This is a genomic window from Capnocytophaga gingivalis ATCC 33624, from assembly GCF_000174755.1.
In the GTDB taxonomy this organism is placed as follows: domain Bacteria; phylum Bacteroidota; class Bacteroidia; order Flavobacteriales; family Flavobacteriaceae; genus Capnocytophaga; species Capnocytophaga gingivalis.
Genome location: NZ_ACLQ01000021.1, coordinates 1 through 85,152, shown reverse-complemented (window position 1 = coordinate 85,152; position 85,152 = coordinate 1). Strand labels below are relative to the sequence as shown.

Here is an 85,152-nt window from a genome sequence, read left to right as displayed (position 1 = left end):
AGTGAAGGAAGTCTCTCGTGTAGGGGACTCCGTGATAGTCAAGGCTGATGCTCCTAATGGAGAGCTTGTACTCGAAGGAGATTACTGCCTGGTGGCCACCGGTCGCCGCCCTTATACCGAGGGATTGGGCTTGGAGAAAGCAGGTGTACAGCTCAACTCACGTGGACAGATAGAAGTAAACGAACACTTGCAGACTTCTGCTGCTCATATCTATGCTATAGGTGATGTGATTCGTGGGGCTATGTTGGCTCACAAGGCAGAAGAAGAAGGCGTATATGTAGCCGAACTCTTAGCAGGAGAAAAACCTCACATAAACTACAACCTGATTCCTGGGGCTGTATATACTACCCCTGAGGTAGCGGCTGTAGGAAAGACAGAACAACAGTTGCAGGAGGAAGGTCGTGCTTACAAAGTAGGACAATTCCCAATGCGTGCCTTGGGACGTGCTCGTGCCAGTCAAGAAACGGATGGTTTTGTAAAAGTCTTAGCGGATGCTTCCACTGATGAGATTCTCGGAGTGCACATCCTTGGAGCGCGTGCTTCTGACCTTATCGCCCAGTCGGTAGTGGCTATGGAATACCGTGCCAGTGCGGAGGATATTGCCCGTATCTGTCATGCACACCCTACCTATAGTGAAGCGGTCAAAGAGGCTTGCCTCGATGCTACCGCCAAGAGAGCTATACATATGTAAGTAGTGATTAAATTTTTAATGATCAATGATTAATATATAAGCTATTAATCATTGATCATTATTCATTAATCATTATCATATTTTCCTTAGGCTATGTTTCTTAGCCCAGCCTATACGACCATCGGCGACTTTGAGCTTATACCATTCCTTGAATTGGTCAAGGATTTCTACTTTAGCTCCCTCATGTAGGGAAAATACTTCCTTGCTATAGGTGTTGGGTTGTTCATAGAGCCGCACTTCCTTATCAAAGAGGATGCCGTAGTGATTGCTATGCACATAATGGCTTACGGTGCGACCTAAAAAAAAGCTGGATACAGAACCTAAAAAAGCTACAACCATCAGCGTGAAGAAGATACGCTTGTAGAGGATTTTCTCCAAGAAATAATAACAGAAGAAAAATCCTGCAAAGAGGCACATGCTCACCACAGCCCATACTCCCCAACCATTAGGAGAATTCCAGCGGCTCAGGGCTTCCATGGCGCGCTGTGACCATAGCTTAGGCAAGGGGACTATCTCATCCAAAGCCATCTGCTGGGCATATTTGAGATTGTTCTGTATGGCCTTATCCTCAGGAGAGAGCTCTAGCGCCTTCTCATAATAATAGATACTATGAGCTACATCCTCTGTCTTATAGTACGCATTGGCCAAGTTGTAGTACAGACTTGCTGAGGCTTCCCCTTTGGAGAGAATCCGCCGATAATTGTCTATAGCCTCCTGCCAGTCTCCCCGATTATAGGCACTTCCTGCCTGTGCAAAAAGCTCCGCATTGCTCTGCGCTGAAGCCGACCCAATGCAGATAATGGATAATAGATAATAGGTGATAGATAATAGCTTGCTCATTTTTCTTTAGGTAACAGGTAAACTTTTTTTCACTCTTCACTACAAAGAGATGATTCCTTCTATTTCGCCTGCTTTTTGGTAATAGGCAATTACCTGATCAGGGTCTTGTACCTCAAGGCGTATAGAATAGCTGATATACTTTCCTGTAGATGAAGGCTTTTCTTCTATAGTAGCCTGTGTATCCTTGAAAACAGCTCTTATAGCCTCTCTCTTCTCTTGAGTAGCAGGTAGGATAAACTTATATAGGTATTCGCTGGGGAAGACCGTTGTTTTCTCCAATTCTGATTTGAGTTTCGCATAGAACTCAGCGACTTCTTGTGGATCTTTTTCCATAATTTTTCTTTTACTATTGTTCGCAAAATTACAAAAAAAATCATTTGCTATCATTTTTTTAATATATTTTATGCAATAACGTAGGGGTGAATGATCATTCATCCTCTATAAAAGAATGGTTATTCGCCCTATAAGTGAATGGTTATTTGCTTAAAGTTATCAACTGTTAATGGTGGGGAAAAATAATAAAAAGAGGAAAAATAGCATAAAAATTTGTTTGTTTTTCAATTTTTTTATTATACCTTTGCCCAAAATATAATGATTATGAGTAATACAATTCCATTAAAAGAAAAATTGGATTTCCAACAATACCAATTGGTTATCAATGCTCTTTCTAATATAGGTATAGAAATAGCTATTCCTGAAGATGTAGCTCATGGGCATGAGAATGAGCTTGCTGGAGCTACCTTAGGCGAAAATGAGCAACTCTTTAAGATAGAGTTACCTGTTGTAGCCCCCCTTTTCCTTACAGATAAGAGAGGAGGAGAGCTCGTACTTTTGACTAAAGAAGCCTATGAGAGGTTTTCTCTCAAGGAAAAAGAACTACAGATCCTCTCTACGGAAACCTATGACAAACTCTTACGTAAGGAAAAAGAATTGGAAGAGTTTACCAAAGAAGCTTATAATAAGCTCTCTCTCAAGGAAAAAGAATTAGAAGCAGTGAGCCAAAAGCTCTCTTTCAAGGAAAAAGAATTGGATGTACTCAAGAGAGATCTACAAGAGAATTATGTAGAAAAGAACAGTGTAGAACCTCAAAATACACCTATTACAATAGTTCCCCAAAGTGCACCAGCACCTATGGCTGCTCAGAACACTCCAGAGCCAGTGGTAGCTCAGAGTACTGCCGCCTCTTTGACTACTACCGATCCGCTAAGTGCTACCGATCCCTTTGTGCCTCAGATAGTTATGAAGAACATCACCTTTGAAGAAGTGCCTGAGCACCCAGAATCTACTTCTTCTTATGAGGAATCAACCTCTTCTTATGAGGAATCAACCTCTTCTTACGAGGAATCAACCTCTTCTTACGAGGAATCAACTTCTTCTTATCAGGAACCAGTCGCTCGCACTACACCACTTTACCAAAGTTCCAACGCTCCTGTTTCCCTCCAAGAGGCAGTGGAAAGAGCCAGAAGTATCTTAGAAAAATACAATAAATAATATAACTCAAGTTTCGCAAGTTATTTTTAGAATACAATTAAGATTATAACTATTTATAAATCAATATATTGCAAATAAAACCTCTCCTCACATACTCCGTTCCATGTATTCACGGACTATCCCCTCCAAGAGGGGGAATAAGGGCGTTGAAAAGGCATAAACTGTTTGTCAATACGTAAAATTTTCTCTATAACTCATTGAGAATCATAAACTTTATCATTCCCCCTTTGGAGGGGGATAGGGGGAGGTCTTTGAAAATCAATAAATTATACAACTTACGAAACTTAAATAATATAATTAATGATTAGTGGTTAATAGCAAAAATAAGGCTGTCCGAAAAGGGCAGCCTCTTTTTTAGGCAAACCAAAGTAGCTTTGCCTCGTTCTTTATGCCATTCTGGGTATACTTTTCATTCTTCACTTAAAAAGAAAAAGCCCTCCAACAAGTGGAGAGCCTTTTCACATATGTAATGTCCAAAACCTAATTACATGGGGTTGATTGTACTTTGCTTCTGTAAACAGTTGTTTTAGCTGGACTGTTTAAGTTGATATTTTGCTTAACAGTATCTGCTCTATTGGCAGGTACAGCGATACATTCTATGTGGTTAGGTATATTACTATCTTCTTCAATAGTGATTTGTTCTATGTTAGAAGAATTAACCACATTTATTTTCTTTACTCTATGTGAATTCCTTAGGATAATCTTTTTAAGTCTTGGGGCATTACCTTGAATTACCTCAATAGTACTTCCTGTGGATATTATTTCCTCAAGACTGTCCATACCTATAAGGTTCAGAGTAGTTGGTGTAGAAGTGTATATGGTAAGTTTCTTTACCTTAGAGAAGTATTCTAATCCAGAAAGGTCTCCAACACTACTATCCAATTCTAACGCAGTAGGGAAATCAGCTCTATCTAAGTCTGACTTATAGATTTTTCCTGTAGTATCATTCTTTCCACCAGGGAAGCGTCCACGGAATTCTCGAGTATCCATAATAGCTTGCAATTTCTCAAGAGTAAGGAATCTTAATCGGCTGTCACGAATAGGAACTTCAGGATTACTTCCTCCACTACCGTCTACTTGGTATTTACCTGCTCCTGCATCATTTGTATTTAGAACATTGGCGGTATCTTGATCTTTTACCTTGATACGAGCCACTCCTGAATTATTATTTCCACGCAAGATTTGTATAGCATTTGCATTATTCCTTAAGTTTGCGGTAATCTTTGAAAGATCAAGCTCTCCTTGTAGGTTGTTTCCTATAAGGTTGAGAGCTGTTAGCTTAGGGAAGGTATTCTCGGGGGTAGTGATTCCATTGAGGTTGGTTAAGTTATTTCTTTCAAGATTCAAGGTAACCAACTCTGGCATACCGCTAAGGACAACCTCAGTAAGTTCATTTCCTGTCAAGATAAGATGTTTGAGCTTAGGAAAATTACTTAGAGTGAGCTTAGTCATCTTTGTATTGGCAATGGTAAGGCTCTCTATTTCTGAAAAGTCAGCCAAAGAAACTTGTCCATCTACAAGAACATTTTTTTGTCCATCAGGTGCCTGAATAACCAGAGAGGTAGCTTTTTTGAAATATTCCATTCCCTTGAGAGATTTGATTCCTGGAGTCTCTATTCTTATAGGTTTGTTGAATCTTTCGGCTTCTTTATTAGTGATTTCACCATCTCCATTGCGATCAGGGCGGTTATTATCTGCCAATAGTGCTGCTTTGATAACAGGGTCTAAGTCCAAAATTCGTTCTAATTCTCCTGAAAAAGTATATTTGGTCGTATGCTCAAAGTTGTTCAGAGCTGTTGCTTTTGCTTCATCAGCGACAAATATCTTTTCTATAGAAGTATTACCAGCTACGATTTTTACTTTATCATTGGCAAGATATTTAAGTTCCTTTAGGTTAAGCTCTCCTGAGAGTAGGTTGTTCGTAAGGTTGAGTTTTTTTAGGTGAGTGAGTCCACTTAGATTAACAGTAGTAAGCTTATTGTCATTGGCATCCAAGCTTTCAAGGTTGGTAAAGGCCTCTATTCCTTCTAAGGAAGCGATTTCTTTCCCAGCTACTGAAAATCCTGTTACAGCCTGAGCTTCCGCAGGGCTTATCTTACCATTTTTATTGGCATCAATACCTACAATAGCAAGTAGTGCTGCTTTGAAATTGGCATCTTTTATAACAATCTCACCTTCTGAAGAAGCAGACCATACCCCATTCTTTTTTTCATAAATGGTATTGGTCTTAATGTCAATATAGGAATCTCCATTGTTCCCTTGACTGGGTTTTGCTTTTCCTTGACCAGAAAGCAAGTTTCCATTAAGATTCATAGTCGCGATTCCTGTCCAAGAAGAACCTTTTCTCTTATAAAGAGTCTTGGAAGTAGAATCAAAGTAATAATCTCCTTTTTGTCCCGCAGTAGGAGCACCACTACCAGTGGTTACTTGAGAGATAGAGTTGGGATCACTTCCTCCTCCAAAATCAATTTTGTCCTTATTACAACTCACCGATAGGATAGCAGTGGAGAGTAACGACAAAGCTAATAGGGTGTAAAATCTTTTTCTCATAATCAATTAGTTTTGCTTAACATTACAATATTCATTTTTTACTTTTAATTAGGTTTTTTTCATGGCACAAAAGTAAGCATTTATTTCTAATTGTCAAAACCTTTGCTCTGTAAACGTCCTCAAAAGTAGGTTATAAACGAAGTTATCAACAATCAAAAGGTTGGTTTGTAAAGATTTTATTAACACAGAACCTTTATTATGTATTACATATTAACTGTTTTATTAAGAAAAAGAGGAAAGGAAATACCATTCGTGACTAATTATGCACAACTTGTGTATCTCTGTTAATAACCTATTTATTTTGCCATTTTTCAATCCAAGAAAGGAGGGTTTTTGCCCAGTCTTCTCGGTCATTTAGGCAAGGAATATAGTTGTAGTGTGTTCCACCGTGTTCCAAGTAGGTTTCTCTGCCTTCCATAGCGATCTCCTCCAGAGTCTCCAAGCAGTCAGCTACAAAGGCTGGGGTCACCACTGCCAATCGCTTGATACCTTTTTCAGGAAGAGCGGCCAGGGTGGTATCGGTATAGGGTTGAAGCCAAGGGTCACGCCCTAAGCGCGATTGAAAAGAAGTACCATATTGCGCTGGGGTGAGTTGTAGCTCTCGGGCAATAGACTCGGTTAGGGCAAAGCACTGGTGGCGGTAGCAATATTGGTGAGCAGGGGAGAGGGTGTTGCAGCAAATGTCATTGAGCTGGCAGTGCTCTTTGGTAATATCGCTCTTATAGATATGCCGCTCAGGGACTCCATGATAGGAGAAGAGCAGGTACTCATCCTCCTTGTGGTGTTCCCTAATAGAGGTCGCTAATACCTTTATATATTCAGGATTATTGTAGAAGGGTGGTAGCTCGCTTAGGCACATATCCTTATAGTGCTTGCGAATGATTTTCTCAGCCAATACGGAGATGGTCTCGGTAGTGGACATGGCGTACTGGGGGTATAGAGGGATGAGCAAAAGTTCCCGAACGCCCTGCTTGTAGAGCGATTCTATGGCTGAAGCTATAGAAGGCTTCCCATAGCGCATAGCCATAGCTACGGGGATATCTGTCCCTTGTTGTACCTTCTCTCTTAGGTGTCTTGTATGGACAATCAGCGGAGAACCTTCCGCTGTCCATACCTTGCGATAAGCCTCTGCTGATCGCTTGGGGCGGGTACGTAGGATAATCCCTTTTACCAAGAAAGCACGGCTGAGGTAGGGCAAATCAATCACTCTGGGATCCATAAGAAATTCATTTAAATACGCTCTTACATCCTTCACAGAGGTTGAGTTAGGAGAGCCTAAGTTCACTAAAAGAACACCTTTTGACATTCGTTTGAAATTTGTGACAAAAATACATCATTTTTTTGGATTACACATTAGACAAGACAAAATAAATTATATTCTTACTTTTACGCACTATTCAAAACAAGGGTATAGCTCTATTTCTCTATGAAAAAGAGAAGGTGTAAGGATCTTATTTTATTAAGAGAAAGGCTTTTTCATTGGTTTAGGATAAAATTTATCTTAAAATAAATCTAAATAAAAATATAGATTCAAAGGAAATAATTATTTTTGCGCCGTTTTTAGTTATATTAAAAGTGTTCTTTATGAAAAAGAAAACACAAATGATAGCTAAGCTACTTCTTACAACAATGGTAGCTTTGACTATTCCTCAGGCTAATGCCGCAGATAAGGTTCCCTCTTATAGTATTATGGGACAACAGAAGGAAATCCAAGTAGAAGGGCGTGTAGTCGATGCCCAAGGGAATCCACTTCTTGGGGTGAATGTGCTTGTAAAAGGCTCTCAACGAGGTGTCGCTACGGATAAGGATGGGTATTACACCCTACGTGTGGATGAGAATGCCGTGCTCGTATTCAAGTCTTTAGGCTTTCACACCCAAGAGATTGCACTACAGGGACGTACCGTGCTCAATGTACAGATGAAAGTCTCTCAAGAGGAACTACCTGAGGTAACAGTTACTTCCACGGGGATTAAGCGACAAATCAAGGACTTTGCAGGTACTGTAAATGTCGTTTCTGCTACACAGATTAAAGAATTGGCTATTCCTGCCGTAGGAGATGCTGTTCGCTTTATGCCTGGGGTCAATTATATAGATGAGGACGGACGAGGTCTCAGACCTGGGATAGGGCTTAGAGGAATAGACCCTGCTCGTAATAGCAATACGTTGGTAGTTATCGATGGGAAGATTCCTATTGGACAGAGTTACTCTGACATGGGGGGATACTATATGATGCCTGTGGGGGCTATTGAGAGTATAGAGGTAATCAAAGGGGCTTCTCCAGCTCTCTATGGAAGTGGTAGTATAGGTGGGGTAGTCAATATTATCACCAAAAAAGGTGCCGCTCAGCCTTATACAGGTCTTAATCTCCAGTATGGAAATCATAATGCGCTCAATATAGGAGTGGAAACAGTAGGAAATACCAATGAAGGAGCCATGAACTACTATGCAGGTTTCCATCGTCGCCAAGGAGATGGTTTTAGGAAATCACGTAGTCGCTATGCAGTAAACGATTTTACAGGCAATGCTACGGTGAAAGTAGGGGAGAGAAACGAATGGCGCTTTTTTGTCAATGGATTTACTGAGTATTCTGACACTCCAGGGGGGCTCAGTCAGGCACAATGGGATGCTGATCCTGAGCAATCGGTGAATCCTCATGATTTCTTCGAGGCTAGACGCTTTAGTACAGCTATCTCCTACAAACGTACTTTTGATGAAGATAATTCGCTTACTACCTCCCTCTACGGAAGTTACCTCAAGCGTGATTGGTGGCTCGACAACCGCAATGCTGATGCTACAAAGCGCAAATTTACGTCCGCTTTACGAGATATTCCTTCGGTGGGACTCTTCTCCGACTATGAGCGTACCAATACACTCTTTGGTAAGGAGAACAAACTCTTAGCGGGTATTCGCTTGCATACCGATATCACCCATGAAGTATCTGTGGCAGGTGATAAGATGGGCGAAAAATCAGGGAAAACAACAGCTAACTCAGCCAATACGGTTGCTGTAGTAGAAGGCTATGTATTTGACGAATTCCATATCACTGATAAGTTTAACATCAACCCTGGATTGCGCTACACCTTTGTCAATTACGACAAAGAGGATTACTTCCGCAATCAGTGGGATAATACCAATGAGGATGCTTTCATCTACTCTTTGGGTCTCTTCTATAAGTTTTCTGAAAATTACCGTGCTTATCTTACTTATTCTAAGGGATATAAAATGCCTCAGATACGTATAGCCTTTGAAACCAATGGTGACTTGGACGCAGAAACATCCAATAACTATGAGTTGGGGTTGCGTACCACTCCTACCGATTGGTTAGAAGTAGAATTGGCTGCTTATATTCTGGATTTTGATCACAAAATATTCCGTGAAGGAGGAGTGCTTAACAACGGAGGTAAGGCACTACACCAAGGAATAGAGGTCAGTGGAGCTATCTATCCTATAGAAGGATTGAAACTCTATGGAAGTGGAGCTATCCAAAAAGCAACCATAGAATATGGTATGTACAAGGGAAATCGTGTACCTTATGCCCCTCGCTATACAGCTACCGCCGGTGCTAAGTATCAACTCGAATGTGCAGGAGGTGTGCTTACGCTCAATGGCTATGGCAACTTTGTAAGTACTCAGTTCTCCGATACCAAAAATACAGAAGCAGGTTCAGCTAATGGCAATGTCGGAGCTATTCCTAGGTTCTTCTTGCTCAATGCAACAGCGAACTACAGTATAAAGAAATGGAATGTGAACCTCAATGCGTTGAATCTTCTAAATCGTAAGTACTTTACCACTCGCCATAGTGCTTGGGGAGGTATTATGCCTGCTGCCACCATCAGTGTATTAGCTGGGGTAGGATATCAGTTTTAGACTAAGTTCTTTTTTATAAATTATCAAAGGCTATTCTTCAAAAGAATAGCCTTTTTTAATTTCTATAAATAAAAATTTCTTTTTGATATTGTATATATTAAAAATATTTTCTACCTTTGCGACCTATTTAGAAAATAAAAATATATAACTATATTTTAAAACAGAAAAACATGAGTACATTTAAACAGTCTACTAACGCCCTCCATGCAGGGTATGATCCACAGGCTCACCAAGGAGCTCAGGCGGTGCCTATCTATCAAACTTCCTCTTATGTATTTGAAAATGCAGATGATGCTGCAGGAAGATTCAATCTTTCCGTTCCTGGATATATCTATACAAGACTTAATAATCCTACCAACGATGTCTTAGAACAGCGTTTGGCAGCTGTCGAAGGTGGGGTAGGAGCAGTGGTTACCTCCTCTGGAGCAGCGGCTCTAACGACCACTTTCTTAACCCTCTTGCGTACAGGAGAGCATATCGTATCGTCCAATAGTCTCTATGGAGGTACTTATAACCTACTTAATGTAACACTCCCTCGTCTTGGGATTACCACTACTTTTGTAGATCCTAAGGAAGTGTCCAACTTTGACAAGGCAGTAAAGGACAATACCCGTGTTATTTTTATAGAGACTCTGGGAAATCCTAAGCTGGATGTATTGGATATAGAAGAGATTGCCAAGGTGGCTCAAAAACACCGAATTCCCTTGATAGTAGACAATACGGTTGCTACTCCAGTATTGCTCAATCCGATCAAGTATGGAGCTAATATAGTGGTACATTCTCTTACCAAATATATAGGAGGCAATGGTACTTCTCTCGCAGGAGCAATTATTGATGGAGGTAACTTCGATTGGAGTAGTGGTAAGTTTCCTGAATTTACCGAGCCTTCTGCAGGGTATCACGGATTGGTACTACATGAAGCCTTAGGTAATTTGGCTTTCATTGCTAAGGTGCGTATAGAAGGCTTGCGTGACTTAGGTACTTCACTGAGTCCCTTCAATGCTTTTCAGATCTTGCAGAGCTTAGAAACACTTTCTATTCGTGTAAAGAAGCATAGCGAAAATGCTTTGGTACTGGCTCAGTGGCTCAAAGTACAACCTGAAGTGGCTTGGGTAAATTACCCCGGATTGGCTGATAGTCCTTACAAAGCGTTGGCTGATAAATACTTGCAAGGAGGTCAGAGTGGTTTGGTGACTTTCGGTCTTAAGGGAGGGTTCGAAGCGGCTAAGAAAACGGTGAATAATGTAAAAATATTTTCTCTCTTGGCCAATTTGGGCGATACCAAGTCGCTAATCATACATCCTGCCAGTACTACCCATCAGCAACTTAGTCAGGAGGCACAGGCGCTCACTGGAGTGACTCCGGATCTGATTCGCCTCTCTGTAGGATTGGAGGATATAGAAGATCTACAAAAGGATCTCAAGCAAGCGTTCTGATAACTCTTCTATCCCCAAAGAAGAAATGACAAATGGCAAATAACCGATATTCATCGGTTATTTGCCATTTGTCATTTAAATAAAGTAAAGGTTTGAATTATGAAGAAAATTAGTTTGCGGCATTTACTGGATTTTCTACATTGTTTTTAAGAATGAAATCCAAGATAGTTTTTGTCAAGTGGATAGATTCCCCTCCTCGCACGTTGTGCTCTTGGTTAGGGTATAGCATGGCATGGATTACCTTGCCTTCCTTGATTGCTGCTTGAGAGATGGTAAGCATGTGTTGAGGTACCACAATAGGGTCTATATACCCATGGATATAGAGGATATTGCCCTGTAGGTTCTTGATATAGTTGGTCACAAGGTTGTCTTGGTAACCTTCTGGATTTTCTTCAGGAGTGTCCATGTAGCGTTCGCCATACATAACTTCATAGAATTTCCAGTCGATTACAGCTCCCCCAGCTACAGCAGTGGTGAAGGTGCCAGGGTGACGATACATAAGCGAAGAAGTAAGGAATCCTCCAAAGCTCCAACCATATACAGCCATACGCTTGCTATTGATATAAGGAAGTGATTTTAAGTATTCTACTCCTACCATTTGGTCTTTCATAGCGTAGGTAGCCAGGTTGCGGTGGATGACACTTTCAAAAGCGAATCCGCGATTTTCAGAGCCACGATTGTCCAAAGTGAAGATGATATATTGCTGATTTTGAGCCATAGCAAGCATCCAAGGGTAAGTAGCTGCATTCCACTGATTGATCACTAACTGTGCATGAGGACCTCCATACACATACACCAATACAGGATATTTCTTATTAGGGTCGAAGTCACGTGGTTTTACCATCTTGGCATAGAGAGGGGTGCCATCATCGGCTTTTAGAGTGAGAAACTCTATAGTTCCCAGATCATACTTATCATTAGGATTAGGAGCTTCATAGAAGGTCTTAGAAGTATTTTTGTTGATATCTATCAGGGAGACATTGTATGGGGTAGTTACCGCACTGTGGATATCCAATAAGTAACGTCCTCCATCACTGAGCAATCCTGAGTGAGCTCCTGCTTTGGTAGTGAGTTTTTTGACAGTTCCTTTTCGAATATTTACACTATAGAGGTGTCTCTCACGAGGGTCTTCGCCAGTTCCTTTTATAAATACATTTTCTCCCTTAGCATCGAAACCTAAGACTTCTTCTACCACCCACTTGAAAGAAGTGAGTTGGCGTGATTTGGTAGAGTTGGTCGCACATACATATAGGTTCATGAATCCATCTTTTTCACTAAGCCAGATAAATTCGTTAGGATGGTTAGGGATAAAAATAGCGGCAGTTTCTGGCTCTACCCATTTGGAATTGCTTTCTTTCCAAAGAGTTTGATTTTTCTCTCCTGTCTCACGGTTATAAGTATTTAGGTCGCAGTGATTCTGTCCACGATTTACTTCCGCTAAGAGGATTTGTTTCTCATCAGGAGTCCAAGCCAAGTTGGTTAGGTAATGGGCATCGTGATTGTCTATCTTTAGATAGGAAGTAGTCTTTTTAGCTACATCGAATACCCCCACTTTAGCGATTTCATTCTTTCCTCCTGCCATAGGATACTTTATACTTTTGACAGAGGCAGGGGTGGTATTGATATCTACCAGAGGATAATCAGTTACTTGGCTTACATCTTTCTGATAGAAAGCTATATAGTTTCCGTTAGGAGACCAGAAGATACCTTTCTGAATACCGAACTCATTGCGGTGGATGAACTGTCCGGAGATAATGTTTTCGTCCTTGAAGACAGCAATAGGGAAGCGAGGTTCTTCAGCAGTAGCCAAGAACAAATTGTTGTCTAGAGTATAGGCAACAGCTCTCTGGGTGTGATTGTACTCTGCATTCTGAGCATTCTCAGGCAGGGTAATGGTGAAGAGTGGTTTTTCTATGACATAGTCATAAATGTGAAACTTATTCCCTTCCTCAATGACTACTTGGTTAGCATCTATATAGGAGATGGTAGGGTTACCCTTTAGGGAGTAGGTCTGGGAGAGCTTCTGAAGGTCGATCCCTCCTACTTGGGTGCCTTTTGAGTCAAAGATCGCAAGGTTGTTGTCCTTGTAATACATATAGTTATCAGTGCCTTGTACCCATTGGAGGTAGTTCAAGCGCTTAGCCCACAAGCTCCCATCGTAGGTGGCTTTGTCGGTGGCAATGGTTTGTTTTTGGCAAAAGCCAATCAGTGGCAAACACAATGCTAAGAGGAAACTTATTCTTTTCATCTTTTATAGAATTTTAGTGCTACAAATGTACGTTTTTTTTGTCAATAAAAAAAGCAGTAAGAGATAAATCTTACTGCTTAGAAGTTAAAAAAAGAGTTATATTCCTTCTTATGCCTCTGCCAATGGTTGGATAGAAACATAAGATTTGTTATCTTTTTTCTTTTGGAACTTTACAATTCCGCTAATAGCTGCATGTAGTGTATGGTCTTTACCCATATATACATTTTCTCCAGCTACATGTACTGTTCCTCTTTGGCGAACGATGATGTTACCAGCTATAGCAAGCTGACCACCATATATCTTTACGCCAAGTCGTTTAGAGTGAGATTCTCTACCGTTCTTAGAACTACCGACACCTTTCTTGTGAGCCATATTATTTTAATTTATTTACTTGATATTCAAGCGGTTATACATTATTTTACAATACCTCCGTTGAGTTCGTCTTGCCATTTTTTAAGCTCATCCCATTTGCCATCAGCAGCGAGGCGTGCTTGTTGAGCCCAGGTCTGAGGATCAAGGTGTGCTAAGGTTTTGCTTGCCTCTACCAAAATGGTACGAATCTCTTCTACAGATTTTTTAGACAATTTCTCAAAAGTATCTACTCCAGCTTTTGCCAAAGCTTCAGCAGCTTTAGGACCAATACCTTCTACCTTAGTAAGGTCATCTTTTTGAGATTTTTTAGGTTTGCTTTCTTTTGCAGGAGCCTTTTTTCCTCCAGTAGCAAGGATTTCTTCTACAGAGATTTCAGTGAAAAACTGGCGGTGACCATTTTTTACTTTGTATCCTTTACGTCTTTTCTTTTTGAAAACGAGCACTTTGTCTCCTTTTACATGGCGTAATACTTTGGCTTGCACAGAAGCACCATCTATAGCGGGGGCGCCAAGGGTAATTGCTCCATTTTGGTCTATCAGAAGTACTTTGTCGAAGATTACTTCGCTTCCTTCACTCTCGTCCAAGCGGTGAACAAATATCTTTTGGTCTTTGCTAACTTTGAATTGTTGCCCTGCTATCTCTACAATTGCATACATAATTCGGTTGCTTTTAATTAATTCAATTTTGGGCGCAAAAGTAAGACTTTTTTTATAAATAGCCAAACTTTTTTGCAAGAAAAATTTGTCTTCTTAGGATTTCCACTCGAATCGCTTTTGGGCTTCGGTTTCCCCTACCTTTACTTTGTTGATATGAGTGAAGGTTATCGCGGGGTCTACTTCAGCAAACTGGAGTGCTTTCTTGATACAATAATCTATCTTGTAGGCTACGGCTATACATACACGATGCTTCTTGACCAGTCCCATAGCCATATAGATGTATTCTCCTAAGGTGAAATAATCCGTGTCGATAAGGTGGATTTCCTGATTGATTTCTTTGGTTAGATTCATGGTTTGGTAAAAGATTAGATTTTGTTTGGGTCAGTGTTAGAATAAATCGTTGGCGGTGATACTCTTGTCGTGCTTGGTATAGGCAGTAGGTCGTTTGGCGAAAAAGTCGTCTAATTCATTGACAAAAACCTCCTCCTCGAACCAAAGCATAGGTTTTGCTTCTTCGGCTGTAATACCGAAAGGCTTTCCTAAGTCTAACTGGGTGAGGGCATCGTCCAAGCGGTAACGCATATAGTTAGCCAAATCCTTCTTGGAGAAGAACTCTAATTCTCCTTCTTCGAATATCCAGTCTAACATTTTGTCTTCCAAAAGAATGTACTCGCGGATAAACTCAGTAGCTTCTTTCTTTGCCTTAGTACGAAATTCTGGATTTTCGTCAAAAATAGTCTTAAGGATATAGATACCGGCATTGGCATGTACTTGCTCATCTACGGAAGTCCAAGCGATGATATTGGCTACATTCTTCATATACCCCTTGAAGCGGGTAAAGGAAAGAATAGTGGCAAACTGACTGAATAGGGAAGCGTTCTCTATAATTAAGGTAAAGAAGAGGATACGCTCCATCGCATTTTCACGATTCTTGGCTAAGTATTCTTTCAGTATGGTATTTCTTTCTTTGAAAATAGGTACTTCCAAGAGTGCTTCGAACTCATTGTTGTAGCCCAATACCTCCAATAAGCGTGAATAAGCCTCAGAGTGGCGGAACTCACATTCGGCAAAGGTGGCTCCCAGTCCATTGAACTCAGGCTTAGGAAACACATCATAGAGGTCACCCCAGAATGTTTTTACGGCTACTTCTACTTGTGCAATACCTAAGAGTGCACGCTTTACAGCTTCTTTTTCTACTAAGCTGAGATTGGACTTAAAATCCTGTATATCAGCGGTAAATTCTACTTCCGAATGCACCCAGAATGTTTGGTGCATCATATCCACGAATTTCATTACTTCAGGATACTCAAAAGGCTTGTAATTCTCTCTTTTGTCAAAAATTCCCATCTTTTTTAATTGTTAATTATCAATTGTCTATAGTTCATGGTCAGGCTTTATTAAAGATTGACCATATCATATATATAATACATGCTGCTAAAGCAAGGATAAAGTACCATTTGATGCCCTCAAAAATATTGAAAGATTTTTTCTTAATAAAGAGGGTATCTTCTCTTTTCCCACCAGAGACTCCTGCCTGTGCTTCCATCTCAAGGACGGCCTTTCGGAAAGGTTCTCTGGCTTTGACGATGTCCTCAGGCGCTCCCTTCCACTCATGGCTGTACTGGGCTTTTACACGTTCCCACATGGGGTGACCTGGAGTTACCTCTTCCTTGACATTGCCCTTCTGATAGTAGAAATGTACATTAGAACCATTGGCATCTGAGGTAGCGCTAATCCTTTCATAGTTCTCCGAGTAATGACTCTTGGCCGATGCAATACGAGCGTTGAGATCTATAGTGTTGTCTAAATCAAGGTCGTCAATAATATCTTTGGCCTGTTTTAGGTCTACTCCAGAAGCGTCCTTCAGAGCCTTGACCGCTGCAAGCTTGTACCCTTGGTGGACAAACTCTTGTATTTCTTTTATTTTGCTCTGTGAAATGTATGCCCCCTCAGCTATATGAGAGGAAGGCTGCTCTAGAGAACCTCCTCCTTTGATCCGTTGTAGGCAGACATTCAGATCGCTTTCCTTCCCCTCAGTAATTAGGTTGATAATCTCTGCTGAATCTTTCAGGCTTATCTGAGCTTTGTCCATCAGCTCTTTTACTGCCAAGAGCTTATTCCCTTCACTAATATGTTGTAGGATATGGTCTATTTCGTTTTGTGTCATGGTTAGAAAATATCGGCAAAATTAGGTTATTCAATAGGGTTATGCAAGAGAAAAAAGTAAGAAAGAGCTAAAGACTTATAAACAAAAGACTTATTTTATCAACATTGAATTGTTGATAACTTTTTCGATTGGTGGATATGAAGATTTTTGTTTTATAAAACACTGTAAATAAGGTATATATAAATTGTTTAAAAATAAAAATAGGAAAAACAAAGGGTATATAAAATAAAATATGTACTTTTGCCGCTAAAATCGCAATTAATTAAAGTTCTTTATGCTCACACGTAGGCACATCCGTGTAAAGGTGATGCAGGCGATCTATGCACTGCACAAGGAGGAAAATCATAACTTGCAAAGAGGGGAATCCTTCCTACTCTCAAGTATGGATAATATGTATAGTTTGTACATCTCCCTTATGGGCTTATGGGGTGCACTACAGGAACGCTCTTCACAGATGCATGCCCTCTCCAAAAGCAAATTCATCCGTGATGAAAATCTCTCACACACTCTCTTCTGTGAGAACAAAGCGCTACAACTTATTACAACCAATGAGCCCCTGAAGGAGGCTATCGAAGCAGAAAAAAAACTCTCTTGGCATACCTATAATGAATATGTAAATATCCTCTATAACAAGATTGTCGAGAGCCAAGTGTATCGTCGCCATAGCACTCTTGAGAGAAGTTTCCAAGCAGATAAGCAACTACTTATTGACTTATATATGGAGGTGATTGCCCCCAATGAGGAACTTTTTGACTTCTTATCGGATAGGGAGATTACTTGGGATGATGATTTCCCTATTATCAATACCCTCATTGTAAAGATTCTTAAGGGATTATCGGAGGGAGGAGTAGCTGATTTTCTACCTCCTTTGTTCAAGGATAAGTCCGACAAGGACTTTGCCATTGAGCTTCTAAGAAAGGCTGTGCTTAACGATGAGGCCTTCCATAAGTATTTGGTAGAGAAGACTCCTAAGTGGGATGCCGATCGTATCGCCGAATTGGATGCAATTATGATAAAGATGGGAATTGCAGAGTTCCTTAAGTTCCCCAGCATTCCTGTCAAGGTTACACTCAATGAATATGTGGAGATTGCCAAGGAATATTCTACCCCTAAGAGCAGTGTCTTTGTCAATGGAATCCTTGATACCCTTTCTAAGGATTTCCAACAAGAAGGGAAACTTAAGAAAATAGGAAGAGGACTGTTATAGTGATCAATATTTTTTACTACCTTTGCACTTTGATAAAAAAATATAGTACTCCTATGGTTAGTGCTTAGAAAAAAATATGTAAATTATTAAAAATCAGTCGTTAGCCAATAATTATTATAAAAACTGTTTTATGAAAAAAATATTTGTTTTAGCAGGAATGGCTTTCTTGGCTTCTTGTGCAGATAAGGGCACAGATGCTGCTGGAAAGATCAATCAAAACAACCTCAAAGAGGCTCAGGAGTTGGCTGAAAAAGCTAATCAATTTCCTCAGATAAAGTTTGAGGAAACCACTCATGACTTTGGGGAAATAAAGCAAGGGGTGGAAGTACAAACCCTTTTTAATTTTAAGAACACAGGGAAGGTACCCTTGGTAATCACCAATGCCTCCAGTAGCTGTGGATGTACCGTACCAGAGTATCCTAAGGAAGCCATCGCACCAGGGGCGACAGGAGCTATTAAGGTAGTCTACAATGGCTCTGGTAATGGAAATATTACCAAGACGGTAACCCTTACGACCAATACCGAACAGGGAACAGAAACCCTCACTATCAATGCGAATGTAAAACCGTAAAAACGCAATTTATATGAATATAGTACTACAAGCAGCTCCTCAAGCAGGAGGAGGCAACTTCACCTTTCTTATTATCATGGTGGTGATCATGTGTGTCTTTATGATTTTTCCTTCTATGAGAAGACAGCGACAAGAAAAAAAATTCTATGGAGCGCTCAAGAAGGGAGACAAGGTTATCATGAAGAGTGGTCTGCATGGAAGAATCGTAGAGCTTACTGATACTACAGTGGTTGTAGAGACCCTTTCTGGGAAACTCAAGTTCGAACGCTCTGCCGTATCTATGGATTACTCACGTCGAGTACAACAAGAACAATAGGGAACGAATCGCAATTAGCTCAATAACAGAGAAGAATCACAATTTGCCCAATATATTGGGCAAATTGTGATTCTATTACTTGCCTTTGTGCGACTTTACCTAAAAAGAACTATGGATGGAACAATATTACCCCTTATGGAGGATTTTTACACCATACAGGGGGAAGGATTTTACAGAGGTACCGCAGCTTATTTTATTCGCTTAGCGGGCTGTGATGTAGGCTGCCATTGGTGTGATGTCAAGGAGAGTTGGGATGCCTCAGTACACCCACGAGTACCTATTGAAGAGATTGCTCAGAGGGCATTGGCACATTCCAAAACGATCATCATTACAGGAGGAGAACCCCTTATGTACAACCTACAACCCCTTACAGAATTACTCAAGAGTAAGGGGGCGCGTACCCATATAGAAACCTCTGGAGCTCACCCTCTTACAGGAGTATGGGACTGGATATGTCTGTCTCCTAAGAAAAACAAACGCCCCTTGCCTGAAGTCCATCAGCGGGCAAGTGAGTTGAAAATGATTATCTACAACCATCATGATTTTCTCTTCGCAGAAGAAATGTCTGCCCTTACACAGCCTGACTGTATCCGCTATTTGCAGCCTGAGTGGAGCCGAAGGGAGCGAATGGTACCTCTCATAGTGGACTATGTCATGGAAAATCCTCAATGGAAAATCTCCTTACAAATGCATAAATATTTAGACATCCCATAGAAGAAAACCAATGTTCAGGCGTATCCTTAGTTATATTTTTCCTTTATCTCTCCACCAAAGAACCTCCACGGTCAGTGGAACCCTTTCAGTAACCCTTCTTAATGGGAAAAAGCTACTCAATTCGCCTAATACCGACTATTCTTATGGAAGGCTCCAGCAGGTATTGCGCTTTGGGCTTGAGCAAATAGGCTTTAGCGCTATAAAAAAGCAAAAAAAGATACTGATCTTAGGCATTGCCGCAGGGAGTGTAGTGGAAACCTTGGTAAAGGAAATAGCATTTGATGGAGAAATACATGGGGTAGAGATCGACCCAGAAGTAATTGCTATAGGCAAACAATTCTTTGATTTGGATAAGGTGAAAAATCTACAATTATTTATCCAAGATGCACAGGAGTATGTGAAAAATACCTCAGAGAGATATGATTCGATCATCGTGGATATATTCCAAGATGACCAGATGCCCTCTTTCCTCTTTGCTCCTCCCTTTTTCCTACAGTTGAATAAACTTCTGAACTCTAATGGGGTAATTCTCTTCAATACAATTGTAAAAAACAAATCCCAAGCACAGCGGAATAGGGACTTTGTTCAATATTTTCAGAACATCTATCAGATAACTGTATTTCCGAAAGTGAAGCAGGAAAATCAATTGCTTTTATTAGCCAAAAAGAACCTAAATTCAAGTATTAAAAAGTAATTTTTTGTTTGATAAATTACCTGTTTTTCTTATTTTTGTCTCTGAAAATTGAAATTTTATGAAAGAATTCCTCTTTTTACCGGCACTACTCGTTGGCATTTTCTTTGCTGCTTTTTTTATCTTTCTTGTCAATGAGTTTTCCACAAGCTTATACTCAGAAGTGTGGCTTCTTTTTTTCCCTATTCCTTTGATTTTAGGGATATGGCTGTTCTATGCTATCTACTACAAGCAGATAATATTGTCCTTAGGAGCAATAGGTTGTTCCATCGCTTTCTTTGCTTGGATAATGAAAGAATTGAACGTTTCTTTCTCTAAACTGAGTTCTGAAAAAAACTTACCTATAACTTACCAAAACTATGAAGATTTAGACTATGAAGTATCGGTTTGTGCCCAAGAGAAAGGACATTGTATTCACGAAGTTCCTACTAATGAATCAGAAGATCTCACTAGTTGTTTTCTCAATCACCTAAATGAAGTGGTTATGGTTCAAGATGATCGTATGTCCTCCTATATTGTAAAATTCGATACCTTAGGATATCAGCAATCAATAGAAGTACCCACTGATGATGATCATAGAAAAGTAGCTTATATTGTAGATGATTATATAATCAATATTGCTAATAATACCTATAGTTCGTTCTTCTTAAATGATGATGAAGATTTCTTGCCTATGACCTTTGTAGAAGCCTCTAAAAATTGGACAAAAGAGGAACAACAAACTTATTTTGAAAACAATGTAAAAACTAAAGCCACTTGCTTTAAAATAGTAAAGAGGGAAAAGAGCAAAGTTTTCTTCCTAAAAGATGACAAATGGCAGTATTTCTACACCGATCTTGGTAAAGAAACATTGAAAACTCAGTACAATTACCCTGAACTATTCGACGAAAAACGTTTTCCTATACAAGAAAGGAGCCTAAAACGCACTTATATTCACCCTCAATATGTACAAACTTACCAAGATAACTATGGATATACCACCATTTTATATTACCATATTATAAAACCTTTTCTTACCTATCATCTAAAAACACGTTTTGAAACTGTTAAATCTCAAGAAGAACTCAGTGCACTACCTACCTATTACTTTAAAAATGACACTGAAACTATAGAAGTTTTTGGATCAATGAGACTTTATAGCCATAAGCATTTGCAATATCAATTGTTGAGAATAGGAAAAAAAACATATAGGGTAGGAAAGTAAAAGCTAATTGCGCTCCATTATTGAAACTAAATCTTTTTTCTACACTTAAAAAGGAAATAATCCAATGATTTATTGTATCTTTGTCCAAAGCTCCTGAATTTTGGTATTCTTTTTTCTCAAACACAAAATTACTAATTCTTGGGAGCTTTTACTTTATTATAAGGAAAAGTTTAAACAGCTTCATAGGGAAGAAGAGAAGTTTTTTTACAAAGCCCTTTTTTATTTCAAAAAAATAACTATATTTGCCATTGAATTGAAATAAAGCAAAAATATTATGATTGTAAAAAGAATCTTTTCATTTTTTGGAGCACTTCTTTTCTTATTAGTGAGTGCATGCACTACTGGGAAAGTAGCCACAGGACAGAAAAAAGGGGTATTGGCCAAGCATGCTATGGTCGTGAGTGCCAAGAGGGAAGCCTCCGAGATAGGGCTTGCAATCCTTAAAAAAGGAGGTAATGCCTTTGATGCAATGGTCGCTACAGAATTAGCCTTGGCAGTGGCTTACCCCAATGCTGGGAATATAGGCGGGGGAGGCTTTATGGTATACCGTTTGGCTAATGGAGAAAAAGGCGCTTTGGACTATCGAGAAAAAGCACCTAACAAAGCACATCGTGATATGTACTTGGATGCCAATGGCAAGGTGATTCCTGGTAAAAGTACCCTTGGGGCGCTTGCGATAGGGGTGCCTGGTACGATAGATGCACTCTTTGAAGTACACAAGAAGTTCGGAAAACTCCCTATGGCAGAGCTCATACAACCAGCTATCGATTTAGCTCGCAATGGGGTGGTCATCACTCCCTTACAGGCGGATTTCTACATGGGGAAAAATGTAGAACAAATAAAAAAAGCCAATAATTATGTCACTCCTTTTGAGAATGGATGGAAGGCAGGTGAGTGTTTTAAGTATGAGGAACTAGCACAGACCTTAGAACGTATTCGAGACAATGGTCGCGCTGAATTTTACGAGGGAGAAACTGCCAAGCGTATCGTAAGCTATGTCCAAGAATTAGGGGGGATTCTCTCTCTTGAAGACTTGAAGAACTATCACTCTCAGTGGCGTACTCCTATTACATTCAATTATAAGAATTATACCATTTCCTCTATGCCACTCCCTTCCAGTGGGGGGCTCTGTATCGCTCAGATAATCAAATCGATAGAGCCTTACAAGATTGGGCAATACCCTCACAATGGGGAAAAATATGTACAGCTCTTAGTAGAGGCTGAGCGACGTGCTTATGCCGATAGGGCTTACTTTTTGGGGGATCCTGATTTTGTAAAGGTACCTACCCAGACACTACTTTCTCCTGACTATCTAAAACAGCGTATGAGTACCTTCTCTTGGGATAAGGCTAGCAAGTCCAGTGAGATAGCTCATGGTAAGGTGGTCGGTTATGAGAGTGATGAGACCACTCACTACTCCATCGTCGACAGCGAGGGCAATGCGGTAGCTGTAACCACTACTCTTAACACCAATTATGGTTCCAAGGTATATGTAAAAGGAGCTGGTTTTTTCCTCAATAATCAAATGGATGATTTCAGTATCAAGCCAGGGGAGCCAAATACCTACGGATTAGTGGGGTCTGAAAAGAATGCTATTGCACCCAACAAACGAATGCTTAGCTCTATGTCGCCTACTATAGTAGAGGAAAATGGGAAGCTCCGTATGGTTATAGGTACCCCAGGGGGCTCTACCATTATTACTTCTGTACTCCAGTGTATGCTCAATGTCTTTGAGTATGGTATGACTATGCAGGAGTCAGTAAGCAAGCCTCGCTTTCACCACCAATGGTTACCGGACGATGTCATGTTCGAGCCCAAAGGTTTTGACCCTATGGTCATCAGTAAGCTGAAGGCTAAAGGCTATGTGCCTAAGGAAGAAAACTTTGTAATTATTGGTCGTGTAGATGCTATTTTGGTAGAGAAAGATGGTAGCTTAGAAGGAGGTGCTGATCCTCGTGGAGATGATGTGGCAGTAGGCTTTTAAACTATATAAAATAAAAATAATAAAAAAATATTTATTTTTGTTTTGTAATTAAAAAATTTTTACTACCTTTGCGCCTGAAATCGTGAACAATGAACGGTGGAAAAGGATTAACAATTGAAAATTAATAATTAAGAATGAGTATTATTCGAAGAAATAACATGATGTGTTGCTCAATGGCTTACCCTTAGTAAGACATCATAATTTCTTTTGTCCATAGTATAGATATTCTAAAAAGAAAGCAATGATGTAGTATCGTTGCTTTCTTTTTTCTTTTTAAACTTATAACCCTAAATTATTAGACCGAATGAGAACAAAAATTCGACAACAGCTTTTAAGCCTTGCTTTTTTTCTCCTCGCCACAGTGGCAGGAGCGCAGACCCTCAAAGGGAAAGTTACTGATGATCAAAAGGAGCCTCTCTTGGGAGTTACCATCTTGGTAAAGGATAGTCCCAGCAGAGGGGCTACGACCAATGAGAAAGGAGAGTTTACCCTCAGAGTCTCTCCCGAAGAAACTCTTGTCTTTTCCTATATAGGATTTAAGACGAAGGAAGTCAAGGTAGGCAAGCACAAACAACTCTTAGTCTCCTTGGAGAGTGAAGCCGAGGAACTTCCTGAACTCTTGGTAGTGGGCTCTCGTGCAGGAGGACGCACTAAGATTGACAGCCCTGTACCGGTGGATGTCTTCGATGTGACCAAAACAAGCAAGACACAGCCACAGGCGAATATTAACCAGATACTCAATAGTATAGCACCCTCTTTTACCTCCACTACTCAAGTGGTGTCCGATGGTTCGGATCACCTTGACCCAGCTCAGTTGCGTGGGTTGGGGCCTGACCAAACTTTGGTACTTCTCAACGGAAAGCGCCGACATACTTCTGCCTTTATCAATGTCAATGGGACTCCAGGGCGAGGCACTGTAGGAACCGATCTGAATACGATTCCTTCCTTTGCGCTCTCTCGTATAGAGGTATTGCGTGATGGAGCTTCTGCTCAGTATGGATCGGATGCCATCGCAGGGGTGATGAACTTAGAACTCAAAAAAGAAAAAGGGCTTTCCGCTCAGGTAAGTTATGGAGGTCACCTTACACCTAAGGCTAATGACCATAGGGGTGACTTTGATGGCGGACAAGGTCAGCTGGATATTAATTACGGTACCGAATTGGGCAAGAAGGGGGGATTCCTCAACCTAACTTTCTCTGCTCAGTTTCGTAACACAACTCATCGTGCAGGTACTTTTGATGGAGATATTTTCAACGCTTACAATGCTATAGAACTGCGTGCTCTTGAGCACAATGACAACTTATCGGGGTACTTTAGCAATATCAATGTAGATGCAGACTCTCGCCTATTAGGGCTTATCAAAGGTTATGTTCAGGAGGTAGATTATTTTGATAGCAGCTATCTCTCTCAGATACAGGGTGCTACCTCTATAGCAGCCTTGCAGCCGCTTCTCAAGAAGGACTTTACCGAGCAGGAACTCGCTTACCGAGGCTTGGGCCGCAAAGATTTCAATATGCATGTAGGCCAATCCAGTCTCTTGGGGACTCAGTTCTTTATCAATGCAGTGATTCCTTTCTCTAAGCACTGGGAACTGTATGCTTTCGGAGGGCAGAGTTATCGCTATGGAGAAGCAGGAGGCTTCTTCCGTCGTCCTAACCAAGCTCGTACTTTCACAGGCTTACATCCCAATGGATATTTGCCTAAGATAACTACCGACATACAGGATTCCTCTATCTCGGCAGGGATACGTGGAGAAGTAGGGAAGTGGCATATCGACTTGAGTAATACCTTTGGTCGCAATGAGTTCGCCTACACCATTAAGAATACAGGCAATACCAGCTTACGCTTTGCCTCTCCGGACTCCTTCGATGCTGGTAAGTTACGCTTCCTGCAGAATACGATCAACTTAGACTTCTCTCGCCCTCTTGAGCTCTTTGAAAAGGCTAATATTTCTTTTGGATTGGAGCAGCGTCATGAGGCTTATAGTACAGTGGCAGGCGAGGAACTCTCCTATGCTACCTATGATATACATGGCGGAGTACTCCCATTGGGAGCACCAAGCAGCCAAAAGACAACTGACTTTTTTGGGAACGCACTCCCTGGAGGCGCACAAGTGCTCCCTGGATTTAGGAAAGAAAGTGCTCTTACCAAAACACGTAATGTAGTGGCAGGGTATGGAGAATTCGAAACAGATATTACCAAATGGTTATTGGCTAATGCTGCAGTGCGTTATGAACATTATTCAGACTTTGGAAATACCTTTAACTATAAGCTCGCTACACGTGTAAAACTCTTTCCGAATGTGAATCTCCGCGGGGCTGCCTCTACTGGCTTCCGTGCTCCTTCTATTCATCAGTTGTATTATACCAATATCAATACCTTACAGATCAATGGAGTATTACAGGAAACAGGTACTTTTAACAATATCTCTCGTGCAGCAGAACTCTTTGGAATAGATAAGCTTCGCGAAGAAAAATCCAAGTCGGTTAGTGCAGGTTTCGCCTTGAAAGTGCCTAAGGCAGGTCTCTCTCTCAGTGCCGATGCTTACTTTATCCGTGTGGATGACCGTATTATCCTTACTGAAGCTTTTTCTCGTCCTGCAGGGAATACTACTGCTGAGAATGAACTCAAACAAATATTTGATTTGGCCAATGTCAATACCGTACAGTTCTTTGCCAATGCGGTAGATGTAGAAACCAAAGGAATAGATGTAGTACTGAGCCATTCGCTACAAAACGATAAGTTCTCCCTGACCAATGATTTTGCTTTTAACCTTACCCAAACTAAAAAAGTAGGAGAAATACATACCCCAAGAGCTATTAAGGCTGCAGGACTTGAAGAAAAATTCTTCTCCGAGCGCTCTCGAGTACTTCTGGAAGAGGTAATCCCTCGCTTCAAAGCTACTCTTTCTCACAATCTTACCATAGGAAAATGGAATGGCTACTTGCGCAATACTTATTATGGCAAGGCCACTGGACCAGATATCATCCGAACTGCTGACCAAGTAGGAGATTTTGTATTCGATGAGCGGGGACACCAAGTGATCCGTGGAAAAATAATCACTGATCTTTCCATAGCGTATAACTTTACTCCAAAGACCTCTTTTACCCTTGGGGTGAACAACCTCTTTGACCTTTATCCTGAGAAAAATGTCAAGGTTAATAACAATAATGACCAGTTTGTCTATTCACGAGCCACTTCTCAGTTTGGGCTCAATGGACGCTATGTCTTTGCTCGCGCTACCTTCCATCTCTTCTGATGCCATATTATATAAATAGAAAAAACCGCTCTTTTTGGGAGCGGTTTTTTGTTATTAATCGTCGTCTTCTTCATCTGGATAGTTGTCATCATCCTCAGGTTCGTCATAATTATCATCGTCATCCTCATTGGATTTTCCTTTGGATTTGCTACTGCTGCTTTTGGTTTTTTTCTTGACTACTACTTTTCCTTCCTTGACAGCCTCTTTGATTTTGTTTTCAATCTCTTCGGCCATTTCAGGATTGTCAAGAAGTAAAGCCTTCATCGCATCGCGACCATTGGCAAGGCGTGTTCCTTGGTAACTATACCAAGCACCACTCTTGGAGAGGATGTCAAATTCGGTACCCCAATCTACGATTTCAGAAACCTTGGAGATACCCTCTCCGTAGATAATTTCAAATTCTGTTTTCTGGAAAGGAGGGGCTACTTTATTTTTCACCACTTTGATTCGGGTAAGATTACCATAAGCCTCCCCGTCTTTGTTCTTCAGTGGAGCAGCTTGTCGGCGTACATCTACACGTACGGACGAGTAGAATTTCAGTGCGTTTCCTCCAGTGGTTGTTTCAGGATTTCCGAAAGTAACACCTATCTTGTCTCGAAGCTGGTTGATGAACATTACCACGCAATTGGCTTTGCTGATACTACCAGTGATCTTGCGCAGTGCCTGAGACATCAGTCGGGCATGTACTCCCATTTTGGAATCTCCCATTTCCCCATCTATTTCAGACTTAGGAGTAAGGGCAGCCACAGAGTCCACTACGATAATATCCACTGCACCGGATCGTACCAAGCCATCGACAATCTCAAGCGCTTGTTCTCCATTGTCTGGCTGGGAGACGATTAGGTTGTCTATATCGATTCCTATTTTTTTAGCATAATAAGGGTCAAAGGCATGCTCTGCATCTATGAAAGCAGCAGAACCTCCTTGTTTTTGAGCCTCAGCAATCGCATGTAGGGTTAGGGTGGTCTTACCAGAGGATTCCTGACCGAAGATCTCAATCACCCTACCACGAGGATAACCTCCTACCCCCAAGGCAATATCCAACCCTAAGGAGCCAGAAGGGATAACCTCTACCTTTTCAGCTACTTTGTCCCCAAGGCGCATTACAGTCCCCTTACCGAAGGATTTCTCTAAGCGCTCCAAGGCAAGCTTCAGGGCTTGGGCTTTGGCATCTTTATCCTTGATTTCCTCTACTTTATCTTTTTCTTTTTTTGCCATCTTTTTAATGATTAATGGTTAATGATCAATGATTAATGATTAATAGACGTTGGCATTAATCATTAATCATTAGAGAACAAATTTCTTTGCACTTTGTCCTTTGTAGCGAGCGATACACTCTTCGTATACCTCAAGCGCTTTCTGGGCATCTCCCCAGCCACGTACTTCTACCTTCTTGTTTTCCAAGTCTTTGTATACTTTGAAGAAGTGTTCTATTTCCTTAGTAAGGTGAGGGTTTACTTGGTCAAGCTCATTGAGTGATTTTACCATAGGATCGGCTTTAGGCACACAAAGTACTTTTTCGTCCCCTCCTTTTTCATCGGACATATAGAGGATACCCACAGGTTTTACCTCTACTACACATCCAGGGAAAAAAGGAATGGTGGAGATCACCAATACATCCAAAGGATCCCCATCATCGGCCAAAGTTTCTGGAATAAAACCATAGTCAGTAGGGTACACCATGGAGGTATGGAGCATTCTATCGAAGCGCATTTTTCCTAAATCAAAATCATATTCGTACTTGTTTCTACTTCCCTTTGGAATCTCAATAAGTACATCAAAAGTTGTTTCTTTTGCCATTGTATTTATATCAAAAAATTAGAGAGCAAAGATAGCATATTTTTTTTTATTCTCAAAGCAAATAATTATGTTTCTTTCCTCAAAAAAATTTCGTACATTTGCCACCTATTTAATACCCTATTATTATGTATTCAGAATTAGCAGAAGGACACCCTATACGCACTTATTTGCATGAAACAGAACTTATTCAAAACCTTTTAGAAGAAATCATGCAAACGGATCCTGAGAAGGATTATCAGAAGTTCTATAATCTCTTCAATCACCTTTCCACCGTGGAGAAGCGATTCCAAAGAAAAGAGAATCAGCTATTCCCTTTCTTGGAGCAAAAGGGGTGGACGAACCCTTCGCAGAATATGTGGTCATTCCACGATACCATTCGCGATATGTTCCGCTTAGTCAGAAAGAACTTAGAAGAAAAGGATTTAGCTAAAGCTAAAGAGAATATGGTATATGTGGAGGACAACCTCCAGCGCTTACTCTCTGTAGAGTACAACATTCTTTTTGCCCGCTCATTGGAGATTCTCTCTGAAGAGGATTGGATCAAGATGCGCCAAGGAGAGGACGAGATTGGTTGGATGCTTCCTACTCCACCACCTACTTACCCTAATGAATCCGGATATATACACCCTTCGGAGGATACCACCCTACGTACGGATGTAGTTTTCGATGAAAATGCACAACACTATGATGAAGGGTATTTGACTATAGAACAAGTAAATCTATTGCTCAAAACCTTACCTATTGATATTACTTTTGTCGATGAGAATGATAAGGTTATTTTCTATAATCGTGGAGAGGAACGTGTATTCCCTCGTAGTGCTGGAATCATAGGGCGTGAGGTGAAGTTCTGTCATCCTCCTAAGAGTGTAGGGACAGTACTGAAGATCGTAGAAGCCTTCCGCAATGGTACCCAAAATGAAGCCAACTTCTGGTTCAACTATCGTGGTAGACTCATCTATGTACGCTACTTCGCTGTACGCGATGCTCAGAAGAACTATCGTGGAGTGATAGAAATGTCTCAGGATATTACCGATATAAAAACTATAGAAGGGGAAAGACGCCTTCTGGAATGGGAGTAAGATATAAATAACTTTTTGCTTTGGCGAAAATCATAGAACAAATAAAAGAGCCTATCGCTCAGGAGATGGCCGCCTTTGAGGACAAGTTCAGAGACTCTATGTCCTCAAGGGTGGCCTTGCTCAATCGTATCACCCACTATATAGTAAACCGCAAGGGGAAACAGATGCGCCCCATGTTCGTATTCTTGGTGGCAAAGCTTGTCTCTGAAGGACTCGTACAGGAGCGTACCTACCGAGGAGCGGCGGTCATTGAGTTGATCCATACGGCTACTTTGGTTCATGACGATGTCGTAGATGATAGTAACAAAAGGCGAGGTTTCTTTTCTATCAATGCCTTGTGGAAGAATAAGATAGCAGTTCTGGTAGGGGATTATCTCCTCTCCAAGGGACTACTTCTTTCTATAGACAATGGGGATTTTGACCTATTGAGAATCATTTCCGTAGCAGTACGAGAGATGAGTGAGGGAGAGCTCTTACAAATGGAAAAAGCGCGCAGATTGGATATCACCGAGGAAGTATATTATGAGATTATCCGACAGAAAACGGCTACCCTCATTGCCGCTTGTTGTGCTATGGGAGCTTGCTCGGTAGCTCCTGAAAATAGCCAAGTGATAGAGCAAATGCGCCTTTTTGGAGAATATGTCGGTATGGCCTTCCAGATAAAGGATGACCTCTTTGACTATACAGAAGAAGCTATTGGAAAGCCTACAGGAATCGATATTAAGGAACAAAAAATGACCCTTCCACTGATCTATACCCTCAATATGGTTACCGAAAAAGACCGCCATTGGCTGATCAATAGTATCAAAAACCACAATACAGACAAAAAACGGGTGAAAGAAGTGATAGCCTTTGTCAAAGCACATGGAGGAATCGACTATACCCAGGAGAAAATGAAAGAATACCAAGCAAAAGCGTTGGCTATATTGGATCGCTTTCCAGATTCTCCTTATAAAAAAGCACTGCTACAGATAGTCACTTACGTCATAGAGCGAACTATATAGTTTGGGAGGCTATCATCTCTGTAAGTTCTTCCCAAAATAATTGTGTAGGGAAGCCTACAACATTGTTATAAGACCCCTTGATTTGGGTAATTCCTACAGCACCTATCCATTCCTGTATCCCATAGCTACCAGCCTTGTCAAAAGGTTGGTAGTGGGTAAGATAGTAATCAATCATTTCAGGGGTAAGGGTGGAGAAAGTCACCTGAGTACTCTCATAAAAAGCCCTTTGTTGCTCCTTTCCTTTCAGGCATACTGCTGTAATCACCTCATGTGTTTTCCCTGAGAAATCACTAAGTGTAGCTCTTGCATCGGCATAGTCCTTGGGCTTGCCGATAGCTTTTCCTTCAAACCATATAAGCGTATCAGCCGTAATAAGAATTTCTTTTTCAGCAATCTCTCCTGAGAAAGCATGCGCTTTTTCTTGAGCAATATATAAGGGAATTTCAGCTCCTTTTAAGTCTTTGGGGTAGTGCTCATCTGTTTGCTTGATACGAACTTCAAAGGGGAGACCTAGGTCCTTGAGGAATTGGGCTCTGCGTGGAGAAGCAGAGGCTAAGATAAGGGAATATCCCCTGAGTGATTGTGATAACATAAGCTTTCGAAAGATTAGTCTGGGACAAAAATATTCTCTCCGTCCTCATTCTCATAGAGGGTTCCCAATCGCTTACCTTTGTCCTTGGAGGAACTCGAAGAGGAAGCCCCTTTAGCAGTTTTGTATTTGGTAATTTTCTCTCCTTTTTTCTGGATAATCTCCATATCATCTCCATTTTTATTGACAATAGTGAAGTCTCCTCCTGTGAAAAAGGCAGAGAGGTTCAGATTCATCACCATGGATACCATTAGAGCAACGGAGAAAACCATAGCGACATCGAAGAGATTGACCACGACACTTAGTGGATCAGCATCGTCGTCCTTGAATGGGTTTGTTCTTCGGGAATTTCTCATTTCTCAGGAGTTTGTTGGGTAGCAATACGGGAAATATAATCTAACTGGTTTACCTCTTTGGCATACCAGCGTTGTTTGAACTGTAGAGTGATAAGCCCTACAAGGCTTACTACTAATCCCACAACCGTAGTGGCGAAGACCACCTGCATATTGGAAGCCATCTTGGAGATGTCCCCCTGAGAGAGACCTGTAAGAGCAGGGCTCATGGCGATAAGTGTTCCGATAAGTCCCAATACAGGGCCTACCTTGGAAAGTAGTTTGGAGGTGACGATATCCTTCTCAGCCTCATTCTCAAAATTGGAAATCATATAATCGGCATAAGCCCCATCGGTAGGACGAAGTAGGATCTTACGCAGGTATTTTACAAAGAGAGAATTGTCCTTCTCGGGAAGCGCTTCCTGTAAGCGAGGTAGTGACTCTGGGCTGAGCGTCTCCAAGATGGGGGAGAGTTGTCGCTGGTTTTTGTATTTGGTAATGAATTGGTTATAAAAGCTACCAGAGAGCAGTAGCGCGCGTACAAAGAGTATCAACAGCACTATGATGTCTGGAATGAGCAAGCTGTCCGATACTAAGAAAAGAATTTGTGAGATTTGATCCATTTTGATTTAGATTATTTCTAAGTGCAAAGATACGAATTAAATAAGAAATGACCAATGAGAAATATATAATAATTCAATAATGGTTAATGATTCATCCTCGCATGGGATGAATCATTAACCATTATTAACAATATATCTCTTATTCTTCCACGGCTTGGTTTACTGTGCCAGGGAAGTAATATTTAGGTTCTGAGATACTTCTCATATAGTATACTGGTCCCAAGGTAGCCGATAAGCTGGACTTCCAAAGATAGATACCTTGCGAGCTCATTTGAATAAAATGAGTCAATCGCTCCTGTGCCATCTGTAGAATTTCTTCATTATTAGGATCTATCCAGAACTCATCCATATCCTCATGCTCGCCTATGAAGGTGATGTATATCTTCTTATCACGGATTTCATAGTTGCATTTGTATGCGTAATACACTCTATCATTTTGGTTTCCTGTAGGGGTATAGCCTACCCGCAAGAGAGGGGTGTCCGCATCGGATTGGAAGAGTAGCTCATAGGAGAAGAATTTCCCTTCGCCTACCTCTGTATAGAAGTCTCTTTTGAAGTCCGCACTCATATAAGGCAAGTTAAGATGTGCTTGATCGCCTAAGAGTACTATAAAGTCAGTGACAACATCCCCTTGGGATTCGAACTCATCCATAGGATTGTTGAAGTGTCTTAGCTCAATAGTCACTCCATTGCTTTGTGCTCTATAGTTCAGCGGAGGAGTTCCTGGCACTGCTGTCATATGAGTGAATTTTTCTCCTGCTATCTCCAACGAAGGTGTGAAGGTCAGTCCATTAGAATTCACCGCAATACCTGCTCGGCTTGCTTTGTGGCTATCCTGCATGGAGGTAAAGAGGAACATGCGGAAGGCACTTCTTACAAAGTAATTCTCCACCCCTTGAGCAGAAGTCACTTTTAGGTAATAGGTATGATCAATACCATCGAGCTGTTCTCCTTGAGTACCTATAGTTGTCCAATCCTCGGCAGTGGCCTTTTCAAAATAAAGGAATTGTTCGGTTGACTTTCGTTGGGTTTTGAACTTAAGTTTATCACCTTCCTGCCCTATATAGACAAACTGAAATTCACCTTCGAGACCTTTACCGATATGCTCACGAGGGTCTGAGCTATAGGTAAGAGGTTCGAGCAGGGTATGAATGTAGTTTCGGGTGGTAAAGACCAAAAGGGGACCTTGTCCTTCCTGAATTTGGTAGCCACTCTCCTGAGGGGTTGTTCCACTACCAAAATCAGCCACCATCGTTACGCGTCCTCCGAGGGTGAACTTCATTAGAAAGGTATAGCCTCCGAAGGTATTCTTTTTAGGAAAATAGCTCAATTTCCAACCATAAGGCGCCTCCGAGAGCGTTTTTTTGAGATTTTCCTTGTTCTGCTGTATACGTTCGGAAGCATTCTTACCCATGAGCAAGTCAGGTTCGTTCTTCTGACATCCGGCTACAGCTATGATAGCGAGTAGGTATAATATTTTTCTCATTTTAGTATCTGTTTTGGTTTACAAATAGTTCTGCATTCTTTGGTAAGCGACCCCTTGGAGCTGATAGAAGTCAATACCCCATTCGGCTCTGAAGTACTCCACGATAAAGGCTTCTTTCTTCTTAAGAGCTACCTTCCCTTTCTCAGGCATGGCATTGAGGGCGGCATCCCATTGCGCCTTGGACTTCATGAGCATATGAGAGGTCATTTCAGCAAAGTCCTCAAAGGGGTTTGCCGCTGCATAGTTGGTAATAAAGCCTAAGGCATTGGCCTGAGCCGTTGTCTTACCATGCCAAGAAGAACTGTAATCATCGGGGGTTATTTTCCCAAATTCAGGCGCAAAGGGCTTATGCTGATTGATGATATGGCAGTACTCATGCTGAATGGTATGAATAATGTGCCTGATATTCTCCTCATTTGGATGGGCTGGATCGTAATAGTCAACGCGAGCGATGGTGATCTTAGCCCCATTGTCAGCCTGACCGAGAGTTTCCTCGAAGAGGTAGGTCTCGGGATTGCGCTGAGGATCCAAGTTACGCCCTCCGATAAGGCTTATCTGTCGAGGAGCTACTTGGCTAACAAAGGTCGTACCAGCTACTTGTTGATAGGCTCCTAACCAAACATACTTGATCATCTCCAAGAAAGGCTGTACCTTGCTTTCAGTCGGTGGATATAGGTAGCGTCCCATCTCGTAGTTGATGTCCACATATTTGTAATTGACCTCTATATTATAGGGATTGATATATTCGTTTCGGATATAAGTATCCAGGGTAGTGGGGGTATCCGTATCGTCATGGATCACACTTTGGGGATCGAGTGTCTCTTTCTTATTGCAGCTGGAAAAGGCAACAGAAAGAGCAATACATATATAGGTTATTTTTTTCATACTTCAAAGAATTAAAAGATTAACGAGGATTGGGTGCCATACCAAATTCAAGGGCGCTATTAGGAATTTGAAGCTCTCGACGAGGGTCACCCTTGGTGAGTTCTATTTGGCCATCGCCCACCTTATGCACGACCTTCATCCCTAAGCGCTTGTTATCAAACCAGCGCAAGCCCTCTTGTACAAACTCCACTCGTCGGATATCCACCACAGCTTGGAGCCATTCTCTCTGTCGGGTTGTGAGGGGATAGGAAGGATCGAAATCAACTCCTCTACCCTGATAACGCCTATCAAGCGCCTCCTGAGTCATATAGCGCTCGAAGGTCAAGCGAGGGAAAGGATAGGCCTCATTGGGTCGGGAGCTATTATGGGTCTTAGGAATCAGATAGGTAAAGAGGTCACGACGGAACTGATCTAAGTTGCCAGACATTAGATAGGCCTCCAAGCGGTTGAGGTAGACCTCGTCATAAGAGAACAAAACCGCTGCACTATAATAAACCCTAGTACCTGCCGAACGATTCACATACTTATAGTAGTAGTTAGACTTAGGAAAGACGATATTACCTGCACCATCTCCCAAAGCCGAATTGACTGCTTCCCAACTGATATTGGAGAAGTTCAAAGGATGGGTATTACGAGGAGAGCAGATCTCCGCCATCTTTTGCAAAGTTAGGCTATACTTATGAGTCTGGAAACGATAGGCCAAGGCAGAGCGAGCCGTACCCACAAGTATATTGGATGGGTTAGTGGATTCTGTATAGTAAGCACTTCTGGACTCGAGGGCTACTGCATTGAGGGTTTTTATGTTCCTAAGCTTGGTTTCTGCATTGGCTCCCAAAACGGCATCGGCATGTTCAATTACCTTATTCCACTGGGCTTTCATTAGGTAGAAGCGCGTAGCAAAGGCATGAGCTGCCGCTGTAGTGAAGTGGAAACGAGGTTGCTTATATTTGCTATCATCGAGCAAGGGAAGCCCTTGGGTGAGGTCGCGCTCTATTGCATTGTAGTAGTCCTTGAGGGAGATACGGGTGTAGTGCCCAAAGACATGCTTTTCTGGCTCAGTAATATAGGCCAATCCCAAATCAGTGGCAGCGGTAGCCTCATTATAAGGCTTACACCAAAGGTAAGCCAACATAAAATGGGCATAGGCTCGTGCTACCAAGGCTTCTCCTTTGATATAGTTATATCGGGCTGTCTCGCCTAATTCAGCATAGGATTCCAAAGCCTGATTGGCTGCCCCAATGGCCGCATAGCAGGCTATCCAATAGTCGGTTGGGGTATTATCCTCCCCATCTATCTCGTTGTTATCTCTCCAGAAATACATATCTGTATTAAGGGTTGAGATTCCTAAGAAAGAGGTCTTCTCGCTTACATTATCACTCATCATCTCTGCGATGTAAGTAGGAAAGCGATTAGGATAGGCGCCGACCAAGAGTTCCTCTATTTTTTCAGGACTATCTATTTCTGTACGGCTATCAGGTAGGTCGTCTAATATTTTGTTACAAGCGCTTAGCACCAAGGTAAGGGCTAAGGCTAAGAGGGACAAGTATTTGTTTCTTTTCATGAGTTGCTGTTTTGTTAGATTCCAAGATTAATGGTAAAGGTATATTGGGGTGTGATCGGGTAGGCTACTCCTCCAGAGCGGAAGAATTCTGGATCCTGTCCGTTCAAGTCCTTATGAGCATAGATTAGGAAGGGGTTGGAAGCTTGTAAGCGTAGGGTTAGGTTGCCTAAGTTTAGGTTTTCCAAAACTTCCTTATCAAAAGTATAGGATAGGGAGATGCTCTTCATACGTACAAAAGAGCCATCGACTACACGAGCGGTAGAGTGGTTATAAGCGCTATAAGCTCTTGAGATATAGGCCTTGTTTTCCTCATTGAGTGTTCGCTGAGAGACAATGCCAGGTATTTGAGTTAAGGCCTCATCTCCTGGGGCTACCCAGCGATTTTTGAACTCTCTTGGGAAGACACTTAAGTCATCATAGCCAGCTCCTTTGTAGAGGGGTGCCTTGCGAATCTTGTTGCCCGCTTGCATAGTAATGAGGAAGTTTAGCTCCCAATTCTTGTAACGGAAGGTATTGCTAAGTCCTCCTGTGATGTTGGGATCCACTGCTCCTTCTTTCTTGAGATAGGAGAGGATATTATCACGGTCTTGGAAATCAATATCCTTATAGTCTCTACTTCCTCCCTTAAGGTTCAATAGCGGCATTCCTTGGTTATTAAGACCTGCAAAATCATAGGAATAAAGGGTGTTGCGTGGATTACCCAATACATTGCCCCCTGTCTCACGTACTAAGTTGAAAACACTGTTGGAGGCATTGGCCAAGGAGGTAATCTCTTGCTTAAAATAAGCAAAGTTCACACTGGTACTCCAAGTGAAATCCTCAGTCTTGAAGTTACGAGTATCTAGTACTAGCTCAACCCCACGAGTGGTCATGGAGGCATCATTAGCATACTTATTCAATTCCCCACCCATACCGGAAGTACGCACGATGTCTAATAAGTCCTTGGAGTTCTTCTGGTAGAGGTCTACCGAGAGGGAGATCGCATTGGAAAGGAAGCCTATGTCAGTACCGAAGTTAGTCTCATACACCTTCTCCCAAGTAAGGTCAGAGTTCTGGAGAGAAAGGATACGGATTAGGCGTTCATTATCCTGGTTGCGGAAGCGGGGGGTGATGGTACTGATCATGATAGGTAAGGCATTTCCTATATTGTTCAGTCCTGCAATCAGTCCATAGCTAAGACGGAAAGAGAGGTTAGAAAGAGCATGAGTCGCAGGCAAGAAATGTTCGTTGGTCACATTCCAGCGGCCACTGATATTCCAAGTAGGGAGCCAGCGAGCCTTGCGGCTTCTACCAAGCTGGTTAGAACCCTCATAGTTCAGTGTACCAGAGAGAATATAACGGTTGCGGAAGCCATAGGATGCCTGAGAGAAGAAAGCTACTCCTCGTTCACGACCGGTAGAGCGATCAAAGTATTGGGCGTTATCGGCAATCACCTTCTCTATGATTCGAGGATCAGTAAAGACTACTCCACCACGATTGAACTGATAGCCATAACCATCGAAGGATTGGTTATCCCTATCGGTATAACGGAATTCTTGTCCTAAGAAGAGCTTAAGGGTATGCTTGTCCTGCTCATCTTGGTCTTTGAAAGCCTTATTGTACTCCAAGGCATTGCGTAAGTAGTAGCTTTGGAGGTTATTTTGTTCCAACTTATAGATACCTCCGTTGGGAAGTACCACTTGCGGAAGGGCTGAAGGATCATCAGGGTTGCGGTATAGGAATGGGTTGCGCTCCCCTATAATCATATTATCGTTAGCACGATAAGCCCCTACCACATTGGAACCCTCGGAGATCGTGTGCTCTTGGGTACTTTGGGCATAGCGTACCGAACCTAAGAACTTGTACTTAAGCGCTGGAGTGAATTTGATCTCTAAGTCACTTTGGAGCTTGTACTCCATCATCTTCAGATCTATATAATTATTCTTAAGCTCCTTAAGGATATTCATAGGTGCATAGTTCATACGATAATAGTCGTAGTTGCCTTCATCATCATAGGGACGTAGTGCACGAGTAGTATTGAGTGCATAGCTGAAGGGATTGATGTCGAAATCACGTTCGTACTCCCCTGTTACCTGATTGCTCGAACGGGAGAAGGTACCCGGTGCTTTTTGGTTACGGATGGCTCCTTGTGCTAGGATACCTATCTTCACCTTAGAAGAGAGGTCATAAGTGGTCTTTATATTTCCGGTAATACGGTGTACCCTATCGGCTATCGTCCATCCTGGGTCTACAAAGAAGCCTAATGAACTATAGATAGTCGTATTCTCCCCTCCACCACTAAGGCTCAAGGTATGATTTTGAGTTAAGGAAGGTCGGAAGAGGGTTTTGAACCAGTCCGTATTGGCATACTCGTATTTGCGCAAGAAAGCATTACGTGCCTCTGGACTGTTCTGCAATAGAAAGCGACCAGTAGCAGGATCATAAGTATCGGTATTTCGGTACATGATCTGGTAAGCTCCACCTTGTTGAGCAGCCATATAAGTAGCTCGGTCTAAATAGCCCTTTTGCTCCAACTCACGATAGACACTCATGGTCTCTTGGGAGTTCATCAGGTCGAACTGTGCATAATTAGGAATCATACGTACAGACTCCTCCAACTGGTAGCTCAACTGTGTCTTCACATTGCGTTTTCCACTTTTGGTAGTAATGATTACTGCTCCATTAAGCGCACGTGCTCCATATAAGGAAAGTGCGGAGGCATCCTTGAGGATTTCTATACTCTCAATATCATTGGCATTCAGCCCTGAGATTGCTGAGCTAATTAGGGTTGAGGCATCTCCAGAGGCTAACTGTTCAAAGGAAAGGTTTACCACCTCCTCCTGTACAGCTCCATCCACTACCCAGAGGGGTTTGGTATCTCCAAAGATAGAGGAACCTCCACGTATAGTAATCTTAGGAGATGTGCCAAAAGTACCTGAAAGGTTCTGTACATTGACCCCTGCTGAACGTCCCTCAAGCATACGACCTACATCTACAACTCCATCTTGCTTGATGTTGTCTATCTTAAGTGTTTGCGAATTACCTGTAAAGAGCTTCTTATCTATCTCTTGGTAACCTGTGAAGACAAGACCTGTAAGCTCTGTTACTTCTTCCTTGAGGACAATATTCAACACTTTGTTGTTGCCCACTACTCGTTCCACTGGAGTACTACCTACCATAGAGAAAACAAGAACCGCTTTCTCATTGGACACTTTGATGGTAAAATTACCGTCCAAATCGGTATCCACTCCATGAGTGGTACCCTTCTCCACTACGGATACTCCTAAGAGTGGTCGCCCATCTTGGTCCTTGACCACACCTGTTACGGTCTGCTCTTGAGCGTATAGCCCTGAGAATGTGAGCCATAAGAACCCCAACAGCACATACAGCCATTTTCTTTTCATCTTAATACGTTTAAGCAATTAGTTTTGCAAATATTCATAAAAAAATCTGATAAAAACAATCTTTTTATGAATTTATTCACCTTTTTCTCTTTATTAAGTAAAATATCGTAGATTTTACTTCAAAACTAAACAAAATACAATGTTAATTATTAATAAAACAAATTAATATTATTCAATTAACTTTTTTTAACTTCAAATTTTAATTAAAACATAAAAAACACAAAAATGTATTCAACAAATACAAAAGTATATTAATTTACTCACAATGAATATTATAGATGTTTTACAAATATCGTTTATTGTCTATAGACATAATCTATTCTATGCCTATACAATTAATAATTTAACTCTATTTTAACAAGCTAATTTCCAATCAGAAAAGAGCAGAAAGTCGGTAGTGGCAAGGCTTTTACTTTCTGTCAATTGTTAGTTTTTTATTTTTTACTTTTTACCTTTTACTTTTTTTGTATCTTTGCCCTCTCAAATCATCACAATGAAACATTTAGAAGCTATCGGGAGGTATTTCCTGATGTTATACGAGATATTCCGCAAACGCACCAAATGGGCTATGATGAAAAGGCTTATAATGAAGGAGATAGATGACCTTATGTATGGATCGTTGGGGATTATTGCTTTTATCTCGCTCTTTGTCGGGGCGGTAATTGCCATACAGATGGCACTGAACATAGATAACCCTCTTATACCTAAGAGTCTTATTGGCTTTGCCACCCGTCAGACCATTGTACTGGAGTTTGCTCCTACCTTTACCTCTATCATAGTAGCGGGGAAGGTGGGTTCCTTTATCACTTCAAGTATTGGGACTATGCGTGTTACCGAACAGATAGATGCCTTGGATATCATGGGGGTCAATTCTCTTAATTACCTTATCTTTCCTAAGATTATTGCCTTGCTTTTGTATCCTTTTGCCATTACTATGGCGATGGCTTTGGGTATCTATGGGGGGTATATTGCGGCTACTGTAGGGCACTATGCTACCTCGGCAGAGTTCCTGGAAGGTTTGAAGTTACAGTTCCGCGCTTTCGATATCACCTATGCACTTATTAAGAGTGTTATTTTTGCCTTTGTGCTGGCGACTATTCCGGCATATCACGGCTATTATATGAAGGGGGGCGCCTTGGACGTAGGAAAGGCTAGTACCATCTCCTTCGTATGGACAAGTGTGGCAATTATTATTATTGATTTTATTATTACTCAAATTCTCCTTACGTAAATGATTGAAGTACAAGATATAAAAAAATCCTTTGACGGGGTAGAGATTCTTAAAGGAATCTCGGCAACTTTTCACAAGGGAAAGACAAACCTTATCATAGGGCAGAGTGGTTCTGGAAAGACCGTTTTCCTAAAGACACTCTTGGGATTGCATATTCCTGATAGTGGCAACATTATCTATGATGGGGTCAAGTATGCCGATATGAATAAGGAACAACGTCGTAAGTTGCGCCAAGAGATGGGAATGGTCTTCCAAGGGAGTGCGCTTTTTGATTCCATGACGGTGGAGGAGAATGTGATGTTCCCGCTGCAGATGTTTTCTTCTCTGACCCCTGCCGAGATGAAGGATAGGGTGGATTTTGTCTTGGAAAAGGTGAATCTGGTCAATGCCCATCATAAGAAACCTGCCGAGATATCGGGGGGGATGCAAAAGCGTGTGGCTATTGCTCGTGCAGTGGTGAACTCGCCCAAGTACCTCTTCTGTGATGAGCCTAACTCAGGGCTGGATCCTAAAACGTCTATTGTTATAGATAATCTAATTCATACCGTAACAGAAGAGTTTAACATCACCACCATTATCAATACCCACGATATGAACTCTGTCATGGAGATAGGGGAACAGATTATCTTCCTCAAGAATGGGTACAAAGAATGGGAAGGTAGCAAGGATACTATCTTCAAAACGAATAACGAGGCGGTTACTGACTTTGTTTACTCCTCTGAACTCTTTAAGAAAGTACGACAGATGTACTTGAATAATGATTAGTGATCAATGATTAATGATTAATGTCAATGCTATTGAACTCATTGCTCATTAATCATTAATCATTGATGCATATTCTTCAGCAGATAGTAATTCTTCTAACTCAGTGAGAGCAGTAGGTTTTATTTGGATAATCCAAGACTCATAGGGAGTTTTGTTAATCTGTTCAGGCTTACGTACAAGCTCTTTGTTGAAGGCGATAATCTCTCCTGAGAGAGGCATGAAGAGGTCTGAGAGTGTCTTTACGGCTTCTATAGTACCAAATACTTGGTCTTTGCCAAGGGTTTCACCTTCGGTTTCTACTTCTACGTATACAATATCACTGAGTTGTTGCTGTGCAAAATCGGTAATTCCTGCATAGAATAAGTCCCCTTCGGCTCTTACCCAAAGGTGCTCTGCGGTATAACGGAGTTCTTCTGGTAGGTTCATTTCTTTATTTCTTTAATTTTCTATTTTTTCTCAACTATATATCCTATATTATTCTCAAGGAAAAGCTTGCGAGAGTCTTCTATAAAGAGTTTTATCTGCTTAATACTCTCTTTGTCCAGTCCTTCGAAATTCTCCTTTTCTACTTGTGCGCAAGGGAGTATCTCATAGTGGTTTTTCCCCTCTTGTTGATATATATGTACCCAAGTGAGGTAGTACTGAGGAATCAGAAATTTCGTCTTTCCTTCTTTATTTTTGACAAAAGAGAGCTTAACCATCAGGCCGCCATCGGTATGGCGCTTGCGCTGGTTGGAGATAAAGTTGCCCAAGGAATAGGCAACAAATTGGTCATTAGTATTTTTCTCCATAGGTTGGAGTACATGTGGGTGCCCCCCTATGATAGCATCCACTCCATTTCTCAGGAGGAAATTGGCCATGTCTTTTTGAGCTTGGTTGGGTTTGGTAGCATATTCTACTCCCCAATGTACTACTGCAATGAGTTTGTCAAGCTTGTGGGCGTGGGCGCTTTGTAGGTCTTTTTTTATCTGGAGGGTATCAAGTAGATTCACTAGGGTAGGTTCAGGGATAGGTAGGCCATTGGTACCATAAGTATAGTTAAGGATTCCTACACGGATATTGTTTTTCCTCAGCACAAGTAGGTTCCTACGAGCCCTGTCTATTAGGTCATAGAAGGTGCCTGTATGCTTTATTCCCAAAGAATCCAACTGATATAGTGTGTTGGTGATTCCCTTTTTTCCACGGTCGCAGGAATGGTTGTTCGCCGTTACCATCACATTGATACCACTCTTATAGCAAGCTGCTGCTAGGGCATTAGGCGAGGAGAAGGTTGGATATCCCGTATAAGGCTTCCCACCGAGGGTTACCTCTAGGTTGGCTATTACATAGTCATTTTTCCTGAAGATAGGGGCTACTTTAGCAAAGACAGGCTCATATTCATATCGTTGTGTTGTCTTATTATAGGCAGATGTGATCTGTGGGGAGTGTCCCATGATATCTCCAGCAAAAAGTAAGGAAAGGGTGTCCTTTTCCTTGTTTATGGAGACTTGTCCCAAGCTATAGAAGCTGATAAGTAAAAAGCAGAATAGGAGTCCTTTTTTCATAGTGGAAAAACAAGGTTAACAAACAAAGGGCAAAGATACAAAATAATGAGTAATGTTCAATGATTTATTCTATAAATACTTCTTTGGGCTTATATTATATTCTCTGTTATAGCTCTTCAAGGAGATGTGTAGAAAAAATGATATGAAAAATAAAAAAAATTAGGTAATTTCAGAAAAAAAACCTATTTTTATAGCCGTTTTCAAAGAAGCTTTTTTTATAACCAATGTATTAATTAACAGCTCTTTATAGAAATAATATCGGTATAGGAAACACAAAAAATCATTATAAATACTATGGAACAGCAAAAGAAACATTATTTCGACACAAAAGTACTGGGGCAGCCCTCGGGACTTTTCTTTTTGTTCTTCACTGAGATGTGGGAACGCTTTTCCTTCTATGGAATGCGTGTCCTTTTGGTACAATTTCTAACCGCTGAGATCCTCTTGGGGGATCCTAAGGGAGGTTGGGGCTGGACCGCTGAGCAAGCGGCTTCGCTCTATGGAACGTATGCCATGCTCCTATACCTAACTCCTGTCTTGGGGGGTATCATTGCCGATAAGTACCTCGGGGCGCGCAATGCTGTGATTACCGGAGCGGTGATCATGACTATAGGACAGCTCTGTCTCTTCCTATCTATCCCTGTGATGTTCTACATAGGGCTTACTTGCTTAGTGATAGGAGTAGGATTCTTCAAGCCTAATGTCCCTTCTATCCTCTCGGAAATGTTCAAGGAGCATGCTGATAAGAAGGATAGTGCTTATACCATTTTCTATATGGGGGTCAATTCAGGCTCTTTCTTCGGTACCATGCTCTGTGGGTACTTAGCGATGACTCATGGCTGGAGTTGGGGCTTCGGACTGGCAGGTATCTTTATGGCATTGGGAACAATCCAATTTGTTTTCGCAAAGAACCTTATGGGAGATTTAGGGGTACTTAAGCAATCGCTTCCTCAACAAAAAGAGGAAAAACAAGTCACAGAAGTCAAAAAAGAAGATACGGATAAGCGTAATCCTTTTACCTTTACCGATACAATCCTCATTACGATAGTAACCCTTCTGGGACTCACTTATGCTTTCAATGATCCATTGTCCAAGAATGGCATGTATGATGTCTTTGCTTGGGCGAATAGCTCCCTTATGAGAGGACAAACGCTCTTTATCATCATTACCTTAGTACTCTTTATCTATGTACTCTTCTCCCGTATCATGCGCTATGAAGGGGTAGTGCGTAGCCGTATGTTGGCAGTGGTGAGCTTGGCAATCTTTATCATGTTCTTTTATATAACCTTCGATCAAGCACCTTCTTCATTGATTATTATTGCTCGTGATCATGTGGATAGAAGTCTTACAGGCAATGGATTGTTTATCTTCAATATCATTAACAGCCTTATTGTGGTGGTGCCCTTGATCATTATCTTCTATGTGCTTATAAGGCTTGCAATAGCCACTTGGAAACATATCCCAATTACCAATATGATTCTCCTATTATGTTTTTCTCTCATCTGGGTAGTGGTAGTGTATATGCTCAAGAGTGAATTTGCTAAGACAGAATCCGAAATCTCTGTATCGTGGTTCTCTGTGCTTAACCCCTTCTTTGTCATTACCTTAGCTTCCTCTGTATCGAAGATATGGGAATCTAAATTCAATCCTCCAGCAGCCTACAAGTATGGCTTTGGATTGTTCTTCGTGGCCATTGGATATATTGCTATATGGTTAGGCGCTACAGGTTTGGGCGAAGGAGCGAAGATCTCTGTAATATTCCTTATCCTTACCTATCTATTCCATACTTTAGGGGAATTATTCATCTCTCCTGTGGGACTTTCCTATGTTTCCAAGTTAGTACCAGCCAGAATGCTTGCCTTCATGTTCGGTATGTGGTACTTAGGAATTGCTATTGCTCAAAAGATAGCTGCAACCTTAGGTGGACAGATAGAGTATGTCAAGCAAAACTATGGATTAAGTACTTTCTTCCTTATTTTTGCAGTCATAGCCGCAGGAGCAGGAATATTAGTAATTCTTCTGCACCCTATGATCAAAAAACTTATGCATGGAGTGAAATAAAACTTGCATTTCTCAAGGGAAAGTAGTATCTTTACACCTGAATTAGAAAAGATCTATTACTTAATCAAAATAACAGACTTATGAGAAAAAAAATAATTGCAGGAAACTGGAAAATGAACAATGATGCGGGGCAATCCGCAGAGCTCATTGCCGCTTTGCTACAGAAGCTCCCACAAACTAAGGCAGAGGTGATTATAGCTCCATCTTTTGTGAATCTGGCTTTAGCAGTGGAAAAAACAAAAGGAAGTCCTATTGTCGTAGCTGCACAGAATATGCACTTTGCTGAAAAGGGGGCTTTCACTGGAGAAGTATCTGCTTCTATGCTTGAGGCTATAGGAGTTAGAACCACTATCTTAGGACACTCCGAACGTCGTGAATACTTTAATGAAACGGACGAAAGTCTCGCTAAAAAGGTCGATACTGCCCTTGCTCATCAGTTTCGTATCATCTTCTGTATAGGGGAGAAACTTGCCGAGCGTAAGGCCGAGAAACACTTTGAAGTGGTGCAGCGCCAAATAGAAAAAGCTCTTTTCCACTTACCTAAGGATGCTTGGAAGCATATTGTACTTGCTTACGAACCAGTATGGGCTATTGGTACGGGTGAGACAGCTACTCCTGAGCAGGCGCAAGAGATACACGCTTTTATCCGCAAGACTGTAGCGGATAAGTATGGCAAGGAAGTGGCCGATAATCTCACTATTCTATATGGTGGTAGCTGTAATGCCAAGAATGCGACTTCTCTTTTTGCTAATCCTGATGTAGATGGAGGCCTCATAGGAGGAGCTGCCCTTGTGGCAGATGATTTTATCTCCATTATTCAGGCGATGAAATAAGTTAAAAATATTTACTAAGAGGGATAGGGGAGACTCTATCCCTTTTTTAAACTTATAGATATGAAAAAAGAGACTTTTATTCTGCTATTCGGTTTGTTCTCTTCAGCTATGGCACAGCCTTGTACCTATAAGGATGTATTAAACAAAATGACCCTCTTCTATGACAAAACCTATCCTTCCAAGATAGATATTCAGAAGGCGGACTTCTCTTCGGTTATTCTCAACCAAAGTACAGATTATTTAGGGGCTATAGGGGTTCATAAAAAACGCTTAGTGGTCTTGATTTCTTCTGTTAAGCGCAATCCTCAGAATCCTTTGATGTATGAAATAGCGGGGAGGACACGAGTAGGGAAGAATGTCAGACAATTCAAGGGGAGTATAACCCTTACCCAACTTATCTCAGGCAAACCAGAAGATACCACAAATGATCTCTACACAGAAAATAGTGGTGTACAGGAAGAAGGAGTGGCCGTGGGCGATTTCATTTTGGACGAATATGAAGACCTCCCAGCCACTGGGGTATTCAAGGGTAAAGTGCTCTTATGGTGGTTTCTCTCCAAAAAGGGAAAGATAGAATATAATGATGGCTATCTTATGGCAGACCCTTACTTGAATAATGCCTATATAGGGACTTGGACCAGCAAGCAAACACATAAGTCTCAGCAAGTGAGTTGGGGGCATTATCATGTTCCCTGTGCAGGAGATTTGGATATGGGTGCAGGAGAATTTTCCCCTGCCCCTGAGTATTATAAATATGGTTGGGACGAATATATCCAAGAGATTAAAAAGAAGTATCCCGATGCTTATAAGGATTAAAAAATATGAAAAAACTATTACTACTCATTACAGGTGTCTCGCCGCAAGGATACCCGCTCTTGGACACTCAAGGGGGATCACCTCAGGATTCCACAAACAAAGAAGAATCGCTACTATGAGGTTGATCAGTTTGAGTTTTATTTTCAAAAGGGCAAGCTTATGGGAGCTCGTGTGACCTGGGATAAGAATCTGGAGGAAATTGCTTTTGAACTATCAAAGCCATAAAAATCTTTTTTATTAGGATAGTTCCTGTAAAATTCGTAATTTTGGGGGAGTATTCTAAATTTAAAAAACATGAAAAAAATATTAATTACTCTTTGGGCATTGCTCATAACAGGCCTTGTATATGGACAGGGACAGAGCGCCCCAAAACCTTCTCAAGAACAAGCAAAGATGAAAAAAATTCTACTTGCCAGTACTTCAACTATTTATGGAGGTACGTATCTGTCTTATCTCAAGGAAGAACTCAAGGTGTTTTTCGCTGGAGTGGACGAAATTCTCTTCATTCCTTATGCGCGTCCCAGTGGTATCTCTCACGATGAATATACCCAAAAAGCGAAGGATTTTTTCGCTACCATAGGGAAAAAAGTAGTGGGGATTCACACTTTTGCCAACCCCGCTAAGGCAGTGAAGCAGGCCAAAGCAATCTTCACCGGGGGAGGGAATACTTTCCTCTTGGTTACTCAGCTATATGAGAATGGGGTAATGGAGCCCCTACGTGAAGCGGTGAATGCAGGAACCCCCTATATGGGAGCCAGTGCAGGTACCAATATAGCAGGGCAAAGTATGCAGACAACCAATGATATGCCTATCATCTACCCGCCCAGCTTCAAGACCTTAGGAGTGGTGCCTTTCAATATCAATCCACATTACTTGGATCCAGATCCTAAGAGTAAGCACAAAGGAGAAACACGACAGACACGTATCAATGAGTTCCATATCCTCAATGATACCCCTGTCATAGGACTAAGAGAAGGTAGTTGGTTAGTGATAGAAAACGGCAAACTCACTCTCAAGGGAAAGCTTACCGCACGTATCTTCCAACAAGGACAAGAGCCTTACGAATGGGATGGCAAGACTCCCCTTCCTTTCTTCAAATAAGAACTTAAAATTGTAGGCCTAATTCGCGAACAAAAGTTTCCAAAAGTGGATTTTGCTCCTTCAGTGCCAAATACTTCTCTTCAGGAGTATAAGCAGTGACAGGGGCAATTTCTTTGTTTACAGTAATCTGTAGCGTAATGTTGTAGTTGTTCAGTGACTTGCGAATATAGGTGAGCAACCGCTCCTGTTGGGACTGGGTTTCTATCAGAGCAAGCTCTGAGCCTACTTCCAAAAGAATTACATCCTCTGCTATAGTAGGGGCAGAATCTTTTCCTAAATGACTGATTAGTAGGTGTTCACCTCTTTTTTCTAAGATGGCCAACATCTGTTTCCAGACACCCTCGAAATCCTCCTGTGTATAGCTGTCTCGAGCTGTATGCTGGGCTTGTGCTTGGTGCTGATCACGTATCTTAGCGGCTTCATGCTTGAGCTGAATGCTCTTAAGAGAAGTAGCTGAAACACTGTCCTTGGGAGGAGTCTGGGAGACAGGAGCATTTCCTTGAGAAGAAGGAACTTTTGTAACTAATTTATTTTCAGTATTTTGAACAGTTTTTTGATAAAAGACAGTCGCAGGGATTATATATCCATCATTTTTTTTTTATCCCCCTGGTAGGTAAGTGAAGCCAATTGCATCAGAGCCAGCTCCACCAAAAGGCGCGGGGTACGGCTTGTCTTATATTCCAAATCGCATTGGGTAGCTATGCGTAGTGCCTCCACCAAGAACGGAAAGTCACACTTGGTGGTCTGTTCAATATATTTTTTTTGGGTCTCCTCACCGACTTCCATAAGGGATACAGTTTGGCTATTTTTGCAGACCATAAGATCTCTGAAATGTTCAGCCAAGCCTGCTATAAAGTGTTGTCCGTCAAAACCATGGGCGAGAATACTATTGAACTCAATGAGTAGTTGAGGGATGTTATTGCTCACGATAAGGTCGGTAACCTTAAAATAAGTATCGTAGTCCAATACATTGAGTATCTCCGATACCGCTTGTCGGGTAATTGTCTTCCCACAGAAACTTACCACTCTGTCAAAGATAGAAAGGGCATCGCGCATAGCTCCATCAGCCTTTTGGGCAATGATTTGTAGTGCTTCGTCTTCGGCTTCAAGTCCTTGTTCCTTAGCAATATACTTGAGATATTCACGAGCATCATTGATAGTAATACGCTTAAAGTCAAATATCTGACAGCGAGAAAGGATGGTCGGGATCACCTTATGCTTCTCGGTAGTGGCCAGAATAAAGATTGCATGTGCGGGCGGTTCCTCCAAGGTCTTGAGAAAGGCATTGAAGGCAGCATTGGAGAGCATATGCACCTCGTCAATGATATAGACCTTATATTTACCTACTTGAGGGGGGATACGTACTTGCTCGATGAGTGATCGGATTCCTTCCACACTGTTGTTGGAGGCCGCATCCAGTTCAAAGATGTTGAAAGCAAAATCATTATCTCCGTCAGTAGGGGTGGTCTTCTCATTGATTTTTTTAGCCAAGATACGGGCACAAGTAGTCTTACCCACTCCTCGAGGCCCTGTAAAGAGCAGTGCCTGTGCCAAGTGATCGTTGGCAATGGCATTTTCCAAGGTGTCAGTAATGGCCTTTTGTCCCACTACATCGACAAAAGATTGTGGACGATACTTGCGGGCGGATACTATAAATGGGTTCATCTTCTTTAATTGTTAATTGTCAGTTATCAGTGAATAGTTATCAGTGAATAGTTATCAGTGAACAGTTATTAGTGAATAGTTATTAGTTTTTACAAGAAATAATCATTAATCATTGTTCATTGATCATTAATCATTAATTATTGATCATTAATGAAATTTTTTCCCATTCCTCCATAAGGTTATCGAGTTGTTTTTTCTTGTTTCCATATTGTTCCATAAGCTCAGGGGTAGGGGTATTTTGTATTTGGGTATTCATCTGGGCGATTTCTTTTTCGAGATCACTGATCTGGCGTTCTACCTTGCTGAGCTGGTTGGAGAGTTTCTTGCGTTCTTTCTGTTCTTCGTAGGAAAGAGTCTTTTCTTTCTCTACCACAATTTCTTTTTTAACCTCTTCGCCTTTTTCTATTTCGCGGAAGGAAGATACTGCTCTTTGTTCCAGATAGAAGTCGATATCGCCGAGATATTCTTTGATAGTATGGTTCTTGAACTCATATACCTTATCTGTGAGTCCAGTGAGGAAGTCGCGGTCGTGGGATACGATAATGAGTGTTCCCTCAAATCGTTGTAGTGCCTGCTTGAGCACATTCTTGGAGGCAATGTCGAGGTGGTTGGTAGGCTCGTCCATAACTAGGACATTGAAGGAGGAGAGGAGCATTTTGGCCAATGCCAAGCGATTGCGTTCGCCTCCAGAGAGTACTTTTACCTTTTTCTCTACCTCATCGCCACGAAAGAGAAAAGCACCGAGGATATCACGTACTTTGGTACGGTTGGAGTCGTTGGCAGCATTGAGCATTGTGTCCAGTAGGGTGAGCTCACCATCCAAGTAATGCGCTTGATTCTGAGCAAAATAGCCTATCTCCACATTGTGTCCTAAGCGAATGTTTCCTTCGTAGGGTATTTCTCCTATAATCATCTTGGCAAGGGTAGTTTTTCCCTGCCCATTCTGCCCGACAAAGGCTATTTTGGAACCGCGTTCCACAAGCAGACTCACATCCTTGAGAATCAGTTTGTCATCATAACTCTTGCTGACATGGTCTATTTCCAATACCACTTTCCCTGGTTGCTGAGAGAGGGGAAAGCGTACCGACATTACGGCGGTTTCTTGTTCATCCACCTCAATACGTTCTATACGGTCGAGCTTTTTGATGAGCGACTGTGCCATAGAGGCTTTGGAGGCCTTGGCTCGGAACTTATCGATAAGCTTTTCCGTTTGCTGAATCATCTTTTCTTGGTTCTTCTGAGCGGCAAGCTGTTGGGTAATCATCTCTTTTCTCAGTTCCAAGAAAGCAGAATAAGGCTTGGGATAGTCATAGATACGCCCTGCCACAATCTCAATGGTACGATTGGTGACATTGTCAAGGAACATCTTGTCGTGGGAGATAATCACCACCGCTCCAGGGAAGGACTTGAGAAAGCCCTCAAACCATATAATGGACTCTATGTCAAGGTGGTTGGTAGGCTCATCCAGTAGGAGTATGTCATTTTTTTCCAAGAGGAGCTTGGCCAGCTCTATACGCATGCGCCACCCTCCCGAGAAACTGTCCGTTAGGCGGGAAAAATCCTCCCGAGAGAAGCCCAAACCTGAGAGGATACGTTCAGTATCTCCCTTATAGGTATATCCTCCATGGATCTCGTACTCATGAGTGACATCGTGCAGGCGGATCAGCAGGTCATTATAGCTATCACTCTCATAGTCCGTGCGCTCAGCCATCTCATGGTGGATATGGTCTAATTCTTCTTCCAAGCGCATCAGGGTAGTGAAAGCCTGATAGGCCTCCTCAAGAACAGTACGCCCTGCGACAAAGTCAATATCCTGTTTTAAGTAACCTATTTTTGCATTTTTCTCCAAGGCAATGGTACCTGTATCAGGAGGGAGCTCCCCTGAAAGCATCTTGAGCAAGGTGGATTTTCCTGCACCATTTTTACCGATAATCCCTACACGATCCCCCCCGATGAGCATAAAAGCCACATCCGAGAAAAGTGTTTCCCCTTGGAAAGAAATAGATAAGCCACTGACATTGAGCATGATTGTATATTTGTAAAAGAGTGGGGCAAAGATACAATTTTTAATTGTTAATTGTCAAAGGTCAATTGTTAATTAATTAAGGGGTAAAGAGGAGAAGGGAAAAAAGAGGAATAGATAAGAGAATTTTCATAGGAGACGAAGGATTAATTTTGTATATTTGTCCCCAAAAATAAGGGGATAATACATTCGTTATGACTATAGAATCACACTACAAGGAGCTACTTACCCATATAGAAGGATTGGATTATTCAGATACAAAGGCAGCTCTTGTTTATGCAAGCAAGGAACTATACAAACAGTCCTCAGACCTTTGCTTGCTTACGATGATAAATGCCCTTATCAAAGCTCCCGATTTCCTGCCAGAAAAGCTCACTGAAATAGTAAATACCTACGTTTATTATGAAGGAACTATCGGCATCTACAGATATATAAAGACCAAACTTCAAGAAAATGAAAGTAATCCCTCTTTCTACTATGCTGACGTATTCGAATACCTATTAGAAGTCTTAGAAGAAAAGTACCAAAAGATGGGAGTAGATCTCAAAAAAGTAATACAGAGCTAACCCTTATTCATCACAAGTTCATTTCTATATCAATCACTAAAACCAAATACTTAATAAAATGCTATATACCATAGGCACTTCCAACAATTACCCAAGTAGAGCATACGGTGCTTTTCGGTCGGTAAAAGGTTCTATTACTGATTATTTGATGTTCGGAGATCCTGAACCTATACACTTGAACATTCGACTTGACTTTACCGACTTCGAAGCTATTGCTGCCAAATGGGATTGTATATCCATTAATAGAGTCTATATCTATTTGCTGAACAAAAGGGCAATGGATTTCTTTGAAAAACAGTGTCCAGGGACATTTGAGTGGATTCCTGCAAAGATATATTCCAATAATAGCCTTATAGAAACGGAGCATAAGTTACTACATATCACCCAACATTCTAAAGAAGGTATCTTTTTCTATAACGAGGATAGTCTTCGTAGCATATGGGTAGAGGAAGCTTTTATGAAAAAGTATAAGAAGGAGAAACTCAAAGGTTGGACTTTTTATTCAGAGGAATGTTAATGTCTTATTCCAGTTCTCATGTTGGAGAGGGTTTATAGTTCCTTAATGAATTATAATTCAAGATAAAAATACTACACCTCAGCTAACCTTAACTCCACAGGGAAAAGATATAGAAGGACTTATCGACAAGGGCTATACTTGACCTCTGTTTATTCCCCCTAACCCCGAATGAGGAATTGATTCTTGTTTACAGTTCTCTCACTACTGATTCTTTTCTCTTTTTGGGAGTGATAGAGGGTTGGTTTTTGTCTTCTGGATCACGATAACCAATGGCTACAGCAAAGAGAGTTTGATAGCCGTTCTTAGGGAGATGTTGGTCATATTCTTTAGGTAATATTCCTTCCATAGGGGTTGAGTCCACTCCCATAGCAGCACATCCGGCAAGGAAATACCCTAAGGCTACATATACTTGGTGTCCCATCCAAGCCTTGACATGCGCTTCGCCCTGAGGTTTGATATATTGTTGATAGAAAGTCCGCCCTCCTTCCGAGATATAAGAAGGGGCTTCCTCTTCAAAATGTTCTACACTCTCCAATACTCTGAAGATAACAATATGGCTGGCTTGTTTTACCCGCTCTTCATTCATTAGGGAGAGGGGTGCAAAAACTTCATCTTTACGCTTATCTCCTACCAAGATAAATTCCCATGGTTGGCTATTGATAGAAGAGGGCGCTAGGCGAAGAATCTCTTTTAATTGTTCAAGAGTCTCTTTCGAAAGTGTTTTTCCGTTATAAATTTTGGTAGTATAGCGGTTCTGAGCCAATGATAAGAAATTCATAATCTTATTTTTTTTGCAAAAGTACGAAATAAAAATGAATTATAAAGCTTTCTTTGCATACTATAAATAACTCTTTTTATAAAATATTTTGTTTTTCTTAATTTAAGTTTTAATTAACAATTTAAACTAAGTTGTTATATATTATTTTTGTACATTTGCCCCATAAAATAAGTAAATTGTTATGAAAAAAATTTTTCTTTCATTATTGACTTTAGTAGCCTATCAAGGTATTGCTCAACAATCATTTACAGGGCTTAGGACAAGTACCTATGGAGGGGTGACCACTACCCTTTCTAATCCAGCACATGCTCTTGGGGCACGCCCTTGGGATGTGAATTTGGTTGCTGTAGATGCCAACTTGGGGAACAATGACATGGCATTTTCGTTTAATTTGGAAAAATCCTTCAATAAGTTCACCGATGGATTGAGTACTTCTAAGGTGATTAATGCAGGACTTACTGCCGATGTGTTAGGACCTTCGGCTATTTTCCGTATCAATAAGGAACATGCTTTGGGCTTAGTAACACGTATGCGTGTGATGGCCAATACCACAGGAATTGATGCCAAGGTGCTTCAAGGACTTATTGGGGTAGGGGATATGCAACTTCCTACAGATCCTTCTCAGTACTACAAAGTGCAAGGGATTAATGATATGAATCTTTTGGTAAATGCTTTCAAGGAAATAGGTGCCGTATGGAGCTATACAGTAATGAATGATGGGTATAACCTTATAAGATTGGGAGCTGGAGTGAAGCTCGTACAGGGAACAGGAAGTTACCGTATGGGATTCTCTGGTGTCAATCAGGACAATGTAACCCTTCGTCGTGAAAATGGAGATGTGATCATGCATATAGGAGATGGTCATGCAGAGGTCAGAAGTGGAGGCTTGGATGTATTGGGCTCTTCTTTCAATGTGCTGGAAACTCACGCAACTACAGTGGGGTTTGACTTGGGAGTTATTTATGAGTTCAATGAGGATGGTTGCCCTAACTGCGATGGTCATGTTCCTTACCGATTCAAAGTAGGAGTTTCCTTGTTGGATTTGGGTAAGCTTAGCTATACAACCAATTCAAAATCTTACAATTATACTATTCATAATCAAGATTTTAACCTTGATAATATGCAAGGAAGCTTAGATAAAATTCCTTCACCAACTCCATTACAAGGGACTTCCTTCTCTTCCTCATTGCCTACTACCTTGAATATTGATTTGGATTATCGTTTTATAGATGGGTTCTATTTGAATCTTTCTAACCAGCTCAATGTAGTGTCCAAGAATGAGTACAATGCACGCTATGCCAATGATTTTGTGCTTACTCCTCGTTACGAGACACGTTTCGGACCTGGAATCTTTGGAGCTTTTCTTCCTATAAGCTACAACCAAATCTCCAAACTCAATGTAGGAACAGGTTTCCATATAGGACCTCTTGTCTTTGGTTCTCGTAGTATCTTAGGTAACCTCACAGGAGGGGCTAAGGAGATGAACTTCTTCTTCGGACTTCGCTTTGGAGGTATGTACAAATAGTCAGTAAGTAGTAACAATTCTCAGTGGTCAGTGGTTAGTGGATAGTCCCTAACCACTGACCACTGTTCTCTTTTTTCCCTTCAGTGGTTAGGGGGAATGGGCACGGAAGTATTTTATAGAATTAATCGTTGAACATTAATCATTATTTTGTACCTTTGCGCCTAAAAATAGAATTCATGCAACAAGAAGAGATCGTAACCCCTGATAAGAATTCGAACAAAGGAAAGAAAGAGCAAGTGCAAGAAATGTTTGACACCATTTCTCCTTCTTACGATGGACTAAATAGAGTAATGACCTTGCGTATGGACATCTCTTGGCGCAAGCATGTAAGAGAAAAAATAGCCCAGATAAAACCTGGCACTATTCTTGATGTAGCTACCGGTACAGGCGACTTGGCTATAGAACTCTCTAAGATTCCTTCTGCTCACATTACTGCTGTGGATATCTCCCAAGGGATGCTTTCAGTAGGGGAGAAAAAGGTCAAAGAATTAGGACTATCTGAGCGAATTGTCATGCAAGTAGCCGATAGTGAGAATTTGCCTTTTGCTGATGGCAGTTTTGATGCAGTAACTGTCTCTTTTGGGATACGCAATTTCGAAAATCTTCACAAGGGACTTTCTGAGCTCAGGCGAGTATTGCGTCCTGGGGGGCGCTTGGTGATCTTGGAAACCTCTGTACCTACTCGCTTCCCTTACAAACAGGGGTACAAACTCTATACCAAGTTTATCGTGCCCATGATGGGGAAACTCTTAGCCAAGAACAAGAATGCTTATGCCTATCTGTCTGAATCGGCAGCAAAGTTTCCTTTTGGAAAGAAACTGTCAGGAATCCTCAAAGATGAAATAGGCTTCTCAAAGGTGCATTTTATTCCTCAATCCTTAGGAGTAGCTACTATATATATAGCTGATAAATAAATATTATGAAGAAAATTACTTTGCTTATATTCCTGTTGCCTTTGTTAGCAAAAGCACAACCAATTATCAATTTGGAAGATTTTGACTACCAAAAATTCCAATGGGGGTACTATTTTGGGATAAATACGCTTGATTTCCGTGTGGACTATCAAGCACTTGACTATACCAATCCACCGCTGACGGATATACAGACCAAGCGGTCTTATGGTTTCAATGTAGGTCTTACGGGGGATCTACGCCTGATAGATCATCTGAGTCTGCGCTTTGAGCCAGGACTTATCTATAACAAAAGAGAGTTGGAATTTCCTTTCTTGACCCAACAGACCGACCGCAAGCGCGAGGTACTCTCTACCTATATATATATCCCTGTACTTCTAAAATATGGCTCTAAGCGTTGGGACAACTTCAAACCTTATATTACCGCTGGGACTTCTGTGGGCATTAACCTCAGTGCCAATAATAAGTCTCGTTCGGATAACAGCGAAGGTAAGTTCCGTACCCAACCTATAGTCTATTTCTACGAATTGGGCTTTGGGATAGACTTCTATACCCCTCACTTCCGCTTTACCCCTTCTATAAGAGGATTATTCTCCATAGACAATGAGCTGATCCATGACAGTGACCCTGCCAGCCCTTGGACAGGAAACCTTAAAGGGATTTTTACCCGTGGGGTGATGATTAATCTTACTTTTGAATAACTAAAATACTTAATAGAAGATGAAAAGATACCTACTTACTTTTCTGATGGTGCTACTGGCAATTCCTTTTGCAAAAGCACAAATATCTTTTAACAGTCCCTTGGCAGGACAACAGAACGACAACCCTGTAGAATGGACTTTCTCCCAAGAAAAACTCTCCGATACAGAGTATTTGCTTATTTTCAAGGGGAAGATAGCGCCTAAGTGGCATGTCTATTCTCAGAACAACCCCAAGGGGGGTGCCCTCCCTATGGTCATTACCTATACCACTACAGAAGGGATAGAGATGGTGGGAGAATCCCAAGAGGAAGGCCTTCAGAAGACTTTCAACGATGTTTTTGGGGTGGATGAACTTTTCTTTGAGAAGGAAATAAAAATCACCCAAAAGGTAAAAATCACCGACCCTAATGTAAAACATATCAAGGGGAATATCTTTTGCCAGGCATGTATAGATGTGTGTATCAATCTCAAAGAAGATTTTGTTTTCTCATTGGATGGTTCAGCAGCTCAGGTGGAACAAAAACAGATAGATAGCCGTAGTGAGGATATGGCCAAGCAGTTGGAGATACCTCTCAAAAACAAAGAGCTTATCGGAAAGACAGAACAGGAGTCCAACTGGACAGTCTTCCTTTTAGGCTTTCTCGGTGGCTTCATAGCCTTGCTTACCCCTTGTGTATTCCCTATGATTCCTCTTACGGTATCCTTTTTTACCAAACAGAGCAAGACACGTAAGAAAGGTATTTTCAACGCCTTCCTCTATGGTTTCTTTATTCTACTGATCTATGTCCTTTTGAGTATTCCTTTCCATTTCTTGGACAATATAGACCCAGAGATTCTCAATAATATTTCTACCAATGTATGGCTCAATGTGGTCTTTTTTGTGATTTTTGTAATCTTTGCCTTTTCTTTCTTTGGATTTTATGAGATTACTCTACCGTCTTCTTGGGGGAATAAGATGGACAATGCCTCCAATGTAGGGGGGATGATTGGGATCTTCTTTATGGCACTGACCTTGGCCATCGTATCCTTCTCTTGTACAGGGCCTATCTTGGGATCTCTCTTGGCAGGTTCGCTCTCTTCAGGGGGAGCCATACAGCTTACCTTAGGAATGGCGGGCTTCGGACTTTCCTTGGCTTTGCCTTTTGTGCTCTTTGCCTTGTTCCCTTCTTGGCTCAACTCTTTACCTAAATCAGGAGGGTGGATGACCACCGCGAAAGTGTTTTTAGGTTTCTTGGAATTGGCTTTTGCTCTTAAGTTCCTTTCCAATGCTGACCTTGTACAGCACTGGGGATTGCTTAAGCGAGAAGTATTTGTAGGACTTTGGTTTGTCCTCTTTGCTTTGCTTACCCTATATTTGTTTGGATTGATTCGTTTTCCGCATGATGAGCCACGCAAGCCTCTCTTACAATATTCCAAAGGGCGTTTGCTCATAGGAGTACTTTCGGCTGCCTTCTCTATATATCTACTTTTAGGTCTTTTTGGTAAGAACAGTCTGAGGGTACTCAGTGGTTTCCCACCTCCAGAATCCTATGCTTTCTTCCCTAAGGAACACAAAAATGATCAAATCGTCTTCAAGGATTACTATGAGGGAATGGCCTATGCCAAGAAACATAATATGCCCGTTATGCTGGACTTTACAGGGTGGGCTTGTGTCAATTGTCGCAAGATGGAAGAACATGTATGGACAGATCCTCAGGTGAAAGAACTTATGAAGAAGTACGTTCTGATCTCTCTCTATGTAGATGACAAAGAAGAGCTACCTAAGGACAAACAATTTGATTTCAAGCACCGTAATGGGCGTGTAGAATATATTAAAACCATAGGTGACAAGTGGGCTACTTTCCAAGAGGTGAATTTCTCCTCAGCCTCCCAACCTTATTATGTGCTACTCTCTCCCAATACTGAACTGCTCTCTACTCCTGTACAATATGTGGATGTGGAGACCTATAAGGAATGGCTTAGAAAGGGAGTGAAAAATGATTAATGATTAATTTTCAGTAACTCAAAACTCAAAACTTAGAATTAAAAACTAATCCCATGAATACACAAAACTTATTAGAAAAACTACGCCAAATAGTAGGGGCAAAGTATGTAATGACCGACCCAGGGCAGACCGAGCGCTATCGTACAGGATATCGCTTTGGGACAGGAAATGCCTTGGCAGTGGTGCGGCCCGCTACTCTTTGGGAACAATGGCAAGTGTTGGAGGCTTGTACCGAGGCTGATGTAATTGTTATTTCCCAAGCAGCCAATACAGGTATCACAGGAGGCTCTAATCCTTTTGGAAATGATTATGACCGCGATGTGGTGATTATCAATACCATGCGCAATGATAATATCCAAATTATCCTCGAAGGAGAGCAAGCAGTTTGTCTACCAGGTTCTACCCTGAACCACTTGGAACAGGAGTTAAAACCCTATAACAGAGAACCTCATTCCGTAATTGGTTCCTCTTGTATAGGGGCTTCTGTGATTGGTGGTGTGTGTAACAACTCTGGAGGCTCTCTTGTACAGCGAGGCCCCGCCTATACCGAGATGGCGCTCTATGCACAGCGCAATGCAGAAGGTAAGCTGGAACTGATTAATCACTTAGGGATAGACCTTGGTGAAACTCCCAAGGAGATACTCACCAACCTCCAAGAGGGAAAATACCAAAGGAAGGATATTCACCAAACAGATAAGAAAGGGCACGACCACGATTACTGCAATCATGTACGCCAGATAGATGCTGATACCCCTGCTCGCTTCAATGCAGACCCTGCTCGCCTTTACGAGGCTTCAGGAAGTGCAGGTCGCTTGGCTGTTTTTGCCGTACGTGTGGATACTTTCCCTGCTGAGAAACACACAGCCGTATTCTATATAGGCACCAATGATACCAAGGTGCTGACCGAGCTACGCCGACACATGTTGGGCTCTTTCGAGCAGATTCCTATCTCTGGCGAATATATCCATCGCACCGCCTTTGATATTGCAGCTAAGTATGGTAAGGATACCTTTTGGTATATCAAGCATGTAGGTACCGAATATTTGCCTAAACTCTTCTCTCTCAAGGCATGGGCAGATCGTGTGGCTAAAAAACTTCCTTTTATGCCATCCCACTTTAGCGAAAAATTCCTACAAGGAACTTCCAAACTTATGCCCAAGCATCTGCCTCAGATCATGTGGGATTATCGCAACCAATACGAACATCATCTGATCCTCAAAATGGGAGGTAAGGGAGTAGAAGAAGCCCGCGAATATCTCAAAGACTATTTTGCTGATAAGAGCAAAGGAGCCTACTTTGAGTGTGATGCAGATTTAGCTCAGGCAGCTATGCTCTTGCGCTTTGCCGTGGCTTCTGCCGCTATTCGTTACCGCTCTGTACATGAAAAGGAGGTAGAAGATATTGTTGCCTTGGATATTGCCCTTAAGCGCAACGAAGAAGATTGGTTCGAACAACTTCCACCAGAATTGGATAACAAAATTCTCCATAAACTCTATTACGGACACTTCATGTGTCATGTATTCCATCAGGACTATGTGATTAAGAAAGGCTATAACTGTGAAGAGATAGAGGAGGAAATGCTCAAGATACTCGATCAGCGTGGAGCAGAATATCCTGCCGAACACAATGTAGGTCACCTATACCACGCCAAGGAACCTCTCAAAAACTTCTATAAGGAGCTGGATCCTACCAATAGCTTTAACTCAGGAATAGGGAAGACCTCTAAGAAAAAAGATTGGAAATAAAAAGGCAGTGGTTAGGAGTCTACCTCCTAACCACTAACCTATAATGACTAATAGCTAATGATACACTCGAAGCGCAAAACTCAAAACTCAAAATTGATAATTCTCTTAAGCATGCTGTTCTTCTCTCAAGCAGGAGAAATGTTTTCTCAACAAAGAAAGCCATTTTCTCAAAAGGAATGTGATTGTGATAACGTAGATACTACCGATAGAACCTCTCGAAAAGTAGTTTTAACCAATATCCAATTACTCAAAAAAGGAGCAAATTATTTCATACAAGGAAATTGCTGTGATATACTTAGGGCTTTTGGGAATGACTTCGAAAGAGAATCTGTTATATGCATTTCAAAAAAGATACAGAAATTTCGCCTTCTTGATGCTATTCCGTATAGTCTTTTCTATGAGGATAAGGGGGAAAAGCAGCATATTTTTACCGAGAAGTGGGCAGAAGTCAAACCGTTTTTCCTTAAGGAGAAAGCCTTTTTGGCTACTGTCTTTATAGAAGTAGGTGTCTCGAACCAAGATAATTCTCTTCTCTGGGTCTATACAAGAAATTATGAATAACTTTAGTGTATAAAAGGGGGGTGAAAGCTAATGATAGTATTTTAGACAATACTTTTTCTCTTAGAATTAGATTGATTATTCTGATAGTCCTCCTCAGATGTATAAAGTAAGAGCATAAACAAATTAAAATTATATGAAATACTTTTTATTTATATCGTTATCAAGTTTTTTGTTTTGTTGTAATAATAAACAAAATAGTGAAGGAAAGTTCCCAAAGGAAACTTCCTCCACAGCCTCTACTCAAATAAAGGAAATAAAACAAGAGAAAGAGATTGACAATGAAGTATTGACAATGAAGAAAGATAAAACATTAGAAGATGATTTGTTGATGCTTAAAAATGTAGCTTTTCGCAAATGTTTTGGACAAGAAGTGTTCGGTATAAAAAAGAAGGAACCCAATACTTACAAATTGATACCTGATGCTACTACAGGTGGATATCTTCAGTGTAGTGAGTATCTGGATATAGAGTGGATAGTAGCAAATCCTACCCTTGATAAGCTCGTTGAAAATTGGTTAAGTAAACCCTATTATAAAACCTTTCAAGAGAAAGGAAGTCCTAAACGCTATCCTAACTTATATGAAGTGTTTAGATTTCTACAATAGTAAGGCACTTAAAAAATACTTAGATTCTGTTCGTGTAGTATTAGAGAAGAGATATAAAGCAAGTGATGAAAAATATTGCACAGCAGCAACAAAAACGGATGATATTTATTATGACACCCCGCTTTTACAGAAAAAGATAAAAAATAAGGATGACAAGCTATTAATTCTAAAAAACATTGCTTTTTGTAATTGTATGGAATACGAATATGAACAAATTGTAAAAGAAAACCCCGATTTATACTCTTTGTTCATAGATAGAAGTAGGGAGGATTATATTACTTATGGAGGGTTGGATGCGAACCTAACAAAAAACAACCTATCTTTTGATCGTCTTGTCAAGGAATGGCATAAAAAAGAATATAATGCCTACCCCGCAGATGATAATAGAGGGAAAATATATCTGACAATCATGAAATGTATGGATTTTTATAATAGTAAGAAGCTTGAGTTGTACATAGATTCTCTTAAAGTAAAAGAAAAGGAATTATAGTAAGTTAAGTATGCTCTCTACAAACTAAAACTCAAAGCTAATGAAGTCAATAAACTGTCGAGGAGAACTTCTCTCCTTTGATACCCCCAAAGTAATGGGAATACTCAATGTAACCCCCGATTCTTTTTTTGCCCAGAGTCGTGTACAAGGCACTGAAATCCTTGCTAAGGCTGAGCAAATGCTCGCTTTGGGGGCTACTTTTGTGGATATAGGTGGGTATAGCTCCCGCCCGAATGCTGCTGAAGTCTCGGCTGAAGAAGAACTACAACGAGTGGTGCCTATAGTGGAAGCCTTGGTAAAACATTTTCCTGAGATTCGCATCTCAGTGGATACTTTCCGTGCTGAAGTGGCTCGCCAGAGTTTGGAAGCGGGGGCGTGTATGATCAATGATATTTCTGCCGGACAGATAGATCCTCCTATCTGGGATGTCGTTGCTCACTACCAAGTCCCCTATATCGCTATGCATATGCGAGGCACCCCACAGACCATGCAGTCCTATACGGAGTATCAAAACCTTACTGCCGATATATTGTACTATTTCTCTGAGATAAAAGATAAAGCAAGACAACTGAAAATCAACGACCTGATCGTAGATCCTGGTTTTGGTTTTTCTAAAACCCTCCCTCAGAACTACCAACTGATGCAGCACTTGGCCATATTCGACATTTTAGATTGTCCTATATTGGTGGGAATCTCCCGTAAGTCTATGATATATAAGCTTCTGGAAACATCTGCCGAGGAAGCTCTCAATGGTACTACTGTGCTTAATACCTTTGCCTTGCTCCATGGAGCAGATATTCTTCGAGTACATGATGTAAAAGAAGCTATGGAGTGTGTAAGGATGGTAGAAGCTTTGAAAGGAAAATAAAACAGGTGATATCTCAGATACCACCTGTTTTGTAAAAGAACTAACTTTCTAAATTTATTTTATTTGTCAATTGCACCAAGTACTCTTTGCATAAAGGTATTAAGCGCTTCTTTCTGAGGGGTTCCTGCCTTGATGAGTTTTTCCACTTCTAAGGCTCCATACATATTGGAGAGTAGTTCCCCTATCACGTCCAATTCCTCTTCCTTAAGGGACGGAAGTTCGGTAAGATATTCCAAAACTTCTATCGCCTCTATAAGGTAATCTTCATCATTGGCTTCTACAAACTGGGTGAGATGCTTAATTACGGGTAATTTCATCGATTAATTCATTTAGTACCTCTTGCTTATTGGTCTGTACATCTCTTATGAGCTGTCCATCCTCAAAGATAGCGAAGGTAGGTAGGTTAGTTACATTGGCAAGCTTGCGTGATTCAGGAAATTGCTCAGCATCTACGATGACAAAGGCAATATCCTCCTTCTCTGAAGCGAGCTTTTTGAATTTGGGCTTCATGATACGACAGTTACCACACCAAGAGGCGGAGAACTGTACTGCCACTTTCTTGTTGGCTTGTATCACTTCTGCTAAGGTATCGCTGGTAAGTTCTACTAACATAAGATAAAATAATTAAGAGTAAGGGTTGCGTTTTTTATAAGACAATAAGATTATTAATGTTTGGCTAAGTACTCAGCAGTACTTTTTCTATCGGCATGCATAGCTTCCTTACCTTCTTCCCAGTTGGCAGGACATACTTCTCCAAATTTTTGTACATGAGTGTAGGCATCGATAAGGCGGAGGTATTCCTTTACATTACGCCCCAGTGGCATGTCATTCACACTTTCGTGGAATATCTTTCCGTTTTCATCGATAAGAAAAGTAGCACGGTAGGTGACATTGGAACCTTCTATTAGATACGATTCTTGCTCTTCATTATATACATGTTCTGCATCCAAGATTCCTAAGGCATTGGAGAGGTTACGAGTCGTATCGGCAAGGATAGGATAGGTAACACCTTCTATACCTCCTTGATCTTTAGGAGTATTTAGCCAAGCGAAGTGTACCTCGCAAGTATCTACAGAAGCACCTATGATGATTGTGTTGCGCTTCTCGAACTCTCCACGAAGTTCCTCAAAAGCGTGTAGCTCTGTAGGACAAACAAAGGTAAAATCCTTAGGATACCAGAAAAGAACTACTTTTTTATTCTTTTTAGTAGCCTCCTCTAGGATGTTGATACGGAGGTTATCACCCATTTCTGACATAGCGTCAACGGTAATATTAGGGAATTTTTTTCCAACTAAAGACATATTTTTTTGTTTTTAAAGATGAAACTTCTATTTTTATTTTCTGGGTGCAAAAGTATAAAGAAAATCTATATAATCAACCTTATTTATATAGATTTTTTCTATTATAGAATAAGTTTTAATAATAGAGATTTTACTATCTTTGCACCTTATAATTTAAAAACATTTTAGTTTATGGTAAAGAAATTTTATTTTCTGTGTGTAGTACTGTTGGCTTTGTCCGCTCAGGCTCAAAATAAATATAAGTGTATGGTGCAGATGACCAATTATTCTGGAGAAGCAGCTTATATGGTGGTCTCCCTTATAGATCCCCAGGGGAGTTACCTCAAGACACTACATGTCTTTGGCGACAATAGCAAGTACTACGACGCTCTCAAGAAGTGGTATGACTTCTATACTGCTAAGAAAGAAAAAGTGGATGCGCTCACAGGTGCCTCCATCACTCAGGGGGATCGCAAGACGATTGTTTTGGACTTGGACAATAATCTTTTGAATCAGGGGTATAAGCTTCGTTTTGAATCGGCGGTTGAGGATCAGTATTACTATACGACTGATGCAGAAGTTCCTTTCACCACCGAATCACTCAAAGAAAAAGTCTCTGGTACAGGGTACGTACGCTATGTACGCCTAAGCGAGGTAAAATAACTTTTATTCATGCAAATACTTGAAAACCAATAATTGTTATATGAAATATAACAATTATAAGTATTTTTTAACAAAAAAAGTCACATAAAAACTTGTGGAAATAATAAAAATTCTTAACTTTGCAACGTCAAATATCCAACATGGATTTAGCTTTTAATAAGAACGAGGACTATAACAAGTTGGCGCGAGATCAGGTGCGTCAGCGATGGGAACAGATAAAACTTGGAGGGGGAGAGAAAGCCCTCGAGAAGCTTCACAGTCAGGGAAAGCTCTCAGCTCGTGAGCGCATTGACTATCTGTTGGACAAGGACAAGCCTCGCGTGGAGATAGGGGCTTTTGCTGGAGAAGGTATGTATAAAGAATATGGGGGCTGCCCTTCTGCAGGAGTGGTGGTGGAGATAGGTTATGTGCGTGGTCATCAGGTGATTGTCGTGGCTAATGATGCTACAGTCAAGGCTGGCGCTTGGTTTCCGATGACTTGTAAAAAGAACCTTCGTGCTCAGGAGATTGCTATGGAAAACCGCTTGCCTATTATCTACTTGGTAGATAGTGCTGGGGTGTTCCTACCACTTCAGGATGAGGTGTTTCCCGATAAGGAGCATTTTGGGCGTATCTTCCGTAACAATGCTCAGATGAGTAGCGAGGGGATCGTGCAAATAGCTGCTGTCATGGGGAGTTGTGTGGCAGGAGGAGCTTACTTGCCTATTATGAGCGACGAGGCCTTGATTGTCAACAAAACAGGGAGTATCTTCCTTGCAGGGAGCTACTTGGTGAAAGCTGCAATAGGTGAGGATATTGATAATGAGACCTTAGGAGGAGCTACTACCCATTGCCAGATCAGTGGTGTGACGGATTATCAATGTGAGAATGACCAAGATGCTCTTGAGGTAATTAAAAACTTAGTGGATAAGATAGGGGAGAGCTCCAAGGCAGGCTTTAGTAGAATAAAGAGTGTTAAGCCTAAGCTCAATCCTGCTGATATATATGGTATACTCCCCCAGAGTAGGACACAACCCTATGATATGAAGGAGATTATCCTCCGCTTAGTTGATGATTCCGAATGGGAGGAATACAAGGAGGGATATGGACAAACCATTCTCACAGGCTATGCTCGTATCGATGGTTGGGCGGTGGGAATTGTCGCTAACCAACGCAAGGTAGTTAAAACCAAAAAAGGAGAAATGCAGGTAGGAGGTGTCATCTATTCCGATAGTGCGGACAAGGCAACACGCTTTATAGCCAACTGTAACCAAAAGAAAATACCCCTGGTGTTCCTTCAGGATGTTACAGGATTCATGGTAGGGAGCAAGTCCGAGCACGGAGGAATTATCAAGGATGGAGCAAAACTGGTCAATGCTGTGGCCAATTCGGTTGTCCCTAAGTTTACTATTATTGTAGGCAATTCTTACGGAGCAGGCAACTATGCCATGTGTGGTAAGGCCTATGACCCTCGTCTTATTGTCGCTTATCCTTCGGCCAATTTGGCTGTGATGGGCGGTGTGCAGGCAGCTAAAGTGCTCTTGCAGATAGAGACGGCTACCCTTAAGCGCAAAGGAGAGACACTCTCTCCAGAAAGGGAGCAAGAACTATTAGAGAATATTCAAAAAAAATATGATGAGCAGACCTCTCCTTACTATGCTGCAGCCCATCTCTGGGTGGATGCAATCATAGATCCCTTGGATACTCGACAATGGATATCTATGGGAATTGAGGCTGCCAATGGAGCCCCTCTTAAAAAAGCATTTAATATGGGAGTGCTCCAAGTATAGTTTCATAAGTAAAAACACTATTTTAAATATTTACTAATAGTATGAGTACATATGCATATCTTAGAAAAAATGCCATGGAAATTCATATTGATTTGAGAAATGTTCGCAGCGAGCGTGCTTTCTTGAACAAGATGAAGGAAACCTTTTCCTTGCCCGACTATTTTGGTTATACTTTGGATGGCTTGGATGACTGCATGCAGTCTTTGGAATGGATAGAACAAAAGCAGGTATTGGCTAAGTTCTACCATTTGGACGATGTCCGCCAGAACAACGAGGCCTTGTATGGGCAAATCGTCGATAGTCTGAATCTTTACAAAGCGTATTGGACAGGCAATCCTGATAAAAAAGTGTCATTCGAATATTAAGGTACTTCTTAAGAGAAAACCATAAGAGGAGAACTCCAGAGACTTCTGGAGGAGCTCCTCTTGTGTTTTTTGGAAGAGGGGAGGAATTGACGGTGTTAAATTATATATTTTTGCTTTGTTGTAGATGATTATTTATTACCTTTGCCTTCAGATAAAACACTTTAAAAGCTTTTGTAATGAAAAAAATTTATGCTTTATGCCTCTTGCTTCTGGCTATAGGATGCAAGAAGGACGATTCTGAATCACTTCCACTGAATACAGAAAAGGATATTCTTTCGTTTGTCTTTACTCTGGAAGATAAGCCCTATACGGCTCTTATCAAAGGAACAGATATTACAGTTTCTTTACCTGAAGATACTCCAGTGGAGGCGCTTAGCCCTACAATTACAATTTCCAAAGGAGCAACACTTAGTCCTAATACAGGGGTAGCACAGGATTTTACAAAACCAGTAAGCTATACCGTAACAGCTCAGGACAAGACCACTAAGACCTATAAAGTAGTGGTGACAGTTGAGAAAACTGAGCAACCACAGGTGCCTATAGCTATAGAACCTATTCCTCAAGGATTTGCCAAAGACAAGCAAGGGGGAGAGGTAGTTTCTTTCAATACCAATACCTTACCTGTAAAAAAGGAGCAAATCAAGGTACAATTGGTCAACCGAAAAGATTTTTCTATCTCTTATGAGTTGAAAGTACAGAAGATAGATAAGAAGGAGAGAAGGGTAGATGTAGTTTTGCCTGCCTCTTACAAGAATGGTGAATATCGTCTTAAGGCAACTTTTGACAAAGAAGAGGCCTCAAGTGACTTTTTTGTCTTAGAGAATGGTATTCCTGTGTTGAAGGTGTTGGATATCAATCGTTTTGAAGATCCAGTCACTGTATTAGCTACTACTCATTTGCAGAAATTTAATACAGTTATATATGCCAAGGAAGAGGATTTAGCCAAATATACTTATTATTTGAGAAAGAATGGGCAGGACTATCCTCTTGCAGTAACTTATACTGGTTCTTATAATGTTCATTTTTTGATGTTTGATACGCCTTCTACCCCTTTGATAGGTGGTAAGGACTTTGATTTTGTTATCAAGGGGAAGGGAAAAGAGTATGTACTTCCTTTTGTCAATAGCCAGAAAGAACCTATAGAAATAGAGGTAGCTCATGCACCTTTGATCCACTCCCTTTCTCAGACTTCTCTAAGGGTAGGAGACACACTAACCCTCACAGGGGAATATTTTACTTATACAAGTGTGGGACGAACCAATGGTGATTATAGATATTGTAGTTTGCTACTGATCAAAGATGGAGAAGTAAAAGCAACTATAGATACTTTTATTCACAGAGATACAACTGCCACTTTTACCATTGATGATAGTGTGCCTGCAGGTACTTATAAGGTTGTCTTTTCCTCACAGATTAGGCTCTTGTCTGAGTCTTTTGCACAGGAGATTACTATACACTAATGTAAGAAGCACACTTGTGATTTGTTTTTTTAACTTCTAAAGTCAATATAATGAAAAAACTCTTCTTATTTCTTTTGTTTATACTCTTAGTGGGTTGTCAGAAGGAGGATAGTGGACATAGTGATATTCCTTCGAGCTACTATCAGCTTAGCCATGATGGGCTCACACTTGTAAAATGGAAAGATCAAAGTTCCTCTTATATAGATATGCAAGCCGATAGCAAGTTGCGAGAGATCAATACCATTGCCGATGAAGCCTTCAAGGGTTGTAAGAATCTCAAAGGGATTACTCTCTCTGATAATCTTAAAGAAATAGGCACTGAGGCTTTTGCTCAGACAGATCTGAGTGAAGGACTTCACTTTTATTCTTATTCAAATGTAGTCTTTGGGGAGAAAACCTTCTATCAGTCTAACCTTAGGGAGGTTATGCTTCCTAATACTAAAGCGCTCCCTAATCGTATTTTTGCCGATTGCAAACAACTTAAAAAAGTTACTTTCGCCAAGACGAAACTTATAGGAGACGGAGCTTTTTATGGCTGTGAGGTATTAGAACAAGTAGACCTCACTCAAGCAAACGTGGAAGGAATAGGGAAGGAGGCCTTTGCCAATTGTAGCCAGCTGAAAAAGGTTATACTCTCAGTAACAATGAATCTAAAACCTATAGGAGATAAAGCTTTTGCCAATTGTAAGACATTGGATAGTTTTACTATGCTTTCTCTGTATCCTCCTTATTATGAGGGAGATCCTTTCTATGGTATTTCCAAAGTTACCTTCCCAAAGATCTATGTGCCCAGTCAGCCAGAGGAGCTGCTTTCTCTTTATAAAAGAGATTATTATTGGAAGGCGTTTGCAGATTATATTCAGGTGATTCCATAACATAAGTATTTGTCAAATGAAAAACTTTTTATTACTAACCTCAATATTCTTCATGCTGATGGGGTGTTCCAAAGGTGATGGAGATAACAATAGAGCCAACTCCATTCGTTCCACCGAGAATTATGATCTTAGTGGGGATGGGCGTACACTTATAAAATGGAAAAATCCTAATACCACTTCTCTTGATATGCAAGCCGATAATGAACTTAGAAAGGTTAATACTATAGGAGAAGGTGCTTTCAAGGAACATAAGCACTTACAATCCATTACTTTTCCAGACAATCTCAAGGAGATAGAAGCCTTTGCTTTTGAAGAGGCTGATCTTAGTGGAGAAGTTGTATTCAACACGGCTGCTATGGTGGATTTCGGAGAAAAGGCTTTTTTCAATGCCCATCTTAAGAAGGTGACTCTTCCTAATATACGTTTGTTGTCTGACAGTGCTTTCTCTTTTGCCAAACTCGAAGAAATTTATTTCAATAAGGTAAACAAATTGGGTTTTGGAGCGATCAGTTGGAATTATTTCAAGGTACTCCATTTGGAAAATACAGAACTTACTGAAATACAAACAGTAGGAATCTCTGGATGTATGGAATTGGAAAGTGTTTTTCTGCCAGCAACCCTCACTGCTATAGGGTATGATGCTTTTTGGTATTGTAACAAACTAAAAACAGTGACTATCCTTGCGGTAAATCCTCCAGTTTTGGTGAACAACCCTTTCAGGAGTACAGCCCTACAGAAGATATATGTACCCTCCTCTTCGGTAGAACGTTACAAAAGGGCTAATTATTGGAGTGCCTTTTCTGATAAGATCTATCCTAAACCATGATTAAAGAATATTTTACAACAAAGGGTTTTAGCATGCAAAGCTAAAACCCTTTTATTTGTCACAAATAGTTAGTTATTATACTTTATTTCTCTATTCCAATACACTTGAGGATAAAGGCGAATTCAAAGGCTGTATCCTTAATTCTACCATAGCGACCTGTGGCACCTCCGTGTCCGGAATCCATGTCCATGTGCAGGAGCAAGAGATTCTTATCAGTTTTAAGCGAGCGAAGCTTAGCTACATACTTAGCAGGTTCATGGAAGAGTACTTGAGAGTCATTAAGTCCACCCGTTACCAGCATATTAGGGTAGTTTTGTGCTTTGATGTTATCATAAGGGGAGTAGGAAAGCATATAGCGGAAATATTCTTCCTCATTAGGATTTCCCCATTCCTCATATTCACCTGTGGTAAGAGGGAGTGTATCGTCCAGCATGGTAGTTACCACATCCACGAAAGGCACCTGTGCTACCACGGTATGGTATAGGTCAGGACGCATATTGGTTACAGCTCCCATGAGCAAGCCTCCTGCAGATCCTCCTGCGATGGCTAACTTGTCAGCAGAAGTATACTTGTCATTGATAAGCAACTCACTGCAGGCAATAAAGTCGGTAAAGGTATTTTTCTTATGGAGGAGCTTTCCGTCTTCGTACCATTGTTCTCCTAAGTCACTACCTCCACGTATCTGAGCAATAGCAAAGACAAAACCTCTGTCAATAAGGCTATAGTAGGAAGTGCTGAAATACACTCTAGAGTTACTACCATAGCTTCCATAGGAATACAAGAGCGCAGGGGCGGATCCGTCTCGCTTAAGACCTTTTTTGTACACTACTGCCATAGGGACTTTCACGCCATCAGGGGCGGTAGCCCATAGTCGTTCTACAGTATAATCGTCAGGATTGAAACCAGAGGGCACTTCTTGTTCTTTGAGTTTGTTGCTTTTTCCTTCAGCTATCTCATATTCATAAAGGGTAGTAGGGCGGTTCAATGAAGTGTATGAATAGCGGAAAGAACCAGAGTCATACATAGGATTTTCTTTCAAAGAGACCGAATATACTGGTTCAGGGAAGGAGACTACGCGTTTTTCACCTCCTGCTACAGGGAGTGCTTCTAACTGAGTAAGCCCATTTTTGCGCAAGGATACCACTACATAATCCTTCAGCACATCAATTCCCTCAATACGTGTGTTGGGATCATGAGCAAGGAACTCTTTCCAAAGAGTACGGTCAGTATATCCTACCAAAGGTAGTTTGTACATTTCTCCATTGAGGTGCTTATCATCCTTATAACGAAGGAAGAAGTAATCCTTATGTGGGTATACGGCATATTCCACTCCTTGGGTACGAGGCAAGAAGACTTTTAGCGGCTGGGTAGGGTTATCTGCAGAGAGATAACGTGTCTCTGAGGTAGAGGAACTTTCATTGAAAACCCATATATGCCTTTTGAGCTTATCGGCAGAGACATAAGTAGAGAAACGAGCATCATCCTCTTGGTAAAGAAGCTCAGAGTTAGGGGCGTCCAACACTTGACGATGGATCTGATGGGAGCGCAAGGACTTATCAATCGTACTATAGAAGAGGGTCTTACTATCATTTGCCCAAGCTACAGAAGCGACTCCCTCCACACGGAAGTTGATATCGCTACCTGTGGAAAGGTCTCTGATTTTTAAGGTATATTCCGCATAGGAGCCTGTTTCATTATACAGATAAGCAGCTTTCTGATTATCTGGACTGATGAAATACCCCTCGAAGATGAAGGCATTTTTCCCTTCTGCCATTTGGTTCACATCAAAGAAGACTTCTTCAGGGGCTTCCATGGATCCTTTTCGGCGGCAATAGGTGAGATATTGTTTCCCTTTTTCGCTACGGTTGTAGTAGTAGTAACCATTGTCAAAGGTGGGATAAGTTTGGTCATCTTCCTTAATACGCCCGAGAATCTCATTATAGATGGTCTCTTGCAGTTTTTTGGTAGAAGCCATTACTGTATCAGTATAAGCATTTTCTGCTTTAAGGTATTCTATGACTTTAGGATTGGTTTTGTCCTTAAGCCAGTAATAAGGGTCGGTACGCTTTTCTCCGAAATTCTCAAAAGTTTGAGAGATTCGCTCAGCTACAGGAGCAGGAGGAAACTGATCTTGATTGAAAGGGGTCGTTTTTTCCTCCTTTGTAGTGTGACAAGAAGTGATTGCTGCGAATGTAGCAACCAAAGGTAATGCAAGATGTATTCTTTTCATAGCATATGTATTGATGATTGTTATCTAAATAATTAGTACTAAAACTGTATAAAGTGATTATTAAAATTGTAAATATTTTTAATATTAGTGTATTATTCTAAAATAAATAGTATTTTACTGTTTTTAATTTTTGCGGGATGAGATGTGTGTAAAGAGTTTTATTCCAGTGGATTACGAGTACAAATATACGTTTTTTTGTAAATAAATAGTGGTTTAAGGATAATAATTTTTTTATTGCATGAACTAATGTGTAATGTAGCGAGTTCCATTGTTTTTTTCAAAAATGTTATTAACTTACAAGAGGAATTGACAATGGCTAAAAATAATTAAAGAAAATATTGGATTGTAAAATTTTTTTTGTATCTTTGCTCCCAATTTGGGAAAGTATTCAAGAGAAGTTATTTTGACTTTTTTGATACATATAAGTACTTGTTTTTCATTTATTTATATAGAAAAACAAAGATAGAGAAGGCAACATAATCAAGAGGTTGTGTAGCCTCCTCTTTTCGTGTATTTTTCCAAATGGGACAAATTTTGTTATTAAAAAGTGCTATGGCAAGAGTAAAAGAGAAAAATGCAACTTTGAGATTTGACAAAATCTCTATCGGATTGGCTTCACCTGAGAGTATCTTAGCCGTTTCTCGTGGAGAGGTGGCTAAGCCTGAAACCATCAACTACCGCACCCACAAGCCTGAGCGAGATGGTCTCTTCTGTGAGCGCATCTTCGGCCCAGTGAAGGACTATGAGTGTGCTTGTGGTAAGTATAAGCGTATCCGCTATAAAGGCATCGTGTGTGATCGTTGTGGAGTGGAAGTAACTGAGAAAAAAGTACGTAGAGAGCGTGTGGGGCATATCAATCTGGTAGTGCCTATAGCGCATATTTGGTATTTCCGTTCACTTCCTAATAAAATTGGTTATCTCCTTGGGCTGCCTTCCAAGAAGTTGGATATGATTATCTATTACGAACGCTATATCGTAATCCAGCCAGGGATAGCTAAAACGATTGATGGAGATCCTATTGAAAAGATGGATTTCCTTACCGAGGAAGAATATTTGGATATTATGGAGTCTCTTCCAATAGAAAATCAATATTTGGAAGATACAGATCCTAATAAGTTCATAGCAAAGATGGGGGCTGAAGCTCTCTTCGATTTGCTTCATGACTTAGATCTTGATGCACTCTCTTATGACCTTCGTCACAAGGCTAATACGGAGACTTCTAAACAGCGCAAGACTGAGGCGCTCAAGAGATTGCAAGTGGTAGAGGCCTTCCGTGATTCTCAGAAAAATCGTGAGAATAAGCCTGAATGGATGATTATGAAGGTGATTCCTGTAATTCCACCTGAATTGCGTCCTTTGGTGCCTTTGGATGGAGGTCGTTTTGCAACTTCTGACCTTAATGACTTATACCGACGAGTGATTATACGTAACAATCGTCTTAAGCGATTGATCGAAATTAAAGCACCAGATGTGATCTTGCGCAACGAAAAGCGTATGTTGCAGGAATCTGTAGATTCACTTTTCGATAATACACGTAAATCTTCTGCTGTGAAGACTGATGCTAATCGCCCGCTGAAATCCCTTTCGGACTCTCTCAAAGGGAAACAAGGACGCTTCCGTCAGAACTTGCTCGGTAAGCGTGTGGACTATTCTGCTCGTTCGGTAATTGTTGTAGGGCCTGAAATGAAACTTTACGAATGTGGTTTGCCTAAGAATATGGCTGCCGAGCTCTACAAGCCTTTTGTGATACGTAAGCTCATAGAGCGTGGTATCGTCAAGACTGTGAAATCAGCTAAGCGTATTATTGATAAAAAAGAGCCTGTAGTATGGGATATCTTGGAGAATGTGATCAAGGGACACCCTGTACTACTGAACCGTGCTCCTACCTTGCACCGCTTGGGGATTCAAGCTTTCCAGCCAAAGCTTATTGAAGGAAAAGCAATTCGTCTTCACCCATTGGTATGTACCGCTTTCAACGCGGACTTCGATGGTGACCAGATGGCCGTACACTTGCCACTGGGGCCTGAGGCTATTCTCGAAGCTCAAATGCTGATGTTGGCTTCCAACAATATATTGAATCCTGCCAATGGAGCACCTATTACTGTACCTTCTCAGGACATGGTCTTGGGTCTGTACTATATTACTAAGATGCGCAAGAGTACCCCAGAAGAACCTATCGCTGGTGAAGGCTCTGTGTTCTACTCTCCTGAGGAGGTGAATATCGCTTATAACGAGCGTAAGGTACATCTCAATGCCTCTATCAAGGTGCGTACTAAGGACTTAGATGAAAATGGAAATATTGTAACTAAGCTTATAGAAACCACTGTAGGGCGTGTCCTCTTCAATGAGGTAGTTCCTATAGAGGCTGGATATATCAATACGGTATTGACCAAAAAATCTCTACGAGACATTATCGGTCACGTACTTAAGAAAACAAGCATTCCTCGCACTGCAGAATTCTTGGATGATATCAAGTCTATGGGGTATAAGTTTGCTTTCCAAGGAGGACTTTCTTTCTCCTTAGGTGATATCATTATCCCTCAGGAAAAACAAGCGATGATTGCCGATGCCAATGAACAAGTACAGGGAATCATTGGTAACTATAACATGGGGCTTATCACCAATAACGAACGTTATAACCAGGTGATCGATGTATGGACTTCTACCAATGCCCGCCTTACAGACTTAGCGATGAAGCGTATCAGTGAGGACAGACAAGGGTTCAACTCTGTATATATGATGCTTGACTCTGGGGCACGTGGTTCCAAGGAACAGATTCGTCAGCTTACCGGTATGCGTGGTCTGATGGCTAAGCCTAAGAAATCTACCGCTGGTGGGGGCGAGATCATTGAGAACCCGATCCTTTCGAACTTTAAGGAAGGTCTTTCTATCTTGGAGTACTTTATCTCTACCCACGGAGCGCGTAAGGGACTTGCCGATACAGCGCTTAAAACAGCCGATGCGGGATACCTCACTCGTAGGTTGGTGGATGTATCTCAGGATGTGATTATCAATACCGATGATTGTGGAACTCTCCGTGGTATTGAGGTACATGCCCTTAAGAAAAATGAAGAGGTTATCGAGACTTTGGGCGAACGTGTATTAGGTCGTGTAGCTCTCAATGATATTGTCAATCCACTTAATGAAGAAATTATTGTTCTTGCAGGAGAAGAAATTCGTGAAGATGCCGTGGATAAGATCAATCAGGCTCCTATCGAATCTATAGAAGTACGTTCTGCACTTACCTGTGAAGCTAAGCATGGTATTTGTGCTAAGTGTTACGGACGAAACCTATCCACCGGTAAGATGGTACAGATAGGAGAGGCTGTAGGAGTAGTAGCTGCTCAGTCTATCGGGGAACCAGGTACTCAGCTTACCTTGCGTACCTTCCACATGGGGGGAACTGCAGGTAATATCTCCGAGGAAAACAAAATCATTGCGCACTTCGATGGTATCCTTGAAATAGATGACCTTAAGACAGTTAAGGGAGAAGATTATGACGGAAATCCAGTAGAGGTGGTGATCTCTCGTACATCCGAGGTGAAGATCTTAGAACCTCATACCCGTATGGTACTAAGTACCTCCAACATTCCTTATGGTTCCTTTATCTTTAAGAAAAATGGAGATACTATACAAAAAGGAGAGGTGATCAACCAATGGGATCCTTATAATGCGGTGATTATCTCCGAGTTCTCCGGACAGATTGTCTATGAAAATATAGAACAAGGGGTTACTTTCCAAGTTGAGATAGATGAACAAACAGGATTCCAAGAGAAAGTGATCTCTGAATCTCGTAACAAACGACTTATTCCTACCCTACATATACAGGATAAGAGCGGAAATATCTTACGTTCGTACACCTTACCGTTAGGAGCTCACATCATGGTGGATGACAAGGAAAAGATTAAAGAAGGTAAGATCTTAGTAAAGATCCCTCGTAAGTCCGCCAAGTCTGGGGATATCACAGGAGGTCTTCCACGTGTAACAGAGCTCTTCGAAGCACGTAATCCTTCAAATCCAGCTATTGTAGCCGAGATCGATGGGGTTGTTTCCTTTGGTAAAGTAAAACGTGGTAACCGTGAGATCTTCATAGAATCCAAAACAGGAGAAAAGCGTACTTACTTGGTAAAACTCTCTTCTCAGGTATTAGTACAGGAGAATGACTATGTACGTGCAGGGATGCCTCTTTCCGATGGTTCGGTAACTCCAGAGGATATCCTACGTATCAAAGGACCTTCAGCAGTACAGCAGTATTTGGTTAACGAGGTACAAGAGGTATACCGACTCCAAGGGGTGAAGATCAATGACAAACACTTTGAAGTGGTAGTACGCCAGATGATGCGTAAGGTAGAAATACAAGATCCAGGGGATACACTCTTCCTCGAAGAACAAATGGTTCACAAGGATGACTTCATCGAAGAAAATGATAAGCTTTTTGGTAAGAAGGTTGTCATAGATGCTGGAGATTCTGAAAATCTCAAAGCAGGACAGATCGTCACCATGCGTCAGCTTCGTGATGAGAACTCTCTCCTTAAGCGTCAGGATAAGAACCTTGTTGCCGCTCGTGATGTTATCCCTGCTACTGCAATTCCTGTATTGCAAGGGATTACACGTGCCTCCCTACAGACTAAGTCCTTTATCTCAGCGGCTTCCTTCCAGGAAACGACTAAAGTGCTCAATGAGGCTGCCGTACAAGGTAAGGTAGATAGCCTCGACGGACTTAAAGAAAATGTTATTGTAGGTCACCGTATCCCTGCTGGTACTGGTATGAAACGTTATGAGAATATCATAGTAGGCGCTCGCAAGGATTTAGCTAAGCAAAATATCAACCTATAATCTCATGGAAAAGCTCATAAAAAAAGAAATCAATATAGAGATTGATGATAAGGTGGCTACAGGTATCTATTCGAACTTGGTGGTAGTCAATCATTCAGAAACAGAATTTGTCTTGGATTTTGTCTCTATTATGCCAGGGATGCCCAAGGCACGAGTACAGAGTAGAGTGATTATGACCCCTTCACAAGCCAAACAACTCATGCAGAACCTCAGCACCAACCTCTATCAGTATGAGCAAGACAAAGAGGCACTTTCCGATGGGGAAGTCTTTGCTTCACAGACACACTTCTCTGGTTCAGGAGAAGCTTAAGGTCAGTTTAACAATCAGTATAACAATAAGTAAGGAGATGAATATAATTCATCTCCTTTTTATTTTTCACAAGCAGAATGTTAAATTTTGTTTTGTGAAAAAAAAACACAAAAAAAATACTTGTGATATTAATAATATTTCATAAATTTGCCCAGAAAATATGTTTCATGGGAGAAAAGTATCCATGTGGTAAAAGACTATTTTATAGCTAAAAAGAAGTGTAGATTTCTTCTCTAATTAACAATTGATATTAATAATTAACAATTATAAGAAGATGATAGTAGCCAAATCCGATAACTATATTATGAGATCACTATTATACATACTTTTATTTCTTATCCCTATAGTAGGGAAAGCTCAGCAGTGTCGTGTGAATTATACAGCCACAGCGGAGAACACCGCTTGTGGGGGTACTGTCAAGGTTGCCTTGGCTTCTGCCGATACCAATTGTATTAGCCGATATTGGGCGGTCTTGTACGACAACACTGGTGCGGTGCAGGCACGACAGAACTTTTCTGCAGCAGGGAAAGCTGAGTTTACCAATCGTTCCTCGGGTACTTATAAGGTAAAGGTAGAAAAGAAGGATGGTACGGATACCCATCCTACGGTTTTGTCGGTTACCATTGTAAGTACCTATAAGCGCTTTTCTGTAGATATGACTAAGGCTACTCAGGTAGCTGCTACAGGAGAATGTGCAACTGATGGGAAAGTGGCACTCAAGATTAAGAATGGCTCTGGACCTTTTGTAGTTGCTTTCTACAAGCAAGGATCCTCAACACCTACTTCTGTATCTGCTCCTACGAACAAGACAGGAAATGAGACTACTGTAAATATTTCTGGTCTTAGTCCTAATACCAAATATAATATAGAAGTAACTGACCAGATAGGAGGAGGAACTTGTGCCGTTACTGAACCTAGAAATGTAAGGGATATTACTACCTTGCCTACAACACAATCTTTCCTTAGAGGGGTCACTTTAGAGAGTTGTAAGCAAAAGGGTGTTGTAAGAGGCTCTCGAGGAATGATCACTGTTGAGATTAACAATACTTATGGAACAGGACCTTTTGAAGTAGAAGTTCGTAAGAAGGAGGATAACCAATTAATCGTATCGGCATCCAATCCAGATCATTCTTTTACTAAAGGAGGTGCTACAGGAACTACACAAAAAGAAATAGAACCTGATGCAGGGAAAAGCTTGGAAGTAGGTAAGGAATATATTATTAAGGTAAAAGATGTAGGAACCAACTGTGTAGCTGAAAGAGTTCAGATGAATCCTTTGCGTTTCTCTGCAGAATCCATACGCCTTCACTTGGCTCATACTTGTTCCGATTGTGGAGAATACGAATTCGCTGTGGTACCTAAGTTTCCTAACAGAAATAGTGTGATACCCAATCAGGTAACCCGTGATAAGTTCTATACTTATAACCTCAAGGTAGAAGTAAAGCGTGGTGGAGTGATGCTTCCAGGCTTCCCAGAACAATTCACCAATACCGATGCCTTGCCACAGACAGGTACCAATAATGGAATTATATATGGTAATAATGAGTTTAGGTTCAACAATCTTTATGATGCGATGGTACATAAGTCCGCCCATAAGGTAAAAGGGGGGGATGTCATCACCATTACCTATGAAGACTGTTCCTTGGCCACTCGTATAGTGCTCAAACACACCGTTGTTACAACCCCTTATAAGCCTTACTCCGAGATAGGAGTACGCAAGAAAACAGGTGGGGGCGATTGTGATAGAGAGGTAGTGCTTACCACTACTTTCCAACATGGAGGATCGCCTTCCTATACCGATTTTTGTAATTTCACGGGAATGAAAGCCCGTGTAAAAACGTCCAATATTTGGCAAACAGCTACCTCTGTAACCAATGTGATGTACAAGTTCTATGACGAACATGATGTCAATCGCCATAGGATGTATGTGCCTGTTTCTACAGTAACCGACAAATATCAGGTAGAATATGCCAATGCCTCTACACCACTTAATGCTTCGGCACCTAACGATTGCAAGCACTATGTCTCCCCAGAACTGACCCTAACTAAGCCCGATCTGATTGATAATATAGGTATACATGCTTACTATAATGGAGAAGGAATCTTACAGTGGGAGCACAGAGGGAAAAGAGTACAGATAACGAATGTGGGGGGAGTAGTAACTGATGCCAACCCCCTAAAGGTTTCTATCCGTCGCAAAGATGGTTTCCAAGGTATCAAAACCTATACCGCTACAGGGCCATGGAACTTGGCAGGCACCTATAAGATAAAATTCCCCATAGAGAGAACTTACAAGGCAGAGGATACAGCCTCTGGATATATATTGATTATGGATGTGCCACCGGGAGAGTATATGGTGAACATTAAGAATAATTGTGCCAGTCGTGATCTTCCTCTCAAAGTAGAGGAAGCTGATACCCCCACTTACTATGATATAGACCCCTTGAAGGTAGAGACCGAATGTAGCAAAAACGGACAAACAGGAAAGGGGAAACTCATCTATAGATCGTTATCAGGAGAAAATACTTCTCGGTTAGGATATCTACATATTTTTAGAGATCCAGGAGGAACAGAACCTATCTATAAGCGGGCTAATACGGGAACTTATATGAGAATAGTACCAGTGGCAGGGATTCCTAGTCCATCGGATCCTACCAAAATTGAGGTAAAAGCAGAAGTTCCCAACTTGCCTACAGGAAATTATATATTAGGAATCATAACAGCTAGCTCACATTATCGCACCGCTGTATATAAGCCAGAGGAAAATGGGTATACCTATGGTTATAGGCCTGAGCAACAGAAAGGTAAAGGAAAGCTTGCTGATACTTTTATCTATAAGACCTTCACAGTAAAAGAAATAACGGATGTAGTTCCTATTTCAGTGATTGGCATGTGTGATCCATCGAATGCGAGTTCAGGGATGGTAAGGGTTGAGTTGCCTGCGGGATCTGAGCCACAGTATCCTATTACCTATACTTTATATAAGGTATCAGGAGGGACAAAGGCGATAGCTACCTATTCGGATGGTACTCAGGTAGCTCCTGTAAGGGTAGCTACCCGTCCTGCAAACTTGGAAGATGCTTATGCAACTTTCAGTAATATTCCAAGGCTTTCTGGCAGTGATAGTTATGAAGTGAAGTTTGAATCAGGTTGTTTGGATCGTTTGGTACCTGTCCCTGAGTTTGGTTCTTTGCAGAATCCACAGGTACGTACCTCATCGGCTACGGCATGTGCGGGTACTCCATTGACATTGAGTGTGGACTTACCAGCGAGTTTGTATGAGTTGGAGTGGAAGTCAACTCCAGCTACTGCTCTTTCAGGAGTAGCGGACAAGACGCGTCCTTCGATCACCTTGAATCCTACGGTGGATGCAGAGTACTGGGTTACCTATAAGATGAAATCAGGTTTTGGATGTACTCCAGTATCTAAGGATACCGCCAAGAAGCAGGTGAACCTGATCCGCAGCAACTTTGCGGCATCGGATATCACAGGCTTATCGGATAAGACAGGAGTACTGCCAGTGAACCAGTGTGCAGCGGATGTAAGCTGGACATCCCCTACGATCAATGACACGGCGGGGTGTGGCTACAAGCTCACTTGGGAGGTAACCAAGCCAGACGGAAGTAAATATACCCCTACGCCGGATGCCAATGGTAATACGCCAGCCACCAGCTGGAATGGTTTTCCTGTGGGCGAATCTACAGTAACCTATAAGGTAGAGGGCAAGATAGCAGGGGGCACAGCAGCTACTAAGAGCTTTAAGGTAACGGTAACGGCTCCGAACGTAAATATTCAGATCACCAGTTCTTTTGTGGCCAATGTGGGCGGCACTACAGCCCTCACTTCGGTAGCCAAAGGAAGTACAGTATATTATAAGGTAACGCTCAAGAACACTACAGCTACTTCTATCAGTACAGGCGCCTTGAGGATTACCCTACCGGATAACACGAACACCAACTATGAGCTACCTGCAGCGAATGACCCTGCGATAGTTACCTCACAGTTGGGCGGTGCGGTGAATGTAAGCTATGACACAGGCAACCCGAGAGTACTGATCTTGGCAAATATCACCGGAGGTGTATTGGCACAGAATGCGGAACGCTCAGCATATATTCCGATCAAGATCAAGCAGGATCAGGGTTGTGATGCGTATGTGAATGCATGTCAGGCAATACTTACAGCACAACCTAAACTTATCTATAGTGTAGGAGGAGCAGGATGTGTGGCAGAGAATACCATCCAAGGGGACGGCATTGCGGCAGAGATTGACAGTCGTGCCACCTGTCCACGCGAGGAACTCTACTGCGGTGGTAGCTTCACGCTTACAGCTTTGGGTACAGGCTATACCTCATATAAGTGGTATAGTGGACAGCCAGGTAGTTTGACTCCATTGGCAAGTACCACTAGTAGCCAAGCGGTAAGTGCGGCAGGCTACTATACAGTAGAGAAGATAGCCACTTGTAGTGGTATTGAGGCGAAGACTACAGAAGTGATCCGCTTGGTGGACAAGAGTGATACCACGGTAGATCCTATCAGAGCCTTAGCGGGCAATGTAGGCGGGGTATGTGCTACGGATAACACCAAATGGCAAAGCCACTTCTACTTCTGTGGAGGTACAGGCAGCAAGGTATTGCAGGTAGCCTACCACCAGTCAGGAGTAAAATGGCAGAAAGAGGGCTCAGGCTGTAGCAATGCCAACCAGCCAAACTGTTATAATACCAGTGCGGCATGCTGGTCTACAGTATCTACCGATAGGAGCTTTACCATAGGAGGTACTACCCCAGGTAAGTACCGCTTACAGGTGGGCAATGGTAGTTGTACCAGAGAGTTCTACTTTGAGGTCTTCACCACCCAACTCTCAGGAACCTTAATAGGAACCCCTACCCCACATACAGCCTTGAGCTTAGGGGCAGCGAACTTCGAGATGGGTACCCATGGAGTACAGTATGAGTACGTAGCTACCCGCTCTGATGGTAGAACCTTCACAGGAAATGGCCCTGCTTCAGGCGCCAATATGCACAAGGTGGACGTAACAGGTCTGGAAGTACCGAACAATAGGAGTCAGGATACCTTTAGAATAGTGATCAAGGCTAAGGGAGGTGCGCTCAATGGATGTACCTTCGAACAGACAGTAACGATCAACCGCTTGGAGACCATGAAGGCAGAGGTAGAATATACTGGAGAGTGGTCTACTACAGAGTGTAACAAAGCTAAATATAACTTCACGGTATACGGTGGGGTACGTAACTACCGATACCTTATATATAAGATAGATGGTCAGTTGGCCAAGACAGAGTATGCGGGCAAGGTATTTGAGCAGCTTCCTGATGGTGACTTCTCAAGTGCAATCACCCCTACCAATGCAGTAGGTACGGTACCAGATGTATTCTCCTCTTGGATAGAAGTTCCAAGAGAAGGTAAATATATCTTCTTGGTACGAGATAATGATGATAGATATGCCTTGACCAATGAGGTACAGGTAAGCCAAGCCTCTCGCTATGCGGTAGAGGTTACCAAGGTAGACCTTACGTGTGCGACTCAACATGGAGGAAGCATCTCGGCTAAGTTCTTGGAGAGCAATGTACCAAGTCCAAGTGTGAAGTTGGAGAAATACAAGACCGACGGCACTATGGACACGAGCTTCCCAGCACAGAACAACCTTGCAGGACAGTTCAACAACCTTTCAGCAGGTAAGTATAGAGTGACCCTTAGCTACCTCTTCAATAGTGGAGGAGGTGGACGTCGTTGTGAGATTGTCCGAGATATACGTATAGAATCTCCAGCACCTATAGAAGCCTCTATAGGGGTAGTGAGTGCGAACAACTGCGATGGCAACAATGGCAAGTTCTTGCTCAAGGTGAACTGGGTGAAGGGAGGTTCTGGCAGCTATCAGTTTATGTCTACCTCAGGTACAGGCTCCTACAGCCCAGATAGGACTTTATTGGTGGACGGAGGTAGCCAGGCCAATCCTAAGGTTAAAGTATTTGTAAAGGATAGCAATGGCTGTATTGCCGAGTTCGAGGTAATGGCCAAGAAAGACTTGACCAAACCTACTTTGGCAGCTTCTACAGTGGATTATGACTGTGGTGGCAACGGAACCTTTACAGTAACGCCAACTGCTCCAGGGGGAGCTACTTATACCTATGAATATAGCTTGGACGGCGGCGTACGTCAAGCGCCAAACTTAGGCAATGCGATGCGCTATACAGGTTTGGCAGGCAGAGCTACGCCATATTTAGTTCGAGTATACTATACAGAACCCGCTACCGAGTCGGTGAACCAGCTCTACAATGAGACCTTTGCCGACATGGAAGACCTTGACGAGAGCGACGGGGCTCCTACAGGGGTAGGTTCTGCTAAGACAACAGGCATACTCTCTGCGGGAGTGCATGTGGTAACCAAGCAGTTACCAGCCACTCCAACTACCTACCGCTCTTTGGCAGGTACAGGCAGATACTATGCGATACACACAGCACCAAGCGATAACCGCTTGTATGTGAAGGATATACAGAATGTGGTACCACGTGCTAAGGCAACAGTGAAGTTCAAGTATGTGAACTTGGGCAATGATGCCAATACGGCGGCGAGTGTACCACTGAGAGTGACCCTACAGGTGACCAATCCAGGGGGGGCAGGTACGACAGCCTTTGTACGTACCCTTCCAGCAGCAGCGCAGGGAGGTACATGGCAGAGTGGTGAAGTGACCTTTGAGGATTTGGAAGGCTTCAACCAGCACACCCAGTTACCGCTTGATTATAGAAGCGGGCGTGAACAATGCTGCGGTGGGTCTGGATGAGATAGAAGTGATCCAGCCTACTAAGAACTGCCAGTCGGGAGAGCCTATCTCGGTACAGGTAGAGCCAAGCAAAGGCTTTGGAGCAACCATCACTCAGGTAGAACCTCCTAAGTGCCATGGTGGAGAGGGTACCCTATTGGTAAAACTCAGAAACATCAAGGCTGGGGCTACCTTTGAGTACCAGCTTAACGGAGGAGCGTATAGAAGTACTACTTTGGTAGGTACAGATGAGCTGAAGATACCAGCTCCAGTGACAGCGCCTTCGGATCCAGCTCATACCTTGAAAGTACGTATGGTAAACCCAGATGGTACCTTGTGTGAGATTACTGCAGGTGGGGTAGAGGCACGTATCAATGATGTTCCTGCCTTGACCATAGAAGAGGTGAAGATCTCTCCTAAGGGCTGTATAGCACCTTACATGACAGCCAGAGCGATCATCCGTGTAGCTTACGGACGCACACATAGTGGAACACATCCATATACAGTACAGAAGAAAGGCCCTGCTGATGCAGACTTTGTGGATGTACCTACGGCGGATGTGACATGGACAGGAACGACAGCTACAGTGGCGAACCTTACCGATGGAGTACACTATCAGTTTAGAATTAAGGATGCGAATGAGTGTCTCTCGAATATAGAGCAGAAGTTTATACCTGCAAAGATAGATATAGATGTAACCTTGACCCCAACCTTGTGCTTACAGTCAGGTAGGACAGGTGAGGTGATGGTACAGGTGAACAATGGTAATGGAGGCTATGAATTTAGCAAGGATGGCGGAACCACTTGGGTAAGTGACCCAGGCAACCCAACCGAATACCGCTTTGATGGTCTGAACCCAGCAAGCTATACCATAAAAGTAAAAGACGCCTTAGGCTGTGAATTTACCCAAGTGGTAGTGATACCACAGGTGATGGAAGTAGGTCTTAGCTCAGATGATGCCTTTGGATGTACCACCCCACAAGAGCAGATCACCATTGAGGCCAAGGGAGGTGCCCAAATATCAGGAGGATATACCTTCACTTGGAAGCGAGGTGGCGTAGCTACAGATCCATCGGGTTATAACCCAACGACAGATACGGACGGCGGCAATGTACTTACCAATGTTACACCGGGAGCTACAGTTACTTATTTGGTAACGATTAAGACAGCGGGAGAATACCACTTCAAGGTGGTAGATGCCAACGGCTGTGAACATATAGTAAGCAAGGAAGTAAAAGCTGAAACTCCAGCCTTCCTTACAAATCCTGGTCTTTCTGCCAGCATGGTAGCTTGTACAGGAGAGTCTACGGGAGTGATAGGTGTATATGATGGAACGGCTTACTTACCGATAACAGATGCGATTGATAGAACTAAGGGAGTAGCTCCTTATGTGATAAAGATCTACAAATATGCTACCACTCCAGGTAGTGCAGAGACCCTACAGTCAAGCAATACCGGTCGAGACTTG

The 85,152-nt window shown here is 41.6% G+C and carries 71 protein-coding genes; 42 read left to right on the top strand and 29 right to left on the bottom strand.

Features of this window, described 5'->3' with window-relative positions:
- The coding region (locus CAPGI0001_RS08260; protein ID WP_002668709.1) for an FAD-dependent oxidoreductase at positions 1-691 on the top strand (691 nt) is incomplete at its 5' end.
- Positions 692-766: 75 nt separating this feature from the next.
- On the opposite strand, the gene CAPGI0001_RS08255 is transcribed toward CAPGI0001_RS08260, so the two are convergent.
- Together CAPGI0001_RS08255 and CAPGI0001_RS08250 are read right to left on the bottom strand one after the other, a co-directional pair.
- Positions 767-1,531 carry an SH3 domain-containing protein gene (locus CAPGI0001_RS08255; RefSeq protein WP_002668781.1) on the bottom strand — a complete coding sequence of 255 codons (765 nt, stop codon included), beginning with the start codon at positions 1,529-1,531 and terminating at the stop codon, positions 767-769.
- 39 nt (positions 1,532-1,570) lie between these two features.
- A complete protein-coding gene (locus CAPGI0001_RS08250) occupies positions 1,571-1,864 on the bottom strand; it encodes a DUF493 domain-containing protein (protein ID WP_002668654.1) in 294 nt (97 codons plus the stop codon).
- Between the two features lie 264 nt (positions 1,865-2,128).
- On the opposite strand from CAPGI0001_RS08250, the gene CAPGI0001_RS08245 reads away from it, so the two are divergent.
- Positions 2,129-3,022, top strand: a complete 894-nt coding sequence (locus tag CAPGI0001_RS08245; RefSeq protein WP_002668634.1) for a hypothetical protein — start codon at positions 2,129-2,131, stop codon at positions 3,020-3,022.
- Positions 3,023-3,502: 480 nt separating this feature from the next.
- Here the strand turns inward: CAPGI0001_RS08245 and CAPGI0001_RS08240 are convergent, their stop codons facing one another.
- Positions 3,503-5,572, bottom strand: a complete 2,070-nt coding sequence (locus CAPGI0001_RS08240; RefSeq protein ID WP_002668751.1) for a leucine-rich repeat domain-containing protein — start codon at positions 5,570-5,572, stop codon at positions 3,503-3,505.
- Between the two features lie 292 nt (positions 5,573-5,864).
- Positions 5,865-6,878: a ferrochelatase gene (gene hemH, locus CAPGI0001_RS08235; RefSeq protein WP_002668713.1), complete on the bottom strand. Its 1,014-nt coding sequence runs from the start codon at positions 6,876-6,878 to the stop codon at positions 5,865-5,867.
- A gap of 278 nt (positions 6,879-7,156) precedes the next feature.
- Here hemH and CAPGI0001_RS08230 point away from each other — a divergent pair, with 278 nt between their 5' ends.
- Positions 7,157-9,439 carry a TonB-dependent receptor gene (locus CAPGI0001_RS08230; protein WP_002668632.1) on the top strand — a complete coding sequence of 761 codons (2,283 nt, stop codon included), beginning with the start codon at positions 7,157-7,159 and terminating at the stop codon, positions 9,437-9,439.
- A 170-nt stretch (positions 9,440-9,609) separates the two neighbouring features.
- Positions 9,610-10,875, top strand: coding sequence for an O-acetylhomoserine aminocarboxypropyltransferase/cysteine synthase family protein (locus CAPGI0001_RS08225; protein ID WP_002668680.1), 1,266 nt, complete (start codon positions 9,610-9,612; stop codon positions 10,873-10,875).
- A gap of 109 nt (positions 10,876-10,984) precedes the next feature.
- Here CAPGI0001_RS08225 and CAPGI0001_RS08220 read toward each other — a convergent pair whose 3' ends face one another.
- From CAPGI0001_RS08220 to CAPGI0001_RS08195, 6 genes are all read right to left on the bottom strand, one after another.
- Positions 10,985-13,123 carry a S9 family peptidase gene (locus CAPGI0001_RS08220; protein WP_002668628.1) on the bottom strand — a complete coding sequence of 713 codons (2,139 nt, stop codon included), beginning with the start codon at positions 13,121-13,123 and terminating at the stop codon, positions 10,985-10,987.
- A gap of 108 nt (positions 13,124-13,231) precedes the next feature.
- A complete protein-coding gene (rpmA, locus tag CAPGI0001_RS08215; protein WP_002668700.1) occupies positions 13,232-13,495 on the bottom strand; it encodes a 50S ribosomal protein L27 in 264 nt (87 codons plus the stop codon).
- A 41-nt stretch (positions 13,496-13,536) separates the two neighbouring features.
- Complete coding sequence (gene rplU / locus CAPGI0001_RS08210; RefSeq protein ID WP_002668652.1) at positions 13,537-14,151, bottom strand: 50S ribosomal protein L21; 615 nt, start codon at positions 14,149-14,151, stop codon at positions 13,537-13,539.
- A gap of 93 nt (positions 14,152-14,244) precedes the next feature.
- Complete coding sequence (locus CAPGI0001_RS08205) at positions 14,245-14,502, bottom strand: hypothetical protein (RefSeq protein ID WP_002668667.1); 258 nt, start codon at positions 14,500-14,502, stop codon at positions 14,245-14,247.
- Between the two features lie 36 nt (positions 14,503-14,538).
- Positions 14,539-15,498: a ribonucleotide-diphosphate reductase subunit beta gene (locus CAPGI0001_RS08200; protein ID WP_002668643.1), complete on the bottom strand. Its 960-nt coding sequence runs from the start codon at positions 15,496-15,498 to the stop codon at positions 14,539-14,541.
- Between the two features lie 40 nt (positions 15,499-15,538).
- Positions 15,539-16,318 (bottom strand): hypothetical protein, encoded by a 780-nt coding sequence (locus CAPGI0001_RS08195; protein ID WP_002668636.1) that lies wholly within the window; start codon positions 16,316-16,318, stop codon positions 15,539-15,541.
- A gap of 274 nt (positions 16,319-16,592) precedes the next feature.
- On the opposite strand from CAPGI0001_RS08195, the gene CAPGI0001_RS08190 reads away from it, so the two are divergent.
- The 8 genes from CAPGI0001_RS08190 to CAPGI0001_RS08155 all read left to right on the top strand — a co-directional run bounded on the left by CAPGI0001_RS08190 (position 16,593) and on the right by CAPGI0001_RS08155 (position 26,264).
- The gene (locus CAPGI0001_RS08190) at positions 16,593-17,525 is read left to right on the top strand and encodes a transcription antitermination protein NusB (protein WP_002668789.1); all 933 of its coding nucleotides are present in this window, start codon (positions 16,593-16,595) and stop codon (positions 17,523-17,525) included.
- Between the two features lie 130 nt (positions 17,526-17,655).
- Entirely contained in the window at positions 17,656-18,096 is a 441-nt protein-coding gene (locus CAPGI0001_RS08185) for a DUF1573 domain-containing protein (protein ID WP_002668671.1), read from the top strand.
- A 13-nt stretch (positions 18,097-18,109) separates the two neighbouring features.
- Positions 18,110-18,412 carry a preprotein translocase subunit YajC gene (yajC, locus tag CAPGI0001_RS08180; RefSeq protein ID WP_002668770.1) on the top strand — a complete coding sequence of 101 codons (303 nt, stop codon included), beginning with the start codon at positions 18,110-18,112 and terminating at the stop codon, positions 18,410-18,412.
- Between the two features lie 111 nt (positions 18,413-18,523).
- Positions 18,524-19,126 carry a 7-carboxy-7-deazaguanine synthase QueE gene (locus CAPGI0001_RS08175; protein ID WP_002668638.1) on the top strand — a complete coding sequence of 201 codons (603 nt, stop codon included), beginning with the start codon at positions 18,524-18,526 and terminating at the stop codon, positions 19,124-19,126.
- 10 nt (positions 19,127-19,136) lie between these two features.
- A complete protein-coding gene (locus tag CAPGI0001_RS08170; protein WP_002668787.1) occupies positions 19,137-19,820 on the top strand; it encodes a spermidine synthase in 684 nt (227 codons plus the stop codon).
- Positions 19,821-19,878: 58 nt separating this feature from the next.
- Complete coding sequence (locus CAPGI0001_RS08165) at positions 19,879-21,021, top strand: hypothetical protein (RefSeq protein ID WP_002668785.1); 1,143 nt, start codon at positions 19,879-19,881, stop codon at positions 21,019-21,021.
- 274 nt (positions 21,022-21,295) lie between these two features.
- Positions 21,296-23,005 (top strand): gamma-glutamyltransferase, encoded by a 1,710-nt coding sequence (ggt, locus tag CAPGI0001_RS08160; protein WP_002668658.1) that lies wholly within the window; start codon positions 21,296-21,298, stop codon positions 23,003-23,005.
- Positions 23,006-23,309: 304 nt separating this feature from the next.
- Entirely contained in the window at positions 23,310-26,264 is a 2,955-nt protein-coding gene (locus CAPGI0001_RS08155; protein ID WP_002668701.1) for a TonB-dependent receptor, read from the top strand.
- 54 nt (positions 26,265-26,318) lie between these two features.
- Here the strand turns inward: CAPGI0001_RS08155 and recA are convergent, their stop codons facing one another.
- Together recA and CAPGI0001_RS08145 are read right to left on the bottom strand one after the other, a co-directional pair.
- Complete coding sequence (gene recA / locus CAPGI0001_RS08150; RefSeq protein ID WP_002668710.1) at positions 26,319-27,482, bottom strand: recombinase RecA; 1,164 nt, start codon at positions 27,480-27,482, stop codon at positions 26,319-26,321.
- A 69-nt stretch (positions 27,483-27,551) separates the two neighbouring features.
- Positions 27,552-28,064 carry an inorganic diphosphatase gene (locus CAPGI0001_RS08145; RefSeq protein WP_002668715.1) on the bottom strand — a complete coding sequence of 171 codons (513 nt, stop codon included), beginning with the start codon at positions 28,062-28,064 and terminating at the stop codon, positions 27,552-27,554.
- A 125-nt stretch (positions 28,065-28,189) separates the two neighbouring features.
- Between CAPGI0001_RS08145 and CAPGI0001_RS08140 the strand changes: the two genes are divergently transcribed.
- On the top strand, positions 28,190-29,143 hold the full coding sequence (locus CAPGI0001_RS08140) for a DUF438 domain-containing protein (protein WP_002668682.1): 954 nt from the start codon (positions 28,190-28,192) through the stop codon (positions 29,141-29,143).
- A gap of 65 nt (positions 29,144-29,208) precedes the next feature.
- Positions 29,209-30,147, top strand: a complete 939-nt coding sequence (locus CAPGI0001_RS08135) for a polyprenyl synthetase family protein (protein ID WP_050769240.1) — start codon at positions 29,209-29,211, stop codon at positions 30,145-30,147.
- Here the strand turns inward: CAPGI0001_RS08135 and CAPGI0001_RS08130 are convergent.
- The 7 genes from CAPGI0001_RS08130 to CAPGI0001_RS08100 form a co-directional block, all read right to left on the bottom strand.
- A complete protein-coding gene (locus CAPGI0001_RS08130; RefSeq protein ID WP_002668640.1) occupies positions 30,140-30,739 on the bottom strand; it encodes a Maf family nucleotide pyrophosphatase in 600 nt (199 codons plus the stop codon). The two genes, CAPGI0001_RS08135 and CAPGI0001_RS08130, sit on opposite strands and share 8 nt — an antisense overlap.
- Positions 30,740-30,753: 14 nt before the next feature.
- Positions 30,754-31,092: a DUF2149 domain-containing protein gene (locus CAPGI0001_RS08125; protein ID WP_040360052.1), complete on the bottom strand. Its 339-nt coding sequence runs from the start codon at positions 31,090-31,092 to the stop codon at positions 30,754-30,756.
- Positions 31,089-31,691, bottom strand: coding sequence for a MotA/TolQ/ExbB proton channel family protein (locus tag CAPGI0001_RS08120; RefSeq protein WP_002668740.1), 603 nt, complete (start codon positions 31,689-31,691; stop codon positions 31,089-31,091). Before CAPGI0001_RS08120 ends, CAPGI0001_RS08125 begins: the two co-directional genes overlap by 4 nt.
- A gap of 139 nt (positions 31,692-31,830) precedes the next feature.
- Positions 31,831-33,177 (bottom strand): DUF4302 domain-containing protein, encoded by a 1,347-nt coding sequence (locus CAPGI0001_RS08115; RefSeq protein ID WP_002668705.1) that lies wholly within the window; start codon positions 33,175-33,177, stop codon positions 31,831-31,833.
- 18 nt (positions 33,178-33,195) lie between these two features.
- Entirely contained in the window at positions 33,196-34,062 is an 867-nt protein-coding gene (locus tag CAPGI0001_RS08110) for a substrate import-associated zinc metallohydrolase lipoprotein (RefSeq protein WP_002668702.1), read from the bottom strand.
- 19 nt (positions 34,063-34,081) lie between these two features.
- Entirely contained in the window at positions 34,082-35,623 is a 1,542-nt protein-coding gene (locus CAPGI0001_RS08105; protein ID WP_002668738.1) for a RagB/SusD family nutrient uptake outer membrane protein, read from the bottom strand.
- A 14-nt stretch (positions 35,624-35,637) separates the two neighbouring features.
- Entirely contained in the window at positions 35,638-39,006 is a 3,369-nt protein-coding gene (locus CAPGI0001_RS08100; RefSeq protein ID WP_002668790.1) for a SusC/RagA family TonB-linked outer membrane protein, read from the bottom strand.
- A gap of 493 nt (positions 39,007-39,499) precedes the next feature.
- Between CAPGI0001_RS08100 and CAPGI0001_RS08095 the strand changes: the two genes are divergently transcribed.
- Both CAPGI0001_RS08095 and CAPGI0001_RS08090 read left to right on the top strand, forming a co-directional pair.
- Positions 39,500-40,237, top strand: a complete 738-nt coding sequence (locus CAPGI0001_RS08095; protein WP_002668630.1) for an MlaE family ABC transporter permease — start codon at positions 39,500-39,502, stop codon at positions 40,235-40,237.
- Positions 40,238-41,002 carry an ABC transporter ATP-binding protein gene (locus CAPGI0001_RS08090; protein ID WP_002668644.1) on the top strand — a complete coding sequence of 255 codons (765 nt, stop codon included), beginning with the start codon at positions 40,238-40,240 and terminating at the stop codon, positions 41,000-41,002.
- A gap of 48 nt (positions 41,003-41,050) precedes the next feature.
- Here the strand turns inward: CAPGI0001_RS08090 and gcvH are convergent, their stop codons facing one another.
- Both gcvH and CAPGI0001_RS08080 read right to left on the bottom strand, forming a co-directional pair.
- On the bottom strand, positions 41,051-41,428 hold the full coding sequence (gene gcvH / locus CAPGI0001_RS08085) for a glycine cleavage system protein GcvH (protein WP_002668704.1): 378 nt from the start codon (positions 41,426-41,428) through the stop codon (positions 41,051-41,053).
- A 20-nt stretch (positions 41,429-41,448) separates the two neighbouring features.
- Positions 41,449-42,546: a CapA family protein gene (locus tag CAPGI0001_RS08080; RefSeq protein WP_002668774.1), complete on the bottom strand. Its 1,098-nt coding sequence runs from the start codon at positions 42,544-42,546 to the stop codon at positions 41,449-41,451.
- Positions 42,547-42,840: 294 nt separating this feature from the next.
- Here CAPGI0001_RS08080 and CAPGI0001_RS08075 point away from each other — a divergent pair, with 294 nt between their 5' ends.
- The 5 genes from CAPGI0001_RS08075 to pepE all read left to right on the top strand — a co-directional run bounded on the left by CAPGI0001_RS08075 (position 42,841) and on the right by pepE (position 47,357).
- Positions 42,841-44,607: a peptide MFS transporter gene (locus tag CAPGI0001_RS08075; RefSeq protein ID WP_002668735.1), complete on the top strand. Its 1,767-nt coding sequence runs from the start codon at positions 42,841-42,843 to the stop codon at positions 44,605-44,607.
- Positions 44,608-44,687: 80 nt separating this feature from the next.
- The gene (gene tpiA, locus CAPGI0001_RS08070; protein WP_002668650.1) at positions 44,688-45,440 is read left to right on the top strand and encodes a triose-phosphate isomerase; all 753 of its coding nucleotides are present in this window, start codon (positions 44,688-44,690) and stop codon (positions 45,438-45,440) included.
- A gap of 60 nt (positions 45,441-45,500) precedes the next feature.
- Positions 45,501-46,256, top strand: coding sequence for a hypothetical protein (locus CAPGI0001_RS08065; protein WP_002668672.1), 756 nt, complete (start codon positions 45,501-45,503; stop codon positions 46,254-46,256).
- Positions 46,257-46,289: 33 nt separating this feature from the next.
- Entirely contained in the window at positions 46,290-46,481 is a 192-nt protein-coding gene (locus CAPGI0001_RS08060) for a hypothetical protein (RefSeq protein ID WP_002668784.1), read from the top strand.
- Between the two features lie 168 nt (positions 46,482-46,649).
- Positions 46,650-47,357 (top strand): dipeptidase PepE, encoded by a 708-nt coding sequence (pepE, locus tag CAPGI0001_RS08055; protein WP_040360064.1) that lies wholly within the window; start codon positions 46,650-46,652, stop codon positions 47,355-47,357.
- A gap of 4 nt (positions 47,358-47,361) precedes the next feature.
- Here the strand turns inward: pepE and CAPGI0001_RS08050 are convergent, their stop codons facing one another.
- The 3 genes from CAPGI0001_RS08050 to CAPGI0001_RS08040 form a co-directional block, all read right to left on the bottom strand.
- Positions 47,362-47,682: a hypothetical protein gene (locus CAPGI0001_RS08050; RefSeq protein ID WP_002668660.1), complete on the bottom strand. Its 321-nt coding sequence runs from the start codon at positions 47,680-47,682 to the stop codon at positions 47,362-47,364.
- A 251-nt stretch (positions 47,683-47,933) separates the two neighbouring features.
- The gene (gene dnaX / locus CAPGI0001_RS08045) at positions 47,934-49,022 is read right to left on the bottom strand and encodes a DNA polymerase III subunit gamma/tau (RefSeq protein ID WP_002668673.1); all 1,089 of its coding nucleotides are present in this window, start codon (positions 49,020-49,022) and stop codon (positions 47,934-47,936) included.
- 133 nt (positions 49,023-49,155) lie between these two features.
- Complete coding sequence (locus CAPGI0001_RS08040) at positions 49,156-51,048, bottom strand: ABC-F family ATP-binding cassette domain-containing protein (RefSeq protein ID WP_002668669.1); 1,893 nt, start codon at positions 51,046-51,048, stop codon at positions 49,156-49,158.
- Positions 51,049-51,239: 191 nt separating this feature from the next.
- Here CAPGI0001_RS08040 and CAPGI0001_RS08035 point away from each other — a divergent pair, with 191 nt between their 5' ends.
- Positions 51,240-51,611 carry a hypothetical protein gene (locus CAPGI0001_RS08035; RefSeq protein WP_002668772.1) on the top strand — a complete coding sequence of 124 codons (372 nt, stop codon included), beginning with the start codon at positions 51,240-51,242 and terminating at the stop codon, positions 51,609-51,611.
- A gap of 58 nt (positions 51,612-51,669) precedes the next feature.
- Positions 51,670-52,128: a hypothetical protein gene (locus CAPGI0001_RS08030; protein ID WP_040360045.1), complete on the top strand. Its 459-nt coding sequence runs from the start codon at positions 51,670-51,672 to the stop codon at positions 52,126-52,128.
- Between the two features lie 187 nt (positions 52,129-52,315).
- Here CAPGI0001_RS08030 and CAPGI0001_RS08025 read toward each other — a convergent pair whose 3' ends face one another.
- Entirely contained in the window at positions 52,316-52,906 is a 591-nt protein-coding gene (locus tag CAPGI0001_RS08025; protein WP_002668746.1) for a nitroreductase family protein, read from the bottom strand.
- Between the two features lie 181 nt (positions 52,907-53,087).
- On the opposite strand from CAPGI0001_RS08025, the gene CAPGI0001_RS08020 reads away from it, so the two are divergent.
- From CAPGI0001_RS08020 to folP, 9 genes are all read left to right on the top strand, one after another.
- Positions 53,088-54,431, top strand: coding sequence for a DUF5723 family protein (locus tag CAPGI0001_RS08020; RefSeq protein ID WP_002668737.1), 1,344 nt, complete (start codon positions 53,088-53,090; stop codon positions 54,429-54,431).
- 176 nt (positions 54,432-54,607) lie between these two features.
- The gene (gene ubiE, locus CAPGI0001_RS08015; RefSeq protein ID WP_002668707.1) at positions 54,608-55,345 is read left to right on the top strand and encodes a bifunctional demethylmenaquinone methyltransferase/2-methoxy-6-polyprenyl-1,4-benzoquinol methylase UbiE; all 738 of its coding nucleotides are present in this window, start codon (positions 54,608-54,610) and stop codon (positions 55,343-55,345) included.
- A gap of 5 nt (positions 55,346-55,350) precedes the next feature.
- Positions 55,351-56,043, top strand: coding sequence for a type IX secretion/gliding motility protein PorT/SprT (gene porT / locus CAPGI0001_RS08010; RefSeq protein WP_002668653.1), 693 nt, complete (start codon positions 55,351-55,353; stop codon positions 56,041-56,043).
- Positions 56,044-56,062: 19 nt separating this feature from the next.
- Positions 56,063-58,027: a protein-disulfide reductase DsbD family protein gene (locus CAPGI0001_RS08005; protein ID WP_002668651.1), complete on the top strand. Its 1,965-nt coding sequence runs from the start codon at positions 56,063-56,065 to the stop codon at positions 58,025-58,027.
- A gap of 53 nt (positions 58,028-58,080) precedes the next feature.
- Positions 58,081-59,772, top strand: coding sequence for a D-lactate dehydrogenase (gene dld, locus CAPGI0001_RS08000; protein ID WP_002668681.1), 1,692 nt, complete (start codon positions 58,081-58,083; stop codon positions 59,770-59,772).
- Positions 59,773-59,865: 93 nt separating this feature from the next.
- On the top strand, positions 59,866-60,333 hold the full coding sequence (locus CAPGI0001_RS07995) for a hypothetical protein (RefSeq protein ID WP_162013388.1): 468 nt from the start codon (positions 59,866-59,868) through the stop codon (positions 60,331-60,333).
- A 133-nt stretch (positions 60,334-60,466) separates the two neighbouring features.
- The gene (locus tag CAPGI0001_RS07990; RefSeq protein ID WP_002668649.1) at positions 60,467-60,937 is read left to right on the top strand and encodes a hypothetical protein; all 471 of its coding nucleotides are present in this window, start codon (positions 60,467-60,469) and stop codon (positions 60,935-60,937) included.
- Positions 60,912-61,427 carry a hypothetical protein gene (locus CAPGI0001_RS07985; RefSeq protein WP_002668755.1) on the top strand — a complete coding sequence of 172 codons (516 nt, stop codon included), beginning with the start codon at positions 60,912-60,914 and terminating at the stop codon, positions 61,425-61,427. The genes CAPGI0001_RS07990 and CAPGI0001_RS07985 overlap by 26 nt, the downstream gene beginning before the upstream one ends.
- Before the next feature lie 40 nt (positions 61,428-61,467).
- Complete coding sequence (folP, locus tag CAPGI0001_RS07980; RefSeq protein ID WP_002668727.1) at positions 61,468-62,295, top strand: dihydropteroate synthase; 828 nt, start codon at positions 61,468-61,470, stop codon at positions 62,293-62,295.
- A gap of 59 nt (positions 62,296-62,354) precedes the next feature.
- Here folP and CAPGI0001_RS07975 read toward each other — a convergent pair whose 3' ends face one another.
- The 3 genes from CAPGI0001_RS07975 to CAPGI0001_RS07965 are packed head-to-tail and all read right to left on the bottom strand — an operon-like array spanning position 62,355 to position 63,596.
- Entirely contained in the window at positions 62,355-62,612 is a 258-nt protein-coding gene (locus tag CAPGI0001_RS07975) for a DUF6952 family protein (RefSeq protein WP_002668718.1), read from the bottom strand.
- Positions 62,593-62,907, bottom strand: coding sequence for a thioredoxin family protein (locus tag CAPGI0001_RS07970; RefSeq protein WP_002668677.1), 315 nt, complete (start codon positions 62,905-62,907; stop codon positions 62,593-62,595). The genes CAPGI0001_RS07975 and CAPGI0001_RS07970 overlap by 20 nt, the downstream gene beginning before the upstream one ends.
- Before the next feature lie 53 nt (positions 62,908-62,960).
- Entirely contained in the window at positions 62,961-63,596 is a 636-nt protein-coding gene (locus tag CAPGI0001_RS07965; protein ID WP_002668676.1) for a peroxiredoxin, read from the bottom strand.
- 171 nt (positions 63,597-63,767) lie between these two features.
- Between CAPGI0001_RS07965 and CAPGI0001_RS07960 the strand changes: the two genes are divergently transcribed.
- From CAPGI0001_RS07960 to CAPGI0001_RS07935, 6 genes are all read left to right on the top strand, one after another.
- Entirely contained in the window at positions 63,768-64,238 is a 471-nt protein-coding gene (locus CAPGI0001_RS07960) for a DUF2271 domain-containing protein (RefSeq protein WP_002668753.1), read from the top strand.
- A 140-nt stretch (positions 64,239-64,378) separates the two neighbouring features.
- Complete coding sequence (locus CAPGI0001_RS07955) at positions 64,379-66,007, top strand: acyl-CoA carboxylase subunit beta (protein ID WP_002668754.1); 1,629 nt, start codon at positions 64,379-64,381, stop codon at positions 66,005-66,007.
- 41 nt (positions 66,008-66,048) lie between these two features.
- A complete protein-coding gene (locus CAPGI0001_RS07950; RefSeq protein ID WP_040360038.1) occupies positions 66,049-66,372 on the top strand; it encodes a barstar family protein in 324 nt (107 codons plus the stop codon).
- Positions 66,373-66,548: 176 nt separating this feature from the next.
- Positions 66,549-67,832, top strand: coding sequence for a DUF5018 domain-containing protein (locus CAPGI0001_RS07945; protein ID WP_002668675.1), 1,284 nt, complete (start codon positions 66,549-66,551; stop codon positions 67,830-67,832).
- A gap of 50 nt (positions 67,833-67,882) precedes the next feature.
- The gene (locus CAPGI0001_RS07940; protein WP_002668720.1) at positions 67,883-68,707 is read left to right on the top strand and encodes a leucine-rich repeat domain-containing protein; all 825 of its coding nucleotides are present in this window, start codon (positions 67,883-67,885) and stop codon (positions 68,705-68,707) included.
- 16 nt (positions 68,708-68,723) lie between these two features.
- Positions 68,724-69,533 (top strand): leucine-rich repeat domain-containing protein, encoded by an 810-nt coding sequence (locus tag CAPGI0001_RS07935; RefSeq protein ID WP_040360034.1) that lies wholly within the window; start codon positions 68,724-68,726, stop codon positions 69,531-69,533.
- Between the two features lie 82 nt (positions 69,534-69,615).
- Here CAPGI0001_RS07935 and CAPGI0001_RS07930 read toward each other — a convergent pair whose 3' ends face one another.
- Entirely contained in the window at positions 69,616-71,763 is a 2,148-nt protein-coding gene (locus CAPGI0001_RS07930) for a S9 family peptidase (RefSeq protein ID WP_002668642.1), read from the bottom strand.
- A 552-nt stretch (positions 71,764-72,315) separates the two neighbouring features.
- On the opposite strand from CAPGI0001_RS07930, the gene rpoC reads away from it, so the two are divergent.
- The 4 genes from rpoC to CAPGI0001_RS13365 form a co-directional block, all read left to right on the top strand.
- Positions 72,316-76,599, top strand: a complete 4,284-nt coding sequence (gene rpoC, locus CAPGI0001_RS07925; protein ID WP_002668742.1) for a DNA-directed RNA polymerase subunit beta' — start codon at positions 72,316-72,318, stop codon at positions 76,597-76,599.
- A 4-nt stretch (positions 76,600-76,603) separates the two neighbouring features.
- A complete protein-coding gene (locus CAPGI0001_RS07920) occupies positions 76,604-76,909 on the top strand; it encodes a DUF3467 domain-containing protein (RefSeq protein ID WP_002668674.1) in 306 nt (101 codons plus the stop codon).
- Positions 76,910-77,213: 304 nt separating this feature from the next.
- Entirely contained in the window at positions 77,214-83,705 is a 6,492-nt protein-coding gene (locus CAPGI0001_RS07915; RefSeq protein ID WP_155813460.1) for a hypothetical protein, read from the top strand.
- Positions 83,659-85,152, top strand: a 1,494-nt coding sequence (locus tag CAPGI0001_RS13365) for a hypothetical protein (RefSeq protein ID WP_040360030.1), incomplete at its 3' end; no start/stop codon positions are given. The genes CAPGI0001_RS07915 and CAPGI0001_RS13365, both read left to right, overlap by 47 nt.

What these genes read in the sequence shown, in the direction of transcription:
- folP (WP_002668727.1), top strand. Translation starts at nt 61,468, where the DNA reads ATGAAGTCAATAAACTGTCGAGGAGAACTTCTCTCCTTTGATACCCCC.
- tpiA (WP_002668650.1), top strand. Translation starts at nt 44,688, where the DNA reads ATGAGAAAAAAAATAATTGCAGGAAACTGGAAAATGAACAATGATGCG.
- CAPGI0001_RS08075 (WP_002668735.1), top strand. Translation starts at nt 42,841, where the DNA reads ATGGAACAGCAAAAGAAACATTATTTCGACACAAAAGTACTGGGGCAG.
- recA (WP_002668710.1), bottom strand. Translation starts at nt 27,482, where the DNA reads ATGGCAAAAAAAGAAAAAGATAAAGTAGAGGAAATCAAGGATAAAGAT.
- CAPGI0001_RS07915 (WP_155813460.1), top strand. Translation starts at nt 77,214, where the DNA reads ATGAGATCACTATTATACATACTTTTATTTCTTATCCCTATAGTAGGG.
- CAPGI0001_RS08135 (WP_050769240.1), top strand. Translation starts at nt 29,209, where the DNA reads ATGGCCGCCTTTGAGGACAAGTTCAGAGACTCTATGTCCTCAAGGGTG.
- CAPGI0001_RS08185 (WP_002668671.1), top strand. Translation starts at nt 17,656, where the DNA reads ATGAAAAAAATATTTGTTTTAGCAGGAATGGCTTTCTTGGCTTCTTGT.
- gcvH (WP_002668704.1), bottom strand. Translation starts at nt 41,428, where the DNA reads ATGAACCTACCAGAAGAACTCCGTTATACCGCAGAGCACCTTTGGGTA.
- CAPGI0001_RS08205 (WP_002668667.1), bottom strand. Translation starts at nt 14,502, where the DNA reads ATGAATCTAACCAAAGAAATCAATCAGGAAATCCACCTTATCGACACG.
- CAPGI0001_RS08190 (WP_002668789.1), top strand. Translation starts at nt 16,593, where the DNA reads ATGCTCACACGTAGGCACATCCGTGTAAAGGTGATGCAGGCGATCTAT.
- CAPGI0001_RS08120 (WP_002668740.1), bottom strand. Translation starts at nt 31,691, where the DNA reads ATGGATCAAATCTCACAAATTCTTTTCTTAGTATCGGACAGCTTGCTC.
- ubiE (WP_002668707.1), top strand. Translation starts at nt 54,608, where the DNA reads ATGCAACAAGAAGAGATCGTAACCCCTGATAAGAATTCGAACAAAGGA.
- CAPGI0001_RS08245 (WP_002668634.1), top strand. Translation starts at nt 2,129, where the DNA reads ATGAGTAATACAATTCCATTAAAAGAAAAATTGGATTTCCAACAATAC.
- rpoC (WP_002668742.1), top strand. Translation starts at nt 72,316, where the DNA reads ATGGCAAGAGTAAAAGAGAAAAATGCAACTTTGAGATTTGACAAAATC.
- CAPGI0001_RS07955 (WP_002668754.1), top strand. Translation starts at nt 64,379, where the DNA reads ATGGATTTAGCTTTTAATAAGAACGAGGACTATAACAAGTTGGCGCGA.
- CAPGI0001_RS08040 (WP_002668669.1), bottom strand. Translation starts at nt 51,048, where the DNA reads ATGCTCAATGTCAGTGGCTTATCTATTTCTTTCCAAGGGGAAACACTT.
- CAPGI0001_RS08125 (WP_040360052.1), bottom strand. Translation starts at nt 31,092, where the DNA reads ATGAGAAATTCCCGAAGAACAAACCCATTCAAGGACGACGATGCTGAT.
- CAPGI0001_RS07965 (WP_002668676.1), bottom strand. Translation starts at nt 63,596, where the DNA reads ATGTCTTTAGTTGGAAAAAAATTCCCTAATATTACCGTTGACGCTATG.
- CAPGI0001_RS07940 (WP_002668720.1), top strand. Translation starts at nt 67,883, where the DNA reads ATGAAAAAACTCTTCTTATTTCTTTTGTTTATACTCTTAGTGGGTTGT.
- CAPGI0001_RS08175 (WP_002668638.1), top strand. Translation starts at nt 18,524, where the DNA reads ATGGATGGAACAATATTACCCCTTATGGAGGATTTTTACACCATACAG.
- CAPGI0001_RS08250 (WP_002668654.1), bottom strand. Translation starts at nt 1,864, where the DNA reads ATGGAAAAAGATCCACAAGAAGTCGCTGAGTTCTATGCGAAACTCAAA.
- CAPGI0001_RS07985 (WP_002668755.1), top strand. Translation starts at nt 60,912, where the DNA reads ATGAAGTGTTTAGATTTCTACAATAGTAAGGCACTTAAAAAATACTTA.
- CAPGI0001_RS07935 (WP_040360034.1), top strand. Translation starts at nt 68,724, where the DNA reads ATGAAAAACTTTTTATTACTAACCTCAATATTCTTCATGCTGATGGGG.
- CAPGI0001_RS07975 (WP_002668718.1), bottom strand. Translation starts at nt 62,612, where the DNA reads ATGAAATTACCCGTAATTAAGCATCTCACCCAGTTTGTAGAAGCCAAT.
- CAPGI0001_RS08155 (WP_002668701.1), top strand. Translation starts at nt 23,310, where the DNA reads ATGAGAACAAAAATTCGACAACAGCTTTTAAGCCTTGCTTTTTTTCTC.
- CAPGI0001_RS08030 (WP_040360045.1), top strand. Translation starts at nt 51,670, where the DNA reads ATGCTATATACCATAGGCACTTCCAACAATTACCCAAGTAGAGCATAC.
- ggt (WP_002668658.1), top strand. Translation starts at nt 21,296, where the DNA reads ATGATTGTAAAAAGAATCTTTTCATTTTTTGGAGCACTTCTTTTCTTA.
- CAPGI0001_RS07950 (WP_040360038.1), top strand. Translation starts at nt 66,049, where the DNA reads ATGAGTACATATGCATATCTTAGAAAAAATGCCATGGAAATTCATATT.
- CAPGI0001_RS08220 (WP_002668628.1), bottom strand. Translation starts at nt 13,123, where the DNA reads ATGAAAAGAATAAGTTTCCTCTTAGCATTGTGTTTGCCACTGATTGGC.
- CAPGI0001_RS08130 (WP_002668640.1), bottom strand. Translation starts at nt 30,739, where the DNA reads ATGTTATCACAATCACTCAGGGGATATTCCCTTATCTTAGCCTCTGCT.
- CAPGI0001_RS08230 (WP_002668632.1), top strand. Translation starts at nt 7,157, where the DNA reads ATGAAAAAGAAAACACAAATGATAGCTAAGCTACTTCTTACAACAATG.
- porT (WP_002668653.1), top strand. Translation starts at nt 55,351, where the DNA reads ATGAAGAAAATTACTTTGCTTATATTCCTGTTGCCTTTGTTAGCAAAA.
- CAPGI0001_RS08200 (WP_002668643.1), bottom strand. Translation starts at nt 15,498, where the DNA reads ATGGGAATTTTTGACAAAAGAGAGAATTACAAGCCTTTTGAGTATCCT.
- CAPGI0001_RS08105 (WP_002668738.1), bottom strand. Translation starts at nt 35,623, where the DNA reads ATGAAAAGAAACAAATACTTGTCCCTCTTAGCCTTAGCCCTTACCTTG.
- CAPGI0001_RS07930 (WP_002668642.1), bottom strand. Translation starts at nt 71,763, where the DNA reads ATGAAAAGAATACATCTTGCATTACCTTTGGTTGCTACATTCGCAGCA.
- pepE (WP_040360064.1), top strand. Translation starts at nt 46,650, where the DNA reads ATGAAAAAAATTCTACTTGCCAGTACTTCAACTATTTATGGAGGTACG.
- CAPGI0001_RS08225 (WP_002668680.1), top strand. Translation starts at nt 9,610, where the DNA reads ATGAGTACATTTAAACAGTCTACTAACGCCCTCCATGCAGGGTATGAT.
- CAPGI0001_RS08035 (WP_002668772.1), top strand. Translation starts at nt 51,240, where the DNA reads ATGACTATAGAATCACACTACAAGGAGCTACTTACCCATATAGAAGGA.
- CAPGI0001_RS07945 (WP_002668675.1), top strand. Translation starts at nt 66,549, where the DNA reads ATGAAAAAAATTTATGCTTTATGCCTCTTGCTTCTGGCTATAGGATGC.
- hemH (WP_002668713.1), bottom strand. Translation starts at nt 6,878, where the DNA reads ATGTCAAAAGGTGTTCTTTTAGTGAACTTAGGCTCTCCTAACTCAACC.
- dld (WP_002668681.1), top strand. Translation starts at nt 58,081, where the DNA reads ATGAATACACAAAACTTATTAGAAAAACTACGCCAAATAGTAGGGGCA.
- rplU (WP_002668652.1), bottom strand. Translation starts at nt 14,151, where the DNA reads ATGTATGCAATTGTAGAGATAGCAGGGCAACAATTCAAAGTTAGCAAA.
- yajC (WP_002668770.1), top strand. Translation starts at nt 18,110, where the DNA reads ATGAATATAGTACTACAAGCAGCTCCTCAAGCAGGAGGAGGCAACTTC.
- CAPGI0001_RS08140 (WP_002668682.1), top strand. Translation starts at nt 28,190, where the DNA reads ATGTATTCAGAATTAGCAGAAGGACACCCTATACGCACTTATTTGCAT.
- CAPGI0001_RS08020 (WP_002668737.1), top strand. Translation starts at nt 53,088, where the DNA reads ATGAAAAAAATTTTTCTTTCATTATTGACTTTAGTAGCCTATCAAGGT.
- CAPGI0001_RS08170 (WP_002668787.1), top strand. Translation starts at nt 19,137, where the DNA reads ATGTTCAGGCGTATCCTTAGTTATATTTTTCCTTTATCTCTCCACCAA.
- CAPGI0001_RS08090 (WP_002668644.1), top strand. Translation starts at nt 40,238, where the DNA reads ATGATTGAAGTACAAGATATAAAAAAATCCTTTGACGGGGTAGAGATT.
- CAPGI0001_RS08165 (WP_002668785.1), top strand. Translation starts at nt 19,879, where the DNA reads ATGAAAGAATTCCTCTTTTTACCGGCACTACTCGTTGGCATTTTCTTT.
- CAPGI0001_RS08095 (WP_002668630.1), top strand. Translation starts at nt 39,500, where the DNA reads ATGAAACATTTAGAAGCTATCGGGAGGTATTTCCTGATGTTATACGAG.
- CAPGI0001_RS08005 (WP_002668651.1), top strand. Translation starts at nt 56,063, where the DNA reads ATGAAAAGATACCTACTTACTTTTCTGATGGTGCTACTGGCAATTCCT.
- CAPGI0001_RS08080 (WP_002668774.1), bottom strand. Translation starts at nt 42,546, where the DNA reads ATGAAAAAAGGACTCCTATTCTGCTTTTTACTTATCAGCTTCTATAGC.
- CAPGI0001_RS07960 (WP_002668753.1), top strand. Translation starts at nt 63,768, where the DNA reads ATGGTAAAGAAATTTTATTTTCTGTGTGTAGTACTGTTGGCTTTGTCC.
- CAPGI0001_RS07990 (WP_002668649.1), top strand. Translation starts at nt 60,467, where the DNA reads ATGAAATACTTTTTATTTATATCGTTATCAAGTTTTTTGTTTTGTTGT.
- CAPGI0001_RS07970 (WP_002668677.1), bottom strand. Translation starts at nt 62,907, where the DNA reads ATGTTAGTAGAACTTACCAGCGATACCTTAGCAGAAGTGATACAAGCC.
- CAPGI0001_RS08115 (WP_002668705.1), bottom strand. Translation starts at nt 33,177, where the DNA reads ATGAGAAAAATATTATACCTACTCGCTATCATAGCTGTAGCCGGATGT.
- CAPGI0001_RS08195 (WP_002668636.1), bottom strand. Translation starts at nt 16,318, where the DNA reads ATGACACAAAACGAAATAGACCATATCCTACAACATATTAGTGAAGGG.
- CAPGI0001_RS08025 (WP_002668746.1), bottom strand. Translation starts at nt 52,906, where the DNA reads ATGAATTTCTTATCATTGGCTCAGAACCGCTATACTACCAAAATTTAT.
- CAPGI0001_RS08145 (WP_002668715.1), bottom strand. Translation starts at nt 28,064, where the DNA reads ATGGCAAAAGAAACAACTTTTGATGTACTTATTGAGATTCCAAAGGGA.
- CAPGI0001_RS08100 (WP_002668790.1), bottom strand. Translation starts at nt 39,006, where the DNA reads ATGAAAAGAAAATGGCTGTATGTGCTGTTGGGGTTCTTATGGCTCACA.
- CAPGI0001_RS08255 (WP_002668781.1), bottom strand. Translation starts at nt 1,531, where the DNA reads ATGAGCAAGCTATTATCTATCACCTATTATCTATTATCCATTATCTGC.
- CAPGI0001_RS08065 (WP_002668672.1), top strand. Translation starts at nt 45,501, where the DNA reads ATGAAAAAAGAGACTTTTATTCTGCTATTCGGTTTGTTCTCTTCAGCT.
- CAPGI0001_RS08240 (WP_002668751.1), bottom strand. Translation starts at nt 5,572, where the DNA reads ATGAGAAAAAGATTTTACACCCTATTAGCTTTGTCGTTACTCTCCACT.
- CAPGI0001_RS08110 (WP_002668702.1), bottom strand. Translation starts at nt 34,062, where the DNA reads ATGAAAAAAATAACCTATATATGTATTGCTCTTTCTGTTGCCTTTTCC.
- CAPGI0001_RS07920 (WP_002668674.1), top strand. Translation starts at nt 76,604, where the DNA reads ATGGAAAAGCTCATAAAAAAAGAAATCAATATAGAGATTGATGATAAG.
- CAPGI0001_RS08050 (WP_002668660.1), bottom strand. Translation starts at nt 47,682, where the DNA reads ATGTTGGCCATCTTAGAAAAAAGAGGTGAACACCTACTAATCAGTCAT.
- dnaX (WP_002668673.1), bottom strand. Translation starts at nt 49,022, where the DNA reads ATGAACCCATTTATAGTATCCGCCCGCAAGTATCGTCCACAATCTTTT.
- rpmA (WP_002668700.1), bottom strand. Translation starts at nt 13,495, where the DNA reads ATGGCTCACAAGAAAGGTGTCGGTAGTTCTAAGAACGGTAGAGAATCT.